99 protein-coding genes, 2 tRNA genes and 3 pseudogenes (1 of these 104 cut by a window edge) are annotated in these 111,205 nt (G+C 66.9%); 59 read left to right on the top strand and 45 right to left on the bottom strand.

What is annotated here, in order from left to right:
- Positions 1–208: the final stretch of a class II glutamine amidotransferase gene (locus BLV15_RS10555; protein WP_090227695.1), read on the top strand. 578 nt of this gene lie to the left of the window's left edge; only the last 208 of its 786 coding nucleotides appear in the window; its start codon lies beyond the left edge, outside the window; its stop codon occupies positions 206–208.
- Positions 209–238: 30 nt separating this feature from the next.
- Positions 239–763, top strand: a complete 525-nt coding sequence (locus BLV15_RS10550; RefSeq protein ID WP_090227693.1) for a DUF2937 family protein — start codon at positions 239–241, stop codon at positions 761–763.
- A gap of 56 nt (positions 764–819) precedes the next feature.
- On the opposite strand, the gene otnC is transcribed toward BLV15_RS10550, so the two are convergent.
- On the bottom strand, positions 820–1,458 hold the full coding sequence (gene otnC / locus BLV15_RS10545; protein ID WP_090227690.1) for a 3-oxo-tetronate 4-phosphate decarboxylase: 639 nt from the start codon (positions 1,456–1,458) through the stop codon (positions 820–822).
- Positions 1,455–2,735, bottom strand: coding sequence for a 3-oxo-tetronate kinase (gene otnK / locus BLV15_RS10540; RefSeq protein ID WP_090227687.1), 1,281 nt, complete (start codon positions 2,733–2,735; stop codon positions 1,455–1,457). The genes otnC and otnK overlap by 4 nt, the downstream gene beginning before the upstream one ends.
- 177 nt (positions 2,736–2,912) lie before the next feature.
- Here otnK and BLV15_RS10535 point away from each other — a divergent pair, with 177 nt between their 5' ends.
- Complete coding sequence (locus BLV15_RS10535) at positions 2,913–3,716, top strand: DeoR/GlpR family DNA-binding transcription regulator (protein WP_245728169.1); 804 nt, start codon at positions 2,913–2,915, stop codon at positions 3,714–3,716.
- A gap of 24 nt (positions 3,717–3,740) precedes the next feature.
- Here the strand turns inward: BLV15_RS10535 and BLV15_RS10530 are convergent, their stop codons facing one another.
- Positions 3,741–4,370: a histidine phosphatase family protein gene (locus BLV15_RS10530; protein ID WP_090227684.1), complete on the bottom strand. Its 630-nt coding sequence runs from the start codon at positions 4,368–4,370 to the stop codon at positions 3,741–3,743.
- A gap of 205 nt (positions 4,371–4,575) precedes the next feature.
- Here BLV15_RS10530 and BLV15_RS10525 point away from each other — a divergent pair, with 205 nt between their 5' ends.
- Positions 4,576–5,916, top strand: a complete 1,341-nt coding sequence (locus BLV15_RS10525) for an MFS transporter (RefSeq protein ID WP_090227681.1) — start codon at positions 4,576–4,578, stop codon at positions 5,914–5,916.
- Positions 5,917–5,956: 40 nt separating this feature from the next.
- The gene (locus BLV15_RS10520; RefSeq protein ID WP_090227678.1) at positions 5,957–6,916 is read left to right on the top strand and encodes a 3-hydroxyacyl-CoA dehydrogenase family protein; all 960 of its coding nucleotides are present in this window, start codon (positions 5,957–5,959) and stop codon (positions 6,914–6,916) included.
- Positions 6,917–6,979: 63 nt separating this feature from the next.
- Here the strand turns inward: BLV15_RS10520 and BLV15_RS10515 are convergent, their stop codons facing one another.
- From BLV15_RS10515 to BLV15_RS10505, 3 genes are all read right to left on the bottom strand, one after another.
- Positions 6,980–8,158: a vWA domain-containing protein gene (locus BLV15_RS10515; RefSeq protein WP_090227675.1), complete on the bottom strand. Its 1,179-nt coding sequence runs from the start codon at positions 8,156–8,158 to the stop codon at positions 6,980–6,982.
- 165 nt (positions 8,159–8,323) lie between these two features.
- Positions 8,324–9,169 carry an AAA family ATPase gene (locus BLV15_RS10510; RefSeq protein ID WP_090227673.1) on the bottom strand — a complete coding sequence of 282 codons (846 nt, stop codon included), beginning with the start codon at positions 9,167–9,169 and terminating at the stop codon, positions 8,324–8,326.
- Positions 9,170–9,317: 148 nt separating this feature from the next.
- Positions 9,318–10,397, bottom strand: coding sequence for a DUF748 domain-containing protein (locus BLV15_RS10505; protein WP_090227670.1), 1,080 nt, complete (start codon positions 10,395–10,397; stop codon positions 9,318–9,320).
- A 126-nt stretch (positions 10,398–10,523) separates the two neighbouring features.
- On the opposite strand from BLV15_RS10505, the gene cysK reads away from it, so the two are divergent.
- Positions 10,524–11,498 carry a cysteine synthase A gene (gene cysK, locus BLV15_RS10500; RefSeq protein ID WP_090229032.1) on the top strand — a complete coding sequence of 325 codons (975 nt, stop codon included), beginning with the start codon at positions 10,524–10,526 and terminating at the stop codon, positions 11,496–11,498.
- A gap of 325 nt (positions 11,499–11,823) precedes the next feature.
- Positions 11,824–12,696 (top strand): DMT family transporter, encoded by an 873-nt coding sequence (locus BLV15_RS10495; RefSeq protein WP_090227667.1) that lies wholly within the window; start codon positions 11,824–11,826, stop codon positions 12,694–12,696.
- 42 nt (positions 12,697–12,738) lie between these two features.
- Here BLV15_RS10495 and BLV15_RS10490 read toward each other — a convergent pair whose 3' ends face one another.
- Positions 12,739–13,170 (bottom strand): TOBE domain-containing protein, encoded by a 432-nt coding sequence (locus BLV15_RS10490; RefSeq protein WP_090227665.1) that lies wholly within the window; start codon positions 13,168–13,170, stop codon positions 12,739–12,741.
- A gap of 176 nt (positions 13,171–13,346) precedes the next feature.
- On the opposite strand from BLV15_RS10490, the gene BLV15_RS10485 reads away from it, so the two are divergent.
- The 8 genes from BLV15_RS10485 (at position 13,347) to aceK (ending at position 23,646) form a co-directional block, all read left to right on the top strand.
- On the top strand, positions 13,347–14,165 hold the full coding sequence (locus tag BLV15_RS10485) for a TOBE domain-containing protein (RefSeq protein ID WP_090227662.1): 819 nt from the start codon (positions 13,347–13,349) through the stop codon (positions 14,163–14,165).
- Between the two features lie 21 nt (positions 14,166–14,186).
- On the top strand, positions 14,187–14,939 hold the full coding sequence (gene modA / locus BLV15_RS10480) for a molybdate ABC transporter substrate-binding protein (protein WP_090227660.1): 753 nt from the start codon (positions 14,187–14,189) through the stop codon (positions 14,937–14,939).
- 79 nt (positions 14,940–15,018) lie between these two features.
- Positions 15,019–15,693, top strand: coding sequence for a molybdate ABC transporter permease subunit (gene modB / locus BLV15_RS10475; protein ID WP_090227657.1), 675 nt, complete (start codon positions 15,019–15,021; stop codon positions 15,691–15,693).
- A 1-nt stretch (position 15,694) separates the two neighbouring features.
- A complete protein-coding gene (gene modC, locus BLV15_RS10470) occupies positions 15,695–16,783 on the top strand; it encodes a molybdenum ABC transporter ATP-binding protein (protein WP_090227654.1) in 1,089 nt (362 codons plus the stop codon).
- A 323-nt stretch (positions 16,784–17,106) separates the two neighbouring features.
- Complete coding sequence (locus BLV15_RS10465) at positions 17,107–19,113, top strand: TonB-dependent receptor plug domain-containing protein (RefSeq protein ID WP_090227652.1); 2,007 nt, start codon at positions 17,107–17,109, stop codon at positions 19,111–19,113.
- A 14-nt stretch (positions 19,114–19,127) separates the two neighbouring features.
- Positions 19,128–20,432, top strand: a complete 1,305-nt coding sequence (locus BLV15_RS10460; protein ID WP_139210703.1) for an ABC transporter substrate-binding protein — start codon at positions 19,128–19,130, stop codon at positions 20,430–20,432.
- A complete protein-coding gene (locus tag BLV15_RS10455) occupies positions 20,432–21,775 on the top strand; it encodes a di-heme oxidoreductase family protein (protein ID WP_090227649.1) in 1,344 nt (447 codons plus the stop codon). The genes BLV15_RS10460 and BLV15_RS10455 overlap by 1 nt, the downstream gene beginning before the upstream one ends.
- Before the next feature lie 146 nt (positions 21,776–21,921).
- The gene (gene aceK, locus BLV15_RS10450) at positions 21,922–23,646 is read left to right on the top strand and encodes a bifunctional isocitrate dehydrogenase kinase/phosphatase (protein WP_090227646.1); all 1,725 of its coding nucleotides are present in this window, start codon (positions 21,922–21,924) and stop codon (positions 23,644–23,646) included.
- Positions 23,647–24,213: 567 nt separating this feature from the next.
- Here the strand turns inward: aceK and BLV15_RS10445 are convergent.
- Positions 24,214–25,383, bottom strand: coding sequence for a YbfB/YjiJ family MFS transporter (locus tag BLV15_RS10445; RefSeq protein WP_090227644.1), 1,170 nt, complete (start codon positions 25,381–25,383; stop codon positions 24,214–24,216).
- Positions 25,384–25,502: 119 nt separating this feature from the next.
- On the opposite strand from BLV15_RS10445, the gene ptrR reads away from it, so the two are divergent.
- The 4 genes from ptrR (at position 25,503) to BLV15_RS22100 (ending at position 28,953) form a co-directional block, all read left to right on the top strand.
- Complete coding sequence (gene ptrR / locus BLV15_RS10440; RefSeq protein ID WP_090227642.1) at positions 25,503–26,408, top strand: putrescine utilization regulator PtrR; 906 nt, start codon at positions 25,503–25,505, stop codon at positions 26,406–26,408.
- Between the two features lie 2 nt (positions 26,409–26,410).
- Complete coding sequence (locus BLV15_RS10435) at positions 26,411–27,274, top strand: NAD-dependent protein deacetylase (protein WP_090227640.1); 864 nt, start codon at positions 26,411–26,413, stop codon at positions 27,272–27,274.
- A gap of 144 nt (positions 27,275–27,418) precedes the next feature.
- Positions 27,419–28,717, top strand: coding sequence for a PQQ-dependent sugar dehydrogenase (locus BLV15_RS10430; RefSeq protein ID WP_090227637.1), 1,299 nt, complete (start codon positions 27,419–27,421; stop codon positions 28,715–28,717).
- Positions 28,718–28,812: 95 nt separating this feature from the next.
- Complete coding sequence (locus BLV15_RS22100) at positions 28,813–28,953, top strand: PA1414 family protein (protein WP_175534339.1); 141 nt, start codon at positions 28,813–28,815, stop codon at positions 28,951–28,953.
- Positions 28,954–29,030: 77 nt separating this feature from the next.
- On the opposite strand, the gene BLV15_RS10425 is transcribed toward BLV15_RS22100, so the two are convergent.
- From BLV15_RS10425 to BLV15_RS10410, 4 genes are all read right to left on the bottom strand, one after another.
- Complete coding sequence (locus BLV15_RS10425) at positions 29,031–30,551, bottom strand: ABC transporter permease subunit (protein WP_090227635.1); 1,521 nt, start codon at positions 30,549–30,551, stop codon at positions 29,031–29,033.
- A gap of 413 nt (positions 30,552–30,964) precedes the next feature.
- Positions 30,965–31,582, bottom strand: a complete 618-nt coding sequence (gene trhA / locus BLV15_RS10420) for a PAQR family membrane homeostasis protein TrhA (protein WP_090227632.1) — start codon at positions 31,580–31,582, stop codon at positions 30,965–30,967.
- A 116-nt stretch (positions 31,583–31,698) separates the two neighbouring features.
- A complete protein-coding gene (locus BLV15_RS10415; RefSeq protein WP_090229026.1) occupies positions 31,699–32,964 on the bottom strand; it encodes an ATP-binding protein in 1,266 nt (421 codons plus the stop codon).
- 62 nt (positions 32,965–33,026) lie between these two features.
- Positions 33,027–33,734, bottom strand: a complete 708-nt coding sequence (locus BLV15_RS10410; protein WP_090227629.1) for a response regulator — start codon at positions 33,732–33,734, stop codon at positions 33,027–33,029.
- Positions 33,735–33,961: 227 nt separating this feature from the next.
- Between BLV15_RS10410 and BLV15_RS10405 the strand changes: the two genes are divergently transcribed.
- A complete protein-coding gene (locus tag BLV15_RS10405) occupies positions 33,962–34,735 on the top strand; it encodes an MlaA family lipoprotein (RefSeq protein WP_090229023.1) in 774 nt (257 codons plus the stop codon).
- Positions 34,736–34,744: 9 nt separating this feature from the next.
- Here BLV15_RS10405 and BLV15_RS10400 read toward each other — a convergent pair whose 3' ends face one another.
- The 3 genes and pseudogenes from BLV15_RS10400 to BLV15_RS10390 all read right to left on the bottom strand — a co-directional run bounded on the left by BLV15_RS10400 (position 34,745) and on the right by BLV15_RS10390 (position 38,380).
- The gene (locus BLV15_RS10400; protein WP_090227627.1) at positions 34,745–36,364 is read right to left on the bottom strand and encodes a lactate permease LctP family transporter; all 1,620 of its coding nucleotides are present in this window, start codon (positions 36,362–36,364) and stop codon (positions 34,745–34,747) included.
- A 10-nt stretch (positions 36,365–36,374) separates the two neighbouring features.
- The gene (locus tag BLV15_RS10395) at positions 36,375–37,379 is read right to left on the bottom strand and encodes a 2-hydroxyacid dehydrogenase (RefSeq protein WP_090227624.1); all 1,005 of its coding nucleotides are present in this window, start codon (positions 37,377–37,379) and stop codon (positions 36,375–36,377) included.
- 159 nt (positions 37,380–37,538) lie between these two features.
- Positions 37,539–38,380 (bottom strand): annotated as a pseudogene (locus tag BLV15_RS10390) (universal stress protein).
- 544 nt (positions 38,381–38,924) lie between these two features.
- Here BLV15_RS10390 and BLV15_RS22505 point away from each other — a divergent pair.
- From BLV15_RS22505 to BLV15_RS10375, 3 genes and pseudogenes are all read left to right on the top strand, one after another.
- Positions 38,925–39,260 (top strand): annotated as a pseudogene (locus BLV15_RS22505) (PAS domain-containing protein); the annotation flags it as partial.
- Between the two features lie 303 nt (positions 39,261–39,563).
- Positions 39,564–40,544: pseudogene (locus BLV15_RS22500) on the top strand (methyl-accepting chemotaxis protein); the annotation flags it as partial.
- Between the two features lie 61 nt (positions 40,545–40,605).
- Complete coding sequence (locus BLV15_RS10375; RefSeq protein WP_090227617.1) at positions 40,606–41,205, top strand: tRNA-uridine aminocarboxypropyltransferase; 600 nt, start codon at positions 40,606–40,608, stop codon at positions 41,203–41,205.
- Between the two features lie 4 nt (positions 41,206–41,209).
- Here the strand turns inward: BLV15_RS10375 and BLV15_RS10370 are convergent, their stop codons facing one another.
- Together BLV15_RS10370 and BLV15_RS10365 are read right to left on the bottom strand one after the other, a co-directional pair.
- On the bottom strand, positions 41,210–41,611 hold the full coding sequence (locus BLV15_RS10370) for a YbaN family protein (RefSeq protein ID WP_090227614.1): 402 nt from the start codon (positions 41,609–41,611) through the stop codon (positions 41,210–41,212).
- 13 nt (positions 41,612–41,624) lie between these two features.
- Positions 41,625–42,209 (bottom strand): UPF0149 family protein, encoded by a 585-nt coding sequence (locus BLV15_RS10365; RefSeq protein WP_090227612.1) that lies wholly within the window; start codon positions 42,207–42,209, stop codon positions 41,625–41,627.
- Positions 42,210–42,384: 175 nt separating this feature from the next.
- Between BLV15_RS10365 and recQ the strand changes: the two genes are divergently transcribed.
- From recQ to BLV15_RS10345, 4 genes are all read left to right on the top strand, one after another.
- Positions 42,385–44,508 (top strand): DNA helicase RecQ, encoded by a 2,124-nt coding sequence (gene recQ / locus BLV15_RS10360; protein ID WP_090227610.1) that lies wholly within the window; start codon positions 42,385–42,387, stop codon positions 44,506–44,508.
- Positions 44,509–44,647: 139 nt separating this feature from the next.
- Positions 44,648–45,082 (top strand): MarR family transcriptional regulator, encoded by a 435-nt coding sequence (locus tag BLV15_RS10355; RefSeq protein ID WP_090227608.1) that lies wholly within the window; start codon positions 44,648–44,650, stop codon positions 45,080–45,082.
- 334 nt (positions 45,083–45,416) lie between these two features.
- Positions 45,417–47,708 (top strand): motility hub landmark protein FimV, encoded by a 2,292-nt coding sequence (locus BLV15_RS10350; protein WP_090227606.1) that lies wholly within the window; start codon positions 45,417–45,419, stop codon positions 47,706–47,708.
- A gap of 117 nt (positions 47,709–47,825) precedes the next feature.
- Complete coding sequence (locus BLV15_RS10345; protein WP_090227603.1) at positions 47,826–48,119, top strand: Rdx family protein; 294 nt, start codon at positions 47,826–47,828, stop codon at positions 48,117–48,119.
- Between the two features lie 41 nt (positions 48,120–48,160).
- Here BLV15_RS10345 and BLV15_RS10340 read toward each other — a convergent pair whose 3' ends face one another.
- The 7 genes from BLV15_RS10340 to BLV15_RS10310 all read right to left on the bottom strand — a co-directional run bounded on the left by BLV15_RS10340 (position 48,161) and on the right by BLV15_RS10310 (position 56,693).
- Complete coding sequence (locus BLV15_RS10340) at positions 48,161–49,585, bottom strand: gamma-aminobutyraldehyde dehydrogenase (protein ID WP_090227601.1); 1,425 nt, start codon at positions 49,583–49,585, stop codon at positions 48,161–48,163.
- A 327-nt stretch (positions 49,586–49,912) separates the two neighbouring features.
- Positions 49,913–50,719 (bottom strand): ABC transporter permease, encoded by an 807-nt coding sequence (locus tag BLV15_RS10335; protein ID WP_090227598.1) that lies wholly within the window; start codon positions 50,717–50,719, stop codon positions 49,913–49,915.
- Positions 50,709–51,656 (bottom strand): ABC transporter permease, encoded by a 948-nt coding sequence (locus BLV15_RS10330; RefSeq protein WP_090227595.1) that lies wholly within the window; start codon positions 51,654–51,656, stop codon positions 50,709–50,711. The genes BLV15_RS10335 and BLV15_RS10330 overlap by 11 nt, the downstream gene beginning before the upstream one ends.
- Positions 51,656–52,699, bottom strand: a complete 1,044-nt coding sequence (locus BLV15_RS10325; RefSeq protein WP_090227592.1) for an ABC transporter ATP-binding protein — start codon at positions 52,697–52,699, stop codon at positions 51,656–51,658. The genes BLV15_RS10330 and BLV15_RS10325 overlap by 1 nt, the downstream gene beginning before the upstream one ends.
- Positions 52,700–52,885: 186 nt before the next feature.
- Positions 52,886–54,037, bottom strand: coding sequence for a putative ABC transporter substrate-binding protein YdcS (gene ydcS, locus BLV15_RS10320; RefSeq protein WP_090227590.1), 1,152 nt, complete (start codon positions 54,035–54,037; stop codon positions 52,886–52,888).
- 149 nt (positions 54,038–54,186) lie between these two features.
- Positions 54,187–55,653, bottom strand: a complete 1,467-nt coding sequence (locus BLV15_RS10315; RefSeq protein WP_090227587.1) for a gamma-aminobutyraldehyde dehydrogenase — start codon at positions 55,651–55,653, stop codon at positions 54,187–54,189.
- A gap of 128 nt (positions 55,654–55,781) precedes the next feature.
- The gene (locus tag BLV15_RS10310) at positions 55,782–56,693 is read right to left on the bottom strand and encodes a LysR family transcriptional regulator (RefSeq protein ID WP_090227584.1); all 912 of its coding nucleotides are present in this window, start codon (positions 56,691–56,693) and stop codon (positions 55,782–55,784) included.
- A 170-nt stretch (positions 56,694–56,863) separates the two neighbouring features.
- On the opposite strand from BLV15_RS10310, the gene BLV15_RS10305 reads away from it, so the two are divergent.
- On the top strand, positions 56,864–57,589 hold the full coding sequence (locus BLV15_RS10305) for a tellurite resistance TerB family protein (RefSeq protein ID WP_090227582.1): 726 nt from the start codon (positions 56,864–56,866) through the stop codon (positions 57,587–57,589).
- A gap of 28 nt (positions 57,590–57,617) precedes the next feature.
- Here BLV15_RS10305 and BLV15_RS10300 read toward each other — a convergent pair whose 3' ends face one another.
- Positions 57,618–59,246: a diguanylate cyclase domain-containing protein gene (locus BLV15_RS10300; protein WP_090227579.1), complete on the bottom strand. Its 1,629-nt coding sequence runs from the start codon at positions 59,244–59,246 to the stop codon at positions 57,618–57,620.
- A 129-nt stretch (positions 59,247–59,375) separates the two neighbouring features.
- On the opposite strand from BLV15_RS10300, the gene prfB reads away from it, so the two are divergent.
- The 6 genes from prfB to BLV15_RS10270 all read left to right on the top strand — a co-directional run bounded on the left by prfB (position 59,376) and on the right by BLV15_RS10270 (position 65,185).
- A protein-coding gene (gene prfB, locus BLV15_RS10295; protein ID WP_139210702.1) for a peptide chain release factor 2 occupies positions 59,376–60,471 on the top strand; the annotation gives its coding sequence in 2 pieces (ribosomal slippage) (positions 59,376–59,447 and positions 59,449–60,471; 1,095 coding nt in all).
- A 147-nt stretch (positions 60,472–60,618) separates the two neighbouring features.
- Positions 60,619–62,124 carry a lysine--tRNA ligase gene (lysS, locus tag BLV15_RS10290; RefSeq protein ID WP_090227577.1) on the top strand — a complete coding sequence of 502 codons (1,506 nt, stop codon included), beginning with the start codon at positions 60,619–60,621 and terminating at the stop codon, positions 62,122–62,124.
- Between the two features lie 243 nt (positions 62,125–62,367).
- Complete coding sequence (locus BLV15_RS10285; protein WP_090227574.1) at positions 62,368–62,919, top strand: hypothetical protein; 552 nt, start codon at positions 62,368–62,370, stop codon at positions 62,917–62,919.
- Positions 62,920–62,926: 7 nt separating this feature from the next.
- Positions 62,927–64,222, top strand: a complete 1,296-nt coding sequence (locus tag BLV15_RS10280; protein WP_090227570.1) for a flavohemoglobin expression-modulating QEGLA motif protein — start codon at positions 62,927–62,929, stop codon at positions 64,220–64,222.
- Between the two features lie 139 nt (positions 64,223–64,361).
- A complete protein-coding gene (locus BLV15_RS10275) occupies positions 64,362–64,685 on the top strand; it encodes a PA3694 family proteiin (RefSeq protein ID WP_090227569.1) in 324 nt (107 codons plus the stop codon).
- Positions 64,682–65,185 carry an O-acetyl-ADP-ribose deacetylase gene (locus tag BLV15_RS10270; RefSeq protein WP_090227566.1) on the top strand — a complete coding sequence of 168 codons (504 nt, stop codon included), beginning with the start codon at positions 64,682–64,684 and terminating at the stop codon, positions 65,183–65,185. Before BLV15_RS10275 ends, BLV15_RS10270 begins: the two co-directional genes overlap by 4 nt.
- Here the strand turns inward: BLV15_RS10270 and BLV15_RS10265 are convergent.
- Entirely contained in the window at positions 65,161–65,913 is a 753-nt protein-coding gene (locus BLV15_RS10265; protein WP_090227563.1) for a phosphatase PAP2 family protein, read from the bottom strand. The genes BLV15_RS10270 and BLV15_RS10265 overlap by 25 nt on opposite strands.
- Positions 65,914–65,927: 14 nt before the next feature.
- Positions 65,928–67,886, bottom strand: coding sequence for an LTA synthase family protein (locus BLV15_RS10260; RefSeq protein ID WP_090227560.1), 1,959 nt, complete (start codon positions 67,884–67,886; stop codon positions 65,928–65,930).
- Between the two features lie 161 nt (positions 67,887–68,047).
- On the opposite strand from BLV15_RS10260, the gene BLV15_RS10255 reads away from it, so the two are divergent.
- From BLV15_RS10255 to BLV15_RS10235, 5 genes are all read left to right on the top strand, one after another.
- Positions 68,048–68,731 carry a response regulator transcription factor gene (locus BLV15_RS10255; RefSeq protein ID WP_090227559.1) on the top strand — a complete coding sequence of 228 codons (684 nt, stop codon included), beginning with the start codon at positions 68,048–68,050 and terminating at the stop codon, positions 68,729–68,731.
- The gene (locus BLV15_RS10250; protein ID WP_090227556.1) at positions 68,721–70,010 is read left to right on the top strand and encodes a sensor histidine kinase; all 1,290 of its coding nucleotides are present in this window, start codon (positions 68,721–68,723) and stop codon (positions 70,008–70,010) included. Before BLV15_RS10255 ends, BLV15_RS10250 begins: the two co-directional genes overlap by 11 nt.
- Before the next feature lie 82 nt (positions 70,011–70,092).
- Entirely contained in the window at positions 70,093–70,782 is a 690-nt protein-coding gene (locus tag BLV15_RS10245; RefSeq protein WP_090229021.1) for a class I SAM-dependent methyltransferase, read from the top strand.
- Positions 70,779–71,504 (top strand): lipopolysaccharide kinase InaA family protein, encoded by a 726-nt coding sequence (locus BLV15_RS10240; protein WP_245728168.1) that lies wholly within the window; start codon positions 70,779–70,781, stop codon positions 71,502–71,504. Before BLV15_RS10245 ends, BLV15_RS10240 begins: the two co-directional genes overlap by 4 nt.
- Positions 71,504–71,734, top strand: coding sequence for a hypothetical protein (locus BLV15_RS10235; RefSeq protein ID WP_090227552.1), 231 nt, complete (start codon positions 71,504–71,506; stop codon positions 71,732–71,734). The genes BLV15_RS10240 and BLV15_RS10235 overlap by 1 nt, the downstream gene beginning before the upstream one ends.
- Before the next feature lie 39 nt (positions 71,735–71,773).
- On the opposite strand, the gene BLV15_RS10230 is transcribed toward BLV15_RS10235, so the two are convergent.
- The 7 genes from BLV15_RS10230 to BLV15_RS10200 form a co-directional block, all read right to left on the bottom strand.
- Positions 71,774–72,865 (bottom strand): DUF1513 domain-containing protein, encoded by a 1,092-nt coding sequence (locus tag BLV15_RS10230; protein WP_090227550.1) that lies wholly within the window; start codon positions 72,863–72,865, stop codon positions 71,774–71,776.
- A gap of 16 nt (positions 72,866–72,881) precedes the next feature.
- On the bottom strand, positions 72,882–73,943 hold the full coding sequence (locus BLV15_RS10225; protein WP_090227547.1) for an imelysin family protein: 1,062 nt from the start codon (positions 73,941–73,943) through the stop codon (positions 72,882–72,884).
- Between the two features lie 12 nt (positions 73,944–73,955).
- Entirely contained in the window at positions 73,956–75,368 is a 1,413-nt protein-coding gene (locus tag BLV15_RS10220) for a di-heme oxidoreductase family protein (RefSeq protein ID WP_090227544.1), read from the bottom strand.
- 154 nt (positions 75,369–75,522) lie between these two features.
- Positions 75,523–76,881 carry an imelysin family protein gene (locus BLV15_RS10215; RefSeq protein WP_090227542.1) on the bottom strand — a complete coding sequence of 453 codons (1,359 nt, stop codon included), beginning with the start codon at positions 76,879–76,881 and terminating at the stop codon, positions 75,523–75,525.
- A 361-nt stretch (positions 76,882–77,242) separates the two neighbouring features.
- Complete coding sequence (locus BLV15_RS10210; RefSeq protein ID WP_090227539.1) at positions 77,243–79,306, bottom strand: putative bifunctional diguanylate cyclase/phosphodiesterase; 2,064 nt, start codon at positions 79,304–79,306, stop codon at positions 77,243–77,245.
- Positions 79,307–79,653: 347 nt separating this feature from the next.
- Positions 79,654–80,235: a superoxide dismutase gene (locus BLV15_RS10205; protein ID WP_090227537.1), complete on the bottom strand. Its 582-nt coding sequence runs from the start codon at positions 80,233–80,235 to the stop codon at positions 79,654–79,656.
- A gap of 249 nt (positions 80,236–80,484) precedes the next feature.
- Positions 80,485–81,093, bottom strand: a complete 609-nt coding sequence (locus BLV15_RS10200) for a LysE/ArgO family amino acid transporter (protein ID WP_090227534.1) — start codon at positions 81,091–81,093, stop codon at positions 80,485–80,487.
- Between the two features lie 97 nt (positions 81,094–81,190).
- On the opposite strand from BLV15_RS10200, the gene BLV15_RS10195 reads away from it, so the two are divergent.
- Both BLV15_RS10195 and BLV15_RS10190 read left to right on the top strand, forming a co-directional pair.
- Positions 81,191–82,087 carry a LysR family transcriptional regulator ArgP gene (locus BLV15_RS10195; RefSeq protein ID WP_090227531.1) on the top strand — a complete coding sequence of 299 codons (897 nt, stop codon included), beginning with the start codon at positions 81,191–81,193 and terminating at the stop codon, positions 82,085–82,087.
- Between the two features lie 79 nt (positions 82,088–82,166).
- Positions 82,167–83,156 carry an NAD-dependent epimerase/dehydratase family protein gene (locus BLV15_RS10190; protein WP_090227529.1) on the top strand — a complete coding sequence of 330 codons (990 nt, stop codon included), beginning with the start codon at positions 82,167–82,169 and terminating at the stop codon, positions 83,154–83,156.
- A 1-nt stretch (position 83,157) separates the two neighbouring features.
- On the opposite strand, the gene BLV15_RS10185 is transcribed toward BLV15_RS10190, so the two are convergent.
- Positions 83,158–83,421, bottom strand: coding sequence for a hypothetical protein (locus BLV15_RS10185; protein ID WP_090227526.1), 264 nt, complete (start codon positions 83,419–83,421; stop codon positions 83,158–83,160).
- Between the two features lie 290 nt (positions 83,422–83,711).
- Here BLV15_RS10185 and BLV15_RS10180 point away from each other — a divergent pair, with 290 nt between their 5' ends.
- Entirely contained in the window at positions 83,712–84,569 is an 858-nt protein-coding gene (locus tag BLV15_RS10180; RefSeq protein WP_090227523.1) for an ATPase, read from the top strand.
- Positions 84,570–84,719: 150 nt separating this feature from the next.
- Here the strand turns inward: BLV15_RS10180 and BLV15_RS10175 are convergent, their stop codons facing one another.
- The 3 genes from BLV15_RS10175 to BLV15_RS10165 form a co-directional block, all read right to left on the bottom strand.
- The gene (locus tag BLV15_RS10175; protein WP_090227520.1) at positions 84,720–85,769 is read right to left on the bottom strand and encodes an alkene reductase; all 1,050 of its coding nucleotides are present in this window, start codon (positions 85,767–85,769) and stop codon (positions 84,720–84,722) included.
- A gap of 23 nt (positions 85,770–85,792) precedes the next feature.
- Positions 85,793–86,956, bottom strand: a complete 1,164-nt coding sequence (locus BLV15_RS10170; RefSeq protein WP_090227517.1) for an MFS transporter — start codon at positions 86,954–86,956, stop codon at positions 85,793–85,795.
- 76 nt (positions 86,957–87,032) lie between these two features.
- Positions 87,033–87,335, bottom strand: a complete 303-nt coding sequence (locus BLV15_RS10165; protein WP_090227515.1) for an ArsR/SmtB family transcription factor — start codon at positions 87,333–87,335, stop codon at positions 87,033–87,035.
- Positions 87,336–87,462: 127 nt separating this feature from the next.
- Here BLV15_RS10165 and BLV15_RS10160 point away from each other — a divergent pair, with 127 nt between their 5' ends.
- Together BLV15_RS10160 and BLV15_RS10155 are read left to right on the top strand one after the other, a co-directional pair.
- Positions 87,463–88,038: an acyl carrier protein phosphodiesterase gene (locus tag BLV15_RS10160; RefSeq protein WP_090227513.1), complete on the top strand. Its 576-nt coding sequence runs from the start codon at positions 87,463–87,465 to the stop codon at positions 88,036–88,038.
- Positions 88,039–88,145: 107 nt separating this feature from the next.
- Complete coding sequence (locus tag BLV15_RS10155) at positions 88,146–88,943, top strand: universal stress protein (protein WP_090227510.1); 798 nt, start codon at positions 88,146–88,148, stop codon at positions 88,941–88,943.
- 63 nt (positions 88,944–89,006) lie between these two features.
- On the opposite strand, the gene BLV15_RS10150 is transcribed toward BLV15_RS10155, so the two are convergent.
- Together BLV15_RS10150 and olsB are read right to left on the bottom strand one after the other, a co-directional pair.
- Positions 89,007–89,765, bottom strand: coding sequence for a lysophospholipid acyltransferase family protein (locus BLV15_RS10150; RefSeq protein ID WP_090227508.1), 759 nt, complete (start codon positions 89,763–89,765; stop codon positions 89,007–89,009).
- On the bottom strand, positions 89,765–90,520 hold the full coding sequence (gene olsB, locus BLV15_RS10145; protein ID WP_090227505.1) for an L-ornithine N(alpha)-acyltransferase: 756 nt from the start codon (positions 90,518–90,520) through the stop codon (positions 89,765–89,767). Before olsB ends, BLV15_RS10150 begins: the two co-directional genes overlap by 1 nt.
- Before the next feature lie 127 nt (positions 90,521–90,647).
- Between olsB and BLV15_RS10140 the strand changes: the two genes are divergently transcribed.
- The 7 genes from BLV15_RS10140 (at position 90,648) to BLV15_RS10110 (ending at position 97,505) form a co-directional block, all read left to right on the top strand.
- Complete coding sequence (locus BLV15_RS10140; RefSeq protein WP_090227503.1) at positions 90,648–91,526, top strand: acyl-CoA dehydrogenase family protein; 879 nt, start codon at positions 90,648–90,650, stop codon at positions 91,524–91,526.
- A 197-nt stretch (positions 91,527–91,723) separates the two neighbouring features.
- Positions 91,724–92,266, top strand: coding sequence for a Csu type fimbrial protein (locus tag BLV15_RS10135; protein ID WP_090227500.1), 543 nt, complete (start codon positions 91,724–91,726; stop codon positions 92,264–92,266).
- A gap of 29 nt (positions 92,267–92,295) precedes the next feature.
- Positions 92,296–92,814: a Csu type fimbrial protein gene (locus tag BLV15_RS10130; protein WP_090227498.1), complete on the top strand. Its 519-nt coding sequence runs from the start codon at positions 92,296–92,298 to the stop codon at positions 92,812–92,814.
- Positions 92,811–93,374 (top strand): Csu type fimbrial protein, encoded by a 564-nt coding sequence (locus BLV15_RS10125; protein WP_245728167.1) that lies wholly within the window; start codon positions 92,811–92,813, stop codon positions 93,372–93,374. Before BLV15_RS10130 ends, BLV15_RS10125 begins: the two co-directional genes overlap by 4 nt.
- Positions 93,375–93,388: 14 nt before the next feature.
- A complete protein-coding gene (locus tag BLV15_RS10120) occupies positions 93,389–94,171 on the top strand; it encodes a fimbrial biogenesis chaperone (RefSeq protein WP_090227495.1) in 783 nt (260 codons plus the stop codon).
- Between the two features lie 113 nt (positions 94,172–94,284).
- Complete coding sequence (locus tag BLV15_RS10115; RefSeq protein ID WP_090227493.1) at positions 94,285–96,525, top strand: fimbria/pilus outer membrane usher protein; 2,241 nt, start codon at positions 94,285–94,287, stop codon at positions 96,523–96,525.
- Positions 96,522–97,505: a Csu type fimbrial protein gene (locus BLV15_RS10110; protein ID WP_175534338.1), complete on the top strand. Its 984-nt coding sequence runs from the start codon at positions 96,522–96,524 to the stop codon at positions 97,503–97,505. The genes BLV15_RS10115 and BLV15_RS10110 overlap by 4 nt, the downstream gene beginning before the upstream one ends.
- Before the next feature lie 9 nt (positions 97,506–97,514).
- Here the strand turns inward: BLV15_RS10110 and BLV15_RS10105 are convergent, their stop codons facing one another.
- A complete protein-coding gene (locus tag BLV15_RS10105; RefSeq protein ID WP_090227488.1) occupies positions 97,515–97,814 on the bottom strand; it encodes a hypothetical protein in 300 nt (99 codons plus the stop codon).
- Between the two features lie 317 nt (positions 97,815–98,131).
- Here BLV15_RS10105 and BLV15_RS10100 point away from each other — a divergent pair, with 317 nt between their 5' ends.
- The 4 genes from BLV15_RS10100 (at position 98,132) to BLV15_RS10085 (ending at position 101,692) form a co-directional block, all read left to right on the top strand.
- Positions 98,132–98,920 (top strand): oxygen-binding di-iron domain-containing protein, encoded by a 789-nt coding sequence (locus tag BLV15_RS10100; protein WP_090227485.1) that lies wholly within the window; start codon positions 98,132–98,134, stop codon positions 98,918–98,920.
- A 252-nt stretch (positions 98,921–99,172) separates the two neighbouring features.
- Positions 99,173–99,748: a YceI family protein gene (locus tag BLV15_RS10095; protein WP_090227483.1), complete on the top strand. Its 576-nt coding sequence runs from the start codon at positions 99,173–99,175 to the stop codon at positions 99,746–99,748.
- Positions 99,749–99,863: 115 nt separating this feature from the next.
- The gene (locus tag BLV15_RS10090; RefSeq protein ID WP_090229014.1) at positions 99,864–101,024 is read left to right on the top strand and encodes a phospholipase D-like domain-containing protein; all 1,161 of its coding nucleotides are present in this window, start codon (positions 99,864–99,866) and stop codon (positions 101,022–101,024) included.
- A gap of 86 nt (positions 101,025–101,110) precedes the next feature.
- Positions 101,111–101,692 (top strand): DJ-1/PfpI family protein, encoded by a 582-nt coding sequence (locus BLV15_RS10085; RefSeq protein WP_090227481.1) that lies wholly within the window; start codon positions 101,111–101,113, stop codon positions 101,690–101,692.
- Between the two features lie 412 nt (positions 101,693–102,104).
- Here BLV15_RS10085 and BLV15_RS10080 read toward each other — a convergent pair.
- Positions 102,105–102,180 (bottom strand) — tRNA-Asn (locus tag BLV15_RS10080).
- Between the two features lie 112 nt (positions 102,181–102,292).
- On the bottom strand, positions 102,293–103,489 hold the full coding sequence (locus BLV15_RS10075; RefSeq protein ID WP_090227478.1) for an amino acid aminotransferase: 1,197 nt from the start codon (positions 103,487–103,489) through the stop codon (positions 102,293–102,295).
- 204 nt (positions 103,490–103,693) lie between these two features.
- On the opposite strand from BLV15_RS10075, the gene uvrB reads away from it, so the two are divergent.
- A complete protein-coding gene (gene uvrB, locus BLV15_RS10070; RefSeq protein ID WP_090229012.1) occupies positions 103,694–105,709 on the top strand; it encodes an excinuclease ABC subunit UvrB in 2,016 nt (671 codons plus the stop codon).
- Between the two features lie 138 nt (positions 105,710–105,847).
- Here the strand turns inward: uvrB and BLV15_RS10065 are convergent, their stop codons facing one another.
- Both BLV15_RS10065 and BLV15_RS10060 read right to left on the bottom strand, forming a co-directional pair.
- The gene (locus tag BLV15_RS10065) at positions 105,848–107,398 is read right to left on the bottom strand and encodes an MDR family MFS transporter (protein WP_090227475.1); all 1,551 of its coding nucleotides are present in this window, start codon (positions 107,396–107,398) and stop codon (positions 105,848–105,850) included.
- Between the two features lies 1 nt (position 107,399).
- Positions 107,400–108,437, bottom strand: coding sequence for an HlyD family secretion protein (locus BLV15_RS10060; RefSeq protein WP_090227473.1), 1,038 nt, complete (start codon positions 108,435–108,437; stop codon positions 107,400–107,402).
- Positions 108,438–108,547: 110 nt separating this feature from the next.
- Here BLV15_RS10060 and BLV15_RS10055 point away from each other — a divergent pair, with 110 nt between their 5' ends.
- From BLV15_RS10055 to BLV15_RS10045, 3 genes are all read left to right on the top strand, one after another.
- Positions 108,548–109,468: a LysR family transcriptional regulator gene (locus BLV15_RS10055; RefSeq protein WP_090227471.1), complete on the top strand. Its 921-nt coding sequence runs from the start codon at positions 108,548–108,550 to the stop codon at positions 109,466–109,468.
- A gap of 37 nt (positions 109,469–109,505) precedes the next feature.
- Positions 109,506–110,987, top strand: a complete 1,482-nt coding sequence (gene gltX, locus BLV15_RS10050) for a glutamate--tRNA ligase (RefSeq protein ID WP_090227469.1) — start codon at positions 109,506–109,508, stop codon at positions 110,985–110,987.
- A 139-nt stretch (positions 110,988–111,126) separates the two neighbouring features.
- A tRNA-Ala gene (locus tag BLV15_RS10045) sits at positions 111,127–111,202 on the top strand.
- Positions 111,203–111,205 lie beyond the last annotated feature (3 nt).

The raw sequence follows: 111,205 nt of genomic DNA, 5'->3' as shown, positions 1-111,205 counted from the left end.
CCGCGCGCCGTTCGGCCCGGCGCGCCTGAAGGATGCCGACCTGACCGTGGACTTCCAGGCCGAAACCACGCCCAACGACGTGGTCACCGTGCTGGCCACCGAGGCACTGACCGATAACGAAGACTGGATCGTCCATCAGCCGGGTCAGTGGACCCTGTGGCGCGGGGGCGAGTGCATTGCAGAGGGTTGCGACACGCTGTCGGACTGAGTCCGTTTTCACACCCACAAGGAGAGCTGGATGTTGAGAAGTTACTTGCGCTTGATGCTGTTCGCGGTCGGTCTGCTGGTGGGCGTCCAGGTGCCCGGCTTCATCGCCGACTATGCCAATCGGGTGGAAGCGCATCGCATCGAGGCGGCCAAGGCGCTGGAAGGCTTCCGGGCCACCGCCGGGCGCTTCTTTCAGGGCGACCTGCAGGCGCTGGTGACGCATTACCGCGAAAGCCAGGACCCGGTGATGCGCAGCGACGCGCAGAGCGTGGCGACCCTGGTGGATCGCTCGGCGCTGCTCGAAGAGGAAGCGCAGGCGATGCGCAAACCCTGGTATGCGCGCGCCTGGCACGTGGTGGCGAAGGCCGATCCGGAGCTGCGCGCGGAAACCCTCGCCGCCTACGACTACCAGGTGCCGTTGGTGCCCGAGGCGATCGCCTGGGGCATCGTCTGTGCGCTGCTGCTGGCGTGGGTGGTGGAAAGCCTGTTGCTGCTGGTCGGCGCGGCGTTCGGCGTGGGCCGCCAGCGCCGGGCGCATCAGCGGCACTGGCGCTAGCCGTCCGCGGGTAACGAAAGAACGGGCTCATGGCCCGTTTTTTCATGCGCGCCAATCTACCACGGGGTGCCGAACACCTCCGCCAGTTCGCGCAGGGCGTCTTCGCCCAGGGGCGCCGGGCGCGGGTCGCTCATCAGCCACAGCTTGGCGGTTTCTTCCAGTTCCTCCAGGGCATAGCTGGCGCGCGACACGCTGGATTCCCAGATCACCGGGCCGAGGCGTTCGAGCATCACGCCGCGCACCTGGGTGGCCAGCGCGGCGACCCGTTTGGCGACCTGTGGCGAGCCGGGCCGGCAGTAATCGATCAGCGGCAGGTGGCCGACTTTCATCACCTGATAGGGCGTGATCGGCGGCAGGATGTCCTCGCGGCTCCAGACACCGGACAGGGTAAGCGCCACCAGCGCGGTGGAATGCGTGTGCACCACGCCGCCGACACCTTGATTGCGTTCGTAGACCCGCCGATGCAGCGCCAGGGTCTTCGAGGGCCTGTCGCCGGAGACCCATTCGCCGTGCAGGTTCACCTTGGCGATCGCCACCGGGTCCAGACGCCCGAGGCAGGCGTCGGTGGGGGTGATCAGCCAGCCGTCATCCAGCCTCGCGCTGATGTTGCCGGCGCTGCCCACGGTGTAGCCGCGCTGGTAGAGGCTGATGCCGACCGTGCAGATTTCTTCGCGCAGCGCGTGTTCGCGGCTCATGACGAGGCTCCGGCAAGTTGCTCCAGGGCTTTGGCGAAGAACCCGACGCCGCCGAAGTTGCCGGACTTCAGCGCCAGGCGCGCCTCCAGGCCGATGGCGCCGGTCACCGGCACGCCGGGATCGATCTGTTCGCCGATGCGCAGTGCCTGCACGCCCAGCGCCTGGACCACCGCTCCGGAGGTCTCGCCGCCGGCGACCACGAAGTGCCGCACGCCGGTCTCGTAGAGCTGCCGGGCGATTTCGCCGAGGGCCTGCTCCACCAGCGTGCCGGCGCGTTCCACACCCAGTTGCTGCTGTACCGCGCGAACCTCTTCCGGCGCGCTGGTAGCATAGATCAGCACCGGCTCGTCGCGCTCGGCGAAGGCCAGGGCGCCGGCCACCACCGCCTCGCCGCGGGCGAGCGCTAGGGGATCGATGCGCAGGGCGGGGCGCCCGGCGTCGAGCCAGGCGGCGACCTGGGCGTTGGTGGCCCGGGAGGCACTGCCGGCGAGCACCACGCCACGGCCGGGCAGGATTTCGAGAGTGGCGGCATTCTGGCTCAGCAGCAGACCGGAGCGGCGGAAGTTTTCCGGCAGGCCGAGGGCGATCCCCGAGCCGCCGGTGATCAGCGGCAAATCGCGGCAGGCTTCGCCCAGGGTCAGCAGGTCGGCGTTGGACAGCGCATCGGCGATGGCGATGCGGGTGCCGGCCTGGCGCAGTGCGTCGATGCCGGCGCGGGTCGCGGCGGCACCGGCGGCGATTTGGTCGTAGCGCAGCAGGCCGACCGGGAGTTTGGTCTGCCGGCCGAGGAAGCGCACCAGGTTGGCGTCGGTCATCGGCGTCAGCGGGTGATGCTCCATGCCGGATTCGCTGAGCAGCGCGTCCTGCACGAACAGGTGGCCGCGGAACAGCGTGCGCCCGGCTTCGGGAAAGGCCGGGCAGGCGACGGTGAAATCGCTGCCGAGGGCGTCGAGCAGCGCCTCGGTGACCGGGCCGATGTTGCCCCGCTCGGTGGAGTCGAAGGTCGAGCAGTACTTGAACATGAACTGTCGGCAACCGCGTTCGCGCAGCCAGTGCAGCGCGGCGAGGGACTGCGCGACGGCCTCTTCGACCGGGGCCATGCGTGACTTGAGCGCGACGATCAGCGCGTCCGCTTCGAGGGCTTCGGACAATTCCTGGCCTGGGATGCCGATGGTCTGGACGGTGCGCATGCCCTGGCGCACCAGGGTATTGGCCAGGTCGGTGGCTCCGGTGAAATCGTCAGCGATGCACCCGAGCAAGGGCATGGCATGGTTCATTCGGCTTCTCCCGCGAATACGTTGTTTTTTTCATAGTAGGCGCTAAACGCGGCTATGTGAAGATATGTTAAATTTACGAGCGAAGGTGTTTAGAAATGTTCTGCCTGGCGCGGATGCCTTAGCGCCCCGTCCGCGTTGGGCTACCATGCAGCCATCGATTCGATCCCAGAGATCCGTATGACCGAGGAAATTGAGCCAATGGCCGACGCCGGGGCGCCGATGATTCCGTCGCAGCGCCGCGAAATGATCGTCCGCCAGCTGCGTCGCCAGCAGATCATGAGCGTCAATCAGCTCACCGAAATCTTCAATTGCTCGCACATGACGGTGCGTCGCGACATCGCCGCGCTGGAGCAGGAAGGGCGGGTGTTCTCGGTGCCCGGCGGGGTGCGCATCGCCAGCCAGGTGCACAGCGAGCCGAGCCATCAGAGCAAGGCGATCGTCGAACCGGAGCAGAAGCAGCGCATGGCAGAGCACGCCGCGCGCCTGATCAAGCCCGACATGACGCTCTACCTGGATGCCGGCACCACTACGGCGTGCCTGGTGCCGCACATCCTCGCGCTGGGCGGCATGACCGTGGTCACCAACGACTTCGGCATCGTCCTCGCCCTGGCCGATGCGACCCATGTGAACGTAATTCACACCGGCGGCGTGCTCGATCACCCCAACCGTTCCGCAGTCGGCAACCTGGCGGCCGACACGCTGCGCAACATCGCCACCGACATCGCCTTCATCTCCACCAGTTCCTGGGACCTGCAGCGCGGCGTCACCACGCCCTCCGCGCCGAAGATCGAGGTGAAGAAGGCGGCGATGGACTCGGCTTCGCAGATCGTCCTGATGGCGACCAGCTCGAAGTACGGCACCTTCGGCATGTACCGCATCGCCGGGCTGGACCGCTTCGATCCGATCATCACCGACGACGGCCTGACGGCGGACGCCGCGGCCGGTATCCGCAAGCTGGGCGTCGAGCTGGTCCTGGCCTGATCGCCCGTAGTGCACGGGCCCGCTTCAGGCGCGCCCGTCCAGCGCGGCGCTGGCCCTGAGCCAGGCGAAGTCGCCGTCGCGAATCATCAGTACCTGGTCCTGCGGCACTTCGATGGCCGGTACCGATGCCGGATCGGTCGCCGTGCGCAGCGCCAGGAAGCTGCGCAGCACGCCGGCATGGGCGACCACCACGGTGTCCCGCTGTACGGTTTCGAGGAAGCCCGCGACGCGCTCGAACACCTTTCGGTAACTCTCCCCGCCAGTAGGCGCGAAGCCCAGCGGATCGGCCTGTCGCGCGGCGAAGCGCTCGGGTTCGCGGGCGGCGATGTCCGTCCAGCTGGAACCTTCCCAGTCGCCGAAGTCGATTTCCATCAGGCGCTCGTCGGTGCGGTAGTCGTCCGCTTCCAGGCCGATGCGCTGGCGGACGATGCGCATGGTTTCACGGGTGCGGCGCAGCGGGCTGGCAACGAAGTCCAGTGCTTGCGGCTGGGCCAGCAACCAGCGCAGGCAAAGCCCCGAGGTCGCCGCCTGGGCGCGGCCCGTGTCGTTCAGCGGGATGTCCTGGCGGCCTTGCAGGCGGCGCCGGGCGTTCCAGTCGGTCTCGCCGTGGCGGATCAGGTAGAGCGTCGGTGCTGCATATCGGGGAGGGTTCATTCGGGGTCCTGATGAGTGTGGAGGGAAGTCTCCCGGTGAGCGGATGCGGCCGAACATGCCTTGACAATGTTAAAAAATAACAAATAATAAAAAATATTAACATAGCGGCAAAGCATGCAGACGGGACCACGAGCGGCGGGCCCTCGGCCCGGAGGTGAAGGCCTCCCCTCGTTGTCAGCCTAATAACAATAATGGAGCCAGATCCATGTCCACTCTCGACAGCAGCATCGCCGGCGACGCCGGCAGCCCTCGTGCCGAACCGCAGATGCAGCCGGATGCGCATCAACTGCGCCAGCGGCGTCGGGCCTCCATCGGCAGCCTGATCGGCACCACCATCGAGTGGTACGAGTACTACATCTACGGCGCCACTGCCGCACTGGTGTTCCCGCACCTGTTCTTCCCCAGCGACGATCGCCTGGTCTCGCTGATGCTGTCCTTCGCCTCGTTCGCCATCGCCTTCGCCATCCGCCCGATCGGCGCCGCGGTGTTCGGCCACTTCGGCGACCGCGTCGGGCGCAAGACCACGCTGATCGTCACGCTGGTGATGACCGGCCTGGCGACCTTCCTCATCGGGGTGCTGCCCACCTACGCCAGCATCGGCCTCTGGGCCCCGGCGATCCTCATCCTGCTGCGCCTGATCCAGGGCTTCGGCGTGGGCGGCGAGTGGGGCGGGGCGGCGCTGATGTCGCTTGAGTGGGGCGACCAGAAGAAGCGCGGCGCCGCCGGCGCCTGGCCGCAGCTGGGCACCTCCATCGGCCTGATCCTGTCGACATCGGCGGTGATGGGTTCGAGCTACTTCACCGGCGACCAGTTCCTCGAGTGGGGCTGGCGGATTCCGTTCCTGCTCTCGGGCATCCTGGTCATCGTCGGCCTGGTGGTGCGGATGGCGATCGAGGAAACCCCGTCGTTCGCCGCCAAGAAGCAGAACAACCAGATCGAGAAGAGCCCGCTGGGCTACGTCGTCAAGCACCACTGGCGCGAGATCGTGAAGGTCGCCTTCCTGCGCATGTCGGAGCAGATGCCGTTCTACATCTTCACCGCCTTCATCCTCGACTACGCGACGCAGAACAGCGGGCTGTCACGCACCTTCGTGCTGCTCGGGACGCTGGCGGCGGCGGTGCTCGACCTGATCCTGCTGCCGATCTTCTCCAACATGGCCGACCGCATCGGCCGGCGGAAGATGTACTACATCGGCTGCGTGGTGCTGATCCTGATGGCGTTCCCGTACTTCTGGGTACTCAACTCGGGCAACCAGACGTGGATCTTCATCGCCATCACCTTGTCGCTGATTCCCCACGCGATCCAGTACGGCGCCCAGGCCTCGTTGATATCCGAGCAGTTCCCGGTGCACGTGCGCTACACCGGCGCCGGGGTCGGCTACCAGATGTCGTCGCTGATCGCCGGCGGTCCCGCTCCGCTGATCGCCTCCTTCCTGCTGGTGACCTTCGGTACCGGCTATGCCGTGGCCGCCTACCTGGCGCTCGGCGGAGTCATCGCGGCGGTGGCGCTTTCCACCCTGAAGGATCGCAGCGATCACCTGTTGTGAGTCGCTCGCCTGAATTCCAACCTTTCGCAGGAGTAGCAGCATGACCCTCAAGAAAATTGCAGTCGTCGGTTCGGGCTACATGGGCGGCGGTATCGCCCAGGTGCTGGCGCTCGGCGGCGCGGACGTGGTGCTCGGCGACGTCGATGGCAGCGTCGCTAGCCAGTCGCGCGAGCGCCTGCTCAAGCAGGCCCAGGCCTTCGCCGAGGCCGGCCTGTTCCCGGCGGATGCGCCGGCGCTGCTGGAGGCACGCCTGAGTGCGGCCGCTTCCATCGAAGCGGCGGTGGAAGGCGTGGACTACGTCACCGAGGCCGTGCCGGAATCCATGGAGATCAAGCGCGACGTGCTCGGCCGCGTTTCCGCCGCCTGCGCCAAGGACACGATCATCGGCACCAACACCTCGGCGATGCCGATCGGCGAGCTGGCGAAGTTCGTCACCCACCCGGAGCGCTTCCTCGGCGTGCACTGGATGAACCCGGCGCCGTTCATTCCGGGCGTCGAGCTGATCGCCAGCGAGCACACCCTGGCCGAGCACGTCGACACCCTGGAAGCGCTGATCCGCTCGGTGGGCAAAGTGCCGGCGCGCGTCGCCGATACCCCCGGTTTCGTCGCCAACCGCCTGCAGTTCGCCCTCTACAAGGAGGCGGTGAAGGTGGTCGAGGAAGGGCTGGCGACGCCGGAGCAGGTCGACTTGGTGGTGAGCAACGCCTTCGGCTTCCGCCTGGCTTTGTTCGGCCCGTTCGCCATCGGCGACATGGCCGGGCTGGATGTCTACGCGTCGTCCTACAAGACTCTCGCCGGCACCTATGGTGAGCGCTTCGCCGCGCCGGACGGCCTGACGCAACTGGTGGACGGTGGCAACCTGGGGCTGAAGTCCGGCCACGGTTTCCTCGACATCGACCCGGCGAAGAGCGCCGAGCTGCTGGCCTATCGCGACCGTGCCTACGCCGCGCTGAGCAAGCTGCGCGCCGACCTCGGCCCGGCACCGGGCCTGGCGAGCTGATCGCCAGGTTTCATCGCCGAATGAAAAACGGGCCTCTCGGGCCCGTTTTTTTTCGTCTCGTTTCTATTTGGACAGGTACTTCATCCCTTCTTCCAGGCCGCTCAGGGTCAGCGGGAACATCCGGTCCTCCACCAGCTCGCGGACGATGTTGGTCGAGGCGGTGTAGCCCCAGGTGTCCTTGGGGTAGGGGTTGATCCACACCAGCTTCTTGAATTTCTCCATGAAGCGCTGCATCCAGACGTAGCCGGCTTCCTCGTTCCAGTGCTCGACGCTGCCGCCGGCCTGGGTGATCTCGTAGGGCGCCATGGCCGCGTCGCCGATGAAGATCACCTTGTAGTCGGCGCCGTACTTGTGCAGCAGGTCGAGGGTCGAGGTGCGCTCGCTGGTGCGGCGGAAGTTGTTCTTCCACACCGATTCGTAGATGAAGTTGTGGAAGTAGAAGTACTCGAGGTGCTTGAACTCGGTCTTGCACGCGGAGAACAGCTCCTCGCAGACCTTCACGTGGGCATCCATCGAGCCGCCGATGTCGAACAGGAGCAACAGCTTCACCGTGTTGCGGCGTTCCGGGCGCATCTGGATGTTCAGCAGGCCGGCATCCTTCGCGGTGTGGTCGATGGTGCCGTCGATGTCGAGCTCCTCGGCGGCGCCCTGGCGGGCGAACTTGCGCAATCGGCGCAGGGCGACCTTTATGTTGCGCGTGCCCAGCTCGACGTTGTCGTCGAGGTTCTTGTACTCGCGCTGGTCCCAGACCTTCGCCGCCTTGCCCTGGCGCTTGCCGGCATCGCCGACGCGGATGCCTTCGGGGTTGAAGCCGCCGGAGCCGAACGGGCTGGTGCCGCCGGTGCCGATCCACTTGTTGCCGCCGGCGTGGCGTTCCTTCTGCTCCTCGAGGCGTTTCTTGAACTCCTCGATGAGCTTGTCCAGCCCGCCGAGCGACTGGATCTGCGCGCGCTCCTCATCGGTCAGCAGGCGCTCGAATTCCTTGCGCAGCCATTCCTCGGGAATCAGTGCCTCGATGTGCTGGTCGAGGTTCTGCAGGCCGTTAAAGTAGGCGCCGAAGGCACGGTCGAACTTGTCGAAATGGCGCTCGTCCTTCACCAGGATCGCCCGCGACAGGTAATAGAACTCGTCCATGTCGGCGAACACGACGTTGTGCTGCAGCGCGTTGATCAGGTCGAGCAGCTCGCGCACCGACACCGGCACCTTGGCCGCGCGCATTTCGTTGAAAAGATTGAGCAGCATTGTCTATGCCCTCGGGGTAATCCGTAGGGTGGGCTGGCCGCGCAGCGGCGTAACCCACCGTTGATGCCGCCGGCATCATGCTTGCCAGCCTGGCGGCTGGTCGGTGGGTTACGCTTCGCTAACCCACCCTACAAAGGCACTGGCCGACGCGCAGCAGCCCGATTTTTAACGCGAAGCGCGACGGCTCATGAAGGCCAGGCGTTCGAGCAACTGCACGTCCTGCTCGTTCTTCACCAGCGCGCCAGCCAGCGGCGGGATGGCCTTGGTCGGATCGCGTTCGCGCAGCACGGCTTCGCCGATGTCGTCGGCCATCAGCAGCTTGAGCCAGTCGACCAGCTCGGAGGTGGAGGGCTTCTTCTTCAGGCCAGGCACCTTGCGCACGTCGAAGAACACGTCGAGCGCTTCGGCCACCAGGTCCTTCTTGATGTCCGGGTAGTGCACGTCGACGATCTTCTGCAGCGTGCTGCGGTCCGGGAAGGCGATGTAGTGGAAGAAGCAGCGGCGCAGGAAGGCGTCCGGCAGTTCCTTCTCGTTGTTCGAGGTGATGATGATGATCGGGCGCTGCTTCGCCTTGATCGTCTCGTTGGTCTCGTAAACGTAGAACTCCATCTTGTCGAGTTCCTGCAACAGATCGTTGGGGAACTCGATGTCGGCCTTGTCGATTTCGTCGATCAGCAGGATCACCCGCTGCTCGGACTCAAAGGCCTCCCACAGCTTGCCTTTCTTGATGTAGTTGCGGATGTCGTTGACCTTGTCCGGGTCCAGCTGCGAGTCGCGCAGGCGGCTCACCGCATCGTATTCGTAGAGGCCCTGATGCGCCTTGGTGGTGGACTTGATGTGCCAGGTGATGAGCTTGGCACCGAAGGATTCGGCCAGCTGTTCGGCGAGCATGGTCTTGCCGGTGCCGGGCTCGCCTTTCACCAGCAGCGGCCGCTGCAGGGTGATGGCGGCGTTCACCGCCAGCTTGAGATCGTCGGTGGCGACGTAGGATGGAGTGCCTTCGAACTTCATCGGAAAATCCTCGAAACGCGGGCGCACGCAGGGCCTGCGATGCTGTCTGGAAAGCCCCGACTATACCGCGCGGGCAAGCGGGCTGTGAACGCAGGCGGGCCATTCAGTCACTGAATGGTCGGCCGCCGCGCATCCTGGTCAGCGGCCCTTACTCGCGGTCTTCGCTGAGCGCACGCTCGAAGCGCGGCGTGAAGGCCTGCACGAAGGCGTTGCGCAGGATCGCCACGAAGGCCTGGAACGGGTTGACGTGGCTGTCGCCCTTCATGCTGCCGGAGAGTTCGATGCGGGTGGCGAACTGGTCCTTGCTCTGGTTCTTCAGCACCGTCTGGCCGCCGCCGACCACCGCTTCCCAGAGGCCCTGGAAGAAGCCTTTCTCGCGGTTCTCGACATCCTGCTTCCAGTTGAACACGTCGACGTCGCGCAGCAGTGGCTTGATGTAGCCGCTGAGCTGGGCGTTCTGCGCCTCGGCCTCGATCACCAGGTCGCCGGTGCCGGCGGCGAAGTCGAACTTGCCGTAGGCGCGGGAGAAGTCGTTGAGGCGCTTGAGTTCCAGATCGGTCATGCGCAGGCGCAGCTGGAAATCCTCGAAATTGGTGAAGGGGTCGAAGCTCGCGCTCGCCTCGAGCGGCGCCTGGCCGAACAGCGCGGCGTGTCCCTTGAAGGTGGCGACGCGCTTTCCATCCGCGCTGGCGGTGTTGGTGAGGTTGTAGACGCTGGCGTCGACCTCGCTGGCGAACACGTCCACCGGCGGCTGCGACTGGAAATTGCGGAACGCCAGGCGCCCGTCGACCACGCGGACTTCGTTGAGGGTGATCGGCAGCAGTTGCTCCAGTTGGTCGCGCCAGTCGACGCCCTCACCGGTCTGGTCCTGCTTCGGGTCCTCGCTGTCGACGAAGTTGAGCTTGGGCGACTGGAAGATGACCTGCGCCACCACCGCGTGGTCGTACCACAGCGAATGCCAGCTCACCGAGAGGTCGATCAGCGGCGCTTCCAGCAACGGGACCGGAACGTCGCCGCTGGCCTTCTCGATCACCAGCCCGTTGATGCGGTAGGCGCCACGCCACCAGGCGAGGTCGACGTCGGCGATCTGCCCGCGGTATTCGCCCATGTCGGCGAGCTTGCCGTTCAGGTAGTCGCGCACCACGTAGGGCAGGGCCAGGTGAGCGACCAGCAGCAACAGGACGAGGGCCAGCGCGATCCACAGGGGCATGCTGTAGCGACGTTTCATGAGGGTTCCATTTCCGGGTGGCGTCGGTCGATGGACAGCCTTGGGCGTCGGGGAGTTCGCTGGACGAGAAACCCCATGGGGAATAGGCTTATGCGCTTTCTCAAGCCACTTGCCGCGGGGACCTCCATGAGCCGCATCTATGCTGACAACGCACAGGCCATCGGCAATACGCCGCTGGTGATGATCAATCGCCTGGGGCCGAAAGGCGTCACCCTGCTGGCCAAGATCGAGGGTCGCAACCCGGCCTATTCGGTGAAGTGCCGGATCGGCGCGAGCATGGTCTGGGATGCCGAGGAATCCGGGCGCCTGAAGTCGGGCATGACCATCGTCGAGCCGACCTCCGGCAACACCGGCATCGGGCTGGCGTTCGTGGCCGCGGCGCGTGGCTACAAGCTCATCCTGACCATGCCGGCGTCGATGAGCCTGGAGCGGCGCAAGGTGCTCAAGGCGCTCGGCGCGGAGCTGGTGCTCACCGAGCCGGCCAAGGGCATGAAGGGCGCGATCGACAAAGCAAGCGAGATCGCCGCCTCCAACCCCGGCGAATACCTGCTGCTGCAGCAGTTCGAGAACCCGGCCAACCCGGCGATCCATGAGAAGACCACCGGCCCGGAAATCTGGAACGACACCGACGGCAGCATCGACGTGCTGGTGGCCGGCGTCGGCACCGGCGGCACCATCACCGGCGTGTCACGCTTCATCAAGCTGAACAAGGGCAAGAAGATCCTTTCCGTCGCCGTGGAGCCGATCGGTTCGCCGGTGATCAGCCAGGCGCTGGCTGGGGAGGAGATCAAGCCCGCGCCGCACAAGATCCAGGGCATCGGCGCCGGCTTCGTGCCGAAGAACCTCGACCTGTCCATCGTCGACCGTGTCGAGCAGGTGGGCGACGAGGAGGCCAAGACGATGGCCCTGCGCCTGATGCGCGAGGAGGGGATTCTCTGCGGGATTTCCTGCGGCGCGGCGATGGCTGCCGCGGTTCGCCTGGCCGAACACCCGGAAATGCAGGGCAAGACGATCGTGGTGATCCTGCCGGACTCCGGCGAGCGCTACCTGTCGAGCATGCTGTTCGACGGCCTGTTCAGCGAGCAGGAACTGCAGCAGTAGCACCGGCGCCGGGCCCGCCCGCGGGTCCGGCCTTTCGTTCGTCGCCGCTTCGTGGTTATAGTCGGGGCTCTTCCCGACCCGTTTCGAGATCGATCATGTCTGCGTCGCCCACGGCCCGCCCCTTTGCCTCTTCGTTCGCCCTGAACGTAGCGCCGCGTGCCCGTGCCGTTGCCGCGCCACTCGCCCCGCCACCTGTGAGCCCGCCCGCGGGCTGCCTGGCTCCGCCGCCGCCGCTGGCCTGAGCCGCGCCGGTTCGCCGGTTTCCCGTTCCCTGCACCCCCACGCCGCTGGCGTGGTCCTCCTTGCCTATTTCACAGGTGGCAACATGCAGTTCTTTACCCGCAACAACCTCGTCGCGTGCGCGTCGACGAGCCTCTTCGTGCTGCTCTGGAGCAGCGGCGCCATCGTTTCCAAATGGGGCCTGGCGCATGCCTCGCCGTTCGCCTTCCTCTTGGTGCGTTTCATCATCGCCTTGCTGGCGCTGACGATCCTCGCCCGGGCTCTGCCGTTGCGCCTGCCGGGCACCAGGGCGGCACGCGGATATGCCGTGGCGACCGGGCTGGTGCTGCTCGGCGCCTACCAGATCTTCTACCTGTTGGCGCTGGACCTGCAGGTGACGCCCGGCGTGATGGCGACGCTGCTCGGCGTCCAGCCGATCCTCACCGCGGTGCTGCTGGAGAAGCGCCTCTCGCCGAGCCGGCTGTTCGGCCTGTGCCTCGGTCTGCTCGGGCTGGTGCTGGTGGTCTACCAGAGCATCGGCCTGGCCGGCCTCTCATGGGCGGGCACGCTGTGTGGCCTGCTGGCGCTGGCGAGCATGACCGGCGGTTCGATCATGCAGAAGCGCATGCACGACAACCCGCTCGGCAGCCTGCCGCTGCAGTACCTGGCGGGTACGCTGCTGTGCGCGGCGTTCGTGCCGTTCCAGCCGTTCGAGATCGAGGCGGGCGTCGAATTCTGGGTGTCGGTGCTGTGGATGGGATTGCTGATTTCGGTGCTGGCCACGCTGCTGCTGTACCGGCTGATCGCACGGGGCAACCTGGTCAACGTCACCAGCCTGTTCTACCTGGTGCCGGCGGTGACCGCGTTGCTCGATTACCTGGTGTTCGGCAATCGCCTTGCGCCGCTGAGCCTGGCGGGAATGGGGCTGATCGTGGCGGGGCTGCTGTTCGTTTTCCGCCAGCCGAAGAGCGCCGGCTGACCGGTGTGGTCCGGGGGCGCCAGGGTGGCGCCCCCGTTTCGATCAGGACTTCTTGCGACCGAGGATGATGTGCGACGCCTTGATCAGCGCGGTAGCGGGTTTGCCGGCCGCCAGGCCGAGTTCGGCCACCGCTTCGCGGGTGACGATGGCCGTGAGTTGCGCGCCGCCCGCAAGGCGCAGGGTGACTTCGGCGTTCACCGCGCCGCTTTCGATGCGCTCCACGGTGCCGGTCAGTTGATTGCGGGCGGACAACTGGAAGTCGTCGCTGCCGGTCATCAGCATCACCCAGGGCGCCTTCACCAGGGCGACCACCTCGACGCCGGCGGCCAGCTGCATCTCGCGCAGGCTGTCCATGGTGACGATGGCCACCAGACGGTCGTTGTCGCCCAGATCGATCTCCACCTCGGCGTTGACCGCGCCGGTATGGCATTGCAGAACTTTCCCTGACAGCCGATTGCGCGCACTTATCTGCATGCTGCTCTCCCTTGTCGCGTTAACGACGTTGTATTGTTTGCTACATAAATAATCCAGATCAAAAATCCGATCCGCCGGTGTCGACTCTAGAAAACAGTTCGATATAGAGGCAACCATAGCGGCACGGTGATCTGGCACGCTTCTCGCTATATGCCAGCCTATACAGAGGTTTTTCCATGACCAACGTCCCACAGCGTTTCATCGGCAGGCTTTCACTGGAGAGCGCGGTCGGCACGTCGCTCTCCGACACACGTATCCGCCTGCTCGAGCAGATCGGCGAACTCGGCTCCATCAGCCAGGCGGCGAAAGCCGTGCCGCTGTCCTACAAGGCGGCGTGGGATGCGGTGGATGCGATGAACAACATGGCCCCGCAACCGCTGGTGGTGCGTGTCACCGGCGGACGCCAGGGCGGCGGCACTCAGCTCACCGACTACGGGCGCAGCATCGTCGCCATGTACCGGGCGCTGGAAATCGAGTACCAGCTCGCGCTCGACCGGCTCAGCGCGCGCCTGGGGGAAGTCGGAGCAGCCGATGTTCAGGAGTTCCAGAGTCTCATGCATCGACTCTCGATGAAGACCAGCGCACGCAACCAGTTCTCTGGGCCGATCACCGGCCTGCGCGACGGCGGCGTCGATTACGAAGTGCGCTTGCGCCTGGATGCGCAGAGCGAGCTGATCGCGGTGATCACCAAATCCAGCGCGGAAAACCTCGGCCTGGCGATCGGCAAGGAGGTCTTCGCCTTCATCAAGTCCTCGTCGGTACTGCTCAGCACCGACCGCGAACTGCAGCTCACCGCGCGCAACCAGCTGTGGGGCGAGATCGTCGAGATCCAGGCCGGCTCGGTGAACGACCAGGTCAGCCTGCTGCTGCCGTCCGGGCGCAGCGTCACCTCGGTGGTCACCCACGGCAGCTGCGAAACCCTCGGTCTCGCCGTCGGCCAGCAGGCGTGCGCGTTGTTCAAGGCCTCCAGCGTCATCCTCGCCGTTTACGATTGATCCCACCCAAGGAGCGTCACCATGAAAGCCCGTAAGACCCTGTTCGCCGCCGTTGCCCTGGCGCTGTTCTCGACCCTTGCCCACGCCGAGCAGGTGCAGGTGGCGGTTGCCGCCAACTTCACCGAGCCGATGAAGAAGATCGCCGAGCAGTTCGAGAAGGACACCGGCAACCAGGCCGTGCTGACCTTCGGCGCGACCGGCAAGTTTTACGCGCAGATCACCAACGGCGCGCCGTTCGAGGTGTTCCTCGCGGCCGACGATGCCACGCCGGCCAAGCTGGAAAGCGAGAAGGCCGCCGTCGAGGGCAGCCGCTTCACCTACGCCATCGGCAAGCTGGTGCTGTGGTCGGCCAAACCCGGCTACGTCGACGCCAAGGGCCAGGTGCTGGCCAGGGGCGACTTCAAGCACCTGTCGATCGCCAGCCCGAAAGCCGCGCCCTACGGTGCCGCCGCCATGCAGACCCTGGACAAGCTGGGTCTGACCCAGAAGGTCGAAAGCCGCATCGTCACCGGCGAGAACATCACCCAGGCCTATCAGTTCATCGCCACCGAGAACGCTGAACTGGGCTTCGTCGCGCTGTCCCAGGTCACCGAAGACGGCAAGCTGGTCAGCGGCTCGGCCTGGCAGGTGCCCGCCGAGTACTATTCGCCGATCCGCCAGGACGCGCAGATCCTCGCCAAGGGCAGGGACAACCCGGCCGCCAAGGCGCTGGTCGATTACCTGAAAGGCGAGAAGGCCGCGGCAATCATTCGCTCCTACGGCTACACCCTGTAAATTTCTCCGCAGCATGATCCGGTGCAGCCTGTCTGCGCCGGATGTCTTTTTCCCCGAGTAGCGCCAAGGAGTCCGCCGCTTGCCTTCAGCCGTCGATCTTTCCGCTGTCCGCCTGACCATCGAGCTGGCCGGGCTGACCACGTTGATCCTGATGGTCGTCGGCACGCCCATCGCCTGGTGGCTGGCGACCACGCGTTCGCGGCTGCGCGGCTTGTTCGGGGCGCTGGTGGCGCTGCCGCTGGTGCTGCCGCCCTCGGTGCTCGGCTTCTACCTGCTCGTCAGCCTTGGCCCGCGCGGGCCGCTGGGGGCGCTGACGCAATGGCTCGGCCTCGGCCTGCTGCCGTTCACCTTCGCCGGGCTGGTGGTCGGCTCGGTGTTCTATTCGATGCCCTTCGTGGTGCAGCCGTTGCAGCAGGCCTTCGAGGCCATCGGCAAGCGCCCGCTGGAAGTCGCCGCGACCCTGCGCGCCTCGCCGCTGGACACCTTCTTCAGCGTGGTGCTGCCGCTGGCGCGTCCCGGCTTCATCACCGCCGCGATCCTCGGCTTCGCCCACACCGTCGGCGAGTTCGGCGTGGTGCTGATGATCGGCGGCAACATCCCGGAACGCACGCGGGTGGTTTCCGTGCAGATCTACGATCACGTCGAGGCGCTGGAATACGCCGAGGCGCACTGGCTGGCCGGAGGGATGCTGGTGTTCAGCTTCCTCGTGCTGCTGGCGCTCTACACCTTCAACTCCCGTAAGCGGATGGTCTGAGATGAGCGACTCCGCCTACATTGAACTGGACCTGCAGCACGGCTGGACGGACTTCGGCCTGCGGGTCGAGGCGCGCCTGCCGGTCTCCGGGGTAACGGCGATCTTCGGTCATTCCGGCTCCGGCAAGACCACGCTGCTGCGCTGCATCGCCGGGCTGGAGCGGGCGCGCGGCGGGCGGGTGACGGTCGCCGGGGAATGCTGGCAGGACGAGTCGCGCGGGCTGTTCGTGCCCCCGCACAAGCGTGCGCTGGGCTACGTGTTTCAGGAGGCCAGCCTGTTCCCGCACCTCAGCGTGCGGCGCAACCTGGAGTACGGCCAGCGCCGCATCCCGGCGAGCGAGCGGCGGATTTCCCTGGACCAGGCGGTGGAGCTGCTCGGCATCGGTCATCTGCTCGAGCGCTCGCCGCAGCGCCTGTCGGGTGGCGAGCGGCAGCGCGTCGGCATCGCCCGTGCGCTGGCCACCAGTCCGCGGCTGCTCTTGCTCGACGAGCCGCTGGCCGCGCTGGACCAGCGGCGCAAGCAGGAAGTGCTGCCGTACCTGGCGCGCCTGCACGCCGAGCTGGGCATCCCGATGCTCTACGTCAGCCACTCGCTGGCCGAAGTCACCCGTCTGGCCGATCACATGCTCTATCTGGAAGGCGGCGCGGTGCGCGCCGCCGGCCCGCTGAACCGGGTGCTGACCAGCGCCGAGCTGCCGCTGGCGCATCTGGACGAGGCGGAAACCGCCTTGGAAGGGCAAATCGAAGCGCATGACGAGGCCTTCCAGCTCAGCTACGTGCGGGTTCCGGGCGGGCGCCTGGCGTTGCCGCTGACCGAGCTGCCGGCCGGGCGAGCGGTGCGCGTCGGCATCCAGGCGCGCGACGTCAGCCTGGCGCTGGAGAAGCCGCAGCGCAGCAGCATCCTCAACCAGCTGCAAGGCCAGGTGCTCGACGTGCTCCATGAGCCGGACAGCGCGCAAAGCCTGGTGCGCATCGACCTCGGCGGCGCGGTGCTGCTCTCGCGCATCACCCGGCGTTCCGCGGTCGAGCTGGAGTTGCGCGGCGGCATCCAGGTGTACGCGCAGATCAAGGCCGTCGCCCTGGTCAACTGAGTTCTTTTCCGCCATTCCCTTTACCGATCCCGACGACGCGACTGCTCGCGCTTCGTCGTGGACGCCGTTCGGCCGGCAAGCGCCGCTGTAGCCTCTCCTACATTATGTATTTGTTGTTATATAGAAAACACGAGCTCTCCGCGAGGTTGCCTTCCTGCGCTGTGAGGAAAAAATAAAACTGTTTTAAATTAGCTATATAGGTAGATTTAGCGGGCGGCATAGCGCCCGTTCAGGAATGGCACAGGATATGCTTTTACGGTTTTACGATAACTATAGATATATAGAAAAATCGTTTCCGTTTGTCATTCACTGGGGAGTCATCCATGCGCCATACCTCCATCGGCGGGCTGTTCGCCGCCGCCGCGCTGGGCCTTGCGCCCGGCGCATTCACCGTTGCCGCCGAAACCGAGAGCAACGTCTTCGAGCTCGGGCAAATCAGTGTCATCGACAGCAAGGGCGAGAGCAGCCTGGGCGGCAGCGATACGCTGGACAGCGAGACCATGCGCAAGTACGACCGCGAGACGCTGGGCAAGGCGCTGAACCTGGTGCCGGGCGTCAACCTGAGCCGGGTCGGCGCGCGTAACGAGCAGATGGTCTACGTGCGCGGCTTCGACCTGCGCCAGGTGCCGATCTTCCTCGACGGCATTCCGGTCTACGTGCCCTATGACGGCTACGCCGACCTCGGCCGCTTCACCACCTTCGAGCTGTCGCGCATCGAGGTGGCTAAGGGCTTCAGCTCGATGACCTACGGGCCGAATACGCTCGGCGGAGCGATCAACCTGCTCACGCGCAAGCCGGTGAAGGCCTTCGAGGGCGAGATCGGCGGTGGGCTGAGCCTTACCGACGACGGCGAGAGCAACGGCAACCGCGTCTACGCCAACCTCGGCAGCAACCAGGGCAACTGGTACATGCAGGCCGGGATGTCCTACCTGGACCAGGACTACTTCCGCCTGTCCGACGACTACCGCGGCAATGCCTTCGAGGACGGCGGCCGGCGCGACAACAGCTACGCCACCGACCGCAAGATCAACTTCAAGGTCGGCCTGACACCCAACGACAGCGACGAATACGTGGTCGGCTACCAGCGCCAGGAAGGCGAGAAGGGCAACCCGCCCTATGCCGGCGATACGCTCAGCTCGACGCGCTACTGGCAATGGCCGACCTGGGACAAGACCAGCGTCTACGCCAGCAGCTCCACCGACCTGGGCGCCCACCGGCTGAAACTGCGCGCCTACCACGACACCTACGAAAACAGCCTGTACGCCTACGACAACGCCCGCTACGACAGCCAGACCCGGACCTCGTCGTTCCGCAGCTGGTACGACGACTACAGCAACGGCGCCAGCGTCGAGGACGAATGGAGCCTGAGCGACGAGAACCTGCTGCGCCTGGCCTACCACTTCAAGCAGGACGTGCACCGCGAGCACGACGGCGGCGAGCCCTGGCAGCATTTCGAGGACCGCACCCAGTCGCTGGCGCTGGAGGACAGCCACGCGCTGAGCGAGCGGCTGACCCTGGTGGTCGGCGTGTCCCACGACCAGCGCGACGGCCGCGAGGCGCAGAGCTACGCCAAGACCACCGGGCTGGTCGACGAGGAGGGCGGCAAGAACCACAGCAACAACGCCCAGGTCGGGCTGTTCTTCCAGCAGGACGAGGCCACCCAATGGCGTGCCAGCGTGGCGCGCAAGAGCCGCTTCGCCACCATCAAGGACCGCTACTCCTATCGCATGGGCACGGCGATCCCCAACCCGGACCTCAAGTCCGAGCACGCTACGCACTTCGAGCTCGGCTACCAGCGCGCGCTGGGTGAAACCTGGAAGCTCGACGCCGCGCTGTTCCGCAGTGACATCGACGACCTCCTGCAATCGGTGCGCATCGATGCCGGCGCCTGCTCCAGCCCGCCGTGCTCGCAGATGCAGAACGTCGACAAGGCGCGGGTGAACGGCCTGGAGCTGGCCCTGGACGGCGCCTTCCTCGGTTGGGACATGGCCTTCAACTACCTCTACCTGGATCGCACCAACCGCTCCGACGACCGCGTCCGGCTCACCGATACGCCGCGCCACAAGGCCTTCGCCAGCCTCAGCCGGGAGATCGGCCGCTGGCGCCTGCAGACGAGCGCCGACATGGCCTCGCGGCGCTACACCTCCACCGACGGCCTGCAGGTCGCCCACGGGTTCGCGGTGATCGACAGCAAACTCGGCTACCGCTTCGACGGCGGCCTGCTGCTGGAGGCCGGCGTGCAGAACCTCTTCGACCGCGACTACGAATACAGCGAGGGCTACCCGGAACCGGGCCGTACCTACCTGGTGCAAGGCAACCTGACCTTCTGATCGAGGAAATCGCCATGTCCGTTCACTCCTTCCTCAGCCGCCGGCGTCTGCTCGGCGGCATGGCGCAGCTCGGCCTGTTCTGCGCGGTACGCCCGCTACTGGCCGCGCCCCGCGAGCTGACCGTGCTCACCAGCTATTCGGAAACCGTGCTCGCGCGGATTGAAGAGGCCTTCGAGCGTGCCTATCCGCAGTACCGGCTGAACCTGCTCTGGCGCATGCCGCACGATGCCATCGGCTACCTGTCGCAGCCGCGCCAGGGCGATGTCGACGTCTACTGGGCGGCCTCGCCGCGGACCTTCGAGGCGCTGCGCCAGCAGGGCGCCTGGCGCGCGCTGCCGGTGGCGGACGCCGGCCTGGCCGACCACATCGGCGCCTTGCCGCTGCTCGGGCCGGAGCGCGCCTATCGCGCCAGCGAACTCGCCGGCTACGGGTTCGCCGTCGACCCGCAGGCGCTCGCCGGTCTCGGCGTGGCGCCGCCGAAGGACTGGAGCGACCTGGCCGATCCGCGCCTGGCCGGGCGCATCGCCCTGCCGGTGCCGAGCCAGGTCGGCTTCGCCCCGCCGATGATCGACATCGTCCTGCAGGCCTATGGCTGGCAGCGTGGCTGGGCGTTGTGGAGCGAGATCGCCGGGCTGTCCTACCTGGTCCCGCGCGGCTCCACCTTCATCAGCGACGAAGTGGTCGGCGGCCGCGCGGCCATCGGCCTGTCCATCGACTTCTTCGTCGCCTCGGCGATCGCCGGCGGCGCCCGGCTGGAGTTCCTCTATCCGGCGCACGGCGGGCTGAATCCCGGCCAGATCGCCATCGCCGCCGCCTCGCGCAACGGCGAAGCGGCGGAAGCCTTCGTGTCCTTCGTGCTCTCCGAGGCGGGCCAGCGCGTGCTCGCGGACCCGGACATCCGCAAGCTGCCGGTGCGCGAGTCGGTCTACGCGCAGTTGCCGGAGACCTACCACAACCCGTTCCGCAACGCGGCGGCCGGCGGTTACGAGTATCGCGGCGATGCCGGCAGCGGACGCCTCGGGCTGATCGCCGCGCTGTTCGAGCAGATGCTGGTGGCGCAGCACGAACGGCTGGTGACGCTCTGGGCGCAACTGCACCAGCTGGAAGCCCGACGCGGCCAGCGCCTCGACGACATCCGCGGCCAGCTCGGCGCGCCCCTGATCGACGAAGCCCAGGCCGCCGATGTGCAACTGCTGGCCGGCTACCGGCGCAACCTGGAGGGCGCGACGATGCAGCCCGATGCGCGCGAGCTAGGGTGGGCGGCGCTCGCGGAGCAGCGCTATCGGCAGGTCGCCGACAGCCTGCAGCGGTTGGCCTGATGCGTCGGCTCACGACCTTCGGCCTGCTGCTGGCGCTGGCGAGCGCCGCCCATGCAGAACCGCCGTTGCAGACCGGCGTCGAGGAGGCCGGCCGCCAGGCGTTTGCCACGCCGATGGCCGGGCTGGATGCCGAGCGGAGCGCGGCCTTCTTGCGTGGACGCAGCCTGTTCCGCCAGGTCTGGGTTATCGCGCCGTCGCGTGACGAGGCGGTGGATGGCCTCGGCCCGCTGTACAACCGCCCGGCCTGCACCTCCTGCCACCCGGCGAACGGACGCGGCCAGGCGCCGGAGCAGCCGGGCCAACGCATGGCGTCGATGCTGGTGCGGCTGTCGCTGCCGGGCCGCGGGGCGCACGGAGGCCCGTTGCCGCATCCGGTCTATGGCGACCAGCTCAACGAAACTGGCGTACCGGGTGTGCCCGGCGAGGGCAGGGCGCGGCTGGTCTGGACGCAGACGGCGTTTCGCTTCGCCGATGGCGAGACGGCGAGCCTGCGTCAGCCGCGTATCGAGTTCGACGAACTGGCCTACGGATCGCTGGACGGCGTACTGACCTCGGCGCGCGTCGGCCCGCCGGTGTTCGGTCTCGGCCTGCTCGATGCGGTGGACGACGCGACGCTCGAGGCGCTGGCCGCCGAGCCGCAGGCGGACGGCGTTCAGGGTCGGGTCAATCGGGTCTGGAGCCCGCAGGCGAGCACGCCGCAGGTAGGCCGCTTCGGCCTCAAGGCCAACGTCGCGCGCCTGCGCGAGCAGATCGCCGGCGCGCTGCATGGCGACATGGGCATCACCTCCACGCTGCATCCGCGGGAGAACTGCAGCGCCGCGCAAACCGCCTGCGCCAGCACACCGAACGGCGGCCAGCCGGAACTGAGCGATGCCCAGCTCGACGATATGGAGACGTACCTGGCTTACCTGGCGGTGCCGGCGCGACGCGACCTCGATGCCGCCGTGGTGCGCCAGGGCGAGGCGCAGTTCCAGGCGCTAGGCTGCGGCGGCTGCCATCGCCCGCAACTGGTCACCGGCGAACGGGCCGCGGACCCGCGCCTGCGTGGTTTGACGATCGCGCCCTACAGCGACCTGCTGCTGCACGACATGGGCGAGGGCCTCGCCGACGAACGCCCGGATTACCTGGCCAGCGGCCGCGACTGGCGCACCGCGCCGTTGTGGGGGATAGGCCTGGCGCAGCAGTTGTCGTCCTCGGCCGGCTTTCTTCACGATGGCCGCGCGCGCAGCCTGAGCGAGGCGATCCTCTGGCACGGCGGCGAGGCGCTGCCGGCGCGCGAGCGCTTCGTCGCCCTGCCGCGGGAAAACCGTCAGGCGCTGTTGGCGTTTCTCGGCTCGCTCTGATTCTGGCGAGTCTCCTCGCGGCCAGGCCCCCACGCAGTCCGTGGGGCCGTTCGCCATTAGGCGGACGGTCCGGCTCGCCAGCGGCTTTCGCTTCCTCCGGCCACTGACTAAGCTCGGCACTACCTTTCACCGCAGGGACTTTCTCCATGGCGCAGCAATGGCCGGCCGCTGACATCGCCCGCGCGATCCTCGAGGGTTTCGACGATTACCGTGAGCATTTCCGCCAGATCACCGACGGCGCCCGCGCACGTTTCGAGCAGGCGCAGTGGCAGGAGGCGCAGCGCGCCTCGGCCGCGCGGATCGCGCTGTACGAGGAAAAGGTCGCCGAGACGGCGCAACGCCTGCCGCAGGCGTTCGATGCGCAGGTGCTGCTGGACGTGCAGGCCTGGCCGCTGGTGAAGAGCGCCTACATCGCGTTGATCAACCTGCGCTTCGACGACGAACTGGCGGAAACCTGGTTCAACTCGATCTTCTGCAACCTGTTCAGCCACGACTGCATCAGCGACGGCACCATGTTCGTCCACACCACGCGCCCGTCGCTGCGCGGCCAGGAGCGCGCGGTGCAGACGCGCACCTACCGGCCGCACGGCAAGCTGGACGAAATGCTCGCCCAGCTGTTCGCCGACTACGCCTTCGACGTGCCCTACGCCGACCCGGCCGGCGATCTGCAGCGCATGGAGGCGCAGTTGCGCGCGTCGCTGCCGGACTGGGTATGCAAGGACCCGGCGCTGACCGTGGAGCTGTTCTCTTCGGTGCTCTACCGCAACAAGGGCGCCTATCTGGTCGGGCGCCTCTACACCCGCGACGAGCAATGGCCGCTGGTGATCCCGCTGCTCAACCGCGAAGGGCTCGGCATCCAGGCCGATGTGCTGATCACCGACGAGGCGGAAGTCTCGATCATCTTCTCCTTCACGCGTACCTATTTCATGGTCGACGTGGCGATCCCGGCGGAGTTCGTCGGCTTCCTCAAGCGCATCCTGCCGGGCAAGCACATCGCCGAGCTGTACACCTCGATCGGCTTCTACAAGCACGGCAAGTCGGAATTCTATCGCGCGCTGATCGGCCATCTGGCGACCACCGACGACCGCTTCGTGATGGCGCCGGGCGTGCGCGGCATGGTGATGAGCGTGTTCACGCTGACCGGCTTCAACACCGTATTCAAGATCATCAAGGACCGTTTCTCGCCGTCGAAGAGCGTCGACCACGCCACGGTGATCGAGAAGTACCGGCTGGTGAAGAGTGTCGACCGGGTGGGACGGATGGCCGATACCCAGGAGTTCTCCGACTTCCGCTTCCCGCTCTCCAAGTTCGAGCCGGAATGCCTGGCCGAGCTGCTCGAGGTCGCGCCGTCCACCGTCGAGGTGCAGGGCGACACCGTGCTGGTGCGGCACTGCTGGACCGAGCGCCGGATGATCCCGCTGAACCTCTACCTGGAGAACGCCAGCGAGGCGCAGGTGCTGCACGCGCTGGAGGATTACGGGCTGGCGATCAAGCAACTGGCGGCGGCGAACATCTTTCCCGGCGACATGCTGCTGAAGAACTTCGGCGTCACCCGCCACGGCCGCGTGGTGTTCTACGACTACGACGAGATCAGCTTCCTCACCGAGGTGAACTTCCGGCACATCCCGCCGCCGCGCTACCCGGAGGACGAGATGTCCGCCGAACCCTGGTATTCGGTGGGCCCGCACGACGTCTTTCCCGAGGAGTTTCCGCGCTTCCTGTTCGTCGACCTGGCCCAGCGCCGCCTGTTCGCCAAGCTGCACGGCGACCTGTACGACGCCGACTACTGGAAGAGCCTGCAGAGCGCGATTCGCGAAGGCAAGGTGATCGACGTCTTCCCCTACCGGCGCAAGGCACTCGCTGCGGGTTGAGTCCGGGTGCAAGCGCGTTTCGCGCGGCTCAGCCTTCACTGCCATCGGTGCGCGCGGCGCACCCTACGAGTTGCGCGGGCTCCGGCTGCCTGCTGGTGCGCGGCTCAGCCTTCACCGCCATCGGTGCGCGCGGCGCACCCTACGAGTTGCGCGGGCGCCGGCTGCCTGCTGATGCGCGGCTCGGCTTTCGCCGCCATCGGTGCGCGCGGCGCACCCTACGGAATGCGTGGCGCCGGTTGCTTGCTGGTGGCGGCTCGGCTTTCGCCGTTATCGGTGCGCGCGGCGCACCCTACGAGATGCGCGGGCTCCGGCTGCCTGCTGGTGTGTGGCTCGGCTTTCGCCGCCATCGGTGCGCGCGGCGCACCCTACGGAATGCGTGGCGCGCGGGCTGCCTGCTGGTGCGCGGCTCGGCTTTCACCGCCATCGGTGCGCGCGGCGCACCCTACGGAATGCATGGCGCCGGTTGCCTGTTGGTGCGCGGCTCGGCTTTCGCCGTCAGGCGCACCCTACGGAATGCGTGGTGCACGGGCCTGCGTAGGGTGCGCCGTGCGCACCAGCGGTGTTCAACTAGCGCTCGGCCGCCAGTTGCCCGAGTCGGCGCTGCTCGCGCACCGGCGGCAGCATCAGCAGGCCAGCCGTCACCATCGCCGCGCAGGCCACGCCCAGCGCCGCCTGCAGACCACCGCTGAAGTGGCTGCTGAGCGCCGCGATCAGCGGGCCGCTCAACTGGCCGACGGCGAAGCCGGCGGTGAGGATGCCGACGTTGCGCGCATGGCCGTGCGGGTCGAGTTCGCGGGCGTACTGCATCACGAGCAGCATCCCGGCGAGGAACGGCCCGCCGCACAATGCCACGCCCAGTGCCAGGCCGCTCATGCCGGGGAACAGGCAGGCGAGCACGCCGGCGGCCTGCAGCCAGAGCGCGCCGATCAGCCAGCGCCCGGTGCCGCCGGGTGTGGGTTTGCGGAAGGCGACCAGCAGCACGCCGACAGTGGCGATCAGGCCGAAGGCCGGCCAGAACAGGTCGGCCTGCCATTGCCCGTGGAAGCGGCTGGCGGCCATCTGCGAGAGGAAGGTCGCCGGGATGATGTAGCCGGCACCGACCAGGGTGTAGGCGCCGAGCAACGCATAGAACGCGCGATGGCGCTTGCCGTCCGAGCCGGCGGGTATCGGCGGCGGGGTTTGCGGCATCGGTATCAGCGGCTGGGCGATGGCGGCCAGCACCAGCGCGATCACGCCGTAGGCCAGCCACAGCGCCGAGGAATTCTGCCCGTGCAGGTTCATGCCCAGCGCCACCAGCCCGGTGATCAGCACGCCGATGCTCGGCCCGGTGAAGATCAGACCGCCCCAGTGCGCCTTGCCGGCCTGCACCGCGAGCTGGCTGGCGGCGGAGGTGAGCACCACCAGCACCCAGGCGCTGGCAACGCCGGCGGCGAAACGCAGGATCGCGTGGGCCCAGAGGCCGTGGCCGAGGGCCGACATCAGGGTGATGGCGACGCAGGCCCAGAGCCCGCCGATCAGGCGCTGTCTGGCGCGGCGCGGCGAGGCGGCGTAGAGGGCGTCGAGTGCGCCGACCAGGTAGCCGAGGTAGTTGGCGGCGGCGATCAGCCCGGCACCGGTGAGGTCGACCTGGCCTTCGGCGATCAGGTGCGGAAGCTGGGGCGTGAGTGCGAAACGACCGACGCCCATGGCCACGATGAGTGCCAGCACGCTGGCGAGGATGCGGACGAGAGGGGGCATGTGCGGCTCCAGTTCAGGTTTCTGGATTCGATCATAGGGCTTTGACATCTTCATAAAAAACGAATAATAAAGAATCACTTGTTCACAATTTGAGAATGGATTGTCGTGGAGCGACGTGCATGGAACTGAGTCAACTGCGTATTTTCCAGGCGGTGGCCGAGGAAGGCTCCATCGCCAAGGCGGCGCTGCGCATGAACCGCGTGCCCTCGAACCTCTCCACCCGCCTGCGTCAGCTGGAGGATTCGCTGGGCGTCGAACTCTTCCTGCGCGAGCGCCAGCGCCTGCAGCTGTCGGGGCCGGGGAAGATCCTGCAGAGCTACGCCGAACGCCTGTTCGCGCTGCATGCCGAGGCGGAGGCGGCGCTGCGCGGCGGCGAGCCCTGCGGCGATTTCATCATCGGCTCGATGTACAGCACGGCGGCGATCCATCTGCCGGCGATGCTCGCGCGCTACCACCGCGCCTATCCCGAGGTGAACCTGCAGGTTCAGACCATGACCAGCGGCGATCTGGTCGAGGGTCTGATCGACGGTCGTCTCGGCGCCGCGCTGGTCGACGGCCCGCTGGACTACAGCGAGCTCGACGGGATCGAGCTGCTGCAGGAACAGATGGTGCTGGTCACCGCCGCCGGCCATGCGCCGGTGCGCTGCGCCCGCGACGTGGCGGGCGAGGCGGTGTACACCTTCCGCTCGCGCTGCGCCTATCGCCGGCGCCTGGAGGGCTGGTACGCCGCTTCGCGCGCGCCGATGGGCCGGGTGATGGAAATCGAGTCCTACCACAGCATGCTGGCCTGCGTGATCGCCGGCGGTGGCGTGGCGATGATGTCGCGCTCGATGCTCGACAGCATGCCCGGCCGCGAGGGTGTCGACGTGCATGCCCTGGCGGCGCCGTTCGACACCTCCAGCACCTGGCTGATGTGGCGCAGGGACATGCTCGGGCCGAACCTGCGGGCCTGGGTGGCGCTGCAGGAAGGCGCGTCGGCGGCGCCGTCGGCGGACCTCGACATCGCCCGCAGCACGGCGGCCTGAACATGGACCAGCCAGCGGCCCGTCCGCATCACGATGAAGCGCTGCACACGCTCGGCGAGCTGCTCGCCGAAACCCCGTTGCTGGTCGTCACCGGCGCCGGGATCAGCGTCGCCTCGGGCATTCCCGACTACCGCGACGCGGAGGGCGTGCGGCGAGGCAGCGCGCCGATGATGCACCAGGAATTCGTCACCTCGGCGGCGGGGCGACGGCGCTACTGGGCGCGGGCGATGCTCGGCTGGCCGCGGGTGCGGCGTGCCGAACCGAATGCCACGCACCGCGCGCTGTTCGCCCTGGAGCGCGGCGGGCGCCTCGACGGGCTGATCACCCAGAATGTCGATGGCCTGCACGAGGCGGCGGGACACCGCCAGCTCATCGAGCTGCACGGCAACCTGGCCTGGGTGGTCTGTCTGGATTGCGGCGAGCGGCTGCGCCGCGACCGGGTGCAGGTGCAGCTGGAAACGTTGAACCCCCACCTGCGGGAGGTCGACGCGGTGCAGGCGCCGGATGGCGACACGCTGCTGGCCGAGGATCACCTGGCCGACTTCCGGGTGCCGCTGTGCCCCGCCTGCGGCGGCGACCGGCTCAAGCCGGACGTGGTGTTCTTCGGCGACAACGTCGCGCCGGCCACCGCGCAGGCCGCCTGGGACGCGGTGCAGCGCGCCGCCGGCATGCTGGTGATCGGGTCCTCGCTGATGACCTATTCGAGCTTTCGGCTGTGCCGGGAAATCGTCCGCCAGGGCAAGCCCCTGGTCGCGGTGAACCTTGGCAAGACCCGCGCCGACGAGCTGCTGACCGCCAAGGTCGAGCTGCCCTGCGAGGCGGTGCTGCCCTGGCTGGCGGAGCGGTTGCGGGTGCCGTTGGCGTGAGGAAACACCCCGGAGCGGTGTCCGCCGGCTCGCTCAAATCGCGTTACATCCTTCCTGGCTGAACGTCGACGCGGGCTGAACTTAGCCGAAAGCCCCCCGGTCGATCCTTTAACGCCCGCCCGTTCAGTTGAAGGATTCCGGCCTATGTCCGCGCTGCAAGAAGACCGCTCCATCCGCTACGGAACCCTGCTGTTCGCCGCCTTCGCCGTGGCCGGAAGCGCCCAGGCCGCCAACCAGGCCACGCTGCCGGCCCCGGACCCGGCCCACAAGGTGAAGAACTACAGCAAGGTCGTCGGCTGGAAGGAGGGCGCGACGCCCAGGGCGCCCGCCGGCTTCAGCGTCAGCAAGTACGCCGACGGGCTGCGCAACCCGCGCTGGATCTATGTCACGCCGAACGGCGACGTGCTGGTGGCCGAAGCCAACACCGAGCTGAAGTCCGCGGCGGAGAAAGGCGAAGCCGCGCAGGAGGGCAAGCTGGGTTCGCAGAACCTCGGGCGCAGCGCCAACCGCATCACCCTGTTCCGCGACAGCGATGGCGACGGCCAGCCGGAGCTGCGCGTGAGCTTCCTGGAAAACCTCAACCAGCCGCTGGGCATGCAGGTGGTAGGGAACTGGTTCTACGTCGCCAACACCGATTCGCTGTGGCGCTACCCGTACCAGACCGGCGACCAGAAGATCCACGGCAAGGGCGAGAAGGTCCTCGACCTGCCCGCCGGTGGCTACAACAATCACTGGACCCGCAACCTGCTGGCCAATGCCGACAACAGCAAGCTCTACGTCTCGGTGGGTTCGGCCAGCAACCTCGCCGAGCACGGCATGCAGGAAGAGCAGCGCCGCGCCAACATCCTCGAGATCAACCCCGACGGCAGCGGCGAGCGCATCTACGCGTCTGGCCTGCGCAATCCGGTCGGCATGGGCTGGGCGCCAGGCACCCAGACGCTGTGGACCGCGGTGAACGAGCGCGACAACTTAGGCGAGGACCTGGTCCCGGATTACCTCACCGAGGTTCGCGAAGGCGCCTTCTACGGTTGGCCCTACGCCTACTTCGGCGCTCACGAGGACCCGCGGATGGCCGGCAAGCGCCCGGACCTGGTGGCGAAGACACAGGTGCCGGACGTGCCGCTGGGGGCGCACACCGCCTCGCTCGGCCTGGCCTTCTACACCCAGAAGGCATTTCCGCAGAAGTACCGCGGCGGTGCCTTCATCGGCCAGCACGGCTCGTGGAACCGCAGCGAGCTGTCCGGTTACAAGGTGGTGTTCGTGCCGTTCACGGACGGCAGGCCAAGCGGTCCCATGGAGGACTTCCTGACCGGCTTCATCGCCGATTCCGCCAAGGGTGAAGTGCATGGACGGCCGGTCGGCGTGGCGGTGTTGCCGGATGGCTCGCTGCTGGTCGCTGACGATTCCAGTAACACATTATGGCGGGTACGAGCCGACGGCTGACCGATAGCGCCCTTGCGGCATCCGGTCCTGCTGTTGGACTATGCTCTGGCGAGGCGGTCCCACGACCGCCCGCTCAGGCTCAAGAGGAGAGAAGTATGAAGACCTGGTTCGAACGTCTGATTGCACAGCTCAACGCATTCTTCGGCGCCGATGACGCCGCCCGCCTGCAGCCGATCCGTGTGGTCAGCGAAGAACAGCGCCGCCTGGCCGAAGAGCGCCGCCGCCAGCGACGCTGAATCCCTCGGCGTCCCACGCCGCACCCTCCGAGCCTTCGCCGAAGCCTGTGCTTCGGCGTTTGCGCATCCGCGACAGATCAATCGATCCCCACACCCCGATCCATATCGAGCAGCTTGCGTACCAGCGGGTCGCTGCTCTGGCGTAGCGTCTGCGCGTTGCCGTCCACGCGAATCTGGCCCTTCTCCATGATCACCACGCGGTCGCAGGTCAGCGCGAAATCCGTGTCGTCGGTGACGATCACCACACTCAGGCGTTGCTCGGTCAGTGCGCGCAGGCTGTCCAGCAGCTGGCGTGCGGCGACCGGGTCCTCGAGCCGCGCGGTGGGGTCGTCGCACAGCAGGATGTCGGGTTTCAGCAGCAGCGCGCGGGCCAGCGCCGCGCGTTGCTGCTGCGCGTGGTCGAGTTGTTGCGGGAAGCGTCCGGCATGCGCCAGCAGGCCGAGGCGGTCGAGCATGGCGTAGGCCTGGCGGCGCAGCGCGTGGTCGTCGTCGCGGCGCTGCCGGCGCGGTACCAGCAGGAGGTTGTCGAGCACGCTGAGATGCGGGAACAGGCCGATGTCGGCGAACAGCATGCCGATGTGTCGCATCCCGCGGGAGACCTGCGCCGAACCGATGTGGTCGCCGGCGTGGATGTAGCTTTCGCCGAACAGCACGATCTCGCCCTGATCGATGCGTTCCAGCCCGTTGATCGTGCGCAACAGCGAGCTGCGCCCCGATCCCGGCGGGCCGAGGAGGGCGATCGACTCGCCGGGACGGACCCGCAGGTTCACCCCGTCGAGCACCGGATGGCTGCCGTAGCTCTTGTGGATGTGCGTGAGCCAGAGCGCGTCCGGTGAGCCGGCAGCCTTGACCGCCGCGCGGATATGCAGCGCCGGCAGGCCACGGCGCAGGGTCTGCAACTGCTCCGCGTCGAGCAGCGGCGCTTCGTAGACGACGAACTGCCGGCGCCACTCCAGGCGGCCCAGCAGCCAGCCGAACACGGCCACCATCGCCACGTAGTACAGGCCGACGGCGGCCAGGGTTTCCAGCACCTTGTGGTTGGCGCCATAGAGCTGCTGACCGACCCACAACGGCTCGCTCAGGGCGATCAGCGATACCAGCGAGGTCAGCTTGAGGGTCGCCAGATAGCGCTCGGTCAGTGCCGGCAGCACGCGCTGCAACACCTGCGGCACCAGCACCAGGCGCAGCGTGGTCAGCGGCTTCAGGCCGATGGCGCTGGCGGCCTCCTGCTGGACCTTGCCCACCTCCGCCAGCGCGCGGCTGTGCACGTCGGCCATGTAGGCGGTCTGGCCGAGCACCAGGGCGATCAGGCCGGCGAGGAACGGCGCCGAGAACGCGCGCCCCTCGGGCACCAGCAGCGGAAGGTTGTAGACGAACAGCAGCAGGACGATGAACGGCAGGCTGCGGAAGAAGAACACGTAAGCCGCCGCCGGCAGGCGCAACCAGGCCAGCGCGGACTGCCGCGCCGCCGCCAGCAGAAAGCCCAGCGGCAGTGCGATCAGCCAGGCCAGCACGCTGAGTTGAATCACCGTGGCGCACGCCTTCCACAGGGAAGGCAGGGAAAACAGCGAAAGGAAGTAGCCCCAGTCGAATGCCATTGAGCGTCTCGTCTAGCGGAAGGAGGTGCCGTTGCGCCAGCGCAGCGGGCTGTAGCGGCCGATACCGGGGCGTGGTACGCCAAAAGCGAGGTGCGGGCGACCTGGCCTGGCGGCAAGGGCGCGAAGAACCTTGCAGGAAAGATGCCGGTTGCGGCCCTCAGCGCTGGGTAACAGCGCACCCCGCGTAGGGTGGGTGAAGGCGCCTGCCGGTCGATGCGATGAACGAAATGACTTGTGCGCCGCAACCCACTCGGATTCGGTTTCCAGCTTGGCTCCCCTGGTGGGTTACGCGGCGGATGCTTTTGCGTGAACCGACGGTGATGGTGTGCCGCTAACCCACCCTACGGAACTGTGATCTCCCAGCGCGTAGGGTGGGCTTCAGCCCACCGCTACCCATGCCACGAACACCTGGCTCAGAGCACGTAGAAGAAGATAGCCACGAAGTGCAGCAGGCTGCCGGCGATGACGAACAGGTGCCAGATGCCGTGCCAGTGGCGGAAGCGGCTGTCGAAGGCGAAGAAGATGATCCCGACGGTATAGAACACCCCGCCGGCGGCCAGCCAGATGAAGCCCTCGCGGCCGAGCGCGGCGATCAGCGGCTTAATCGCCACCAGCACGATCCAGCCCATCACCGCGTAGATCACGATGGACAGCACGCGTGCCTCGGAGCGCGGCTTGATCTCCTGCAGCATGCCAACCAGCGCCAGTCCCCAGACGATGCCGAACAGCGTCCAGCCCCAGGCGCCTTGCAGCGTCACCAGGCAGAACGGCGTGTAGCTGCCGGCGATCAGCAGGTAGATCGACAGGTGATCGAGCTTGCGCATCACCACCTTCGCCTGCCCGCGCACGCTGTGGTAGACGGTGGAAATGCTGTAGAGCAGCACCAGCGTGACACCGTAGATGGCCACCGCCACGACCTTGCGCGGCGTGCCGTCCTGCGCCGCGAGAATCAGCAGCCAGACCGCGCCGACCAGTGCCAGAGCGGCGCCGACCAGGTGGGTCCAGGCATTGAAGCGTTCCCCGTGATACATGCTTTACCCATCGAACCTTGCGGATGCGTCGGCTAGCATACCTGTCCGGCATTGCAAACTCGCTTCAGCGCGAGGTCGGGCTGTCCACCGATCGCTGCGTGAGCGTTGCTCACGCCTCACGCCTGCAGCTCGATGCAGGCCTGCAGGCCGCCACCGGGACGATTGTTCAGGCGCAACTCGCCGCCGTGCTCGCGGACGATCGCCCGCGCCGCGGAAAGTCCCAGGCCCACGCCACCGGTGGCTTTGTTGCGCGACGCCTCCAGCCGGTAGAAGGGCGCGAAGACCGCCTCCAGTTGCTGCTCGTCGATGCCCGGGCCGCGGTCCTCGATGCGGATCAGCAGCGTTCCCGGCAGCGCCTGGAGGTCGATGCTCGGCTCGCGGGCATACTTCACCGCGTTTTCCAGCAGGTTGGTCAGGGCGCGCTTGAGCCCCAGCGGGCGCCCGCGATAGACCAGTCCCGACGGACCCGTGAAGGCCACCTCGATGCCCTGGTCGCGGTAGTCGTCGACCAGAGTCAGCAGCAGCTCGGACAGGTCGAACGGCGTGGCCTGCTCCAGCCGCGCGTCGTCGCGGAAGAACTCCAGCGCGGCGTTGATCATCGCCTGCATCTCGTCCACGTCGCGGAACAGCTTGTGCTGCTGCTCGGGGTCGTCGATGAACTCGCCGCGCAGGCGCATCCGCGTCAGCGGCGCGCGCAGGTCGTGGGAGATCGCCGCGAGCATCTGCGTGCGGTCGACGACGAAGTGGCGGATCTGCGCCTGCATGGCATTGAAGGCGAGGATCGCCTGACGGATTTCGTGCGGGCCGACGGCCTCGATCGGCGGGGCGTGGAAGTCGCCGCCGAAGCGCCGCGCGGCCTTGGCGAAGCTCAACAGCGGCGTCGCCAGCCGCCGGGTGGCGATCGCCGCGACCGACAGCGCGGCGATCAGCGCGAGGCCGATGATCACCAGCGCGCGGGCGGTGGCGTTGAGGCCCCAGCTGCGCGCCGGAGTGGTGAAGGCCAGCCAGCTGGCGTCCTGCAGCTGCACCAGCATCAGGTAGCGGCGCGCGCTGCTGCCGTCGGGGAAGTCGTCGGGCTCGAAGGCCTCCACTCGCCTCTGGGGGTCGCCGAGCAGGCGCCGCATCGTCCGCGTGCCGTCGTGGAACACCGGATCGTCCGCCGCCGGCGTGGCGATGGCATCGCGCCGCGCCTGCCATTCCACGGCGAACAGCGGGTTGCCGGCCGCGTCGGCGAGGCGTGGGCGCAGTTCGCCCGGCGCGGCCTCGATCACCCGGACCACGCCGGCGACCTGCTCCAGCAGGCCGGTCTGGGTCAGCGGCGGCTTGGCCCAGACCCCGGCGACCTCGATGAACAGCGCGTTCAGCGCCAGCGAGACGAGCATCGCCAGGGCGATGGTCAGGGCGATCCAGCGAACGATGGTGTCGCGCGGCCGTACCCGTCGCTTCACAGGCGGCTGACCGCGGGGATGAACAGGTAGCCGCCGTTGCGCACCGTGCGAATCACCACCGGACGCTTGGCGTCGGCCTCCAGCTTGCGCCGCAGGCGGCTGACCTGGACGTCGATGCTGCGGTCGATGGCGTCGTGCGCGTGGCCGCGGGCGAGGTCGAGCAACTGCTCGCGGCTGAGGATGCGCTGCGGGTGCTCGACGAACACCAGCAGCAGGTCGAACTCGCCGCCGGAGAGCGGAATCATCACCCCTTCCGGCGAACGCAGTTCGCGGCGGGTGACGTCCAGTTGCCAGCCGGAAAACCCCAGCAACGGGCGCGCGTCGTCGCGCGGGGGCCGGGCGTCGCCGGCGCGGCGCAGCACCGCGCGTACCCGCGCCAGCAACTCGCGGGCGTCGAAGGGCTTGCTCAGGTAGTCGTCGGCGCCGAGTTCGAGGCCGATGATGCGGTCGCTCAGCTCGCCCATCGCGGTGAGCATGAGGATCGCCACCCGTTGCTCCGCGCGCAGCCGCTGGCACAGCGACAGGCCGTCCTCGCCGGGCAGCATCAGGTCGAGGATCACCAGTTCCGGCACCTGCCGTTCGATGGCTTTCCACATGCTCGCACCATCGCGGGCGACCTCGACGTCATAGCCGTGCCGGCAGAAGAATTTCTGCAGCAGGGCGAGGATTTCCAGGTCATCGTCGACGATCAGGATTCTGCTCACTATCAGGTTGTCCGCTACCCCGTTCGAGCGGCCAATCTAAAGGCAAAGGGCGGCGCCGGTCATATATTTCAATCGGGTAACAATCCGTCCGCGACGACATCAACGGGACATCTTCGAGCAAGAATCGACCCGCACTCTGCGCCGATCAATCAACGGGAGGGTGCAGGATGAAGGCAGTACGCAACGGTGTTCCCGAGGTTTCGCGCGGCGCGACTTTCCAGCCATCGATGCTGCGGCGCCGGGCGTTGCCGCCGCTGGCGGCGCTCGCGCTGCTGTGTCTGTCCGGCTGCGCCCAGATGGAGGTGGCGCCCGGCGGCTGCACGGCCTTGTCGAGTGCGCAGGACCCGGCCGAGTCGGTCAACCGCGGGCTGTTCGCTTTCAATCGCGTACTGGACGACTACGCGCTCAAGCCGGTGGCACGCGGCTACGAGAAGCTTCCCGAGCCGGTGCGCGGCGGCGTGCACGGCTTCGTCGACAACTTCGGCGAGCCCAAGGTGTTCGTCAACGACCTGTTGCAGGGCAACTTCAAGCGTTCAGCCAACACCCTCGGGCGCTTTGGCGTGAACACGATCTTCGGCGTGCTGGGCATAGTCGACGTCGCCGAGCGCTGGGGCATGCCGCACCACCGCGCGGATTTCGGCCAGACCTTCGGTGTCTGGGGCGTGGGCGACGGCCCGGTGCTCGAGTTGCCGCTGCTCGGCAGCCACAACAGCCGCGACAGCCTGGGCGTGGTGATGGGCATGCTGCTCGACCCGCTGGGTGGCATCGACAGCGATACCTACGATGCACTGGCGACCGCGAGTACCGTCGGCGGGGTGGTCGACGGGCGCGCCGAGGCACTGCCGCTCACCGAGCGCCTGGAGCGGCAACCGGACTACTACGCCGCCCTGCGCGACGCCATCGCCCAGCGCCGCGCGGTGCTGGTCAGCGACGGGCGCCAGGGCGACATCCACAGCAGCGCCGACGCGCGCTGCGCGACGCCGCTCGGCGACAGCCTCTGAGGCGTTGGCTCAGAGCAGCAGCGACAGCACCAGCGTCCACAGGCACACGTAGCCCAGCAGCGCCAGGCTGTAGCCCAGCGTGGTGCGCATGATCTGCGATTCGCCACCGACCTGGCCGACCGCGGCGGCGGCGATGGCGATGGATTGCGGCGAGATCAGCTTGCCCATCACCCCGCCGCAGGTGTTGGCCGCCACCAGCAGCGCCTGGCTGGTGCCGATCTGCGTCGCGGTGATCGCTTGCAGGTGGGCGAACAGGGTATTGCTGTTGACCACCGAGCCGGTGATGAACACGCCGAGCCAGCCGATTGCCGGGGCGATCAGCGGGAACACCCTGCCGCTCTCGGCGACGCTCAGGCCGATGCTCGACGAGGCGCCGGAGAAGTTGGCGATGTAGGCCACCGCCATGATCAGCGAGATCATGCAGATCGGCCGCCACAGCTCGCTGACGGTCTTCTCCAGCTGGTGCACGGAACTGCGCAGCGACAGCCGCGAGGAGAACAGCGTGGTGAGGATCACCGCGATGAGGATGGCGGTACCCGGCGCGCTGATCAGGGCGACGTTCCATACCGCCGGCAGCGCATGGGGCGCGGCGACGATGGGTGGCAACTCCTCGATGCGCAGGTCGAGGAACGGGATCGGCAGCTTCAGCACCGTCGCCGCCAGCGGTCCGCCGGCGGCGAACAGGGCTTTGAACGGCGGCAGGCTCCAGGTCAGGATCACCGCGGTGAGGATGTAGAACGGCGACCAGGCGGAGATCACCGCGGGCAGCGCCCAGCGCTGCGAGGACAACGGCGGTGCGCCTTCCTCGCGGTAGATGTGCCGCGGTCGCCAGAACTGCATGAAGGCGGCCAGCGTGCCCATACTCAGCAGCGGCGGCACGATGTCGGCCAGCTCCGGGCCGAGGAAGTACAGCACCAGCGCCTGGCTCACGCTGAACAGCGCGCCGATCAGCAACAGCACCGGCCAGGTCTCGCGCACGCCGCGCCAGCCGTCGAGCACGGCGATCAGCAGGGTCGGCACGAACAGCGTGGAGAGCTGGATGATCGCGATCATCATCAGCGACATGTCGGCCAGCGCCACGCCGCCCTGCTGGGCGCCGACCAGCACCGGAATGCCGATCGCGCCGTAGGCGCCGGAGGCCGCGTTGGCCAGCAGGCAGAGCATCGCCGCCTTGACCGGATTGAAGCCCAGCTCGACGAGCAGCGCCGCGCAGATCGCGATCGGCACGCCGAAGCCGGCGGCCCCTTCGAGGAAGGCGCCGAAGCAGAAGGCGATGAGGATCACCTGGGCGCGCTGGTCCTCGGAGATGGTCGCGATGCTGCCGCGGATCACCTCGAACTTGCCACTCTTCACCGCCAGTTTGTACAGCCAGACGGCCATCAGCACGATGTAGCCGATCGGCCACAGCCCGCTGAGGAAGCCGAACGCAGCGGCGGCGAGGATCGATGCCGGCGGCATGCCGAACAGCAGCAGCGTGCCCACCAGCGAGATCGCCAGGGTCAGCAGCGCCGCGTTGAGTCCCTTGAGCTTGAGTACGGTGAGGGCGAAGAGGAAGAACAGGATCGGCACGGCGGCCAGCAACGCGGACAGGTAGGCGTTACCCAGCGGATCGTAGGTTTGTTGCCACATGGAGGGATCCTTAGACCGCGGGAACGACGTTGGCGCAGGCGACGCCGTCGCGCAGGCAGCTCAGGTTGTGCAGCGTCACCGCGGAGATCTCGCGCAGCGCTTCCTCGGTGAAGAAGCCCTGGTGGCCGGTAACCAGCACGTTGGGGAAGGTCATCAGACGCTGGAAGACGTCGTCGTCGATGATGTCGCCGGAGCGGTCGTGGAAGAACAGCTGCGCCTCCTGCTCGTAGACGTCGATGGCCAGCGAGCCCAGCTGCCTGGACTTCAGCGCGGCGATCACCGCCGGCGTGTCGATCAGCGCGCCGCGCGAGGTGTTCACCAGCATCGCGCCGCGTTTCATCTGCCGGATGCTCTCGCGGTTGATCATGTGCCGCGTGCTGTCCATCAGCGGGCAGTGCAGCGAAACGATGTCGGATGCGCCGAGCAGATCGTCCAGCTCCACGACCTCGCCGACGGCCTGGAAATCCGCCGAAGGGTAGGGGTCGTAGCCGAGCACGCGGCAACCCAGGCCCTTGAAGATGCGCGCGGTGGCGAGGCCGATCTTGCCGGTGCCGACGATGCCGACGGTCTTGTCGTGCAGGGTGATGCCGAGCAGGCCGTCGAGCATGAAGTTGCCTTCGCGCACGCGGTTGTAGGCGCGATGGGTGTGCCGGTTGAGGGTCATCACCAGCGCCAGGGTGTGTTCGGCGACGGCTTCCGGCGAGTAGGCCGGCACCCGCGCGACGAACAGGCCCAGGCGATGGGCGGCCTGCAGGTCGACGTTGTTGAAACCGGCGCAGCGCAGCAGCACGGCGCGCACGCCATAACCGGCGAGCGCTTCGAGCACCTCGGCGTCGAGCACGTCGTTGACGAACACGCACACCGCCTCGCAACCCTGGGCCAGCGACACGGTCCGGGCGGACAGGCTGGCGTCCTGGTAGACGAGTTCGAAGGGGTTGCTCGGGTCGCTCTGCAGGTTGGCCTCATCGAGGAAGCGTCGGTCGTAGGGCTGGGTGCTGAATACGGCGATTTTCATGGGCATCCCCTGGTGGTGGCGCGCGCCGGTGGACGCTGCCGACGGGTCGACGATGGCTCCCGGTCGTGGCGGGGCCGCAACGCTGCGTCTTTGGGTCGCAGCGTCGTGAAGGGTAACCCAGGATCGAGGGCGCGCGCCGTTGCCGGGAACCAGCGGTCCTCAGCGCAGGATCAGCAGGGCGCCGCTGCTGGAGCGCAGCAGCGCACCGGTGGTGCTGCCGACGAGGAACTGGCGGATGCGCGAATGCCCGTAGGCGCCCATCGCCAGCACGTCGATGCTGTGCTCTTCCTGATAGGCGAGCAGCGTGGAGACGACCTCGCCGTGGCGAATCGCCTGGCGCACGTCATAGCCGGCGGACGCCAGGCGCGCGGCCGCGTTGTCCAGCGGCGCCCAGTTGTCGCCGGTGTCGGCGCCGATCATCACCAGGTGGATCGGCATGCCTTCGCAGAGCGGCCCGGAGGCCAGCGTCGCCACCGCCTGGCGCGCGGTGACGCTGCCGTCGAAGGCGAGCATCAGCCGGCGCGGCACGCGGAACGTGCTCGGCGCCACCAGGATCGGGCGCGGCACGGCGCGGATGACGTTCTCCAGCTGGCTGCCGATCTGCAGCGCGTGGCCGCCGCTGCGCTCGCCCTGGCGGCCCATCACCAGCAACTGCGTGTCGCCCTGCAGCTCGTTCAGGCTGTGCAGCAGGTCGCCGTGGCGCTGCTGGGTTTCGGCGATCGGAACGCCCGCCGAGTGGGCGCGCTGGCGGGCCTCCTGCAGCAGCACGCGGCCGTCTTCCAGGGCCAGGCGGTTGCGTTGGGCATCCAGCGAGGAGAGTTCGTTGAGCAGGGCCTCGCGCTCGCCCAGGCCGGGGTTGCCGCCGGCATCGCCGCGCGGGTAGCGCTGCTCGTCGAGCACGTGCAGGAAGGTCAGCGGCGCGCTCAGGCGCAGTGCCGCCCAAGCCGCGTAATCGACCACGGAGGGGGCGGATCATCGATGCACGCCAATACCTGGCTCATGGTGTTTCTCCTTCGGTGACGGGCAGGAAGTCCTGCGCCTTGTCATGCACGCCGAAACGGTCGACCCATGGGGCAGTGGTCTGGTTCATTCCGAGTACCTCGACTGGCGCACGTCGCGGCGAAACCTGGGTACCGCCTTGTACAGCGCGGTTACCGCGGTCACGTCGCGAACGTACGCGTGGATGAAAACGATGCCTTGCCGTGACGCCGCGAGGAAATCGAAGGCGGCAGCGAAACGGCTCGATGAAGCGAAGAATATCCGGGCGATCACCGGCAGGCGCCTGGCTCGCTGTCACCGGAGGTTTCGCCGCGCAGGGAAGTCTTGTCATGCCGATCAGGATAGCCAACCCGTTGGCTCGTGCAGCCGGCAGGGCAGGAGCGCATCGCGGTACAGCGACGTGGGAACGCCCGTGCGGGCTCGGCCGAACGCAGCGTCCACTCGCCCCGCGCCGGACCCGACCGGGCGGGAGGTCTGCGCGACGAGCGCCCATTCGGCGATTTTTTGCGGTGCGGTTTGGCGGCATGCGACCTTGCTGTGCTAGACATGAAAAGAAACAAGCTCTCCGGAAAGAAACTACCTTGCGAAGGAATGTGCCGAATGCGTCAAAACCTGCCTGTCACTGATACCGAGATCACCTTTCCCAGCGAGGAACGGCTGATCTCCACCACCAATCTGCAAAGCCACATCACCTACTGCAATGACGCGTTCGTCCGGGTCAGTGGTTACAGCTACGAGGAACTGATTGGGCAGCCGCACAACCTGGTTCGCCATCCGGATATGCCGCCGGAAGTCTTCGGCCTGATGTGGGCCTCGCTGCAGAGCGGCAAGCCGTGGATGGGGCTGGTGAAGAACCGCTCGAAGAACGGCAGCTTCTACTGGGTCAACGCCTACGTCACGCCGATCTACGAGGACGGCAAGATGGTCGGCTACGAGTCGGTGCGCTCGCTGCCGACCCGCGAGCAGGTACGCCGCGCCGACGCCCTCTATGCGCGCCTGCGCGCCGGCAAGCCCGCCCGCTCCCAAGTGGCGCGCATCACCCACGAACTGCAGCGTTCCTGGCCGCTGATCCTCGCCGCCGCGCTGATCATCGGGCTCGACCGCGTGCTCGACGGCTGGGCGTTCACCGCGCTGGTGGCCGCCTGCATGCTCGGCCTGGCGACCTGGCTGTCGTTCACGCGCCAGGAGGACATCAGGAAAACCCTGCGCGATCACCCGAAAGCCTTCACCGATCCGCTGGTGGCGCTCACCTATTCCGATGGCCAGGGTGCGCAGGCAGAGCTGGACATGGCGCTGATCAGCCAGGAGGCCCGTTTGCAGACGGCCCTGAGCCGCCTGGAGGACGCTGCCGAGCAGGTGCGCCAGCGCGCCGCGCAGTCCTCGGAAACCTCGCGCGCCAGCGCCGAACTGCTGGAGCAGCAGCGCAACGAGACCGATCAGTCCGCGACCGCGATCAACCAGATGGCGGCGACCATCCAGGAAATCGCGCGCAACGTGCAGGACACCGCGCGGGCCGCCGAAGACGCCGACCGCATCGCCGGCGAGGGGCAGACCCTGGCCGGCGGCAGCCGCGTGACCATGCAGCAGATGGCGGCGGCGGTGAACGACATCGGCGAGGCGGTGACCGAGCTGGCGTCGTCGATGCACGCCATCGGCAGCGTCGTCGACGTGATCACGTCCATCGCCGAACAGACCAACCTGCTGGCGCTCAACGCGGCCATCGAAGCGGCGCGGGCCGGCGAGCAGGGGCGCGGTTTCGCCGTGGTCGCCGACGAAGTTCGCGCCCTGGCGGCGCGCACGCGACAGTCCACCGAGCAGATCCATCAGCTGATCGCGAGCCTGCGCACCGGCACCGACCGCGCGGTGAGCAGCGTCAGCCGCGGCGAGTCCATGTCGCAGGACAGCCTGGGCAGTGTGGAGTCTGTGCATCAGTCGCTGGGCAGCATCAGCCAGGCGGTGACGCGCATCAGCGGCATGAGCCAGCAGATGGCGGCGGCCTCGGAAGAGCAGAGCCTGGTGGTGGAGGACATCAACCGGCAGATCACCCGCATCGCCCAGCTTTCCGACAACAGCGCCGGACACGCCCAGCAGGGCGCGGCGATCTGCCAGGAGCTGGAGCAGATGGCCGGCTACCTGCACGGTCTGGCCGAACGTTTCGCCCGTTGAGGCCACCTGGCGGCGCCGCTGTGGCAGACTGCGCCGCCGCCCCACTCTCGTCAGAACGCCGATGTCCCGTCCGCAATGTTCCCGCTGCGTCCGCCCGCTGAGCCACTGCCTGTGTGCGCTCATTCCGTCCTTGCCGAGCCGTTGCCGCGTGTTGCTGCTGCAGCACCCGAGCGAGTCCGGGCATGCACTCAATACCGCACGCCTGGCGGCCCTGGGCCTGCAGAACGCCGAGCTGCTGGTCGGCGAGCGTTTCGAGGACCTGCAGGCGCGTCTGGACGATCCCGGCTACCGACCCTGCCTGCTGTTTCCTGGTAATGATGCGGAGGTGCTGGGCGCCGGCATACCGCGCGAGGATTCCCGCCCGCCGCTGCTGGTGGTGCCGGACGGCACCTGGCGCAAGGCGCGCAAGCTGCTTCACCTGAATCCCGCGCTGGCGGCCCTGCCGCGCCTCGCGTTGCCGGATGGGATGACCTCGCGCTATCGGGTGCGCAAGGCGCCGGTTGCGGGCGCGCTGTCGACCCTCGAGGCGGTGGTGGCGGCGCTCAACCTGCTCGAATCCCCGGCGAGCTTCGACGCTTTGCTGCGCCCGTTCGAGCGGCTGATCGACGGTCAGATCGAAGCGATGGGTGAGCAGACCTACCGGCGCAACCACGCGCCCTGACAGGTCAGCGCGGCGGTCGGGTTTTCTGTTTGAGGATGTAGAAACTCACGCACACCGCGCTGGTGAGCATGAAGGCTCGCGCCCAGAACAGCGGAACCAGGTAGCAGGAGAGGGCAATGCTCGCCCACATCAGGCCGATGGCGTAGACCTTGCCCTTGAGCGGAATGCCTTCGCCGTCGAGGTAGTCGCGAATCCACGGGCCGAGCCGCGGATGATTCACCAGCCATTCGTAGAAACGCCTTGAGCTGCGCGCGAAGCAGGCCGCGGCTAGCAGCAGGAACGGCGTGGTCGGCAGCACCGGCAGGAAGATGCCGATGACCCCGAGCGCCACGCTCGCCCAGCCAATGCCGAGCAGCACGTAGCGCACCCAAGGATTGCGGCTCGGGGCGAATTCGCGAGCGGCCATGCCCGGGCCTGGCTCAGTGGCGCGGCTTGAGCAACGCGGGTTTTTCTTCCGGGGCCTGGCAGAGCAGGTAAAGCGCGGTGAGCAGTTCGGGGATCTGCTCGACCATGCTGTCGACGAGGTCAGGGTCGGCGGCGATCTCGTCGAACTCGGGTTGTTCGTCGAACAGCCCCGAACCGACCATGATCGGCAGCAGCAGCTCGCTGACTTCGTCTTCGGCGTCTTCGAACCACACCGATTCGCGCAGGAACACGCCTTCCATGAAACCGATGCACCAGCCGCGCAGGTCGGAGTCGTCGGGGGTTTCGCCGAGGTCGAGCTCGCAGGGCAGCTCCATGTCCTCGTCGCTGGCCAACTGGCGGGCGATCAGCGCCTTGAGCTGGATCAGGCTGTTTTCGATTTCCTCGCGTTCGGCGTCGCTGCGGTAGTGCGGCGGCTCGGCGAACAGCGCGTCGATCCACTCGCGCTCTGGAACCGGCTGCGGGCAGATGGAGAGGGCAGTCAGGTAACCGTGGGCGGCCACGTAGTCCAGGGCCTCCTCGTGCAGTTCGTCGGCATCGAGAAAGGCTTGCAGGCGGGACAGTTGCTCGGCGAAGGACATCGTGGGGTACCTGGGGAAGAGATCAGCGCTGGATTCTAGCAAAGCCTGCGCGCAGGACTCAGGGAAAACTGCGGCGCGCGGCGGGATCGACCCGTACCGCTCATCCGCCATGCGCGCGGCGCCCGGTATGGCGATTGTTTGCGCTTATAATGCGCGCCTTCCTTCGGAGACCGGCATGCTCGACCAGGCCCTGCGCATCCTCAAAGACGTTTTCGGCTACGACGCCTTCCGCGGCAATCAGGCGGCGATAATCGAGCGCGTGGCGCAAGGTGGCGACGCCCTGGTGCTGATGCCCACGGGCGGCGGCAAGTCGCTCTGCTACCAGGTGCCGGCGCTGTTGCGCGACGGCCTGGCGGTGATCGTTTCGCCGCTGATCGCCCTGATGGACGACCAGGTCGCGACCCTCGACGAACTCGGTGTGGCTGCGGTGGCGCTGAATTCGACGCTGAGCAACGACGAGCAGCGGCTGATCGCCGAGCGCATCCGCCGCGGCGAGATCAAGATGCTCTACCTGGCGCCCGAGCGCCTGGTGCAGCCGCGCATGCTGGCCTTCCTGCAAGGGCTCGACATCGCCCTGTTCGGCATCGACGAGGCGCATTGCGTGTCGCAGTGGGGTCACGATTTCCGCCCCGAATACCTGCAACTGGGGCAGCTCGCCGAACTCTTCCCCAAGGTGCCGCGCCTGGCGCTGACCGCCACGGCGGACAAGCGCACCCGCGAGGAAATCGTCCAGCGCCTGCATCTGGAAGACGCCGAGCGCTACCTGTCGAGCTTCGACCGGCCGAACATTTTCTACCGCATCGTCCCCAAGGAGCAGCCGCGCAAGCAGTTGCTGGCGTTCCTCGCCGAGCGCAAGGGCGATGCCGGTATCGTCTACTGCCTGTCGCGCAAGAAGGTCGAGGAGGTCGCCGCCTTCCTCGCCGAGCAGGGCTTCCCGGCGCTGCCGTATCACGCCGGCCTGCCCAGCGAACTGCGGGCCTATCACCAGAAGCGCTTCCTCAACGAGGAAGGCCTGATCATGGTCGCGACCATCGCCTTCGGCATGGGCATCGACAAGCCCAACGTGCGTTTCGTCGCCCACCTCGACCTGCCGAAATCGCTGGAATCCTATTACCAGGAAACCGGCCGCGCCGGGCGCGACGGCCTGCCGGCGGACGCCTGGATGGCCTACGGGCTACAGGACGTGGTGTTCCTCAAGCAGATGCTCGCCAACTCCGAGGGCGACGAGCGCCACAAACGCGTCGAACAGCACAAGCTGGATGCGATGCTCGCCCTGTGCGAGGAGACCCGCTGCCGGCGGCAGACGCTGCTGGCCTACTTCGACGAGGAGCTGGCGGCGCCTTGCGGCCACTGCGACAACTGCGTCGATGGCGTGCAGACCTGGGACGCCACCGAGCCGGCACGCCAGGCGCTGTCGGCGATCTACCGCAGCGGCCAGCGCTACGGGGTCGGTCATCTGGTCGACATCCTGCTCGGTCGCGACAACGAGAAAATTCGCGGGCCGGGTCATCAGCACCTGTCGGTGTTCGGTGTCGGCAAAGGGCGCAGCGAAAGCGAATGGCGCACCTTGTTCCGCCAGCTGGTCGCCCGCGGCCTCGTCGATATCGACCTGGAAGGCTACGGCGGTCTGCGCCTGAGCGAGAGCTGCCGGCCGCTGTTGCGCGGCGAGGTGACGCTGGAGCTTCGGCGCGACCTCGCCACCAAGGCGCCCAAGTCCACCTCCAGCGCGGCCAGCCAGCTGGTGCAGAGCCACGAGCGCGACACCTGGGAGGCCCTGCGCGCACTGCGCCGCAAGCTCGCCGAAGAGCACGGCGTGCCGCCTTACGTGATCTTCCCCGATGCCACGCTGCTGGAAATGCTGCGCAGCATGCCGACCACGCTCAGCGCCATGGGGCGCGTCAGCGGCGTCGGCGCGCGCAAGCTGGAGCGCTACGGAGAGGCCTTCCTCGACGTGCTCGGCGGCAAGGCCGAGCCGGCCAGTACCCCCGTCGATCTGCGTCACGAACTGATCAGCCTGGTGCGGGCCGGAATGACGCCGTCGCAGGTCGCCAGCCAGCTCAAGTGCACGGAAAAGAACGTCTACGCGCTGCTCGCCGAAGCCATCGCCGAGCAGCAGCTGTCGCTGGAACAGGCTCTGGACCTGCCGGAAGAACTGCTGGGCGAAGTCCAGGACGCCTTCCTCGATGGCGAGGGCGAGCTGCCGCCGGTGGCCGAACTGGCCGAGCAGTTCCGCGGCCGGGTCAACGAGGGTGTGCTGCATTGCGTGCGTGCGGCGCTGCAGGCGGAATTCCAGGCCTGAACCCCGCCCGGTAATCTTCGGAAACCTAAAATCCCAAGGAAATCCGCCGCTTGGCAGCGGGCGCGACCATCTGCGGACTTGCCGCCCGCCCCAGTGCTATGGTTAGCTCGCTAATTATTAGTTTTATGGTACAGGCGCCATGTCCGAATACGATCATCACCGCTTCGCCATGCAGGTATCGCAGCTGTCGCGCGCCTGGCGTGGCGAGCTCGACCGCCGACTCGCCGGGCTTGGCCTCTCCCAGGCGCGCTGGCTGGTGCTGCTGCACCTCGGGCGCTTCGCTGAGCAGCCGACCCAGCGCGAGCTGGCGCAGAGCGTCGGGGTCGAGGGTCCGACGCTGGCGCGACTGCTCGACAGCCTCGAAGCCCAGGGCCTGGTGCGTCGCCTCGCGGTTCCCGAAGACCGCCGGGCCAAGAAGATTGCCCTCAGCCCGGAAGCCAAGCCCCTGATCGAACGGATCGAGGCGATCTCCTCGCAACTGCGTCGCGAACTGTTCCAGGGCATCGATCCGGAAGACCTGCAACGCTGCCAGCAGGTCCACTCGCACATCCTCGCCAATCTGCAGAACCCCTGACGTCGGCGGGTTACCGGCGATCGCCGCCGGGCGCCTGGCGCCGAGTTTCCTGCCCATTGCCGTTGTATCGCGTTGCGGCGCCAGACAATATGACGGTCGTCCGTCGTGGAGCCCTCGAGAAAGGCGCTTTTCTGACGATAAACGGAACGGAGCGCTCGGATGTGGTGGCATAGTGCCGCTATACTGCGTGGCTCACGTATTCTTCGACTAGCATCCGTACTGGGTATCTGGATGATTTTCCGGGTTAATTGGATCTGCCTCACTGTGCATGTTTCGTCGATGTCGCGTATTTCAAGAACAGGCTCCGGATCGAGCCGGACCACCGGGAGGAAACATGGCTAGAGTTCACCAGCTCTTGGTGCTGACCCTTGTATCGGGATCGGCGCTTTATTCAGGGCTGGTTCCCGCACTGGGCCTCGGGGACATCAATCTGCAGTCCGCGCTCAATCAGCCGCTGAGCGCCGAAATCGAACTGCTCGACGTGGGTGACCTGACCCGCGACGAGATCAAGGTACGCCTCGCCAGCCAGAGCGCCTTCGATCAGTCCGGCGTCGACCGGCCGTTCTTCCTCAACGATCTGCGTTTCACCCCGGTCGTGCGCGGCAAGAGCAGCGTGGTGCGGGTGGTTTCCACCCAGCCGGTGCGCGAGCCCTATCTGAATTTCATCGTCGAGGTGGCGCGCCCGGGCGGCACACTGCTTCGCGAGTACACCCTGCTGCTGGACCCGCCGGAATCGTCGTACCTGGCCAGCGCCGCGCCCGCTCCGAGCGCTGCCGCCGCGCCGAGTCGTGCCCCCCGCGCCGCGGCTGCCCCCGCCGTGCGCAGCGCGCCGGCCGCCGCGCGCGCGCCCTCCGGTCCGCTGCCCGCCGCCGTGCAGGGCAAGCGCTACCGCGTCGCCAGCGGCGACAGCCTGTGGGCCATCGCCCGACGCTTCAATCCGGGCGGCGAAGCCTCGCTGGAAGGGCTGATGCGCGATATCCAGCTGCTCAATCCGCAGGCCTTCGTCGGCGGTGAAGCGCATCGACTCAAGGTAGGCGCCGAGCTGCTGCTGCCCGATGCGCTCGCCGAAGAGGCGCCGCCCGCGATGCTCTCGCTGTCCAGCGAGGACGAAGAGCTGGAGAACACCCGGCCCTCCGCACCGATGCCCGGTGTTCCCGGTTCGCCGGAAAGCCAGGCGGCCCTGCAACGGCGCGTGGATGAGGAGCTCGCGTCCAGTACCGGCGAAAGCCAGTCCCTGCAGCAGCAGATGCGCGACCTGCAGAACCAGCTGCAGATCCTTCAGCAGCAACTGAGCGAGAGGGACCAGCAACTGGCCAGCCTGGAGTCGCGCCTCGGTGCGACGCCAGCGACTGTTCCCCAGGCGACCGCGCCTGCCGCGGCCGAGCCGGGCCCGTCCGCCGCAGCGCCGGCGGATTTCACGGCTTCCGGCCAGCCGGAAACGCCGCCCGCGGATGCCGTAGCGCCGCTGGACGATCAGGCATCGGCCGCCGCGCCGCAGGACGAATCCGAACCGGCCCTGCCGCCGGCGGACGCTGCGCAAACCGCTCCTGCGCAGACTTCTCCCGCCGCCGAGCCTGCTCCGGCCGCGCCCGTCGCCGAGGAACCGGCCGCCGAGGCCGAGCAGTCGACCGGTTCGTCGGTCTGGCTGATCGGCGCCTTCTGCCTGGTCATGCTGCTGGCGTTGCTGCTGCTCCTGCGCCGCCGGCGCAAGCCCGCGCGGCTGCCCGACCCTCAGGTGGTCGTGGTACCGGTGGTCGAGGATGACGCGCTGGTCAGCCCGGCGCGCGTGCGCAGCGCTGCCAGCGTCGAGCAGCCTGTCGAGACGCGCACGCAGATCTCCACCGATCCGCTGGAAGCCGCCAACATCTACATCGCCTACGGCCGCTTCGGCGAGGCCGAAAGCACCTTGCGTCACGCCCTGGAAAACGCGCCCGCGCGCATGGACCTGCGTTTGCGCCTGCTCGAAGTGCTCGCCGAGAACGGCGATCTCGGCGGGTTCGCTCGCGAGGAAGCGGTGCTGCGCGAGATGGGCGCGAGCCCGGCGCAGCTCGAGCGGATCAAGACCCGCTATCCGGCGATGAACGCGGACGCCGATGCCGTGGCGATGGCCGACTCGCGGGTCGACCCGTTGCAGGATGCCGTGCTCGATCTGGACGATCTGCCGGCCGCACCGGTCGCCCACGCGGCGCCTGACGAAGATCCCAACGATTACCCGCTGAACCTCGACGACCTGTCGCTGGACGCCGACTGGGACCTGATCAATCCGTTCCCCAACCAGGCGTCCAGGGCAGGGCAGGGCAAGGCCGAGGTCGAAGAGGAGCCGGACTTCCATTCCAACCTGCAGGAGCTGCCGGAGGTGTTCGAGCTGGACGAGCCGGAGCAGCCGTCGGCGCGCTCGGGTTTCGAAGCGGACCTCAGCGACGACTTCCTCGATGCCTTCGGTGACGACCTGTCGAGCGAGCGCCCGCTGGACGACCTGGCCGCCAGCCGCAAGATGAGCCTGGCCATGACCTACATCGAGCAGGGCGAGATCCAGAGCGCCTGCAACATCCTCAACGAGGTGATCGACCAGGGCGACGAGCAGCAGAAGGAAGAGGCTCGCGAGCTGTTGTCGCGCATCGCGTAAGAAGGTCGCCCGCGCCACCGAGACGCCGCATTCCGATGCGGCGTTTTGCTTTTCGCGCCTCGGCGACGGTCGTGGTTGCCGTTATGCTGGTCGCCCGGCCCGCCCCGCGAGATCGTCATGACCCGTACCGCGCCACGCCCCGAAATCGTCATCACCTATTGCACCCAGTGCCAGTGGCTGCTGCGCGCCGCCTGGCTGGCGCAGGAGCTGCTGTCCACGTTCACCGGCGACCTCGGCCGAGTCGCCCTGGAGCCGGGCACGGGCGGGGTGTTCCGCATCACCTGTGACGGCGTTCAGCTCTGGGAGCGCAAGGCAGACGGCGGTTTCCCCGAGGCCAAGGTGCTCAAGCAGCGGGTTCGCGACCGCATCGACCCCGGGCGTGACCTGGGCCACAACGAGGCACGCACCTAGGCGCGGCCTCGCGGCGCAGGGGCGTGCCCTGCGCGACAGCTTCAGTGCTTGAACATCACGTGGCGCACCGCGGTGTAGTCCTCCAGCCCGTACATCGACATGTCCTTGCCGTAGCCGGAGCGCTTGACGCCGCCGTGGGGCATTTCGCTGACCAGCATGAAGTGCGTGTTCACCCAGGTGCAGCCGTACTGCAGGCGCGCCGAGAGGCGGTGCGCGCGGCCCACGTCGCGGGTCCAGATCGACGAGGCGAGACCGTAGTCGGAGTCGTTGGCCCAGCTCAGCGCCTGCAACTCGTCGTCGAATGGCGTGACCGACACCACCGGGCCGAACACTTCGTTGCGGACGATTTCATCGTCCTGTTGCGCGCCGGCCAGCACCGTCGGCTGGAAGAAGAAGCCGTCCCCGGCGACCGCTTTGCCGCCGGTGACCACCTCGATGTGCGACTGGCCGCTGGCGCGCTCGACGAAACCGCTGACGCGGTCGCGATGCTGCGCGGTGATCAGCGGGCCGAGTTCGGTGGCGGCGTCGTTCTGCAGGCCGGTCTTCAGGTTGCCCACGGCATCGCCCAGGGCGGCGACGAATTTCTCGTAGATGCCTTTCTGCGCGTAGATGCGGCAGGCGGCGGTGCAGTCCTGTCCGGCGTTGTAGAAGCCGAAGGTGCGGATGCCCTCGACGGCGGCCTCGATGTCGGCGTCGTCGAAGATCAGCACGGGTGCCTTGCCACCCAGCTCCATGTGCATGCGTTTCACGCTGGCCGCGGTGCTGGAGATGATGTTGGCGCCGGTGGCGATCGAGCCGGTGAGCGAGACCATGCGCACGCGCGCGTGCGTCACCAGCGGCGTGCCGACGCTGGCGCCTCGGCCGAAGACGATGTTGACCACCCCGGCGGGGAAGATCTCGGCGAGGAATTCGGCCAGTTTCAGCGCCGTCAGCGGCGTCTGCTCGGACGGCTTGAGCACCACGGTGTTGCCCGCCGCCAGGGCCGGCGCGAGTTTCCAGGCGGCCATCATCAGCGGGTAGTTCCACGGCGCGATGGAGGCGACCACGCCGAGCGGGTCGCGGCGGATCATCGAGGTGTGTCCCGGCAGGTATTCGCCGGCGGCGGAACCGGACAGGCAGCGGCTGGCGCCTGCGAAGTAGCGGAACACGTCGGCGATGGCGGGGATTTCGTCGTTCAGCGCGGCGCCGAAGGGTTTGCCGCAGTTGTCCGACTCCAGCTTCGCCAGCTCTTCGGCATGCGCCTCGATGCGATCGGCGAGGCGCAGCAGCAACATCGCACGGTCCTTCGGCGCGGTTTGCGACCAGCCGTCGAAGGCCGCGTCGGCGGCGCGCACCGCGGCGTCCACCTGCGCTTCGCTGGCCTCGGCGATCTGCACCAGCGGTGCGCCGAGGGAGGGGTTGAGCACGGCGAGCCTCTCGCCTTCGCCGTCGATCAGTTGGCCATTGATCAGCAGTTTGGTTTGCATGGGGTCAGCCTCGCTATGGGTTGTCGTTGGGTTGGGGAGGGCGCTGCTGCCCTCTCCCCCGGCCCCTTTCCCGTAAACGGGAGAGGGGCGTGTTCGTGTCGGTGTTCAGCGTTCGTGCCCGGCCTCTGCAGCGCGATCGGCTGGACGGATCACTTCCGGACCGCCCGGTCCGCCCCCTTTCCCGTAAACGGGAGAGGGGAGTGTTCGTGTGGTGTTCAGCGTTCGTGCCCGGCCTCAGCAGCACGATCGGCCAGATGGATCACTTCCGGTCCCGCCCGGACTGCCCCCTCTCCCGTTCACGGGAGAGGGCTGGGGAGAGGGCGGCTTTCACTTGCCGCTCCCCGCCACGCCCTCGCCGCCGCGCGTCAGGTAATAGGCGCCGAGGATCGGCAGCATGGTCACCAGCATCACCAGCATCGCCACCACGTTGGTCACCGGCACGTCGCGCGGGCGGCTGAGCTGGTTGAGCAGCCACAGCGGCAGGGTGCGTTCGTGGCCGGCGGTGAAGGTGGTGACGATGATCTCGTCGAAGGACAGCGCGAAGGCGAGCATCCCGCCAGCCAGCAGTGCCGAGCCGAGGTTCGGCAGGATGATGTAGCGGAAGGTCTGCCAGCCGTCGGCGCCCAGGTCCATGCTCGCTTCGATCAGGCTGTGCGAGGTGCGCCGCAGGCGGGCGATGACGTTGTTGTAGACGATCACCACGCAGAAGGTGGCGTGGCCGATGACGATGGTCAGCACGCCCGGCTCGATGCCCAGGCTCTTGAACGCGGCGAGCAGCGCCAGGCCGGTGACGATGCCGGGCAGCGCGATGGGCAGGATCAGCATCAGCGAGATGCCTTCCTTGCCGAAGAAGTCGCGGCGGTACAGCGCGGCGGCGGCCAGGGTGCCGAGGATCATGGCGATCAGCGTGGCGAGGCAGGCGATCTGCAGCGACAGGCCGATGGCGTCGAGCACGTCCTGGCGCGCGAAGGCGACGCTGAACCACTTCAGGGTGAAGCCCTTGGGCGGGAAGCTGAATGCCGCGTCCTCGGTGTTGAAGGCGTAGAGGAAGATGATCAGGATCGGGAAGTGCAGGAACACCAGCCCGCCCCAGGCCGCCAGCCTGAGTCCCCAGGAGGCTCGTTCAGAGTGCATCGAAGGCCCCCAGACGTTTGACGATGGACAGGTAGATCGCGATCAGCACGATCGGCACCAGGGTGAACGCGGCGGCCATCGGCAGGTTGCCGATGGCGCCCTGCTGGGCGTAGACCATGCTGCCGATGAAGTAGCCGGGCGGCCCCACCAGCTGCGGCACGATGAAGTCGCCGAGGGTCAGGCTGAAGGTGAAGATCGAGCCGGCGGCGATGCCGGGGATCGACAGCGGCAGGATCACCTGGCGGAAGGTCTGCGCCGGGCGCGCGCCCAGGTCGGCCGAGGCTTGCAGCAGGTTCGGCGGCAGCCGCTCCAGCGAGGCCTGGATCGGCAGGATCATGAACGGCAGCCAGATGTAGACGAACACCAGAAAGCGCCCGAGGTGCGAGGTCGACAGCGTGCTGCCGCCGATGCCGGGAATGCCGAGGACCAGTTGCAGCAGCGGCGCCAGGCCAAGGTGGTCGACGAACCACTGGGCGACGCCGCCCTTGGCCAGCAGCAGGGTCCAGGCATAGGCCTTGACGATGTAGCTGGCCCACATCGGCAGCATCACCGCGATGTAGAAGAACGCCTTGGTCTTGCCGCGGGTGTAGCGCGCCATGTAGTAGGCGATGGGAAACGCCAGCAGGCCGGCCGCCAGCGACACCGCCACTGCCATGCCCAGGGTGCGCAGGATGATGTCGTAGTTGGCCGGCTGGAACAGCGCCCCGAGGTTGGCCAGGGTCAGCTCCGGCGTCACCGCCATGGTGAAGTCGTCGAAGGTGTAGAAGCCTTGCCAGAGCAGCGCCAGCAGCGAGCCGAGGTAGATCGCGCCGAACCACAGCAGCGGCGGCACCAGCAGCAGCGAGAGGTACAGGTTCGGCTTGCGGTAGAGCAGGCTGGACAGGCGTCGCAGCGGGCCGCCGACAGCCGCCGTCCTGGTATCGAGAGCGAGCTGCATCAGGCGTCCGCTCCGGGTGCGATGTCGTGCAGTGCGACCATCGCCGCGCGTGCCCAGCGTGCGGTCACCCGCTGTCCGGTGCTGCGCAGCGCGGCGCCTTCGCCCCACTGCGTATTGGCCTGGCTGACGCAGAAGTTCTGCCCGTTATCCAGGCGGATTTCGTAGCGCGTGGCGGCGCCCTGGTACTGGATGTCGTGGAGCAACCCGCTGATTTCCACTTCATCGCCGCCGAGGGCTTCGCTGCCCGCCAGGCGCGTGTGCTCCGGGCGGATCGACAGGGGCCGTTCGCTGCCACCCAGCTCCAGCGCCAGGCCGCCGCGCAGCACGTTGGAGGTGCCGACGAACTCGGCGACGAAAGACGTGGCGGGCCTCATGTAGAGGTTGCGCGGGGTGTCGACCTGTTCGATGCGGCCCTTGTTGAACACCGCCACGCGGTCGGACATCGACAGCGCCTCGCTCTGGTCGTGGGTGACGAAGATGAAGGTGATGCCCAACTGGCGCTGCAGCTTCTTCAGTTCGCTCTGCATCTGCTCGCGCAGCTTGAGGTCGAGCGCGCCGAGCGGCTCGTCGAGCAGCAGCACGCGCGGACGATTGACCAGCGCACGGGCGAGGGCGACGCGCTGGCGCTGTCCGCCGGAAAGCTGCACGGGCTTGCGCGCGCCGTAGCCGCCCAGGGCGACCATGCCCAGCGCCTCCTCGGCGCGGGCCCGGCGCTCGGTCTTGCCGACGCCCTTGACCTTGAGGCCGTAGGCGATGTTGTCGAGCACGTTCATGTGCGGGAACAGCGCGTAATCCTGGAACACCGTGTTGACGTCGCGCTGGTAGGGCGCAAGGCCGACGGCCTCGGCGCCGTGGATGCGGATGGAGCCGGCGCTGGGTTGCTCGAAGCCGGCGATCAGCCGCAGGCAGGTGGTCTTGCCCGATCCCGACGGGCCGAGCATGGAGAAGAATTCGCCTTCCTGGATATCGATGGACACCCGGTCGACGGCCTTCACCTCGCCGAACTGGCGGGACACCTGGGTGAACTGAACGGCGATGGTCATCTGCTGCGCTACTCCGGAAAGCAAAAAAACGGCGTGGAAAATGGGGGCGAGGGCTCGTCCTCCCGAGAGAAACCGGGGCGGCCTGGGTGGCCTCGCCCCCTCTCCCGTTCACGGGAGAGGGCCGGGGAGAGGGGCCTTTCCTGGCACACCCATCCCGGGCCCGACGTGGTCGATAAAACGAAGGGTTCAGCGTCCGCCCATGATCGCGATGTAGTCCTGCGTCCAGCGGCTGTAGGGGACGAACTTGCCGCCCTCGGCTTGCGGGGTTTTCCAGAAGGCGATCTTGTCGAAGTTGTCGAAGCCGTTGACCTTGCAGCCTTCGGCGCCGAGCAGTTCGCTTTCCTTGCAGCCGGCGGGAACCGCGGGCAGCGAGCCGAACCAGGCGGCCACGTCACCCTGGACCTTCGGCGACATCGACCAGTCCATCCACTTGTAGGCGCAGTTCGGGTGCTTGGCCTCGGCGTGCAGCATGGTGGTGTCGGCCCAGCCGGTAGCGCCTTCGACCGGCACGGTGGAGGCGATCGGCTGCTTCTCCAGCTGCAGCGCGTTGACCTGATAAGGCCAGGCGCCAGAGGCGACCACCCCCTCGTTCTTGAAGTCGCTCATCTGTACCGTGGTGTCATGCCAGTAGCGGTGCACCAGTGCGTGCTGCTTGCGCAGCAGGTCGAGCACCGCGGCGTACTGCGGCTCGGTGAGCTGATAGGGGTCGCCTATGCCCAGCTCGGGCTGCTTGGTCTTCAGGTAGAGCGCCGCGTCGGCGATGTAGATGGGGCCGTCGTAGGCCTGCACGCGGCCCTTGTTCGGCTTGCCGTCGGCCAGGTCCTGGGCCTCGAAGACCACGCTCCAGCTGGTCGGCGACTGCTTGAACACGTCGGTGTTGTACATCAGCACGTTCGGGCCCCACTGGTAGGGCGTGCCATAGGTCTTGCCATCCACCACGTACCAGGGCGCATCCTTGAGACGTGGGTCGAGGCCCTTCCAGTTGGGGATCAGCGCCGTGTCGATGGGCTGCACGCGCTTGCCATAGATCAGCCGCAGCGAGGCGTCGCCCGAGGCGGTCACCAGGTCGTAGCCGCCCTTGGCCATGAGGCTGACCATTTCGTCCGAGGTGGCGGCGGTCTTGACGTTGACCTTGCAGCCGCTGTCCTTCTCGAACTGGCTGACCCAGTCGTAGCTCTTGTCGCTTTCGCCGCGTTCGATGTAGCCGGGCCAGGCGACGATGTCGAGCTGGCCTTCGCCGGCGCCGACGGCCTTGAGGGCTTCGGCGGCTTGCAGGCTGCTGCTGCCGAGCAGGGCGCCGGCGAGTGCGCCGAGCAGAGCGGTGGTGTGCGCTGACATTGGTAATCCCTCTTCTTGGTTTGATAGTCGGGGCAGTGAATGTCTTGCCGGCCGGAGCGCGTCCGGTCCTGATTGTTATGTCGCCGCGCCTGTCGGTCGGTGCGGTCGAATCGGGTGCTTGCACGTGTGGTAAGAGAAAAGCCTCGAACCTAGCTCAGCTCCTTGCCGTGGCGCGCCATGATGTGGCGGACCACGCTGTAATCGGCCAGCGAATCGCTGGACAGGTCCTTGCCGTAGCCGGAGCGTTTCAGCCCCCCGTGCGGCATCTCGCTGGTCAGCATGAAATGGGTGTTGATCCAGGTGCAGCCGTATTGCAGCCGCGCGGCGATCTGCATGGCCTTGTCCAGGTCCTGGGTCCAGACCGACGAGGCCAGGCCGTATTCGGAGTCGTTGGCCCAGTCCAGCGCCTGGCTCGGCTCGTCGAAACGGGTGACGGTGACCACCGGGCCGAACACTTCGCGCTGGACGATCTCGTCGCTCTGCTTGCAGCCGGCGAGCAGCGTCGGCTGATAGTAGAAGCCGGGGCCGGAGTGCACGGCCGCGCCGGTGACGCGCTCGATGTGCGGCTGGCCGAGGGCACGCTCGACGAAGCTGGCCACGCGGTCACGCTGGCGGGCGCTGATCAGCGGGCCCATCTCGTTGTCGGCGTCCTTCTTGCGGGCGAAGCGCAGGGTCGACACGGCCTCGCCGAGCCGGGCCAGCAAACGGTCGTGAATGCCGGCCTGGGCATAGATGCGGCAGGCGGCGGTGCAGTCCTGGCCGGCGTTGTAGTAGCCGTAATTGCGCACGCCCTCGACCACGGCATCGAGGTCGGCATCGTTGCAGACGATCACCGGCGCCTTGCCGCCCAGTTCCAGGTGCGTGCGTTTGAGCGTGCGTGCGGCGGCCTGCAACACCTTCTGCCCGGTAACGATGTCGCCGGTGAGGGAGACCATGCGCACCTTTGGATGCCCGACGAGCTGGCTACCGACCCCTTCGCCACCTCCGCAGAGGATGTTGATCACGCCCGGCGGGAGGATTTCGGCGAGCAGCGGCGCGAGGGCGAGGATCGACAGCGGCGTATGTTCCGAGGGCTTGAACACCAGCGTGTTGCCGGCGGCCAGCGCCGGCGCGATCTTCCACGCAGCCATCATCAGCGGGTAGTTCCAGGGTGCGATGGAGGCGACCACGCCCAGCGGGTCGCGTCGCACCAGGCTGGTGTGGCCGGGCACGTACTCGCCGGCCAGTTGGCCCTGCTGGCAGCGCACTGCGCCGGCGAAGAACCGGAACACGTCGACGCTCGCGGTCAGGTCGTCCTGGCGCGCCAGGTGCAGGGGCTTGCCGCAGTTCAGCGATTCCAGCCGCGCCAGGCTGTCGGCGTTTCTTTCGATGCAGTCGGCGATCGCCAGCAGTGCCTGGGCACGTTGCGCCGGCGTGGTCCTCGACCAGCCTGGAAACGCCTGCTGGGCGGCGGCGATGGCGGCCTCCACCTGATCGATCGAGGCCTCGGCGATCTCCACCAGCGTCTCGCCGCAGGCCGGATCGATGATCGCCTCGACCAGCCCTTCGCCGCGAGACAGCTCGCCACCGATCAGCAGATCGGTGCGCAGCGTGGCGAGTGGGCTGATTGCATTCATCGTGATCGGCGTTCCGTGGCGATTCGGTTGCACGAACCCTGCGCCGTTGAGGCACTTGTTCGTCTTTACCCGAGACTAGAGCGCTGCATCGCGGTCGACAAATGCTAAAAAATGAAAGCAGCGTTCGATTAAATCGAATGCCGGCGCGCGGAGGGCTTTTCCCGCGCCACGGTGAGGAACGGATCGACCAGCGCCGGCCGCGCCGTGCCGCGTCGCCAGGCCAGGCCGACGTCCAGCGGTTCGCTGAGGTCGGCCAGCGGTCGTGCCTCGATGATGTCGCCTTCCAGCGACCAGGGCCGGTAGGTCATGTCCGGCTGGATCGACAGCCCGAGCCCGGCGGCCACCAGGCTGCGCACCGCTTCCACCGAGGCGGTGCGCAGCGTCACGTGCGGCGTCAGCCCGGCGCGGGCCCAGATGCGCTGGGTGTGCAGACCCATCTCGTCGGCGTTCAACTGGATCAGCGGCTCGGCGCCGACATCCGCGAGGCCGATGCTGTCGCGTTCCAGCAGCGGATGCTGCGCGGGCAGCCAGAGCCGGTGCGGCGAATGGGTCAGCACTTCGGTCTGCAGCGCGTGGCGGTCCTCAAGGTTGGAAACGATCAGCACGCCGACATCGATCTCGCCGGACACCAGCAGGTGCTCGATGTACGAGCGTTCGTCCTCCACCACGCGGGTCTGCACGTTGGGGTAGGCGCGCTGGAAGCGGGTGATCAGGTCGGCCAGGTAATAGCCGGCGACCAGGCTGGTCACGCCGATGGTCAGGCAGCCGGCGACCTGCTCGGTGCTCTGCTGGAGGCTGCGCTTGGCGTTTTCCACGGTGGCCAGGATCAGGTGCGCCTGGCGCAGGAACTGGTGGCCCTGGTGGGTCAGCGACATGCCCTTGGCGTGGCGATTGAACAGGCTGACGCCGATCTCTTCCTCCAGTTGCTGGATGGCCAGGGTCAGGGTCGACTGCGAGATGAACACGGCCTGCGCGGCTGCGGAAATCGAGCCCGATTCGGCGACCGCGATGAAGTGGCGAATCTGGCGTAGCGACATCATGGCGGAGGGCTCGTGAAAGGATTCGAGCGAACTATGCCATGAGCGTTCGTTTTTATCGAAATGATCGCGGCTGCCGCGCGGCAATATCCGGAAGCACTCTCAGGCCGCGCCCCGCGGGCCCGCGCGGTAGATTTCCCGCAGGCATTTTTGTCGTTCCGCGGAGGAATTCCATGAATACGCGTGGCTTGCTCGATCAATTGCTCAAGTCCGGCCAGGACCTGTTGCAGCAGAAATCCGCCGGTAAATCCTCGGGTAGCCTCGGTGGCCTGGGTGACGCGCTCGGCGGCTTGCTCGGTGGCGCCAAGGGCAGCGGCGATCTGTTCAAGGGGGCGGCCGGCGGTGCGCTGGGCGCCAGCGCGCTCGGCCTGCTGCTGGGCAACAAGAGCGCGCGCAAGGTGGGCGGCAAGGTGCTCACCTACGGCGGCCTGGCCGCGCTCGGCGTGCTCGCCTACAGGGCCTACGGCAACTGGCAAAGCCAGCAGGCCGGCGCGCCGCAGGGCGAGCCGCAGACCCTCGACCGCCTGCCGGCGCCGCAGGTGGAAGAACACAGCCAGGCGATCCTCAAGGCATTGCTCGCCGCGGCCAAGGCCGACGGGCACGTCGATGATCGCGAGCGCCAGTTGATCGAGGGCGAACTGGTCAAGCTCACAGACGATCGCGAGGTGCGCCAGTGGATGGAAGCGGAGCTGAACAAGCCGCTCGATCCGGCCGATGTCGCCCGCGCCGCGAGCACCCCGGAAATGGCCGCCGAGATGTACCTGGCCAGCGTGCTGATGGTGGACGAGGAGCACTTCATGGAGCGCGCCTATCTGGAAGAGCTGGCGCGCCAGCTGAGGATCGACCCGGCACTCAAGCTGGAGCTGGAAAACCAGGTACGCCAGGCGGTGGAGGCCTAGGGTCGTCTTTCCAGGCGCGCCCCCTTGGCTAAGCCGCCGGCGCCCACTGGCGGTGGAATTCGGCCCGGTTGCGTCCGGCCGACTTGGCCCGGTACAGCGCCTGGTCGGCCAGCTCCAGTGCCTGTTCGATCCCTTCGGCGTCCAGCGGCCAGAGCGCTCCGCCAATGCTGCAGCCCACCTGCGCTTGCTGGCTTTCCAGCATGAAGGGCTCGCGCAGGGCGCGCAGCGCGCGGGCGGCGATCTGTTCGCTCTGCATCGGCGCATCCTCCTTCGACACCTTGAGCACCATCAGGAACTCGTCACCGCCCAGGCGCGCCACCAGGTCGCCGTCGCGCAGGCAGGCGCGCAGGCGGATCGCCACCTCTCGCAGCAACTGGTCGCCGACGCCGTGGCCGAAGCGGTCGTTGATCGGTTTGAAACCGTCCAAGTCGAGGTAGAGCAGCGCCAGGGTGCCGTGCGCCTGCTGCTGGGCGTAGCGCAGGAACTTGTCCAGCGCCGCGCGGTTCGGCAGGCCGGTGAGGGGGTCGTGGTGGGCAAGGTTCTCCATTATCCCCAGTTCGCTTTTCTGCTGGGTCAGGCTCTCCACCATGCCGCGTATCGAATGGCTCAGCGACTGGATCTCGCGGCTACCGCGGACTTCCGGAATGACCGCGATCTCGCCGGCGCTCAGGCGATCGGCGGCCGCGGCGATCTCGCGCAGCGGCCGGGTGTAATAGGTCGTCATCAGCCAGCCGATGGCGGCGAAGATCAGCGCCAGACCGGCGCCCCAGATGAGGATGTCGCGGCCCATCTCGACGGCGGGCGCGTAGGCCAGATCGACCTGCTGGCGGGTCACCACCGTCCAGCCGAGGCCGCGGTAATCGCCGTTGCCGCGGCTGCGGGCGAAGCCGGTGAGGTAGAGGCGCTCGTCCGACCACTCCTGCACCGACCAGAAGTTGTCCCGCTTGTCGGCCAGTGCCGGCAGGTCGAGGCGCTCGCCGATCATGTCCTTCGGGCCGAGCAGCACGCGGCGGTCGCTGGACAGTACGAGGAATTCCACCTGGTTGCGCTCCTGCTGCGGCAGCATCAGCGAGCGCCGTACCTCGTCGGCCCAGGCCCAGGACAGGTGCGTGGCGAGCACACCGATGACGCGGCCGTCCAGGGCGTTCACCGGGAGGGCGACGTCGACGAACTTCATCGCTTCGCCGGTCGGGTTGGGCAGCAGCTTGGCGAGCAGCACCGCTTCGTGGACGTCGCCGACGAAGCGTCCCTTGATGCCTTCGCTGAACACCGGACGCTGGGCGATGTTGGCGCCTTCCAGCACGCCGCCGGTGGCGGCCAGGACGTTGCCCTCGGCGTCCGTGTAGCCGGTCCAGGCGACGCTCTGGAACTGCGACTTCATGCGGTCGAGCAGGGCGCGGATCTGCCCCAGGTCGTCGGGTTCGCGCAGCGTGTTGAGCGAGGCGAGAACATCGAGCATTCGCGCCCGGTTGGCCATGTCGCGGTCCAGGCGCTCGATCATCTGGTAGGACAGGTCGGCCAGTTGCTGGCCCACCTCCTGGCGGATGCGTTTGCTCGACTCGCTGTAGATGGCGCCGCCGAGCAACAGGCAGAGGGTGACGGCGAGCAGTGCGATGAGCAGAGCGAAGCGGCTACGCAGACTACGGGTTGCGTGCATGGCGCTGGGGGTCCCTATCGGAGGCCTGGACGTGGCCGGCGAGTATGCCCCAGCGTGTGCTGCCAGGTCAGCAGGAGTCGCGTATACTCGCCGGCTTTTCCGAAGTTTTGCCTGTGAGTGATGCCCGCCATGGAAATCAACCCGATCCTTAACAGCATCAAAGATTTGCACGAACGCTCCCAAACCATTCGGGGGTATCTTTGACTACGATCAGAAGAATGAACGCCTGACCGAAGTCAACCGCGAGCTGGAAGATCCGGCCGTGTGGAACAACCCCGAATACGCCCAGAACCTGGGCCGCGAGCGCGCGCAACTGGCGCTGATCGTCGAGACCCTGGACGAGATGGAAAGCGGGCTGGCGGATTCCCGCGACCTGCTGGAAATGGCGGCCGAAGAGGGCGACCAGAGCGCCGTCGACGACGTCGCCGTGGAAGTCGAACGCCTGCGCGGGATTCTCGAGAAACTCGAATTCCGTCGCATGTTCAGCGGCGAGATGGACCCGAACAACGCCTACCTGGACATCCAGGCCGGCTCCGGCGGCACCGAGGCCCAGGACTGGGCGAACATGCTCCTGCGCATGTACCTGCGCTGGGCCGACAAGCGCGGCTTCGATGCGGAAATCGTCGAGCTCTCCGAAGGCGAGGTCGCCGGCATCAAGAGCGCCACCGTGCACATCAAGGGCGAGTACGCGTTCGGCTGGCTGCGCACCGAGATCGGCGTGCACCGGCTGGTGCGCAAGAGCCCGTTCGATTCCGGCAATCGTCGTCACACGTCGTTTTCCGCGGTGTTCGCCTCGCCGGAAATCGATGACAACATCGATATCGACATCAACCCGGCCGACCTGCGCATCGATACCTATCGCTCGTCCGGCGCCGGCGGCCAGCACGTGAACACCACCGACTCCGCGGTGCGCATCACCCACGTACCGACCAACACCGTCGTGCAGTGCCAGAACCAGCGTTCCCAGCACGCCAACAAGGACACCGCGATGAAGATGTTGCGGGCCAAGTTGTACGAACTGGAAATGATGAAACGCAACGCCGCCGCCCAGGCGCTGGAGGAAACCAAGTCGGATATCGGCTGGGGCCACCAGATTCGCTCCTACGTCCTCGATCAGTCGCGGATCAAGGACCTGCGGACCAACATCGAGCGCAGCGACTGCGACAAGGTGCTGGACGGCGACATCGACGAATACCTCGAGGCCAGCCTGAAGCAGGGGCTGTAACGCCCCTGTTCTCCAGGGCGGGCCGGACTCGCGGGCCCGCTGCGATACCCCAGCAGAGTGGCCGGCGATCCGTCTCGGCCACTGCGCTACAGATGTGCTAACCCGTTTCGACACAGGCACGCGCCTAACCAGGAACCACCGAAGACCATGAGCGAACAACCGCTGAACGAGCATGCCCAGCATGAGGAAGAGAACAAGCTGATCGCCCAGCGCAAGGAAAAACTTGCCGCGCTGCGCGAAGCCCAGCCGATTCCCTTCCCCAACGACTTCCGCCGCGACAGCCTCTGCGACGTCCTGCAGAAGCAGTACGCCGACAAGACCAAGGAAGAGCTGGAAGCCGCCGGCATCAAGGTCAAGGTGGCTGGGCGCATCGTGCTCAACCGCGGCGCCTTCATGGTGCTGCAGGACAGCAGCGGCCGTCTGCAGGTCTACGTCGACCGCAAGACGCTGCCCGCGGACACCCTCGAAGCGGTGAAGAGCTGGGACCTGGGCGACATCATCGCCGCCGAGGGCACCCTGGCGCGCAGCGGCAAGGGCGACCTGTACGTCTACATGGACAGCGTGCGCCTGCTGACCAAGTCGCTGCGCCCGTTGCCGGACAAGCACCACGGCCTGACCGACACCGAACAGCGCTACCGCCAGCGCTACGTCGACCTGATCGTCAACGAGGAGGTGCGCCAGACCTTCCGCGTGCGCTCTCAGGTGATCGCGTACATCCGCAAGTTCCTCGCCGAACGCGATTTCCTCGAAGTGGAAACGCCGATGCTGCAGACCATTCCCGGCGGCGCCGCGGCCAAGCCGTTCGAGACCCACCACAACGCGCTGGACATGCCGATGTTCCTGCGCATCGCTCCGGAGCTGTACCTCAAGCGCCTGGTGGTCGGTGGCTTCGAGAAGGTCTTCGAGATCAACCGCAACTTCCGTAACGAAGGCGTTTCGACCCGGCACAACCCCGAGTTCACCATGCTCGAGTTCTACCAGGCCTATGCCGACTACGAAGACAACATGGACCTGACCGAGGAGCTGTTCCGCGAGCTGGCCCAGCTGGTTCTGGGGACCACCGACGTGCCCTACGGCGACAAGGTGTTCCACTTCGGCGAGCCGTTCGCGCGGCTGTCGGTGTTCGACTCGATCCTCAAGTACAACCCGGAAATCACCGCGGCTGACCTGCAGGACATCGACACCGCCCGCGCCATCGCCAAGAAGGCCGGCGCCAAGGTGCTGGGCTTCGAGGGCCTGGGCAAGCTGCAGGTGATGATTTTCGAGGAGCTGGTCGAGCACAAGCTGGAGCAGCCGCACTTCATCACCCAGTACCCGTTCGAGGTGTCGCCGCTGGCGCGCCGCAACGATGCCGACCCGAGCGTCACCGACCGCTTCGAGCTGTTCATCGGCGGCCGCGAGATCGCCAACGCCTACTCCGAGCTGAACGATGCCGAAGACCAGGCCGCGCGCTTCCATGCCCAGGTCGCGGACAAGGACGCCGGCGATGACGAAGCGATGCACTTCGACGCCGACTTCGTCCGCGCGCTGGAATACGGCATGCCGCCCACCGCCGGCGAAGGCATCGGCATCGACCGCCTGGTGATGCTGCTGACCGACTCGCCGTCGATCCGCGACGTGATCCTGTTCCCGCACATGCGCCCGGAACTCTGATCGCTCCGCATTGAAAAAGCCGCCCGAGGGCGGCTTTTTCATGGGTTACATTTCAGACTTGCGAACCGCTGGATTGCTTAGATGGCGGGTGCGAAAGCCCCGTCGAAATGACCCGCCCGCCAGGCCCGCAGCGCCACGGGGATTGACGCCCCGCGCCCCGGAATGGAAGATCCAACGGCTTTGCGGCTCGCTCCGCAGCGTCGGGCGGAGCCCGATGCGTCACCCATAAGAGGAAGATTCCCGATGATTCCCTGGCGCGCGCTGGCCGCGGTCACCTGTCTTCTGCTTGGCGGTTGCCTGGCGACCTTCAAGGACCCGATCCCGGCCAACGAGGCCGCGCCCATTCCGCTGCTCGGCGAATGGACGCGCAAGGACGAATGGGGCGTGCAGCAATTCCTCGACATCCGCCGCGCCGGCAGCAATCTGTACCAGGCGCGGGTCTATTCCGAGAGCGCGGACAACCTGGCGGGCGCCGACGAGTACGGCTTCACCGTCGCCCATCACGGTCGCCGCTGGTACCTCTCCGCTGGCTTGCCGAAGAAGCTCGGCGGCAATTTCGCCATCGGTGGTTTCGAGTTGACCGACAATGGCGAACTGCTGGTCTACACCCTCGACATCGAGCGCATCCTCCAGGATATCCAGGGCGGTGCGCTGCAGGGGCGGCGCGTGGAGACCGCGGAAGGCGACGGTGCGCTGATCGATAGCCCGTGGCCGGCGGTGTTCGCCTACCTGGACGACCCGGCCAACTCGGATGTCTTCGTCGAAGCGGCGCGTTACCAGCGCCTGGGGCAGTGAGGGAGCGATGAGCAACGGCAGCAACCTGGACGACTACCAGCGCATCGTTCGCGCCCTGTCCGACCGCATCGTCGAGGCGCAGGCGCCGATCCGCATTCTCGATGCGGTGAAGTGGGACGAGAGCATCCGCCAGGGCTTCCTCGACAACGGCTGCAAGCGCCTGCCGGCGGTGGACCGCGCCTATTACGAAGCGCGTCCGCTGGGCTTCGACGGCGCGGCGAAGAAGCTCGAGCTGCAGAACATCGAGCGCGACATCACCCGCCAGCTCGGCCAGTTCAACCCCGTCGGGCAGATCATGCGGCGCATGTGCAAGGAATACCGCATGGTGATCCGCATGCTCGAAGCGCGCGGTACCGCGGATTTCGGGCTGATTTCCCAGGAGCTCTACGGCGCCGCCTCGGACGCCTTTCACGCCGGCGACCCCACCCTGGCCGACCTCGGCCTGATGCTCTCGGATTACCTGAACAACATCGACGGCCGCGGCGATCTCAAGGACGAGCCGAAGACGCTGACCGCCAAGGAAGCCGTGACCATGTTGCAGCGCCGCCTAGACGAAGTGTTCGGTGCCGGCGAGGGCATCATCCGCGTGTTCGAGTCCGACGGCATCGTCGCCGATGCGGCGGCCGGCGCCGACTACATCAAGGTCCGCACCGATGCGATGTTCAACGAGCGCGACGTGCGGGCGCTGGAGGTCCACGAAGGGCTGGTGCACGTCGGCACCACGCTGAACGGGCTGAACCAGCCGATCTGCACCTTCCTCTCCAAGGGCCCGCCGTCCTCGACGGTGACCCAGGAGGGCCTGGCGATCCTCATGGAAGTGATCGCCTTCACCTCCTACCCGAGCCGCTTGCGCAAGCTGACCAACCGCACCCGCGCGATCCACATGGCCGAGGAGGGCGCGGATTTCCTGCAGATCTTCGAGTTCTTCCGCGAGCAGGGCTACAGCGAGGACTCCAGCTACGCCAACAGCAGCCGGGTGTTCCGCGGCTCGACCCCGGACGGGCTGCCGTTCACCAAGGACCTGTCGTACCTGAAGGGCTTCATCCTGATCTACAACTACATCCAGCTGGCGGTGCGCAAGGGCAAGCTGGAGCAGATTCCCCTGCTGTTCTGCGGCAAGACCACCCTGGAGGACATGCGTACCCTGCGACAGCTGGTCGACGAGGGGCTGGTGGTGCCGCCGAAGTACCTGCCGCCGCAGTTCCGCGACCTCAACGCGCTGGCTGCCTGGATGTGCTTCTCCAACTTCCTCAACCACCTGAGCCTGGATCGGATCGAGGCGGACTACGCCAATATCCTCTAGCTGCTGCGCGGCGAACCGTCGCGCATAACCTTGATCGGTGCCAAGCGCCGACCGGGATTCCATGGCAGCATGCCCCGCTTTCCCATCGTGGCGGGTGCATGTCCCCGCTGCCCACAACCTCCGTTCCGAAGAAGTGACCATGAGCGAACGCAACCCCATTCCCCTGATCCTCACCGCTATCGGTAGCGTCGTCGGCACCGTCGCCGCGCTGTCGTACTACGGCTACCTGCACATCGCCAAGCCGGAGGACGCGCTGCTGCTGGCCGAGTTCACCATGCTCAAGACCGTTCCCGGGCAGGACTACAAGGTCTCGCTGACCCGCGCCGACCAGATCGCCCAGTGCATCGACGGCGTCCTCGTGCTGTTCGATACCCAGCAGCGTGGCCTATCCGGCGTGCTGGTCAACGACCGCAAGCAGGCGGTGCGCTGCGTCGGCGAAGAGACCCCGCAGGCCACCCAGTGAACATCGAGGTCTGGCAGGGCGACATCACCACGCTGGACGTGGCGGCAGTCGTCAATGCCGCCAACGCCAGCCTGCTCGGTGGCGGAGGAGTGGACGGCGCGATCCACCGCGCCGCCGGCCCCGAACTGCTCGCCGCCTGCCGCCCGCTCGGTGGCTGCCCCACGGGCGAGGCGCGCATCACCCCCGGTTTCCGCCTGCCGGCACGCCATGTGATCCATACCGTCGGGCCGGTCTGGCACGGCGGCAGCCAGGGCGAGGCGCAACTGCTCGCGGCCTGCTACCGCAACAGCCTGGCGCTCGCCGAAGCCCACGGGCTGGACAGCATCGCCTTCCCGGCCATCAGTTGCGGCATCTACGGCTACCCGCTGGATGCCGCCGCGCGCGTCGCGGTGGACGAGCTGCGTCGTCCGAGGGCGGACGGCAGCCCGTTGCGCCGCGCGATCCTGGTGGCCTTCTCCGCCGAGATGGCGATCCGCTATGGCGAACTGCTGGCGGCCTGATCGCCCAATGGTGTGGCGATGCTGCCCTTCGGCGCGGGCTGGTAGAGCATCAGCGCGTAGCAGCCCAGGCAGATCAGCCAGTCGAAAACCGCTGTCCAGATGTTGTGCGAGAGAAAGTGCGCGCCCTGCATCATCCTCGCCAGCGACAGCGCGGTGCCCAGCGCGAAGGCACCGACCAGCGCCACTTTCGCCAGCCGTGGGCGCCTGTCGCGCAGCAGAAAGTACAGCGCGAAGAAGGTGAAGCCGCTGCTGGCATGTCCGCCCGGCCAGCAGCGACCGGGCTTCAGCGTCGGCGCGCGCTCGCCGAGCAGCGGGCTGTAGGTTTCGCCACCGCCGTAGCGGGTCAGGTCCCAGGGGCAATGCACGCCGGTGAGGGTTTTCAGCGGCGGCACGACGGCGGTCGACAGCCCCATCGCCAGCACCAGATAGCCCAGCGGCAATCGCCAGGCGGCCCAGCGGCGGTACACGAAGCTCAGTAGCAGGCCGGCGATCGACAGCACGCCGATCAGAATCACCGCCTGCTTGACGCGGTCATGGAACCAGTTCTCGAAGAACACGTTGTGGCGCGCGACGAAGCCTTCGTCGGGCAGGTAGAACAGGTCGGAAATGGCGAAGTCCAGGCGCGTCGGCTCGAAGATCAGCAACAGCGCGGCGATCGCCAGCGGAATCCCCAGGCTCGCCCACAGGCTTAGCCGAGGCGAGTGGTGCGGTAACCTTTGTGTGGTCATGGGTGCTCCTTCGATCAGCGCTGGCTGAGCCGGTCACTGCCGGGCGAGGGTTGCCAGCCGAGCAACTGGTGGCGGAAATCGTGGCTGGCGGCCTGGTAGTAGGCGATGTCGCGCTGCAGCAGCGGGTCGTCATTGGCCACGCTGCTCTCGCGGCTGGCGCCGAGGGCATCGTCATGCCGACGCATCACCTGGCGCGGGCTGAGAATCGCCAGGTCATGGCCATCGAACAGCCCCAGGTGCTGGTAGTTGCCGAGCAGCACGCGGGGCGGGGCGGCGTTTTCCTGCAACAGGTTGCGGCCGAAGAAGGTCGAGGTGTAGTCCATGTCGAGCAGGCCGAGCAGGGTCGGTGCGATGTCGATCTGGCTGGCCAGCTGGGCGTTTTCGGCAGGCTTCACCCATTTCGGCGAGTAGATGAACAGCGGGATCTGATAGTTGGCGACCGGCAGGTCTTCCATCCCGGCGCTGCCCGCGCAGTGGTCGGCGACGAAGACGAACAGGGTGTCGTCGAACCAGGGTTTCTGCCGCGCCTTGGCGAGGAAATCGCCGATCGCCCAGTCGGTGTACTTCACGGCGCCCTCGCGGCCTTCGCCGGAGCGAATGTCGATACGCCCGTCCGGATAGCTGTAGGGGCGATGGTTGGAGGTGGTCATCAGTTGCAGCAGGAACGGCTTGCCCTGCGCGTGATCGGCATCCGCCAGCTTCAGCGTCTGGGTGAACAGGTCCTCGTCGGCCATGCCCCAGGCGTTCTTGAAGTGGATGTCGGATTCGGCCACCGAACTCTGGTCGACGATGCGATAGCCATTGCCGCCGAAGAAGGCGTTCATGTTGTCGAAATAGCCGCGTCCACCGTAGGCGAAGACGCTGTCGTAGCCCTGCGCGTCGAGCTGCTGGCCGAGGCTGGCGAAGCCGCTTTCCTTGCCGATGCGCTTGACGATGGAGCGTCCGGGCGTGGGCGGCACCGACAGGGTGATCGCCTCGAGGCCCCGGTCGGTGCGGGTTCCGGTGGCGTAGAAGTTGTTGAAGTAGAGGCTCTGCCGGCGCAACGCATCGAGGTTCGGCGTGAGCCCGCGCTTGTCGCCGTTGCTGCCCAGGTACTTGGCGGAGAGGCTTTCGATGGTCACCAGCACCACGTTCAGCCGGCGTGGCTCGCCGGGGTTGTCGATGCGGCGGCGGATGTCCAGCGGGTCGCGGCCGACGAAGGTGGCATTCGGTTCGGCCACTTCCTCGCGCAGTCGCGCGGCTACCCGGGCCGTCGGCAGCTTGGCGTAGAACTGGTTGTAGTCGAGTTCGTTGCTGCGGAAGGCGGCGAAGAACTGGTACGGGCCGTTGCTCGCCAGTTCATGCTGATAGGCGTTGCCGCCGATGCCGCGCGGGTGATCCTGATCCAGCAGCAGCCCGGCGAGCGTCGCACACAGCCCGACCGCGGCGAGACCGCCCAGGCGCGCCCGCCAGCTCGGCAGCGGCGCGCTCCAGGCGCGGCGCAGCGGCGAGCGCAGCAGCAGGGTGGAAATCAGCGCGACGGCGGCGATGGCGCCCAGCAGCTTGCCGATCGGGTAGGACTCCCAGAGGTTGTGCAGCACTTCGTCGGAGTAGACCAGGTAGTCCACCGCGATGAAGTTGAAGCGCACGCCGAACTCGTCCCAGAACAGCCATTCGGCGACAGCGACGAAGAGCATGACGAACAGGCTGGCGCCGAGCAGCACGCCGAGCGTCGTGCGCCAGCCGCCGCGCCGCCAGAGTCGGGGCGGGCAGAGCAACAGCGGCGCCGCCAGCGGCACGGCGGCGTAGGCGAGGAAGCCGAGGTCGTAGAGCAGGCCGATGCCATACAGGCGCAGCAGGCTGCCGGCGTCGCTGCCGGCTTCGCTCAGGTGTGCTACCAGCAGTAGGCTGCGGGTCAACAGGAACACGCCCAGCCAGAGGCCGAGAATGAGGGTCAGGTAACGCAGGGGCGCCGAGCGCAGGAGGGTTCGCATCGCGATTTTTCCGGGGTTGGACGATGCGCGGCAGTCTGTTCCCGGATATGTCGCGGCCAGGTGAATCGGCGGTTAAAAATTCGTCAAAACGAAACGGTCTAATCTTCCCCGTGCAATCATTCGCCACCGCCGCGCCGACTGGGCGCCCCTGAGGACAATCCATGCGCATCCTGCTGGTCGAAGACAACCGTGACATTTTGGGCAACATGCTCGACTACCTGAGTATCAAGGGCTACAGCGTGGACTGTGCCCAGGACGGGCTTTCCGGCCTGCACCTGGCCGCCACCGAGCACTACGACCTGATCGTGCTCGACATCATGCTGCCGGGGCTCGACGGCTACACGCTGTGCAAGCGCCTGCGCGAGGACGCCCGGCGCAACACGCCGGTGATCATGCTCACCGCCCGGGACCAGCTGGACGACCGCCTGCAGGGGTTCAACTCCGGCGCCGACGACTACCTGATCAAGCCCTTCGCGCTGTCCGAACTGGCGGCGCGCATCGAAGCGGTGCTGCGCCGCGCCCAGGGCGGTGGACGCCGGCAACTGCAGGTGGCCGACCTGACCTTCGACCTGGATACCCTGGAAGTGGTCCGCGCCGGGAAGATGCTCAAGCTCAACCCGATCGGCCAGAAGCTGCTCACCGTGCTGATGCAGAAAAGCCCGCACGTGGTGCGCCGCGAGGTTCTCGAGGAAACCGTGTGGGGCGATGACTGCCCGGACAGCGACAGCCTGCGCAGCCACGTGCACCAGTTGCGCCAGGTGATCGACAAACCGTTCGCCCGCGCGCTGATGCACACCGTGCATGGCATCGGCTATCGCCTGGCGGATGATGGCGATGGAGTATAAGCAGAGCCTTTCGCGACGCATCGTCATCGCGTTCGTCCTGGTGACCGCACTGGTCGCCGGCGCCTTCGCCATCGGTATCGTCAACGTCGTCCACGTGGTCGAGGAACGCCTGATCACCGGCGAGCTGGGCGGCGATCTGGACCGTCTGCTGCGCATGGATTCGGTCGAGTCGTGGCGCTCGCAGCCGGAGCCGGACCAGTTCTTCTACTACAGCGGCGGCGTCGGCGAGTTCGCCCTGCCCGAGGACGTCAAGCACCTGCCGCCGGGCTTCAACGAAGTCTTCCGCGGCGACATCTCCTACCACGTGTTCGTGCGTACCGTGGATGGCCGCAAATACGTGCTGATGCAGGACCAGCGTGGCTTCGAGGCGCGCGAGCAGGTGCTCTTCGCGGTGGTGCTGGTGGGCTTCCTGATCAGCCTGGCGCTGGGCGGGCTGCTCGGCTGGCTGCTCGCGCGGCGGGTGATGGCGCCGGTGATCCGCCTGGCGCGGCAGGTGCGTCATCGCGACCAGCTGCTGGTGCTCGCACCGCCGCTGGCGCCGGATTACGCCGCCGACGAGGTCGGCGAAGTGGCGGCGGCGTTCGACGCCACGCTCGGCCTGCTGCGCGAGGCGCTGACCCGCGAAAGACTGTTCACCAGCGACGTCAGCCATGAGCTGCGCACGCCGTTGATGGTGTTGGCGAGTTCCTGCGAACTGCTGCTGGAAAACCCGGGCCTGGGCGAGCGCGGCCGGGCCCAGGTGCTGCGCATGTCGCGCGCCTGCGAGGAAATGCGCGAGCTGGTGCACACCTTTCTGCTGCTGGCGCGTGCGCAGCCGGCCAACTCCAGCGAGGGGCAACTGGCCACGTTGATGGATGTGGCCAACGACCTGGTCGGGCAATGGCGCAGTGCAATCGAGGACAAGGGGCTGCGCTTCGAATACCACGTCAACGGCGCCCTGCCGATCGGCTACAACGCGCCCTTCCTGCGCGCGGTGCTGGGCAACCTGCTGCGCAACGCGCTGCACTACACCGACAACGGCTGGATCTGCCTGCAACTGCAGGCCACCGGCTTCTATGTCGAGGACAGCGGGCATGGGATTCCCGAGGCACAGCGCGAGGCGGTGTTCGAGCCCTTCGTGCGGGGCGTCGAGCAGCGCGGCGACGGGCTCGGCCTGGGTCTTTCGCTGGTCAAGCGGATCTGCGAGAGCCAGGGCTGGAGCGTCAGCCTGTCGGCGGCGGAGTCGGGCGGCTGTCGTTTCCAGGTCACCTTGGGCGGCGAACTCGCAGCGGCGGTTTGACGCAATTTTCACATTGCCTTGACTCCCGGTTGACGGCTCGCTGGATAAGGTGCCGCCATCTTTCCCAGTAGTGGCCTTTTCCATGAGCGATACCGTCGATCTTGAGTTCTCCCACAAGTACGATCGCGAGCATGCCGAAGCCTATGGACGGAAACACGCCGACGGATTCTGGCGCACGCTCTCCCACAGACGCGACGAGCAACTGGCCCGCCGCGCCCTGCAGATCGCCGGCGAGCCGAGCCTGGTCCTCGACCTGCCGTGCGGCGCCGGGCGCTTCTGGCCGCTGCTCGCCGAACGCCAGAACCGCGTGATCATCGGCGCCGACAATTCGGCGGACATGCTGAAGGTGGCCATGCAGCGCCAGCCAGAATCGGTCACCCGACGCGTGCAGACGCTGCAGACCTCGGCCTTCGCCATCGATCTGCCGGACAATTCGGTGGACAGCATTTTCTGCATGCGCCTGCTGCATCACGTCGGCAACGCGGCGGACCGGCAGAAGATGCTCAGCGAGTGCCACCGCGTGACTCGCGACAGCCTGATCGTTTCGCTGTGGGTGGACGGCAACTACAAGTCCTGGCGGCGCAAGCGCCTGGAGCAGCGCCGGCAACAGGGCGCCGATGATGCGGACTTCCAGAACCGTTTCGTGATTCCCGCGCAAACCATCGAACAGGAGTTCGCCGACGCCGGTTTCAGCATCCAGCGTCACCTGGATTTCCTGCCACTGTACGCGATGTGGCGCGTCTACGTTCTGCGCAAGGACATGTGGGCATGAACTGCCTCGAGATGCAGACGCCGGACCTTCCGCCGTCCGCGCCACCGCTCGACACCTTCGATGGCTGGTGGCAGCGCCAGGGTGACTGGGTCGAGCAACCCAACCAGCGGCGTGGCGGGGAGAGCGGTGTGCAGCGGTTGCAGGAGATGGACCGCGTGCTCTATGCCAAACGCCAGGTTGGCCATCTGTATCGCAGCCTGCGTTATCCGCTCGGCCGGCCCACGGTGCTGCGCGAGCACGATGCGCTGCGCCGCATGACCGACCTGGGCGTGCGCGTGCCGAATGTCGTGCACTGCTCCACCTCGTTCAGTGCCGATACCGGCTGGCGCGGACTGCTGGTCACCGAGGCGCTCGACGGTTTCCAGGATCTCGATGCCTGGTACGCCAGCGGTGCGCGCGAGCGTTACGACGAACGTCTGCACGAGCAACTGCTGCACCAACTGGCGGCCACCCTGGCGCGCATGCACCGCGCGCGCTGGCAGCATGGCTGCATGTATGGAAAGCACGTGTTCGTGCGGGTCAACGGGGAGGGCGCCGACGCGCGCGCCGAAGTGGCGTTGCTCGATCTGGAAAAAAGCCGCCGCCGGCTGACCCGGAGCCACGCCGCGCAGCACGACCTGCGGCAGCTGAGGCGCCATTCGTCGTTCAGCGCCGCCGAGTGGGCGAAGCTGATCTACGTTTACCGAGCGGCGTTCGGTAGGCCAATCAAAGGGTTGCAGTGATGAGACTAGAAATCGCTCGAGGTCTGTTTCTCTGCGCGGCGCTGGGCGTCGCCTCCCTGGCCGTAGCGTCCTGGACGGAGCCCGCGCCGAAGGTGATCAGCGGGCTTCCGAGCCTGGCGAAGAATTGCCCGATGCCGGGCAACCTGCGGGCGAAGGTCCAGCCGCAACCTGACGAAGACCTGCTGTTGCTGATGTTCAGCCTGGCCCAGGGCCTGCGCGCCCCCAGCTGATCGAACCGGCGCCTCCGCGATGAAGGCGCCGCAGGTACGTTACGCCACGTGCAGGTGGTTGTCCCAGAGCCCGCTGGGCAGTTCCAGCGGCCGAACCTCGATGGCGCCGGCGCGGCAGTCGTAGAGGCGGCAGCGCCCCTGGCCGGACGTGACCACGAAACCCTGTTCCACCGCGGCGACGCCCGCGCAGTCGGGCAGCGGTGCATCCAGGCGCAACGCGCCGCTGTCCAGATCCCAAACGAAGAAACGGTTGCCGCGGGGCGCGGTCAGCGCGACCAGGCGCATCGCGTCGTTGATCGCCACGCTGGCGGTGTACTGCGCCATCGCCTGGCGTTGCGGCTCCTCGACCGGGAACGGCATGAACGCCTCGCCGGGACGCTTGATCGCCAGCAGCGCGGCGCGGTCGTGGCTGGCGCCCATGTACTGCTGGCAGGCGACGATGGTGCCGTCCGCGGCGATTGCCAGGTGACGCACGCTGTTCATCTGTTCGGGGAGCGTCTCGCGGCTGATCAGGCTGCCGTCGCGGCGCATCAGGACCAGACTCGGCTCCATCGCATCCAGGTTCATCTCGACCCGGCTTTCGGCCTCGGTGCGAATGCCGCCATTGGCGACGACCAGGGTTTCCCCGTCAGGCATCCATGACACCTCATGCGGGCCCAGCCCGTGGGTCGAAAGCTCGCCGGTATGAATCAGCCGTTCGCCGTCGAAGCGGTAGACCCCGAGCCGTCCGCGCCCCGGGTCGCGGGTGTCGTTCTCGGTGGCGTAGAGCCACTCGCCGTCCCTGTGGAACACGCCATGCCCGTAGAAATGCCGGTCGGCGTTGGACTTCAGCGTCTGCAGCAGGCGGCCGTCGCGCAGGTCGATCAGGTAGCTCTCGGTGCCCGGCCGGCGCGCCACGAAAAGCGCCAGCGGCTTGCCCGGATGCTGGACGATGGCGTGACAGCGCAGGCCGACCCGCGTGACGAACGCCGGGCTGCCGTCGAGGCGGTAGCCGACCGCGTAATGGCCGCCGTCGGCATCGTCGCGAGCCGACAGCAGCAGCGGCTGTGTGGTCTGCCGGTTGAGCTTCCAGTCACCCGAGGTCACGGCCTTGAGCAGTGCGTTGCCGAGGTTCTGTACGTGGCGCAGCATCGTCGACTCTCCCGAATCAGTCCCCGTCGTTGGCGTTGAAGCCGAGCTGCACGCCCAGCACGCGGGCGAGTTCCAGCTCGTGCAGCCGGTGGACCACGTTCAGGCTGTCGTAGAAGGCGTTCAGCTGCGCGCGACCCTGGTCGGTCTTCAGCAGGTCGTCCAGCGGCGGTCGCAGCGCGGCCATCTGCCGGCGGCTGTCGGCATAGGCGGCGTCGATCTTGTCGATGAGGTCTTTGTGCTCGGTGCCGATCAGGGCCTTCAGGCCTTTGCCGTCAACGCCCGACCAGACGTGTTCGGCGCTTTCCAGGCTCGCCGCGAGGTTCGACAGGGAGGCATGGCTGCGCCAGGCCTCGGCCTGGAACGGCTGCGGAATGCCCTTGGTCTGCCGGCCGAGCGGGGCGCCGAGTTTCTTCTTCAGCGAATCCAGGGCGGTGACCTGGACCCGCAGCAGGTCGGAAATGGCTTCCTTGGACTCGGCATAGCGCGCGTTGGGGAACTTGCTCATCTGCGCGAGCATGCCGTCGTTCTTCTGCCAGCCGGCGAGGATCTGTTCGGAGAGCGCCTGCTGGTGCGCGCCGATGGCCTCCAGCAGCGGGCAGTAGCGGGCCTTCTGCTCGGCGTCGGCGAGGTCCAGGCCGCTGTCGAAGAGCACGTACTCGTAGGCGCTGAGGCCCTGCACGACGATGCTGGACTTGGCCAGGCTTTCGCCGGTCAGCGGAGTGTCGGACTTGACCAGCTGCTCGACCTGACGGGCGACCAGGTTCTTCTTGTCCGGCCAGAACTGCACCTGCCAGGCCTGGTTGCCTTCGGCCAGCGGGCCGATCAGCAGCGGTTGCAGTTCGGCCCAGGCTTTCTGCGCCCGGAGGAAGGCCTCGCGGGCCTGTGCCAGGTCCTGCTTGCCTTCACAGAAGGCCAGGGCGCTGGCGGCCAGCTGCTTGTCGGCCTCGGCCCAGCGGCTGTAGGTCGGCAGGATGACCTGTTGGGCGATGGCGGCACTGGTGGCGGCCTGCTGGTCCTGCGGAGAGCAGGCGCCCAGCGCGATGGCGAGGCCTGTCAGGAGAAGTCGGGGGCGAAACATCTGCGCTCCTTTTCAGAGGGAATTCAGGAAAGCCAGCAACGCGGTGCGTTGCTCGGCATCGAAAGCGAGTACGTGCTGCTTGGCCGGTTCGGCTTCGCCGCCGTGCCAGAGAATGGCTTCGAGAAGGTTACGCGCGCGGCCGTCGTGAAGGAACTGCGTATGGCCGGTCACCGCCTCGCTGAGGCCGATTCCCCACAGCGGAGCGGTACGCCATTCGCTGCCGCTGGCCTGGAACTCGCCGCGGTGATCGGCGAGGCCTTCGCCCATGTCGTGCAACAGGAGGTCGCTGTAGGGGCGGATCTCCTGGTTCGCCAGCTCGGGTTCGGCGGCATCGGCGCGGGTCTTGAACTGCGGCATGTGGCATTGCTGGCAGCCGGCCTGGAAGAACGCCGATTTGCCGGCCAGGACCTGTGCGGCGTCGACATCGCGGCGTGCCGGAACGGCCAGGTTGCGCGAGTAGAAGACGACCTTGGAAAGGATGTTGTCGCTGACTTCCGGGACGCCGCCATTCACGGCATTCAGGCAGTCGACCTGGTTCGGCGTGCAGTCGTCGTGCGGCAGCAGCGACGTGGTCAGGCCCATGTCGCCGGAGAAGGCGTGCGCGCTTTGCTGCTCGATGGTCGGCTGGCCGGCTTTCCAGCCGAAGCGGCCGAGCACGGTTTCGCCCTTGCGCATGTCCCAGACGCGGTTGGGGCGTCCGGATATGCCGTTGCCGTCGCGATCCTCCGGATCGGCGTTGGCGAGGATGTCCGCTTCGGAAATCGCCTCGAGCAAGCCGAGGCCGATCATCGGCGGCGCGACGCGGGCCGAGGTCATGGTCTGCGGATGCATGGGGCCGTAGTTGAGGTCGCTCAGGCGCAGGGTCGGCTTGCGCAGTTCGACCACGCTGCCGTCGGCGAAGGTCACCGGGAGCGGGCTGTAGTCGACGCGGATCTTGCCTTCGGGAGCGACCCCGGGAATCGCCATGTCCTGGAACTGCCCGCCATAGGTTGGCTCGGGGACCACGCCCAGGTGTTCGAGAACCTTGGCATCGGCGGGGCTGGCGGGAATCGACAGGCGTACCAGCATGGAGACCGCGTGCACCGCGTTTTCGCCGGGCGGCTGGCCGCGGCCGTCGCGAACATGGCAGTTCTGGCAGGCGTTGGTATTGAACAGCGGCCCGAGACCGTCGCGCGCGGTGGTGGCAGTGGGGGCGGTGACCCAGGGGTTGCGGAAGAAGCTGTTGCCGACGCTGAAGTCGAGGCTGCGGGTGTTGGACAGGTTGGCCGAGGGCATCGCGAAGGCGTTGCGGTCGGTCTGGAATACGGTGGTGGCGCCGCCGGAGAGGGCTTCGCCGGGCTCGGCCTGGGTGAAGCGGGGGTTGTCGTCGCAAGCGCTGACAAGCAGTGCCAGAAACAGCGGTGACAGGCGGAGCAGGGGGAGCATCGAGAGTGTCCTGAACGAGGCGGCGAGCAAGCTTAGCAGGGCACCTGGTCGTGAATAAGAGAGATTTTCGTTTGCACGCGGGACGAAGTGTCGCGCCGGAAAAGACGGATGCGCCCGAAAGCGCATCCGTTGTGTTGCCTGGCGATGCGCTCGATCAGAACTCGTGATCGGCGTTATCCGGCTTCAGGTCGCTGATGCCCAGCTTGGCGGCGGCCTGCTCGATGGCTCCGGTCTGCTTGACCAGTGCGGCGATGGCGTCGCGAACGATCTGCTGGCCCTTGGCATTGTCGGCGGCGATCAGTTGGTCGAAATGGACGTTGTCCTTCTCGGCGCTGTCGACCATCGCCTGCAGCTTGGCTTCGGTGTCCTGCAGGTCGGCCTTGACGGTGTTGTCCGTCTCCGCGTCGGCCTTGGCGACCAGGGAAGACAGGCTGGCGCCGGTCAGCGTGGTGCCGTCGACTCGCTTGTACTCGCCGAGGTAGACGTTGCGGATGCCCTTGCCGTTGTAGAAGTGCGAGTTGTGCGTGTTATCGCTGAAGCAGTCGTGCTCGTCTTCGGTGGAGTTGGCTTCCAGCGCGACCTTCATGCGCTCGCCGGCCAGTTCGCCGAGGGACAGGCTGCCCATGCCGAAGAGCATCTTGCGCAGGCCGTTCTCGACCGGTTCGGCTTCCAGGGTGGCGCGGTAGTTGTCGGCGACACCGGCTTTCCACTGGCCGGACATCTCTTCCAGGTCGCTGACCAGCAGGTCGGTCGCGGCTTTCAGGTAGGCACGACGACGGTCGTTGTGGCCGCCGGTGGCGCCTTCGCCAGTCAGGTAATCGCTGGCCGGACGTTCGCCGGCGCCAGGGCCGGTACCGTTCAGGTCCTGGCCCCAGAGGAGGAACTCGATGGCGTGGTAGCCGGTGGCGACGTTGGCTTCGGAACCGCCCAGCTCGTTCAGGCTGGCGAGCTTCTCACCGGTGATTTCGCTGACGTCGATCTTGTCTTCGCCGACCTGGATCTCGGTGTTGGCGATGATGTTGGCGGTGGCGGCCGGGTTGCCCAGCGCGGACTGGGTGTCCTTGGCGACGTAATCGATCAGGCCTTCGTCCAGCGGCCAGGCGTTCACCTGACCTTCCCAGTCGTCGACGATGGTATTGCCGAAGCGGAAGACTTCGCTCTGCATGTACGGGACGCGAGCGGCCAGCCAGGCCTTCTTGGCGGCGTCCTGGGTCGCGGTGCTCGGGTTGGCGAGGAAGGCGTCGACGGCTTTCTGCAGGTTCTGCGCGGTGCTCAGGGCGTCGTCGAAGACGGCGGAGGCCATGTCCGCATAGTGAACGATCACCTGCTTGGCGGCGGCTTCGTCGACCGTGGCCGCACTGGCTGCAGCCGGTGCACTGCTGGCGGCCGGAGCGGCGGCGGGAGCAGGAGCGCTGGCTTGTTGCGCAGGTGCTTTTTCCTTGTCATCGCCACAGCCGGCGATGGAAATGGCAATGGCCAGGAGGCTGGCGGCAGCCAGGGGCTTACGAATCATGTGCGGGTTCCTTTGCATCTGGGTGATGGAGCGATGTGAAGGGTGGAAAACCGCCACATAATGCGAAAGATTTTCATTGTTGAAAAGTGTTCTGTCGCATTTAACCTGCGCAGCGAAGCCGCAGTTCCGGTTGTTTCGATCCCGTGGAAGGAATGCCGAGACGGATAAATGTCCTGCGCCACAGACGCGAGCGAGAGCGGCAAGACTGCGGCTGGGAGGTGCCTGAGCGCGCGTCCAGCGAGGCTTGGCTGCATTTCGGCGGAGTGCCTGATCGAATCCCGACTGGCGCGAAGGTCCGCCGCCATTGGCGGGCGCTGGCGGCGGCTGATCTCGTCGCTTCGTCCGAAGCGAGCGGCGGCGTTCAGTTGTGGGTGGGCACGGGCGTCTGGTTCAGGCGCTTCGACTGGCGCAGGTACTGGCTCAGTTCGCGGGCCGACAGCGGCTTGCTGTAGAGGTAGCCCTGACCCTCGTGGCAGCCCTGGGCGATGATGTACGCCTCCTGCTCCACGGTCTCCACGCCCTCGGCGATCACCTGCATGCCGAGACTCTTGCCGAGCTGGATGATGGCGCGAACGATGGTGGCGTCGTCCTCGTCTTCCAGCAGGTCCTGAACGAAGCTCTTGTCGATCTTGATCTTGTCCAGCGGCAGGCTTTTCAGATAGCTCAACGACGAATAGCCGGTACCGAAGTCGTCGATGGCGATCAGCGCGCCGGAGCGGCGCAGGCTGAGCAGATGCTGCGCGGCGGTGGTGATGTCTTCCATCAGGCCGGTTTCGGTGACCTCCAGCTCCAGGCTGCGCGGCGGCAGGCGATAGACCTGCATCAGGTTGTTGACCACCCGCGGCAACTCGGCGTGGTGCAACTGTACGGTGGACAGATTGACCGCCATGCGCAGTTCGCTGAAGCCCTGGTCATGCCATTCGCGCAGTTGGCGGCAGGCCTGGTCGAGCACCCACTCGCCGATCGGGATGATGGTGCCGTTCTGCTCCGCCAGCGGAATGAACAGGTCCGGCGGGACGAAGCCGTGTTGCGGATGCTGCCAGCGCAGCAGCGCTTCGACCCCGGTGACGCGGTGGTTGCGGTAATCCACCTGGGGTTGATAGACCACGTGCAGCTGTTCCAGTGCTAGCGCGTCGCGCAGGTCCTTCTCGAGTTCGCGGCGTCTGCGCATCTCGCTGTCGACGCTGGCGATGTAGAACTGATAGCGGTTGCGCGAGCGGCTTTTCGCCAGGGTCATCGTCTGTTCGGCTTTCTGCAGCAGCTTCTCGGTGCTGTCGCCGTCTTCCGGGAACAGGGTGATGCCGATGGTGGCGCGCAGCAGGACGGACTGTTCGTCGAGCGGGAAGGGCAGTTCGAGGTCGTCGAGAATGCTCTGCGCCAGCTCCGCCGCTTCGTAGGGCTGTTCGATGTCGGCCTGGACCAGGGCGAACTGGTCGCCGCCCAGCCGCGCCAGGGTGCCGAGCCGTCCGCTGTGGCTGCGCAGGCGGTCGGCCAGGGCCAGCAGCAGGTGGTCGCCGGTCTGGTAGCTGAACTGTTCGTTGATTCCCTTGAAGTCGTCCAGGCCGACGCAGAGTACCGCTACCCGGCGTTGCCGGCGTCCGGCGTCCTCGAGGATCTGGTCCAGCTGGCCCTGCAGCTGCTGGCGATTCGGCAGCCCGGTGAGGAAGTCGTACTGGGACATGCGCAACAGGCTGTTTTCCGCCTCATGGCGCAGGTTGGTGTTGCGTTCGATCGAGGAGAGCAGCTCGTTGGCGGTGTGAATCCACAGGCCCAGTTCGTTCTTCTCGTTGCCCTTGAGCATCGGCAGCTTGTGCTGGCTGGGGCGGTCCGGATTGATGTTGGTGAGGTGCTCGATTATTTTCGACAGCGGCTTGGTCAACAGCCAGTGGTAGACCAGGTACAGCGCCAGGCCCATCGCCAGTGCGCGCAGCACGCCGGAGACGAAGATGATCACCGAGTTGGTGACGAAGCTCTCGCCGTAGGGCGCGGTATCCAGGGTAATGCTGAGGTCGCCGTAGTACTCGCTGTAGGGCGCGCGGCCGACCAGGCGGGTGCTGAAGGTCTGTTCCTTGCCGAGGATCGGGTCGGTGAGCATCCGCGTCGGGGTGTCGAGCAGGCCGCGTTCGCGCTCGGCGAGCATCGGCTCGGTGGGGTTGCCGATCGAGGCGACGCGCACGGCTTCGTGCTGGAACAGGCCTTCGATCACCTGCATGCCCATCTCGCGGTCGAGGCTGTAGACCGCTTGTGTCGATGGATCGCGAAACATCGCCAGGATGCGCTGGGCATCGCTGGTGATGGTCTGTCGGGTCTTGTAGACGTCGAACACGATCTGCGCGCAGCTGAGCACCACGCCTACCACGAGCGCTGCCAGCAGCACCACTCGGAGCAACTTCAATGACAAGCTGTTCTTGAGTTCCAGCTTCAAAAGGGGATTCCTTATGTATGCCAAATCGTCCGACAAAGCGGAGTATTGGCAATCGCGCTGTGGCAGTCAAAGGGCCAGCATCGGCTAACGGGATTTTTTGCGCAGGTGCGCATTTTCGGCGCAGTCGAACCCAGGGCTAAGCCACGATGCGCACTTTGTCGGTGCGCATCCGAGGGACTTGAGGACCATTCGGCGGTTTGGAGAATGCCCGGATGGGCGGTTCCTCCACGTGCTCCAGTTCATGCAAGGAAGCAGAGAATACTTCCGCGGCGTTAGCGGCAGGCAGAAGTCGCGGAAAAGAAAAAACCCGGCCGAGGCCGGGTTTTCCAATGGTGCGGAACAGCGGATCAGGCGGCGTAGTTCTTCGCCACGAAGTCCCAGTTGACCAGGTTCCAGAACGCCTCGACGAATTTCGGGCGCAGATTGCGGTAATCGATGTAGTAGGCGTGCTCCCATACGTCGCAGGTCAGCAGCGGGGTGTCGCCGGAGGTGAGAGGGTTGCCGGCGCCACCGGTGCTGACGATGGCCAGCGAGCCGTCGGCCTTCTTCACCAGCCAGCCCCAGCCGGAGCCGAACGTGGCGATGGTGGTCTTGGCGAACTCTTCCTTGAACTTGTCGAACGAGCCGAAGGCGGCGTCGATGGCGCTTGCCAGTTCACCGGTCGGCTGGCCGCCGGCGTTCGGGGCCAGACAGTTCCAGAAGAAGGTGTGGTTCCAGACCTGGGCGGCGTTGTTGAAGATACCGCCGGACGAGGTCTTGATGATGGTTTCCAGGTCCTTGCCTTCGAACTCGGTGCCAGGAACCAGGTTGTTCAGGTTCACCACGTAGGTGTTGTGGTGTTTGTCGTGATGGTATTCCAGCGTCTCGGCGGACATGTGCGGCTCGAGGGCGGTTTTTTCGTAAGGCAGCGGCGGCAATTCGAAAGCCATTTTTATCTCCTTGATTCATCAGGTCAGGTCGTTTGCGGCAGGCGCCAGGCCGTCACGGTCGGCCAGCAATGCGGCTGGAGCTTGCTACTCCTACTTGCCGCGAAGCCTGGATCATAGCACCGGGCAACCCCCTAAACCACGCAACAAACGTAGGGGGAAACCCGCTGCCGGGGCCTCTGGACAGGCACTTCTGACAGGCTGCTCGGGAGGGCGCCCGATTCACCGTGGACCCCGGCTGGCGCCAGGCGTTCATTGCGGAGGATTGAAAATCAGCTGCGCCGCGATGCTGAACATCATCGCCGCCACGGCCAGGTCGAGGACCCGCCAGGTCGCCGGCCGTGCCAGCCAGGGCGCCAGCCAGGCCGCACCGGCCGCCAGCGCGCAGAACCACAGCAGCGAGGCGCTCGCCGCGCCCATGGCGAAGGCGCCGGGCACCGGTTGCTGTGCACCGAGCGAGCCGATCAGCAGCACCGTATCCAGGTAGACGTGCGGGTTGAGCAGGGTCACCGCCAGCGTTGCCAGCAGCACTGCCTTGAGCGGCCGGCGGGTGCTGGCCGCGCTCTGCTCCAGCGCCTGAGGACGCACGGCGCGGTGCAGTGCCTGGCTGCCATAGAACAGCAGGAAGGCCGCGCCACCCCAGCGCGCGACCGCGAGCAGCGACTGGCTTTCCACCAGCAGGCGCGCCAGGCCGAACACACCGGCACAGATCAGCAGCGCATCGCAGAGGATGCAGAGCAGAGCGACCGGCCAGTGATGCTCGCGGCGCAGGCCCTGGGCCAGCACGAAGGCATTCTGCGCACCGATGGCGAGGATCAGGCCGGCGCACATCAGCAGTCCGTTCAAGTAGCTCTGCCACATCGCGGTGTCCTTGGTTGGGGAGGAAGAGGTGGCGAGTCTGTGAGCGACGAGGGTATAAGGAAAACGAATTATGCTAATCCATCATTAGGAAATTCGATTGTTCGATTACAAACTTCTGGCCGCGCTCGCCGCGGTGGTGGAACAGAACGGTTTCGAACGCGCCGCGCAATTGCTCGGCCTCTCGCAGTCGGCGGTATCGCAGCGCATCAAGCTGCTCGAGGCGCGTGTCGGTCAGCCGGTGCTGGTGCGCGCGGTGCCGCCGCGCCCCACGGAGGTGGGGCGGCGCCTGCTCAACCATGTGCAGCAAGTGCGCCTGCTTGAGCGCGACGTGCAGGGCCAGGTGCCGGGTCTTGCCGAAGGAGGCGGAGCCGAGCGCCTGCGCATCTCGATCAACGCCGACAGCCTGGCCACCTGGTGGGCCGACGCCGTGGCCTCGTTCTGCGCCGAGCACCGTCTGCTGCTCGAGCATGTGGTGGAGGACCAGGATGTCGGCCTCAAGCGCATGCGCGTGGGCGAGGTGGCGGCCTGCGTGTGCGCCACAGAGCGTCCGGTGGCGGGCGCGCGCAGCGTCGCGCTGGGCGCCATGCGCTATCGGGCGGTGGCCAGCCCGGCGTTCATCGCGCGGCATTTCCCCGAGGGCGCCGGCGCCACCGAGCTGGCTCGCGCGCCGGCGATCGTCTTCGGTCCGGACGATTCGCTGCAGCATCGCTACCTGGCGGGGCTCGGCGTGGAAGGCAGCTTCAACTATCACCTGTGCCCGTCGTCCGAAGGGTTCCTGCGGCTGACCTCCAGCGGGCTGGGCTGGGGCATGGTGCCGGAGCTGCAGGTTCGTGAACTGCTGGATGACGGCCGGGTTCGCGAACTGGTGCCGGGGCGTCCGGTGGACGTGCCGATGTACTGGCACCACTGGCACAACGGCGGGCCGCTGCTCGGCGAGCTGACGCGCCAGCTGTGCCGGGTGGCTGAACGGGTGCTGGTCCCGCGAACCGACTGACGGACTGTCGTCATGCCGGCCTGCCGGCCTTATCCTGCGACGCGGTGCCGGCCGTTATCGGCAGGCTGAGGAGCAATAGATGAAGATTCTGGTGACGGGTGCGAGCGGGTTCATCGGCGGGCGCTTTGCCCGCTTCGCCCTCGAGCGGGGGCTGGCGGTGCGGATCAACGCGCGCCGCGCGGAGGCGGTCGCGCCGCTGATCGCGCGGGGCGCGGAGTTCATCCCGGGTGATCTGGCCGATCCGCAGCTGGCGCGCGCGCTCTGTGGGGATGTGGAGGCGGTGGTGCATTGCGCCGGTGCGGTCGGTACCTGGGGGCGCTACGAGGATTTCTACCGGGGCAACGTCACGCTCACCGAGAACGTCGTCGAAGCCTGCCTTAAGCAGCGCGTGCGGCGCCTGGTGCACCTGTCTTCGCCCTCGATCGGCTTCCACGGGCATTCGCATCTCAACCTGAGCGAGGACGAGATTCCGCGGCGCTTCTCCGATCACTACGGCAAGACCAAGTACCTCGCCGAGCAGAAGGTCTTCGGCGCCGAGGAGTTCGGCCTGGAGGTGCTGGCGCTGCGTCCGCGGCTGGTCACCGGGGCGGGCGACAACAGCGTGTTTCCCCGGCTGATCGAGATGCAGCGTCGGGGCCGGCTGGCGATCATCGGCAACGGCCTCAACCTGGCCGATTTCACCAGCGTGCAGAACCTCAACGAAGCGCTGCTCAGCGCCTTGCTGGCCGCCGGGCCGGCGTTGGGCAAGGTGTACAACATCAGCAACGGCGCGCCACTGCCGTTATGGGACGTGGTGAATTACGTGTTGCGGCGACTGGAGTTGCCGCCGGTGACGCGGCATGTCGCCTATCCGCTGGCCTACGCCGCCGCCACGCTCAACGAGACGGTCTGCCGGCTGCTGCCGGGTCGGCCGCAGCCAGCCTTGTTCCGCCTGGGCGTGGCGGTGATGGCGAAGGATTACACGCTGGACATCGGCCGGGCTCGGCGGTACCTGGATTACCAGCCGAAAACCAGCCTGTGGACGGCGCTTGACGAGTTCTGCGAGGAATGGCGCCGGACGCCGGGCTGACTCAGCCGCGCAGCGGGCCGGCGTAGCGGGTGTATTTTTCGATCAGCTGTTCTTCGGTCAACTCGGGTGCCTTCAGCCGCACGCCGGTCAGGCTGCTGAGCTGTTCGCCCATTGCACGGGTGTCCTCGTTGGTCGATTCCTGGCAAGCGAGCAGCATCGCCGTGATCGCATCGGTCTGGCTCAGGCGAATGTCCACCGCCTGTTCGTCACGCAGGCGGCGCCGCAGCTTCTGCATGCAGTCCACCATGGTCTTGGTCAGTTCCATTTCGCTTCCCCCGTTGGTTGAAACTCTCGAACTGCTCCCCTCGATCAGCCCGACAGGATTCACTCATGCCCCCGAAGCAGCGCCGGCGAAAAAAGCCAGGGCTGCGTCCCCGGTCATTTAGCAAAGGGCGTACCAGATCACCCACCAACGTGTTTCCTGGCGTTGCGGCCATGGCGGCCTAATGCCACTGCACCCCCGCGGAGCATTTTGTCACTCGATGCTCAGCGCTGAAGCAGCGGTCGTGAACCGGTATACTGCGCGCCTCGCAAACCGGCGACAGAAGGCGACCCATGCGCAACGATGCTCTCGACGAACTGGACAACGTGCCCAGCCTGACCACCAGCGCGCGCGACCGCGACGATTTCGCCCGCGATGTCGATCCCGAGCCGGTGCGCTACGGCAACCAGCGCCCGGCCAAGGCGCCGCGCAGCGGCACCGGTCCGCTGTGGGCGCTGGTGCTGGCGCTGGTCATCGCCCTCGGCGGTCTGGGCTGGTGGAGCTACCAGCAGATCTCGCTGATGGAGCAGCAACTGGTGGCGACCCAGGAAAGCTTCGCGCGGATCAGCGAGGAAGCCGCCGGGCGCATCCAGGACATTACCGGCAAGGTGGTGGCCACCGAGTCCAACGTCACCAGCGGCAGCGAGGCGCTCAAGCTGCAGGTGAAACAGTTGCAGACCAAGCTCGCCGACATCGGCAAACAGCAGCAGACGCTGGTCACCCAGCAGGCCAGCCAGGACCAGCGCGCCGACCAGTTGAGCAAGGACTTGGCGGCCCTGCAGAGTTCCGCGGACGGTCGCCTGAAAAGCCTCGCCGGCGACGTCGAAACCCTGAAGGGCAGCCAGGGCGACCTGGGCAAGCTGACCAACCAGGTGAAGAGCCTGTCGACCCAGGTCGAACAGTTCGAGCCGCAGCTCAAGAGCCTTTCCGCCGATGTGCAGACGCTGAAGAAGCAGAACCCGAGCCAGGCCATCAACAGCCTGCAACAGGACCTGCTGGTACTGCGCAGCGAGCTGGACAACCGTCCGGCGCAAGCGCAGGGCGGCCCCGCAACCGCCGAGTTCGACGCCTTCCGCGCGCAGATGACCCGCAACATCAGCACGCTGCAGAGCCAGGTGCAGAACCTGCAGCAGCAACTCAACGCCCGCTGATGAGCGACGGTAGGGTGGGCTTCAGCCCACCGTCGGTGGCTTTTGGGGTGGGGCGGTTGGCTGAAGCCCACTCTACGATTAGCTTTCCCACCCTGCGCCGAACCAAAAAAAGCCCCGCAATCGCGGGGCTTTTTCATTGCGGCTGATGCCTCACAGGCGCGGGTAGTCGATGTAGCCGACCGGGCCCTGGCCGTAGAAGGTTTCCGGGTGCGGCGTGTTCAACGGCGCATCGGCCTCCAGGCGTGCCGGCAGGTCCGGGTTGGCGATGAAGGGGACGCCGAAGGCGACCGCGTCGGCCTTGCCGCTTTCCAGCCAGGCGTTGGCCTGCTCCTTGGTGAAGCGTTCGTTGGCGATGTACATGCCGCCGAACTGGCGCTTGAGTTGCGGACCGAGGCTGTCGTCGGCTTCCTTCTCGCGGGCGCAGATGAAGGCGATGCCGCGCTTGCCCAGCTCGCGTGCCACGTAGCCGAAGGTCTCGGCGCGGTTCGAGTCGCCCATGTCGTGGGAATCGGCGCGCGGCGCCAGGTGCATGCCGACACGGCCCGGCGCCCAGACGCCGAGGACCGCGTCGGTGACTTCCAGCATCAGGCGGGCACGGTTTTCCAGCGAGCCGCCGTACTGGTCGTCGCGCTGGTTGGTCGAGTCCTGCAGGAACTGGTCGAGCAGATAGCCGTTGGCGCCGTGGATTTCCACGCCGTCGAAACCGGCGCGCTTGGCGTTCTCGGCACCCTTGCGATAGGCCTCGACGATGCCTGCGATCTCCGCTGTCTCCAGCGCGCGCGGGGTGACGAACTCTTTCATCGGGCGCACCAGGCTGACGTGGCCGGCCGGTTTCAGCGCGCTCGGCGCCACCGGCAGTTCACCGTCGAGGTACAGCGGGTCGGAAATCCGCCCGACGTGCCACAGCTGCAGGACGATGCGTCCGCCGTTGGCATGCACGGCCTGGGTGATGTTGCTCCAGCCGGCGACCTGTTCCTCGGACCAGATGCCGGGGGTGTCGGGGTAGCCGACGCCCATTGGCGTGACCGAGGTGGCCTCGCTGATGATCAGCCCGGCCGAGGCGCGCTGCACGTAGTACTCGGCCATCAGCGCGTTGGGCACGCGGCCGGCGTCGGCGCGGCAGCGGGTCAGCGGCGCCATGATGATGCGGTTGGGCAACTCGAGGTCGCCGACTTTGATGGGATCGAAAAGCGTAGGCATGTTCGTTACTCCGGTTGCGTTGGTCATTCGGTTACAGACATGAGACGGGCTTTGCCGGTGCTGAAGGTGATCAGCGTGGCGATCAGCGCCAGCACGGCGAGTACGGCGGCGGCCAGGGGAACGCGGGTCAGGCCGAGGCCCTGGTCGATGACCAGTCCGCCGACCCAGGCGCCCAGCGCGTTGCCGACGTTGAAGGCGCCGATGTTCAGGGTGGAAACCAGGTTCGGTGCGCCCTGGCCGAAGGCGACCACGTTGACCTGCAACGCCGGCACGGCGGCGAAGGAGGCGGCGGCCCAGAGGAACAGGGTGATTTCGGTCGGCACCAGGGCCTGGCTGGTCCAGCTCAGCGCGGTGGACACCAGTGCCATCGCGGCGAACACGCCGAGCATCGTGGTGCGCAGGCGCCAGTCGGCCAGACGCCCGCCGATCACGTTACCGACGGTGAGACCCAGGCCGATCAGCAGCAGCGTCCAGGTCACCCCGCGTGGCGACACGCCGGTGACTTCGCCGAGCAGCGGCGCGACGTAGGTGAACAGGGCGAACATCGAGGCGGCGAACAGCACCGTGGTGCTCAGCGCCAGCCACACACCGGCGCCGCTGAGTGCGCGCAGCTCGGCGCGCAGGTCGGTCTTTTCCTCGTCGTGCCTGTTCGGCAGCACTTTCCACAGGCCGATCAGGGCCACCACGCCAATCAGCGTCACCGCCCAGAAGGTCGAACGCCAGCCAGCGGTCTGGCCGAGCGCGGTGCCCAGCGGCACGCCGAGCACGTTGGCCAGTGTCAGACCGGTGAACATCAGCGCCACCGCGGAGGCGCGGCGGTTGGCCGGCACCAGGCTGGCGGCGACCACCGAACCGATGCCGAAGAAGGCGCCGTGGCAGAGCGCGGTGACTACCCGGGCGAGCATCAGCAGGTCGTAGTTGGCGGCCAGCGCACAGAACAGATTGCCGGCGATGAAGAAGCTCATCAGCACCAGCAGGGCGCCCTTGCGCGGCAGGCGCGCCGTGGCCATGGCCATGAAGGGCGCGCCGATGGCGACACCCAGGGCGTAACCGGTGACCAGCCAGCCGGCACCGGGGATGGAGACGCGCAGGTCGGCGGCCACCTCGGGCAGCAGGCCCATGATGACGAATTCGGTGGTGCCGATGGCAAACGCGGACAAAGCGAGTACGAGAAGCGAAGTAGGCATGCGCCGGCTCCTGATGTAATTCAGTGGTGGCAGTGGCCAAAGGGCCAGGGCAGGACCAGGTCCTGCTAGCAGTCGTTCAAAGCTCGTCGCTCAACTGCTGGAGGAATTCGCGAATCACCGCATCGTTGCGGCTGAAGAAACTCCATTGGCCGATCTTCTTGCTGCTGATCAGGCCGGCACGCTGCAAGGTCGCCAGGTGCGCGGAAATCGTCGATTGCGACAGCCCGGCGCGCGCGTCGATCTTGCCGGCACAGACACCCATCTCGAACGGATGGTCCTGCTCGGTGAAATGCGCGTGCGGGTCCTTCAGCCAGTGCAGGATTTCCCGGCGTACCGGGTGAGCCAGCGCTTTGATGATGTCGTCGAGGTCGAGGGCCATGGGGTTCTCTGGTGTTCCGGTAAAACGGTATATCGCGATGGGGCGAACTTTATATCGGCATTTCGCGATATGCAAATATATCGATCCAGGACATGACAGCCGGTAGCGTGCGTCGCACACTGGGCCGATGAATTACCTCGCACACCTTCACCTCGGCGGCGAGCAGCCGGCGCAGCTTCTCGGCAGCCTCTACGGCGACTTCGTCAAAGGACCGCTGGAAGGGCGCTTCCCCGAACCCATCGAAACATCGATCCGCCTGCATCGGCGCATCGATGCCTATACCGACAGTCACCCGCTGGTGCGCCAGGCCAAGCAGCGCTTCCCGCTGCAACACCGACGCATCGCCGGTGTGCTGCTCGACCTGTTCTTCGACCACTGCCTGGCGCGTGACTGGCCGAATTACGCCGAGCAGCCTCTGGATGCCTTCACCGCGCACGTCTATCGGGTGCTCGCCGGGGAGCCGGCGCTGCCCGAGCGCCTGGCTTATGTCGCCCCGCGCATGGCCGCGCAGGACTGGCTCGGCAGCTACCGCGAGTTCGCCGTGCTCGGCCAGGTGATCCAGGGCATGAGCCGGCGCCTGTCGCGTCCCGAGTTGCTGGCCGGCACGCTGCCGCTGCTGAGCGACCTGTACGAGCCGTTGAGCGACGATTTCCGGCAGTTCTACCCCGAACTGCTCGGCTTCGTGCGACAAACCTCCACCTGAATCCTGCCCGCCGCAGCGCGACTTTCTTCGCTGACCTGTATCAACGGCCCCGCGCGGGCACTCGGGTCGAATAAGCCGCTCGACCCAGGCAGGCACAGAGGAAACACATGGACAGATTGGTGGTGGCAACGGACCTATCCAGCCGCTCGGACCGTGCGCTGCTGCGCGCCGCGCAGCTGGCGGGCCGCTTCGGCTGCGAATGGACGATTCTGCATGTGGTCGACGACGACGTGCCGTCGGTGCTGGTCGAACGGGTGGTCAGCCAGGTCAACGACCTGCTGCTGGCCAAGGCGGAGAAACTGGCCGAGGTCGCCGGCCAGTGGCCGCGCGTAATGGTCGCCAGTGGCAATGTCGAGGAAACCATCATCGAGGTCGCCCGCGGGTTGTCCGCCGAGGTGTTGCTGGTGGGCACGCACCGTCGCCTGGCACTGCGGCAGCTGTTCCTCGGCAGTACCAGCGAGCGGGTGATTCGCAGCAGCCCGATCCCGGTACTGCGGGTCGGCAGCGCGAATGCGCCCTACGAACGGTTGCTGCTGGCACTCGACCTGTCGCCGCGCTCGGCGGACGTGCTGCGCACGACGCGCGCGCTGGGGCTGCTGGAGGCGCTGCATCCGATGGTGCTGCATGCCTTCGTGCCGGGCGAGGGCGCCGAGGCGCAGGCGCGCCAGGCGTTGCGCCAGTTCTTCCGCGGCCAGCATGTCGAGTTCGACGACTACCAGTTGCTGGTGGCCGGGGAGGAACCGCTGGCGATCGTAAGCCGCCTGCCGCTGGAGGTTCAGCCGCAGTTGCTGGCGATCGGCACGCCCGGGCGGGAAACCTCGGACAACCACATGCACGGCAGCGTCGCGGTGGAGCTTCTGCGCGGGCTCGACTGTGACATCCTCTGCGTGCCACCGCGCAGCTAAGCGACCATGAATGAAAAAGCCCCTGGCCGAGTGATCGTCCAGGGGCTTTTTGCTGGCGCCGGCTCAGGCGGCCCGTGCAGCCTCGGATTCCCCGTAGAGCGCGCGTTCGATGCAGGCGCGCGCCTGGTCGGCCAGTTGCGAGCGGCTGCGGCCCAGGCTGGCGATGGGTTCGAGGAACTGGATGCGCACCTCGGCGATCTCGCCGGCGAACAGGCGACGCAGGTGCCTCACCAGCTCGTCGTCGCCGACGAAGGGCGCCAGCGGATCGCGCTCACCGTCGCGCAGGTAGCTGATCGCCAGCGGTTGCAGCGGCCGTTGGGCCTCGATGGCGGCGCCGAGCATGCGCCCGTGGAAGTGCCGCACGCTGGCGCCGTCGCTGCTGGTGCCCTCGGGGAAAACCAGCACCGGCAGGCCACGCCGCAGCCGGTGCGCCATCGACTGGCTCAGCGCGCCGCTGTCGCCGGCTCCACGGCGAATGAACAGGGTGCCGGCCTGCTGCGCCAGCCAGCCGGCGAGTGGCCAGTGGCGCACGTCGGACTTGGACAGGAAGGACAGCGGCGCCAATCCGCCGATCAGCGGGATGTCGGCCCAGGAAACGTGGTTGCTGACCCACAGCATCGGCTGCCGCGGCGGCGCGCCCTCGATGCGCAGGCGAAACGGCAGCGCGCGCCCCAGGTGGGCGAGGAACCGCCGTGTCAGACGCTGGCGCAGCGGCAGCAACTCGCGTCGGGTAAGGGCGCAGAGCAGGGCCACCAGCCCGCCGAGCGCCGCGCCGAGGCCCAGCACGGCGAACAGCCGGGCGAAGCGCAGGGCGGCCCGCATCAGACGGCCGCCTTGAAGTGACGGGCGTAGCGCGGGCACAGCTCGTCGCGCTTGAGCAGGACGAAAACGTCGGCGCTCTGGAAGTCCGGGTCCCAGCAGGGTTCACCGCAGACCTTGGCACCCAGGCGCATGTAGGCCTTGAGCAGCGGCGGCATCTCGACGATCAGGTTGTCCGGCAGCTCCAGCCGCGGCAGCGGCTTGGTCGGCTCGGCGCGCAGGTGTTCGGTGCTCAGATGGCGTTCGCGCAAGCGCTGCATCACCGCCTGGGCCTGGATGCCGCCGTCGCGCAGGGAGATGCTCGCGCAGCCCATCAGGTAGCGGTAGTCACCTTCGTTCAGCACTTCGGCCAGCTCGCTCCAGAGCACGGCGATGGTGCCGCCGTTGCGGTAGCGCGGATCGACGCAGGTGCGGCCGATTTCCAGCAGCGGACCTTGCAGGCCGTCCAGACCGTGCAGCTTGAATTCCTTCTCGCTGTAGAAGCGCCCCAGGCGGGCGGCGGCACGGTGGTCGAGCAGCCGGGTGGTGGCGACCAGCTCGCCGCTTTGCAGGTCGCGCACGCCGATGTGGCTGCAGTGCCGGTCGAACTCGTCGCTGTCCAGGCCGGCGTCGGCGCCGTCCAGTTGCGCGTCGAACTCGGCGCTGAATACCCGAAAGCGCAGCGACTGCGCCTCCTGCAGGGCTCGCCGGCCGACCAGGCGTTCGGCTTGCAGGCGACGGGCGTGGCGGGTTTCGCGTTCAAGGGCGAGTTGCGTCATGGCAAGCCTCCGGGGGCAGCGGGTTGCGGCCGGTCGGTAATGTTGGGCAAGCTCAGGCTAGGTACCCGTGGTGTCGACCGGATGACGGTTCGGTGACACTTGCATGACGCCCACCGAGGACATCGCTATGCCCTGGCAGCCCCTGCTTGGTTCGCTCGATCGGCTGCCCGCCGACCTGGCCCTGGACGACTGGTACGACGCCCTGCTGCAGCGGGCGGGCGAAGGCTCGCCGATGGAGCTGGCGATGCTCGCCGGACGCTTGGCGGCGACGCCCGGGCTGGCGTTTCTCGGTGGCTACCAGGCTGCGCTTCGCGTGCTCTGGCCATCGGCGCCGGCCAGCCTCGGCGCGCTGTGCGTGACCGAGCAGCGCAGCACCCGGCCGGCGGACATGCAGACGCGCCTGGACGGTTTGCTGCTGGACGGGCGCAAGGATTTCGTCACCGCCGCCGATGCCGCCGACTGGCTGCTGGTCGCCGCGCGCGACGAAGCGCCGGGCGCGTCCCCGCGACTGGCGCTGTGCGTGGTGCGCAACGGCGCACCCGGCGTGCGCGTGGAAAAACTGCCGGCGCTGCCACTGATGCCCGACATCGCCCATGGCCGGCTGCACCTGCAGGGCGCGCAGTGCCAACGCCTGGCCGGCGATGGCTGGGACGACTACACGAAGCCGTTCCGCACCCTCGAAGACATCCATGTGCTGAGTGCGGTGCTGGCCTGGGTCTACGGCGTCGGCATGGAATGCGACTGGCCGCAGGCGTTGCGCCTGCGTTTGCTGGCACTGCTCGCCGGTTGCGCCGAAGTCGGACGGTTGTGCGCGCGCGCCTCGGCGACGCACCTCCTGCTCGCCGGCCTTTTCGCGCAGATGGATGCCCTGCGCGGCGAACTCGATGCAGCCTTCGCGGCGGGGCCTTCCCTGTGGTCCGCCCTCTGGCAGCGGGACGCGGGGTTGCTCGATCTGGCCGCCAAGGCCCGCGCCAGACGCCTGGAAAAGGCCCTGGCGAACGCCTGAGCAGAAGGCTGGCAAAGCGCCACCTTAGGACCCTTAGGGCGCGGCCTTAGGGGGCTCGTAGGGGTTTACCCAATTTCGGCGGTTGACCGGCGTCAATAAAATTCACCCCAAGCGTACCGACACAACGACGTGCATCGCAGCTGATGGGCAGCGCCTCGTGAACCTACCTCTCTCCAGGTACGCCAAGGAGAATGAAGATGCTGTCCAAGAAAATCATCGCCGGCGCCGCCCTCGTAATTGCCTCCCTCTCTGCCGGTTCCGCCCTCGCCGCAGGCTCCCTGCAAGGCCAGATGAATGTGCAGATCACCGTCGGTAGCGGTTGCACCGTCACCAACGGTACCAATGACGGTTCCAACAACGCCTTCGGCAACCTGACCTTCGGCAGCTACGCCGACCTCGCCAACATCGTCAACGGTCGCTCGGTCGGCTCGGGCGGTGGCAGCTCCTTCGGCGTCAAGTGCAGCCAGGGCACCGCCTACAGCGTCGCCCTCGACTCCGGCCAGAACGCCAGCGGCAACCAGCGCCGTATGCAGCACAACGGCGAGTTCGTGAACTACGAGCTTTACCAGGACACCAGCCGCAGCCAGGCCTGGGGCAACGGGAGCAACGGCGGCACCACGCTGGCCGGCGTCGGCACCGGCAACAACAGCGAGCTGGTCGTCTACGGTCGCGTTCCGGCGCAGACCACCCCGTCGCCGGGCACCTACCTGGACACCGTACAAGTCACGGTCGCCTGGTAATTCCACGCCCGCCTGCGGAGCACTCGACCATGGCCTGGCACTTCTTGCTGCGCGCCGCGCTCTTCGCGGCGCTGCTCGGCGGCTCCTACGCGAGCCACGCCGCCAGCAAGACCGCCACCCTCGGCGTGCAGGCCACCCTGCTGCCCGCCTGCACGGCAGGAAGCAGCGTCTCGGGAACGATCTCCTTCGGTACCCTCAATTTTGGCACCTACCTGACCCTGGACTCGGCGGTCAGCATGGTCGGCCAGGCCGGTTCCGGCGCATTGCGCGTCAATTGCCTGAACAACACGCCGTACCGCGTGCTGATCAGCGCCGGCGGTTCCGGCTCGGTGGCCAATCGCAGGATGACCGGCCCCGGTGCGAAGACCCTCGGCTACAACCTCTACACCGACGCCACCTTCACCACCGTGTGGAACGACAGCGCCGGCGTCAGCCGCACCGGCAACGGCCAGGACCAGTGGCTGCCGGTGTACGGGCGCGTCCCGGCGCAGGCCGTGCCGCTGGCCGGCGTCTATACCGACACCCTGACCGTGACGATCAGTTGGTGAAATACCGCCTGGGGTTTCGCGCACGCCTGTGCCTGGCCTGCCTGCCGGCGGCCCTGGCGGGCATGCCTGGCGTGGTGTCGGCCGATACCGGCAGCAACGAGCTGACCCTCACCGCCAGCTTTCAGCTCAGCGCCTCGGTGCAGGCCGGCTGCGTGCTCGGTGGCGGCAGCACCGACGCCACCAGTTTCGGCAGCATCGACTTCGGCCAGCTGGCCAGCCTGGGCGCCGACGTCAAGGTGGCGAGCACCGTCAGCGGTGGCTCGATCCAGCTGCAATGCACACCCGGCACCGCGCTGACCATCTCGCTGAACAGCGGAGCGAATGCGGCCTCGGGTGCGCGCTACATGGCTAAAGGCAGTGAGCGACTACGCTATCAGTTATATCAAGACGCCTCGTACGCCACGGTGTGGGGCGACCAGAACAGCGGGACGCCGTTGAGCATGACCTTTCCCGCCGGCGGCACGCTGTCCCTGCCGGTGTACGCACGTCTGTTCGCCAGCAGCCCGTTACCTTCGGCCGGTCTCTATTCCGACGTCGTGACCGTGACTGTCACCTACTGAGAACGAACCTTCCCATGCCCGATGCCCGTTCCTCCCGTCATTTCCGTATCTTCCGCCGCCTGCTCGGCGTGCTGGGTTTCGCCGGTCTGCTGGGCAGCGCGCAGGCCGCCACCTCGGTGCTAATCTGGCCGATCAACCCGGTCATCGAGGGCGAGGGCAGCGGTGTCGCGCTGTGGCTGGAAAACCGTGGGGACGCGTCGGTGAAGCTGCAGACGCGCGTACTCGACTGGAAGCAGCAGAGTTTCGCCGACCAGCTCGGCGCGCAGCAGGGCGTCGTCGCGAGTCCGCCGATCATCAGCGTTGAGCCGGGCAAGCGTCAGTTGATCCGGCTCATTCGCCGGCAGCCCGCGCCGCCGGGCGTCGAGCAGGCGTACCGCGTGCTGGTGGACGAGCTGATCCCGGAAGACGGCCCCCAGGGCGACAAGGCCGGCGTGCAGTTCCAGATGCGTTACTCGGTGCCCCTGTTCGTCTACGGCGCCGGCCTGGCCGCGCCGAAGGACGGCGCCGCCATCGCCGATGACAAGGCGGCCGCTGTGGCCCTGAGCTATCGCGTGGAGAGCGAGGGTGGCCGCCGCTGGTTACGTCTGCACAACGCCGGCAGCGTTCACGCGCGGCTGTCCGAGGTTCGCCTGGTCCAGGGCGGCAAGGCGGTGCCGGTTGCCGAGGGGCTGCTCGGTTACGTGCTGCCCGGCGCCGACATGCGCTGGGTGATGCCGGAGGGCGTGCAGCCCGGCGCGTTCACCCTCGAGGCACGGGTGAACGAGCGCAGCGATCCGCAGACCATCGGTGCTCAGTAGCGGGAAGGGCCAGCGTGCGGGGGCGGATATGGAGTGCTTTGCGGGCGTGTCGTCGATCGCTGCTGCTGTGCCTGTGCATCGCCGGCACGGCTGCGTCGGCGGACGAGGAACCGATGCAGCTGTTCCTCGAGCTGGTGCTCAACGAGCTGCCGACCGGGCAGATCATCGAGGTGCAGGCCGTCGGGGAGCACTACCTCGTGGCGCGGCGTGACCTGATCGCCGCCGGCCTCAAGCTCGATGCCGAGGGCGCCGACCCCGTCGAGCTGGACAGCCTCGCCGGTGTGCGCAGCACCTACGAACAGGAAATGCAGCAGCTCAGGCTGGACGTGCCGATCGAATGGCTGCCGCGCCAGCAGATCGGCGTGGCCAATGGCGGCGACCGGATCGAGGCCGTCACCTCGCTTGGCGCGCTGTTCAACTACGACGTCTATTACAGCAATACCGACGGCGGCAGTGCGCTGGCCAGCGCCTTCACCGAGCAGCGGGTGTTCGGCGAAAAGGGCGTGTTCTCCAACAGCGGCGTCTATCGGCGCAGCTTCGGCGGTGTCGGCGATCTCGACGGTTACTACCGCTACGACAGCTACTGGCGCTTCAACGATCAGCAACGCCTGCTCAGCTATGCCGCGGGCGACGTGGTCAGCGGTGCGCTGACCTGGAACAGCGCGGTGCGCCTGGGCGGCGTACAGCTGTCGCGCAACTTCGCCCTGCGTCCGGACCTGATCACCTATCCGATGCCGCGCTTCTCCGGGGACGCTTCGGTGCCGAGCACCGTCGACCTGTTCATCGACAATACCCGGGTCAGCAGCGAGACCCTCAAGCCGGGGCCGTTCACCTTCAACAGCGCGCCGGTGATCAGCGGCGCCGGTCAGGCCACCGTGGTGACCACCGACGCGCTGGGACGCCAGGTGGCGACCACGGTGCCGTTCTACGTCACCAACACCCTGCTGCAGAAGGGCCTGACCGACTATTCGCTGTCCCTCGGTCGGCTGCGGCAGAACTACGGACTGGAGAACTTCTCCTACGGTCGCTATGCCGGCAGCGGCACCTTCCGCTACGGCCTCAACGACCGGATCACCCTGGAAAGCCACGCGGAAGCCGCCAGCGGCTTCCGGCTGACCGGCATCGGCAGCACCTTCTCGGTCGGCACCTTCGGCAGCGTCACTTCCTCGTTCAGCCAGAGCCACTACACCGACAGCGGCCAGCAGTACAGCCTCGGCTACAGCTATTTCTCGCGCCTGTTCGGCGTCTCGGCGCAGCGCATCGAACGCACCCGCGGCTTCGCCGACCTGAGCGTGGTCGAGGCGCTGGACGCGCGTCCGCTGGACAACTTCCTGCTCAAGCGCAGCGACCAGGTGACCCTGACCTTCAGCCCGTCGGGGCTCGGCTCGGTCGGCATCGGCTACTTCGCCAACCTGGCGCAGGACGGCAACAGCACCCGGCTGATCAACCTGTCCTGGTCGCGCACGCTGTGGAGGAACATCAGCTTCTACGTATCGCTCAATCGCGTGCTGGACGAGGACGGCTACGCCGCCCAGGCGCAGGTGGTGGTGCCCTTCGACATGCTCTCGACCCTCAGCGCCAGCACCGACCGCAGTCGCAGCGGGCGCTATTCGCAGCGGGTCAACTACAGCCGCAACGCCCCCAGCGAAGGCGGCCTGGGAATGAACCTCAGCTACGGCAGCGGCGACAGCGAATACACCCAGGCCGACTTCACCTGGCGCAACCAGAGCGTACAGCTGCAGGGCGGCGCCTACAGCGATGCCGGCGAGATGACCCATTGGGGCGACGCCAGCGGATCGCTGGTGGCGATGGACGGCGGCCTGTTCGCCACCAACCGGGTCGACGATGCCTTCGTGCTGGTCAGCACCGACGGCTACCCGGGCGTGCCAGTGACCTTCGAGCACCAGCTGATCGGCGAGACCGACCGCAACGGCCATCTGCTGGTGCCCTGGGTGCCGTCGTACTACCGCGGCCAGTACGAGGTGGATCTGCTGAACCTGCCGAGCAACGTGGTCGCCGGCGAAACCCAGCGGTTCATCGCGGTGGGCGAGGGCAGTGGCGCGTTGCTCGCCTTCGCACTGCGCCAGCAGTTTTCCGCCAGCGTCGTGCTGGTCGACGAGAGCGGTGCGTTCCTGCCCCAGGGCGCGGTGGCCACGCTGGTCGGCGGCACCGGGAGAAGCCAGGTGGGCTGGGACGGCGTGGCCTACTTCGAGAACCTCGCCGCGCACAACGAGCTGGACGTACGGACCCCCGAGGCTGGCCAGTGCCGCGCCCGTTTCGACATCGACCCGCACATCGCCGAAATGGCGCAGATCGGCCCCCTGACCTGTCATCGAACCACCGGAGCGCCATGAACAGAGTTCCCCCCCCTTGCCGCTTGCTGCTGTCGATCCTTCTGCTGATGGGCCTGACGCTGCAACAGGCCACGGCCTGCAACACCACGACCTCGGACATCAACCTGGGAACCACCAGTTCGCTAACCCTGCCGACCACTACCTCCCAGGCAGCGGGGGCGGGCGGGCTGACCTGCAGCGGGTCGCTGCAACTGGTGACCGGTGCCTACCTGCGCGTCACCCTGCTCAGCAACACGCTGGTGCTGACCGGCGACCAGGGTGGCAGCGTGCCCTTCAATCTGTACTCCGACAGCGGCTACACCCAGGCCATGCTCGCCGGGCAGACCCTCACCCTCGGCGCCACCAACCTCCTGGCCATCGGTGGATCGGGTATCAGCGTGCCGCTCTATGCGCGCACCCAGCTCGGCGCCAACGTGCCGGCCGGCACTTACACCGGGACCGTCTCGGTGCGCTGGTACTGGGCGATCTGCCCGTCCGGCGTGCTCAACCTTTGCACCTGGGACACCAGTCCCGGAGTGGTCCAGCCAACCGGAACGGCCTGCGTACTCAACTGCACGCCGACCAACTGGGGAACCGGCGCGCTGGCCCAGATCAGCGTCAAGCTGGTCGTCACCAAGGCCTGCCAGCTCAGCACGCTGGCGGCGGTGGACTTCGGCGCCCAGGCGCTGGTATCGCAGTTCGCCCAGCGCACCCAGACCGTGGTGGTCCGCTGTACCAACACCGAAGGCTTCACCCTGGGCTTCGGCAACGGCCAGAACTACCAGGCGCCGTGGCGACAACTGGCCAGCGGGGCGAACCGTCTGCGCTACAACATCTACCGGCCGGACGGCGTCACCGTGGTGAATACCGCGGCGCCGTTTCCCGCGGTGGGAACGGGCAGCAGCCAGAGCTTCGAATTCAAGGCGATCATCGACCCGACCCAGGCCAACGTGCCCGTGGGAACCTACATCGATAACGTGGTGTTGACGGTCAGCTACTGAGCCGGCGCGCTACCAGTAGAGGGTGACGACGGTCGGCGTCTTGTCGGCCGCGAGGGTGAGGGTGGATCGGGGCAGCAGATCGAAGGCGCTGCGGTTGCTGCCCACCTGCTGCATCACGCGAAAACGGCTGGCGCCCGCGCAGTCGTGGTTTTGCACCTGGTAACCGTCCTTCGTGACCCGGGCGCCGACTTCACAGCTGGCCTGCAGGGTGATGCCGATGTTGAGCGCGCCCGCCACCAGACCGCCTGCCGATACGACGGTGCTGAAGCTGGCGAATGCCAGCAGGAGTGCCAGGTTGCGACGTGTCATCGGTGACTTCATCCGATTCGGGGGTAGTGGTGCGATTCCCCTTCCGTGGGACGTGCGGCTCCGGACGGGCGTAATGCCCCAGCGCATGGGCACAGACTACAGGGCGTGATGGCAGACTGCTATTATTTTGCGCGCAAGATTAAGTCAGGCTTACGAACGGTGATTCAGAACTTGCCGCATGCGGTCGACCCGACACGAGGCGTTTTCGTCGCTTGAGTCCCGGCGTCGAAAGCCCCGTGGCACGCGGCTTGACACAAGTCAGTGGGGCAAAGCGTCACGCCGGTTAAGGTCGCGGCGCACTCTACGACGAGGTTTCCATGCGACGCGAACCCATCGTGCTGTTCGACAACGGCACCCACCAATGCATGATGTTCGACGATCTCGTCACGGGAGACGGCGTCCAGTCCAACCAGTTCCTGATCACCGATCACGAACAGTACCTGCTGCTCGATCCGGGCGGCGATCTGACCTACACGCCGCTGTCGCTGGAACTCTCCAAGCGCATCGATCTGCAGGAACTCACCTACATCTTCGCCTCGCACCAGGACCCGGACATCATCGCCTCGCTGGACAAGTGGCTGCTGCACACCCGCGCCAAGGTGATCTGCTCCAAGCTCTGGGCGCGCTTCCTGCCGCACCTGACGGCCAACTACCTGGCCATCAGCCACGGCATTTCCACCTACGACCGGATCATCGCGCTGCCCGACGCCGGCCAGGCGATCCCGCTGGGGCGCAGCCTGCTGAAGGCGGTGCCGGCGCATTTCCTGCACTCGGTGGGCAACTTCCAGATCTACGATCCGGTGAGCAAGATCCTCTTCTCCGGCGACATGGGCGCCTCGATGGTCGACGACGCCAGCCCGGTGCGGGACTTCGCCGCCCACGTGCCGCACATGGAAGGATTCCATCGCCGCTACATGGCCAGCAACAAGGCCTGCAAGCTCTGGGCGCAGATGGTGCGCGGCATTCCGGACCTGGAAATGATCGTTCCGCAGCACGGCCAGCCCTTCGTCGGCAAGGCGATGGTCGGCGCGTTCCTCGACTGGATCGAGAAGCTCGAATGCGGCATTGATCTCATGGGCCCGAACGACTACCGCATTCCGAAGTAAGCGCCGCACCTCGCGTCATTCCCCTCCGTTGATCGTCGCGATTTCCCGTTGCCATGCAAAGGCAGCGGGGAACTCCGCGGCGCATTGCCCTGCCTATACCTGCGTTCGACGTCAGGCCGCTGCGCCCGCGCCGGGCGTTCCGTCGCCTGTCGGCGCCGTTTCCGGTGCCAGGCCCTGGCGGCCGAGATCAACCAATCACGGATGGTCGCGTCACCTGGGCAGGCGGTGTGGCGGCCGCCTCGCGGAGGTTCCATGCGCTGTCTGACGCTCTTGCTCGCGTTCTTCCTCAGCCCGTTGGCGATGGCCGACTGGCAACTGCAGACCGACTACTCGCGGATCAGCTTCGTCTCGGTAAAACGCGGCGACAGCGCCGAGGTGCAGCGTTTCACCGGTCTCACCGGCGTGGTCGATGCGCAGGGCGGCGTGCGCATCATGGTGCCGTTCAGCGGCCTCGACAGTGGTCTGGCGCTGCGGGACGAACGCATGCGCAACGACCTGTTCCAGATCGCCCAGTTCAGCGACGCGCAGGTCAGCAGCCAGGTCGACCTTTCGACCTGGGAAGCGCTCGCGGTCGGCGCGTCGAAGATCGACACCCTCGAATTCAAGCTCAGCCTGCACGGCCAGGAACGCCGGCTGAAGGCCGAGGTCCTGGTCAGCCGCATCGGCGAGCACAACATGCAGGTCAGCACGCTGGAACCGGTCCTGCTCAAGGCCGTAGACTTCGATCTGGTCGAGGGGCTGCAGCGTCTCAAGGAGATTTCCGCGGTCCCCGATATCACCCCGGAAGTCCCGGTGTTCGCGGTGCTCACCTTCCAGTGGCACCCCTGATGCGGCACACCTCCGGCCGCTGCGTGTAACCGCGCACCGAAACAGGAATTTGCATGCGCCCGTCGTTTTCCCGCTCCAATCCGGCCAGTCCCGTCGCGGCAGCGCGTCCAGCGTGATGCAGGACGGCGCGGTATTCCCCTGGCGCGGCGGCAACCGGTTCGCCCTGCTGGTCGATGGGCCGGTCTTCTTCCCGCGCATGCTCGAGGTCATCGCCGCGGCGCAAACCCGTGTCGACCTCGAGCTGTATCTGGTCGAGGACGGCGTGTGCGTTCAGCGGCTGATCGAGGCGCTGGTCGGCGCGGCGGCGCGCGGTGTCCGGGTGCGCTGCCTGTTCGACGGGTTCGGCAGCCTGAAACTGGGCAGCGCGGCCCGCGCACAGATCGAGGCGGCCGGCATCGAGCTGCGCCTGTACAACCCGCTGCGCTGGCAGCGCGGCGTGCGCAACCTGTTTCGCGATCACCGCAAGCTGCTGCTGGTGGACGAGCACCTGGCGTTCGTCGGCGGCACCGGGGCCACTGACGAGTTCTGGAACCCGGACATCGCGGAACTGCCCTGGCATGAGGTGATGGTGGAGATCGAAGGCCCGCTGATGCAGGACTGGCGGGCCTTGTTCGCCTACCAGTGGGCCCGCTGCGGCGAGCGCCGCTTCTGGTGGCCGAGCGACCCGCTGCAGCCTGCGCGCATTCCGCCCAGCCCGAGCCTCGGCGACGGCATGGGCCGCGTGGCCTACGCCGCGGCGCGCCAGCATCGGGACATCCTCCGCGCGCTGATCCGCAGCCTCAACCAGTCCAGGGAACGCATCTGGCTGGCGACCCCGTATTTCCTGCCGACCTGGAAAGTCCGCCGCCTGCTGATGAAAGCCGCGCGCCGCGGCGTCGATGTGCGCCTGCTGCTGACCAGTCGCAACACCGACCATCCGCCGATCCGCTTCGCCGGTCAGCGCTACTACGCGCGGCTGCTGCGCGCCGGGGTGCGCATCTTCGAGTACCAGCCGCGTTTCCTGCACATGAAACTGGTGCTGGTGGACGGCTGGGTCAGCGTCGGTTCATGCAACTTCGATCACTGGAACCTGCGCTGGAACCTCGAAGCCAATGTGGAGACCTTCGACCGCACGCTGACCCGCGAGGCCGAGGAGTGCTTCATCGCCGATTTCGCCGAGAGCCGCGAGATCACCCTCGAAGACTGGCGGGCGCGACCACTGCTCAAGCGGCTCTACCAGCGGCTGTGGGGCTGGATCGATCGACTGGTGGTGAATCTTCTCGACCGGCGCCGCTGAACGCGCTTCGATGATCCAAACCGCGCGTATCGGCCGTTCGCCAACTAGGCTGGTAGCGCTGCTGTTCAACCCTCAGGAGAGTGCTCATGGCTGCCAAGAAGATCCTCATGCTGGTCGGCGATTACGTCGAAGATTACGAGACCATGGTGCCGTTCCAGGCGCTGACCATGGTCGGCCACAGCGTCCACGCGGTCTGTCCGGACAAGAAGGCGGGGCAGACCGTGCGCACCGCGATCCACGATTTCGAGGGCGACCAGACCTACAGCGAGAAGCCCGGTCACCTGTTCGCGCTGAATGCGGATTTCGCCTCCGTGCGTGCCGAGGATTACGACGCGCTGGTGATCCCCGGTGGCCGTGCGCCTGAGTACCTGCGCTTGAACGCCAAGGTGCTGGAACTGGTGCGTGCCTTCGATGCCGCGAAGAAGCCGATCGCCGCCGTCTGCCACGGCGCCCAGCTGCTCGCCGCCGCCGGCGTGCTCGAAGGCCGCGCCTGCAGCGCCTATCCGGCCTGCGCGCCGGAGGTGCGCCTGGCGGGCGGCGAGTACATCGACATCCCGGTGGACCAGGCTCACGTACAGGGCAACCTGGTCAGCGCCCCGGCCTGGCCCGCCCACCCGGCGTGGCTGGCGAAGTTTCTCGAGGTGCTGGGGACGCGGATCACGCTGTGAAGGGATAGTGGTAAAGGAAAAGCCCCGGGCGTGTTGCCCGGGGCTTTTTTCGTTTGGGCGGTCGGAGGCGCCATGGTGTTCGCTTGGGCTTCGCGTGTTTCCGCAGCCCTCACCCCCGGCCCCTCTCCCATGAATGGGAGAGGGGAGCAAAGCGCGGCCCCGAAGGGGTGAGCGTCAGCGAATAACCTGGGACGCAGTCCCTGGTGAGTGTCCAGATTCAGGCAATAAAAAAGCCCCGGTATTAACCGAGGCTTTTGAATTTGGCTCCGCGACCTGGACTCGACGGCGTCAGCCGAACGCGCTTCAGCGCGGCCCCGAAGGGGTGAGCGTCAGCGAATAACCGGGGACGCAGTCCCTGGTGCGAGTCCGGGCGGATACAAAAAAGCCCCGGTACAACCGAGGCTTTCGAATTTGGCTCCGCGACCTGGACTCGAACCAGGGACCCAATGATTAACAGTCATTTGCTCTACCGACTGAGCTATCGCGGAATAACGACGCGCATCCTACTGATTACGAAGAAGAAGTCAACTACTGCAAAGCGCCGGGCGATGACTGAGTCGGTCGGCAGCCTGCGCGCGTGCGCAAGCTGCCGGCGACGCTTCAGAGGACCTTGGCGATGGCCTGGGTCACGGCGCCGAGGTTGCCGTGGTTGAGGGCAGCGACGCAGATGCGGCCGGTGCCGACGGCGTAGATGCCGAACTCGCTGCGCAGGCGCTCGACCTGCTCGCTGGTCAACCCGGAGTAGGAAAACATGCCGCGCTGGCGGGCGACGAAGCTGAAGTCGCGCGTGGCGCCCAGGGCACCCAGCTGATCGACCAGTGCCACGCGCATGCCGCGGATACGCTCGCGCATCTCGCCCAGTTCCTCTTCCCACAGCGCGCGCAGCTCGGGGCTGTCGAGCACGGCGGCGACGACGCTGGCGCCGTGGGTCGGCGGGTTGGAGTAGTTGGTGCGGATCACCCGCTTGAGCTGCGAGAGCACGCGTGCGGCTTCGTCTTTCGTGCCGGTGACGATGGACAGCGCGCCGACGCGCTCGCCGTACAGCGAGAAGGATTTCGAGAAGGAGCTGGAGACGAAGAACGCCAGGCCGGACTCGGCGAACAGGCGCACGGCTTCGGCGTCTTGGTCGATGCCGTCGCCGAAGCCCTGGTAGGCGATGTCGAGGAAGGGCACGTGCTCGCGCTCGCGCAGCACCTCGAGCACGGCTTTCCAGTCTTCCAGCTGCAGGTCGACGCCGGTCGGGTTGTGGCAGCAGGCGTGCAGCACGACGACCGAACGCGCCGGCAGGGCCTTCAGGTCGGCGAGCAAACCGGCGCGGTCGACGCCATGGCTGGCGGCATCGTAGTAGCGGTAGTTCTGCACCGGGAAGCCGGCGGATTCGAACAGCGCGCGGTGGTTTTCCCAGCTCGGGTCGCTGATCGCCACCAAGGCGTCGGGCAGCAGGCGCTTGATGAAGTCGGCGCCGACCTTCAGCGCGCCGGTGCCGCCGAGGGCCTGGGCGGTGACCACGCGGCCTTCGGCGAACAGGGCGGAGTCGGCGCCGAAGAGCATCTTCTGCACGGCCTTGTCGTAGGCGGCGATGCCGTCGATCGGCAGGTAGCCGCGCGGCGCGTGGGCGGCGATGCGGGCCTTCTCCGCTTCGGCGACGGCGCGCAGCAGCGGAATTCGTCCCTCTTCGTTGGTGTAGACGCCGACACCGAGGTTGACCTTGGTGCTTCGGGTGTCCGCGTTGAACGCCTCGTTCAGGCCGAGGATCGGGTCGCGCGGTGCCATTTCTACAGCGGAGAACAAACTCATGGTCGGGGAGCTCGAAGGGAAGAGGGCTATAGTCGGTGCGCCCCCTTGCCGTCAGGCGCTGAGGAAGGCGCAAACGGGGCGGTATTATAGCGGCCGAGTCCGCTACCCGCGATATCATCGACGGCCGTTCTCGGGGAAATTTCCCTCTGCAGGGTGATCGTCGTCACCTTCGCGCGTTTCGCTTCCACCCGCTTCGAGGTCCACATGTCCGAGTTCCAACTGGTTACCCGCTTTCAGCCCGCTGGCGACCAGCCCGAGGCGATCCGACAGATGGTCGAAGGCATCGAGGCCGGTCTGTCGCACCAGACCCTGCTTGGGGTGACCGGCTCCGGCAAGACGTTCAGCATCGCCAACGTGATCGCCCAGGTGAAGCGACCGACCATGGTGCTGGCGCCGAACAAGACCCTGGCCGCGCAGCTGTACGGCGAGTTCAAGGCGTTCTTCCCGAACAACGCGGTGGAGTACTTCGTTTCCTACTACGACTACTACCAGCCCGAGGCCTACGTGCCGTCGTCGGACACCTACATCGAGAAGGACTCCTCGATCAACGACCACATCGAGCAGATGCGCCTGTCTGCGACCAAGGCGCTGATCCAGCGTTCCGACGCGATCATCGTCACCACGGTGTCGTGCATCTACGGTCTGGGCAGCCCCGAGACCTACCTGAAGATGGTCCTGCACGTCGACCGGGGCGACAAACTCGACCAGCGCGAGCTGCTGCGTCGGCTCACCGAGCTGCAGTACACGCGCAACGAGATGGACTTCGCCCGCGCCACCTTCCGCGTGCGCGGCGACGTGATCGACGTATTCCCGGCGGAATCGGACCTCGAGGCGGTGCGCATCGAGCTGTTCGACGACGAGGTGGAGAACCTGTCGGCCTTCGATCCGCTGACCGGCGAGGTGATCCGCAAGCTGGCGCGCTTCACCTTCTTCCCCAAGACCCACTACGCCACGCCGCGTGACACGCTGCTGGGCGCGGTGGAGAACATCAAGGCCGAGCTCAAGCAGCGCCTGGATTACCTGCGCGAGAACCACAAGCTGGTGGAGGCGCAACGGCTGGAGCAGCGCACCCGCTTCGACCTGGAGATGATCCTCGAGCTGGGCTACTGCAACGGCATCGAAAACTACTCGCGCTACCTCTCCGGGCGCGGTCCTGGCGAGGCGCCGCCGACTCTTTTCGACTACCTGCCGGCCGACGCGCTGCTGGTGATCGACGAGTCCCACGTCAGCGTGCCGCAGGTCGGCGCCATGTACAAAGGCGACCGTTCGCGCAAGGAAACCCTGGTCGAGTACGGCTTCCGCCTGCCGTCGGCGCTGGACAACCGGCCGCTGCGCTTCGACGAGTGGGAGGCGATCAGCCCGCAGACCATCTTCGTTTCCGCCACGCCCGGGCCTTACGAGGCGGAGCATGCCGGGCGGGTGATCGAGCAGGTGGTGCGGCCGACCGGGCTGGTCGACCCGCAGATAGAGATCCGCAAGGCGACCACCCAGGTCGACGACCTGCTTTCGGAAATCACCAAGAACGTCGCCATCGGCGAGCGCGTGCTGGTCACCACCCTGACCAAGCGGATGGCCGAAGACCTCACCGACTACCTCGCCGACCATGGCGTGCGGGTGCGCTACCTGCACTCGGACATCGATACCGTGGAGCGCGTGGAGATCATCCGCGACCTGCGCATCGGCACCTTCGACGTGCTGGTGGGGATCAACCTGCTGCGCGAGGGCCTGGACATGCCCGAGGTGTCGCTGGTGGCGATCCTCGACGCCGACAAGGAAGGCTTCCTGCGTTCCGAGCGCTCGCTGATCCAGACCATCGGCCGCGCCGCGCGCAACCTCAACGGCCGGGCGATTCTCTACGCCGACAACGTCACCGGCTCGATGCAGCGCGCCATCGACGAGACCGAGCGCCGGCGCAACAAGCAGATCGCCTTCAACGAAGCCAACGGCATCGTCCCGCGCGGGGTGACCAAGGACGTTCAGGACATCCTCGAGGGCGCCACGGTGCCGGGATCGCGCAGCAAGAAGCGTCGCGGCGAAGCCAAGGCCGCAGAGGAAAGCGCGCGCTACGAAAACGAGCTGCGCTCACCGAGCGAGATCAACAAGCGCATCCGCACGCTGGAAGAAAAGATGATGCAGTTGGCCCGCGACCTCGAGTTCGAGGCCGCCGCGCAGATGCGCGACGAGATCCACAAGCTGCGCGAGCGCCTGCTGCAGGTCTGATCCGCAGCAGCGTGTAGGGTGGGCTTCAGCCCACCGCCTGCACCCAAACATCGTATTCGGTGGGCTGAGGCCCACCCTACGGCGATGGTCTGGAAGTCGGTGCAAGCGCAGGGCGGTTGCAACCCGCGTTGGCGAGGCTCAATGCCCGCCGCCGCCCTGGATTCCCTTGGGCAGGGCGCGGGTCAGCAGCACCGCGATCATGCTGATGCCCAGCGCGATGCCCACGCAGTGGAAGGCGTCGTTGTAGGCCATGATCGCCGCCTGCTGGTGGACGATCTCGTTGAGCTTGCCCAGCGCCGCGGTGTCGTTGCCGAGTTGTCCGGTCAGCAGGTTCAGGCGTTCGGCGACCTGCGGGTTGCTCGGCACCACGGCCTCACGCAGGTAGTCGAAGTAGACCTTGGTGCGGCTGTCCAGCAGCGTGGCGAGCAGGGCGATGCCGATCGCACCGCCGAGGTTGCGCAGGATATTGAACAGGCTGGATGCCGAGCCGGCGTCCTGCGGCTGGATGTAGGCGGTGGCGATCAGCGAGATGGTCACCATGATCATCGGCTGGCCGAGGGCGCGGATGATCTGGATCGGATGGAACTGGTCGCCGGCGAAGTCCGGATTGAGGGCGCCCGAGGCGAAGCTGGAGAACCCGAACAAGGCGAAACCGGCGGCGCACAACAGCTTCGGCGGGATCACCTTCATCAGTTTGGGCACGAAGGGAATCAGCACCAACTGCGGCAATCCCATCCACATGATCACTTCGCCGATCTGCAGCGCGTTGTAGTTCTGGATCTGCGCCAGGTACAGCGGCAGCAGGTAGATCGAGCCGTAGAGCCCCAGGCCCATGCCGAGGCTGGCGATGCTGGTCAGGCCGAAGTTGCGTTCGCGCAGGATGCCGAGGTTGATCAGCGGATGCGGGCGCGACACCTGCAGGATGACGAACAGGATCAGGCTGACCAGGGCGGTGGAGCCCAGGCCGACAATCAGCGAGGACTCCAGCCAGTCCTTGCGGTGACCCTCCTCGAGGAACACCTGCAGGCAGCCGAGGCCGATCGCCAGGGTGACGATGCCGGCGTAGTCGCTGGTCTTCAGCAGCTCCCAGTGCGGCGCCTTCTTCTCCAGCCCGTAGAGCAGCCCGGCGATCATCAGCAGGCCAGGTGGCACGTTGATGTAGAAGATGTATTCCCAGCCCCAGTTCTCGGTCAGCCAGCCGCCCAGCGTCGGCCCGATGGAGGGCGCGAAGGTGGCGGTGATGGCGAACAGCGCCATGCCCTTGGCGCGGTGGTGTTCGGGCAGCTTGATCAGCGTGAGGGTGAACGCCAGCGGGATCAGCGCGCCGCCGGTGAAGCCCTGCAGTGCGCGGAAGACGATCATGCTCTCCAGGTTCCAGGCCATAGAGCAGAGCAGCGACGAGGCGAGGAAGCCCAGCGACACCCACACCGCCAGCCGCCGCGCCGAGAGCAGCTGCACCAGCCAGGCGGTGAGCGGAATCATGATGATTTCCGCCACCAGGTAGGAGGTGGAGATCCACGAGCCTTCCTCCAGGGTGGCGGACAGCGCGCCCTGGATGTCCTTGAGCGAGGAGTTGGTGATCTGGATGTCGAGCACCGCCATGAAGGCGCCGAGCATGGCGCTCATCACGGCGATCCAGTCGCGCCGGCTGGGCTCGTCGGTCGGCCGGATCAGTTGATCGCCGGCCACGCTATTCGGCGGCCTGGAGGCTGACGTCGACCTCCACCGACATGCCCGGGCGGATGCGTCCCTTGAGCGGATTGTCGGCGGGAATGGCGATCTTCACCGGGATACGCTGCACCACCTTGGTGAAGTTGCCGGTGGCGTTGTCCGGCGGCAGCAGGCTGAACTGCGCGCCGGAGGCGGCGAACAGGCTCTGCAGGCGGCCTTCGATGGGCGTATCGGGAAAGCTGTCGAAGGTCAGCTCGGCTTTCTGCCCCGGCGCCATCTTGCCGATCTGGGTTTCCTTGAAGTTGGCCTGAACCCAGATCGCCTCGTCCGGCACCAACGCCAGCAGGTGACTGCCGACCTGGGTGTATTGCCCGGCGCGCGCGCTACGCTGGCCGACCAGCCCGGAGACCGGGGCGTGGATTTCGGTGCGCGTGAGGTTCAGTTCGGCCTGGGCGAGGTCGGCGCGGGCGCTGGCGATCTGTGCGTCGAGGCGCTTGAGGTCGGCGTTCAGGGCTTCCACCTGCTGGCGTTGCCCGGCGAGGTCCGCCTGCGCCTTGGCCATCTGCGAGCGTGCCACGCGGCTGTCGGCGGACAGCGTGGTGACGCGCTCCTCGGAGACATAGCCGGGTTTGCGCAGCGCCTGCGCACGCGACAGGTCGACCTGCGTCCGCCCCAGTGTCGCCTGGCTGGCGGCGACGTCCGCTTCGCTGGCGGCGATCAGGCTGGCCTGCTGGGTCAGCCGGCTCTGCGCTTGCGCACGTTCGGCCTCGCGCGTGGCGAGTGTGGCACGCGAGCGCTCCAGGGCCAGCTGGAAGTCGTCCGGCTCCAGGCGAATCAGCAGGTCGCCCTTGCGCACCTGCTGGTTGTCGTCGACCAGCACGTCCACCACGCGCGCGCTCACCTGGCTGGAAATACGGGTGATTTCGCCTTGAACGTAGGCGTTGTCGGTGTGTTCGTGGAAACGGCCGACCAGCCACCAGTGGGCCAAGAAGGCGCCGACGACGAGGGCGACGAGGAGCAGAAAAACGAACAGGCGGCGTTTGAGTTGCGCGGGCATGGGGCGGGGCTCGAGGCGATTCTTGGAATTTGGGGAGAAGAATCTACCAGTGTTCCCGAATGGCATATAGCCGCTACACTTCCGAAATTTGTTGCGTATAGGGAACAATAATGGGTCTTGATGATGCGCTGATTTTTACCCGGGTCGTCGAATACCACAGCTTCACCCAGGCCGCGCAGAGCCTGGGCATGCAGAAATCCACCGTCAGCCGGCGCATCGCGCTGCTCGAGGAACGCCTCGGCGTTCGCCTGCTCAACCGCACCACCCGCAAGCTGAGGCTGACCGAAGTCGGGCAGGCCTACTACGAGCGCTGCCGGCAGATCATGCTGGACTTCGCCGAGGCCGAGCAGGCGGTCACCCAGTTGCAGAAAGATCCGTCCGGGTTGCTGAGAATCACCGCGCCGATCGAGTTCGGCCAGTTGTTCCTCGGGCGCCTGCTCGGCGCTTTCATGCGCGACAACCCGCAGATCATCGCCGAGGTCGAGCTCACCTCGCGCCAGGTCGATCCGGTGGAGGAGGGCGTCGACATCGTCATCCACATCGGCCAGCCGCAGGATTCCAGCCTGGTCGCGCGGATGCTCTGCGAGAACCCCCGGCGCCTATGTGCCAGCCCGCTCTATCTCGAACTCAACGGTACGCCGCAGAACGAGGCTGACCTCGCCGCTCACCGGGCGATCCTGATGCCGCACGACTCCCCGCGCTACTGGCCGATACTCGGGCAGAACATCCCCTGCCATCGGGTGCTTTCCTCGAACAACATCAGCTTCGGTCGCGAGGCGGCCCTGGCCGGTGCCGGCATCGCGGCGCTGCCGATGATGATGTGCGAAGAGGAGGTCCGCTCCGGGCAACTCATCGAGCTGCTGCCGGATGCACGCCTGCCGATGGGCGAGCTTTACGCGCTGTATCCGTCGCGGCGCTTCCAGGCGATGAAGGTCAAGGCCTTCCTCGATTTCCTGATGACCCACCTGCCGGTCGAGAACGGTCGCTTGCTGGAGCCATCCGCCGCCCGCCTGTTAACATCGCGGCTTTGATCGACCCTCCGTTCCGCCCCCCGTTTCGAGAGACGCCATGACCACCGTCCGTACCCGCATCGCGCCGTCGCCCACTGGCGATCCGCACGTCGGCACCGCTTACATCGCCCTGTTCAACCTGTGTTTCGCGCGCCAGCACGGCGGCCAGTTCATCCTGCGCATCGAGGACACCGACCAGGTCCGCTCGACCCGCGAATCCGAACAGCAGATCTACGACGCCCTGCGCTGGCTCGGCATCGAGTGGGACGAGGGTCCGGACGTCGGCGGTCCGCACGGTCCCTACCGGCAGAGCGAGCGCGGCGAGATCTACCGCAAGTACGCGCTGGAGCTGGTCGAGAAGGGCCATGCCTTCTACTGCTTCTGCACCCCGGAAGAACTCGACCAGATGCGCGCCGAGCAGATCGCGCGCGGTGAGACGCCGCGCTACGACGGACGCGGCCTGCTGCTCTCCGACGAGGAAGTGCAGCGGCGCCTGGCCGCCGGCGAGCCCCACGTGATCCGCATGAAGGTGCCCAGCGAAGGCATCTGCGTGGTGCCGGACATGCTGCGCGGCAACGTCGAGATTCCATGGGACCGCATGGACATGCAGGTGCTGATGAAAACCGATGGCCTGCCGACGTACTTCCTCGCCAACGTCGTCGACGACCACCTGATGAACATCACCCACGTGCTGCGTGGCGAAGAGTGGCTGCCGTCGGCGCCCAAGCTGATCAAACTCTACGAATACTTCGGCTGGGAGCAGCCGGCGCTGTGCTACATGCCGCTGCTGCGCAATCCGGACAAGAGCAAGCTGTCCAAGCGCAAGAACCCGACCTCGGTCACCTTCTACGAGCGCATGGGCTTCCTTCCCGAGGCGATGCTCAATTACCTCGGGCGCATGGGCTGGTCTATGCCCGACGAGCGCGAGAAATTCTCCCTCGCGGAGATGATCGAGCATTTCGACGTCAACCGCGTGTCGCTCGGTGGGCCGATCTTCGATCTGGAGAAGCTCTCCTGGCTCAACGGCCAGTGGCTGCGCGAACTGCCGGTGGAGCGTTTCGCCGCCGAAGTGCAGAAGTGGGCGCTGAATCCCGACTACCTGATGAAGATCGCTCCGCACGTTCAGGGCCGGGTGGAAACCCTGAGCCAGATCGCGCCGCTGGCCGGGTTCTTCTTCTCTGGCGGGCTGAACCTGGACGCGAGCCTGTTCGAGCACAAGAAGCTGTCCGCCGACCAGGTGCGCCAGGTCATGCAGCTGGTGCTGTGGAAGCTCGAAGCGCTGCGTCAGTGGGAGAAGGAGCGCATCACCGGCTGCATCCAGGCGGTGGCCGAGTCGCTGCAGCTCAAGCTGCGCGATCTGATGCCGCTGATGTTCCCGGCGATCACCGGCCAGGCCAGTTCGGTGTCGGTGCTCGATGCCATGGAGATCCTCGGCCCGGACCTGACCCGCTTCCGCCTGCGCCAGGCGCTGGAGCTGCTGGGCGGGGTATCGAAGAAAGAAACCAAGGAATGGGAGAAGCTGCTCGCGGCGATCGCTTGACGGGCGTGGATGTCGCAGTCGCCTTTCTGCCACCTTCGCTTTTAAGTAATTGTTCTTATGGCGGAAAATTTTCAAAGCCGGCAAAAATACTGTTGACAGCCCCAAGGTCCCCACCTACTATGCGCCCCGTCCTCGAGACGGGGCTATAGCTCAGCTGGGAGAGCGCTTGCATGGCATGCAAGAGGTCGACGGTTCGATCCCGTCTAGCTCCACCAATT

The organism is Pseudomonas kuykendallii (assembly GCF_900106975.1).
Taxonomy (GTDB): Bacteria; Pseudomonadota; Gammaproteobacteria; order Pseudomonadales; family Pseudomonadaceae; genus Pseudomonas_O; species Pseudomonas_O kuykendallii.
Note: the sequence above shows the minus strand (reverse complement) of the source record. Positions and strands in the feature narration are given on the sequence as shown.

What these genes read in the sequence shown, in the direction of transcription:
- trhA (WP_090227632.1), bottom strand. Translation starts at nt 31,582, where the DNA reads ATGTATCACGGGGAACGCTTCAATGCCTGGACCCACCTGGTCGGCGCC.
- BLV15_RS10280 (WP_090227570.1), top strand. Translation starts at nt 62,927, where the DNA reads ATGAGCAACGGCAGCAACCTGGACGACTACCAGCGCATCGTTCGCGCC.
- BLV15_RS10395 (WP_090227624.1), bottom strand. Translation starts at nt 37,379, where the DNA reads ATGAAAATCGCCGTATTCAGCACCCAGCCCTACGACCGACGCTTCCTC.
- ptrR (WP_090227642.1), top strand. Translation starts at nt 25,503, where the DNA reads ATGGAACTGAGTCAACTGCGTATTTTCCAGGCGGTGGCCGAGGAAGGC.
- BLV15_RS10135 (WP_090227500.1), top strand. Translation starts at nt 91,724, where the DNA reads ATGCTGTCCAAGAAAATCATCGCCGGCGCCGCCCTCGTAATTGCCTCC.
- uvrB (WP_090229012.1), top strand. Translation starts at nt 103,694, where the DNA reads ATGTCCGAGTTCCAACTGGTTACCCGCTTTCAGCCCGCTGGCGACCAG.
- BLV15_RS10340 (WP_090227601.1), bottom strand. Translation starts at nt 49,585, where the DNA reads ATGCAAACCAAACTGCTGATCAATGGCCAACTGATCGACGGCGAAGGC.
- BLV15_RS10215 (WP_090227542.1), bottom strand. Translation starts at nt 76,881, where the DNA reads ATGATTCGTAAGCCCCTGGCTGCCGCCAGCCTCCTGGCCATTGCCATT.
- BLV15_RS10490 (WP_090227665.1), bottom strand. Translation starts at nt 13,170, where the DNA reads ATGCAGATAAGTGCGCGCAATCGGCTGTCAGGGAAAGTTCTGCAATGC.
- BLV15_RS10265 (WP_090227563.1), bottom strand. Translation starts at nt 65,913, where the DNA reads ATGACCACACAAAGGTTACCGCACCACTCGCCTCGGCTAAGCCTGTGG.
- BLV15_RS10300 (WP_090227579.1), bottom strand. Translation starts at nt 59,246, where the DNA reads ATGCACGCAACCCGTAGTCTGCGTAGCCGCTTCGCTCTGCTCATCGCA.
- BLV15_RS10225 (WP_090227547.1), bottom strand. Translation starts at nt 73,943, where the DNA reads ATGTTTCGCCCCCGACTTCTCCTGACAGGCCTCGCCATCGCGCTGGGC.
- BLV15_RS10330 (WP_090227595.1), bottom strand. Translation starts at nt 51,656, where the DNA reads ATGCAGCTCGCTCTCGATACCAGGACGGCGGCTGTCGGCGGCCCGCTG.
- BLV15_RS10075 (WP_090227478.1), bottom strand. Translation starts at nt 103,489, where the DNA reads ATGAGTTTGTTCTCCGCTGTAGAAATGGCACCGCGCGACCCGATCCTC.
- BLV15_RS10525 (WP_090227681.1), top strand. Translation starts at nt 4,576, where the DNA reads ATGTCCACTCTCGACAGCAGCATCGCCGGCGACGCCGGCAGCCCTCGT.
- otnC (WP_090227690.1), bottom strand. Translation starts at nt 1,458, where the DNA reads ATGAGCCGCGAACACGCGCTGCGCGAAGAAATCTGCACGGTCGGCATC.
- BLV15_RS10445 (WP_090227644.1), bottom strand. Translation starts at nt 25,383, where the DNA reads ATGCCCCCTCTCGTCCGCATCCTCGCCAGCGTGCTGGCACTCATCGTG.
- BLV15_RS10120 (WP_090227495.1), top strand. Translation starts at nt 93,389, where the DNA reads ATGCCCGATGCCCGTTCCTCCCGTCATTTCCGTATCTTCCGCCGCCTG.
- BLV15_RS10130 (WP_090227498.1), top strand. Translation starts at nt 92,296, where the DNA reads ATGGCCTGGCACTTCTTGCTGCGCGCCGCGCTCTTCGCGGCGCTGCTC.
- BLV15_RS10375 (WP_090227617.1), top strand. Translation starts at nt 40,606, where the DNA reads ATGTCCCGTCCGCAATGTTCCCGCTGCGTCCGCCCGCTGAGCCACTGC.
- BLV15_RS10160 (WP_090227513.1), top strand. Translation starts at nt 87,463, where the DNA reads ATGAATTACCTCGCACACCTTCACCTCGGCGGCGAGCAGCCGGCGCAG.
- BLV15_RS10250 (WP_090227556.1), top strand. Translation starts at nt 68,721, where the DNA reads ATGGAGTATAAGCAGAGCCTTTCGCGACGCATCGTCATCGCGTTCGTC.
- BLV15_RS10190 (WP_090227529.1), top strand. Translation starts at nt 82,167, where the DNA reads ATGAAGATTCTGGTGACGGGTGCGAGCGGGTTCATCGGCGGGCGCTTT.
- BLV15_RS10435 (WP_090227640.1), top strand. Translation starts at nt 26,411, where the DNA reads ATGGACCAGCCAGCGGCCCGTCCGCATCACGATGAAGCGCTGCACACG.
- BLV15_RS10550 (WP_090227693.1), top strand. Translation starts at nt 239, where the DNA reads ATGTTGAGAAGTTACTTGCGCTTGATGCTGTTCGCGGTCGGTCTGCTG.
- recQ (WP_090227610.1), top strand. Translation starts at nt 42,385, where the DNA reads ATGCTCGACCAGGCCCTGCGCATCCTCAAAGACGTTTTCGGCTACGAC.
- BLV15_RS10260 (WP_090227560.1), bottom strand. Translation starts at nt 67,886, where the DNA reads ATGCGAACCCTCCTGCGCTCGGCGCCCCTGCGTTACCTGACCCTCATT.
- BLV15_RS10155 (WP_090227510.1), top strand. Translation starts at nt 88,146, where the DNA reads ATGGACAGATTGGTGGTGGCAACGGACCTATCCAGCCGCTCGGACCGT.
- BLV15_RS10310 (WP_090227584.1), bottom strand. Translation starts at nt 56,693, where the DNA reads ATGATGTCGCTACGCCAGATTCGCCACTTCATCGCGGTCGCCGAATCG.
- BLV15_RS10505 (WP_090227670.1), bottom strand. Translation starts at nt 10,397, where the DNA reads ATGAAACGTCGCTACAGCATGCCCCTGTGGATCGCGCTGGCCCTCGTC.
- BLV15_RS10415 (WP_090229026.1), bottom strand. Translation starts at nt 32,964, where the DNA reads ATGCTCGTCTCGCTGGCGCTGAACGCGCTGTTCATCGAGGTCGCCGGG.
- BLV15_RS10220 (WP_090227544.1), bottom strand. Translation starts at nt 75,368, where the DNA reads ATGCTCCCCCTGCTCCGCCTGTCACCGCTGTTTCTGGCACTGCTTGTC.
- BLV15_RS10105 (WP_090227488.1), bottom strand. Translation starts at nt 97,814, where the DNA reads ATGACACGTCGCAACCTGGCACTCCTGCTGGCATTCGCCAGCTTCAGC.
- BLV15_RS10305 (WP_090227582.1), top strand. Translation starts at nt 56,864, where the DNA reads ATGAATACGCGTGGCTTGCTCGATCAATTGCTCAAGTCCGGCCAGGAC.
- BLV15_RS10535 (WP_245728169.1), top strand. Translation starts at nt 2,913, where the DNA reads ATGACCGAGGAAATTGAGCCAATGGCCGACGCCGGGGCGCCGATGATT.
- BLV15_RS10150 (WP_090227508.1), bottom strand. Translation starts at nt 89,765, where the DNA reads ATGCGGGCCGCCCTGCGCTTCGCCCGGCTGTTCGCCGTGCTGGGCCTC.
- BLV15_RS10140 (WP_090227503.1), top strand. Translation starts at nt 90,648, where the DNA reads ATGCCCTGGCAGCCCCTGCTTGGTTCGCTCGATCGGCTGCCCGCCGAC.
- BLV15_RS10400 (WP_090227627.1), bottom strand. Translation starts at nt 36,364, where the DNA reads ATGTGGCAACAAACCTACGATCCGCTGGGTAACGCCTACCTGTCCGCG.
- BLV15_RS22100 (WP_175534339.1), top strand. Translation starts at nt 28,813, where the DNA reads ATGAAGACCTGGTTCGAACGTCTGATTGCACAGCTCAACGCATTCTTC.
- cysK (WP_090229032.1), top strand. Translation starts at nt 10,524, where the DNA reads ATGAGCCGCATCTATGCTGACAACGCACAGGCCATCGGCAATACGCCG.
- BLV15_RS10485 (WP_090227662.1), top strand. Translation starts at nt 13,347, where the DNA reads ATGACCAACGTCCCACAGCGTTTCATCGGCAGGCTTTCACTGGAGAGC.
- BLV15_RS10520 (WP_090227678.1), top strand. Translation starts at nt 5,957, where the DNA reads ATGACCCTCAAGAAAATTGCAGTCGTCGGTTCGGGCTACATGGGCGGC.
- otnK (WP_090227687.1), bottom strand. Translation starts at nt 2,735, where the DNA reads ATGAACCATGCCATGCCCTTGCTCGGGTGCATCGCTGACGATTTCACC.
- BLV15_RS10455 (WP_090227649.1), top strand. Translation starts at nt 20,432, where the DNA reads ATGCGTCGGCTCACGACCTTCGGCCTGCTGCTGGCGCTGGCGAGCGCC.
- BLV15_RS10515 (WP_090227675.1), bottom strand. Translation starts at nt 8,158, where the DNA reads ATGCTGCTCAATCTTTTCAACGAAATGCGCGCGGCCAAGGTGCCGGTG.
- BLV15_RS10100 (WP_090227485.1), top strand. Translation starts at nt 98,132, where the DNA reads ATGCGACGCGAACCCATCGTGCTGTTCGACAACGGCACCCACCAATGC.
- BLV15_RS10090 (WP_090229014.1), top strand. Translation starts at nt 99,864, where the DNA reads ATGCAGGACGGCGCGGTATTCCCCTGGCGCGGCGGCAACCGGTTCGCC.
- modC (WP_090227654.1), top strand. Translation starts at nt 15,695, where the DNA reads ATGAGCGACTCCGCCTACATTGAACTGGACCTGCAGCACGGCTGGACG.
- aceK (WP_090227646.1), top strand. Translation starts at nt 21,922, where the DNA reads ATGGCGCAGCAATGGCCGGCCGCTGACATCGCCCGCGCGATCCTCGAG.
- olsB (WP_090227505.1), bottom strand. Translation starts at nt 90,520, where the DNA reads ATGACGCAACTCGCCCTTGAACGCGAAACCCGCCACGCCCGTCGCCTG.
- modA (WP_090227660.1), top strand. Translation starts at nt 14,187, where the DNA reads ATGAAAGCCCGTAAGACCCTGTTCGCCGCCGTTGCCCTGGCGCTGTTC.
- BLV15_RS10185 (WP_090227526.1), bottom strand. Translation starts at nt 83,421, where the DNA reads ATGGAACTGACCAAGACCATGGTGGACTGCATGCAGAAGCTGCGGCGC.
- BLV15_RS10115 (WP_090227493.1), top strand. Translation starts at nt 94,285, where the DNA reads ATGCAGCTGTTCCTCGAGCTGGTGCTCAACGAGCTGCCGACCGGGCAG.
- BLV15_RS10355 (WP_090227608.1), top strand. Translation starts at nt 44,648, where the DNA reads ATGTCCGAATACGATCATCACCGCTTCGCCATGCAGGTATCGCAGCTG.
- BLV15_RS10110 (WP_175534338.1), top strand. Translation starts at nt 96,522, where the DNA reads ATGAACAGAGTTCCCCCCCCTTGCCGCTTGCTGCTGTCGATCCTTCTG.
- BLV15_RS10240 (WP_245728168.1), top strand. Translation starts at nt 70,779, where the DNA reads ATGAACTGCCTCGAGATGCAGACGCCGGACCTTCCGCCGTCCGCGCCA.
- BLV15_RS10315 (WP_090227587.1), bottom strand. Translation starts at nt 55,653, where the DNA reads ATGAATGCAATCAGCCCACTCGCCACGCTGCGCACCGATCTGCTGATC.
- gltX (WP_090227469.1), top strand. Translation starts at nt 109,506, where the DNA reads ATGACCACCGTCCGTACCCGCATCGCGCCGTCGCCCACTGGCGATCCG.
- BLV15_RS10055 (WP_090227471.1), top strand. Translation starts at nt 108,548, where the DNA reads ATGGGTCTTGATGATGCGCTGATTTTTACCCGGGTCGTCGAATACCAC.
- BLV15_RS10530 (WP_090227684.1), bottom strand. Translation starts at nt 4,370, where the DNA reads ATGAACCCTCCCCGATATGCAGCACCGACGCTCTACCTGATCCGCCAC.
- BLV15_RS10510 (WP_090227673.1), bottom strand. Translation starts at nt 9,169, where the DNA reads ATGAAGTTCGAAGGCACTCCATCCTACGTCGCCACCGACGATCTCAAG.
- BLV15_RS10365 (WP_090227612.1), bottom strand. Translation starts at nt 42,209, where the DNA reads ATGTCCTTCGCCGAGCAACTGTCCCGCCTGCAAGCCTTTCTCGATGCC.
- BLV15_RS10165 (WP_090227515.1), bottom strand. Translation starts at nt 87,335, where the DNA reads ATGGCCCTCGACCTCGACGACATCATCAAAGCGCTGGCTCACCCGGTA.
- BLV15_RS10325 (WP_090227592.1), bottom strand. Translation starts at nt 52,699, where the DNA reads ATGACCATCGCCGTTCAGTTCACCCAGGTGTCCCGCCAGTTCGGCGAG.
- BLV15_RS10085 (WP_090227481.1), top strand. Translation starts at nt 101,111, where the DNA reads ATGGCTGCCAAGAAGATCCTCATGCTGGTCGGCGATTACGTCGAAGAT.
- BLV15_RS10495 (WP_090227667.1), top strand. Translation starts at nt 11,824, where the DNA reads ATGCAGTTCTTTACCCGCAACAACCTCGTCGCGTGCGCGTCGACGAGC.
- BLV15_RS10245 (WP_090229021.1), top strand. Translation starts at nt 70,093, where the DNA reads ATGAGCGATACCGTCGATCTTGAGTTCTCCCACAAGTACGATCGCGAG.
- BLV15_RS10200 (WP_090227534.1), bottom strand. Translation starts at nt 81,093, where the DNA reads ATGTGGCAGAGCTACTTGAACGGACTGCTGATGTGCGCCGGCCTGATC.
- BLV15_RS10230 (WP_090227550.1), bottom strand. Translation starts at nt 72,865, where the DNA reads ATGCTGCGCCACGTACAGAACCTCGGCAACGCACTGCTCAAGGCCGTG.
- BLV15_RS10460 (WP_139210703.1), top strand. Translation starts at nt 19,128, where the DNA reads ATGTCCGTTCACTCCTTCCTCAGCCGCCGGCGTCTGCTCGGCGGCATG.
- BLV15_RS10205 (WP_090227537.1), bottom strand. Translation starts at nt 80,235, where the DNA reads ATGGCTTTCGAATTGCCGCCGCTGCCTTACGAAAAAACCGCCCTCGAG.
- BLV15_RS10095 (WP_090227483.1), top strand. Translation starts at nt 99,173, where the DNA reads ATGCGCTGTCTGACGCTCTTGCTCGCGTTCTTCCTCAGCCCGTTGGCG.
- BLV15_RS10430 (WP_090227637.1), top strand. Translation starts at nt 27,419, where the DNA reads ATGTCCGCGCTGCAAGAAGACCGCTCCATCCGCTACGGAACCCTGCTG.
- BLV15_RS10370 (WP_090227614.1), bottom strand. Translation starts at nt 41,611, where the DNA reads ATGGCCGCTCGCGAATTCGCCCCGAGCCGCAATCCTTGGGTGCGCTAC.
- BLV15_RS10255 (WP_090227559.1), top strand. Translation starts at nt 68,048, where the DNA reads ATGCGCATCCTGCTGGTCGAAGACAACCGTGACATTTTGGGCAACATG.
- BLV15_RS10425 (WP_090227635.1), bottom strand. Translation starts at nt 30,551, where the DNA reads ATGGCATTCGACTGGGGCTACTTCCTTTCGCTGTTTTCCCTGCCTTCC.
- BLV15_RS10235 (WP_090227552.1), top strand. Translation starts at nt 71,504, where the DNA reads ATGAGACTAGAAATCGCTCGAGGTCTGTTTCTCTGCGCGGCGCTGGGC.
- BLV15_RS10170 (WP_090227517.1), bottom strand. Translation starts at nt 86,956, where the DNA reads ATGCCTACTTCGCTTCTCGTACTCGCTTTGTCCGCGTTTGCCATCGGC.
- BLV15_RS10180 (WP_090227523.1), top strand. Translation starts at nt 83,712, where the DNA reads ATGCGCAACGATGCTCTCGACGAACTGGACAACGTGCCCAGCCTGACC.
- BLV15_RS10060 (WP_090227473.1), bottom strand. Translation starts at nt 108,437, where the DNA reads ATGCCCGCGCAACTCAAACGCCGCCTGTTCGTTTTTCTGCTCCTCGTC.
- BLV15_RS10285 (WP_090227574.1), top strand. Translation starts at nt 62,368, where the DNA reads ATGATTCCCTGGCGCGCGCTGGCCGCGGTCACCTGTCTTCTGCTTGGC.
- BLV15_RS10335 (WP_090227598.1), bottom strand. Translation starts at nt 50,719, where the DNA reads ATGCACTCTGAACGAGCCTCCTGGGGACTCAGGCTGGCGGCCTGGGGC.
- BLV15_RS10465 (WP_090227652.1), top strand. Translation starts at nt 17,107, where the DNA reads ATGCGCCATACCTCCATCGGCGGGCTGTTCGCCGCCGCCGCGCTGGGC.
- BLV15_RS10345 (WP_090227603.1), top strand. Translation starts at nt 47,826, where the DNA reads ATGACCCGTACCGCGCCACGCCCCGAAATCGTCATCACCTATTGCACC.
- lysS (WP_090227577.1), top strand. Translation starts at nt 60,619, where the DNA reads ATGAGCGAACAACCGCTGAACGAGCATGCCCAGCATGAGGAAGAGAAC.
- ydcS (WP_090227590.1), bottom strand. Translation starts at nt 54,037, where the DNA reads ATGTCAGCGCACACCACCGCTCTGCTCGGCGCACTCGCCGGCGCCCTG.
- BLV15_RS10405 (WP_090229023.1), top strand. Translation starts at nt 33,962, where the DNA reads ATGCTGCGGCGCCGGGCGTTGCCGCCGCTGGCGGCGCTCGCGCTGCTG.
- BLV15_RS10350 (WP_090227606.1), top strand. Translation starts at nt 45,417, where the DNA reads ATGGCTAGAGTTCACCAGCTCTTGGTGCTGACCCTTGTATCGGGATCG.
- BLV15_RS10175 (WP_090227520.1), bottom strand. Translation starts at nt 85,769, where the DNA reads ATGCCTACGCTTTTCGATCCCATCAAAGTCGGCGACCTCGAGTTGCCC.
- BLV15_RS10275 (WP_090227569.1), top strand. Translation starts at nt 64,362, where the DNA reads ATGAGCGAACGCAACCCCATTCCCCTGATCCTCACCGCTATCGGTAGC.